The 115,343-nt window shown below is 42.2% G+C and carries 86 protein-coding genes and 1 pseudogene (2 of these 87 only partly in view); 29 read left to right on the top strand and 58 right to left on the bottom strand.

Going from position 1 to position 115,343, the window contains the following annotated elements; translation table 11 throughout:
* On the bottom strand, positions 1–767 hold the 5' portion of the coding sequence (locus NST85_RS01775) for a metallophosphoesterase family protein (protein ID WP_127194452.1). Its footprint begins 4 nt before the window's first position; 767 of the gene's 771 nt are visible here — the first part of the coding sequence; it begins with the start codon at positions 765–767; the stop codon falls past the left edge of the window.
* 182 nt (positions 768–949) lie between these two features.
* On the opposite strand from NST85_RS01775, the gene NST85_RS01770 reads away from it, so the two are divergent.
* Complete coding sequence (locus NST85_RS01770) at positions 950–1,822, top strand: AraC family transcriptional regulator (RefSeq protein ID WP_127194453.1); 873 nt, start codon at positions 950–952, stop codon at positions 1,820–1,822.
* Between the two features lie 65 nt (positions 1,823–1,887).
* Here NST85_RS01770 and NST85_RS01765 read toward each other — a convergent pair whose 3' ends face one another.
* From NST85_RS01765 to NST85_RS01740, 6 genes are all read right to left on the bottom strand, one after another.
* A complete protein-coding gene (locus NST85_RS01765) occupies positions 1,888–4,077 on the bottom strand; it encodes an alpha-galactosidase (protein WP_127194454.1) in 2,190 nt (729 codons plus the stop codon).
* A 367-nt stretch (positions 4,078–4,444) separates the two neighbouring features.
* Positions 4,445–10,876 (bottom strand): glycosyl hydrolase 53 family protein, encoded by a 6,432-nt coding sequence (locus NST85_RS01760; RefSeq protein ID WP_127194455.1) that lies wholly within the window; start codon positions 10,874–10,876, stop codon positions 4,445–4,447.
* 130 nt (positions 10,877–11,006) lie between these two features.
* Positions 11,007–13,061 carry a beta-galactosidase gene (locus NST85_RS01755; protein ID WP_341188368.1) on the bottom strand — a complete coding sequence of 685 codons (2,055 nt, stop codon included), beginning with the start codon at positions 13,059–13,061 and terminating at the stop codon, positions 11,007–11,009.
* 18 nt (positions 13,062–13,079) lie between these two features.
* Positions 13,080–13,886, bottom strand: a complete 807-nt coding sequence (locus NST85_RS01750) for a carbohydrate ABC transporter permease (protein WP_127194457.1) — start codon at positions 13,884–13,886, stop codon at positions 13,080–13,082.
* Positions 13,883–14,755 (bottom strand): carbohydrate ABC transporter permease, encoded by an 873-nt coding sequence (locus NST85_RS01745; RefSeq protein WP_127194458.1) that lies wholly within the window; start codon positions 14,753–14,755, stop codon positions 13,883–13,885. The genes NST85_RS01750 and NST85_RS01745 overlap by 4 nt, the downstream gene beginning before the upstream one ends.
* Before the next feature lie 25 nt (positions 14,756–14,780).
* A complete protein-coding gene (locus NST85_RS01740; RefSeq protein ID WP_127194459.1) occupies positions 14,781–16,088 on the bottom strand; it encodes an ABC transporter substrate-binding protein in 1,308 nt (435 codons plus the stop codon).
* Between the two features lie 454 nt (positions 16,089–16,542).
* Here NST85_RS01740 and NST85_RS01735 point away from each other — a divergent pair, with 454 nt between their 5' ends.
* Positions 16,543–18,096: a response regulator gene (locus NST85_RS01735; RefSeq protein WP_127194460.1), complete on the top strand. Its 1,554-nt coding sequence runs from the start codon at positions 16,543–16,545 to the stop codon at positions 18,094–18,096.
* A 15-nt stretch (positions 18,097–18,111) separates the two neighbouring features.
* Positions 18,112–19,878 (top strand): sensor histidine kinase, encoded by a 1,767-nt coding sequence (locus NST85_RS01730; RefSeq protein WP_127194461.1) that lies wholly within the window; start codon positions 18,112–18,114, stop codon positions 19,876–19,878.
* A 30-nt stretch (positions 19,879–19,908) separates the two neighbouring features.
* Here the strand turns inward: NST85_RS01730 and NST85_RS01725 are convergent, their stop codons facing one another.
* From NST85_RS01725 to NST85_RS01710, 4 genes are all read right to left on the bottom strand, one after another.
* A complete protein-coding gene (locus NST85_RS01725; RefSeq protein WP_127194462.1) occupies positions 19,909–20,820 on the bottom strand; it encodes a polysaccharide deacetylase family protein in 912 nt (303 codons plus the stop codon).
* Positions 20,792–22,114: an MFS transporter gene (locus NST85_RS01720; RefSeq protein WP_127194463.1), complete on the bottom strand. Its 1,323-nt coding sequence runs from the start codon at positions 22,112–22,114 to the stop codon at positions 20,792–20,794. Before NST85_RS01720 ends, NST85_RS01725 begins: the two co-directional genes overlap by 29 nt.
* Before the next feature lie 315 nt (positions 22,115–22,429).
* Positions 22,430–22,771, bottom strand: a complete 342-nt coding sequence (locus NST85_RS01715) for a hypothetical protein (protein WP_127194464.1) — start codon at positions 22,769–22,771, stop codon at positions 22,430–22,432.
* A gap of 331 nt (positions 22,772–23,102) precedes the next feature.
* Complete coding sequence (locus NST85_RS01710) at positions 23,103–25,115, bottom strand: methyl-accepting chemotaxis protein (protein WP_170220281.1); 2,013 nt, start codon at positions 25,113–25,115, stop codon at positions 23,103–23,105.
* Positions 25,116–25,377: 262 nt separating this feature from the next.
* On the opposite strand from NST85_RS01710, the gene NST85_RS01705 reads away from it, so the two are divergent.
* The gene (locus tag NST85_RS01705) at positions 25,378–26,025 is read left to right on the top strand and encodes an ankyrin repeat domain-containing protein (protein ID WP_341188367.1); all 648 of its coding nucleotides are present in this window, start codon (positions 25,378–25,380) and stop codon (positions 26,023–26,025) included.
* Between the two features lie 98 nt (positions 26,026–26,123).
* On the opposite strand, the gene NST85_RS01700 is transcribed toward NST85_RS01705, so the two are convergent.
* The 3 genes from NST85_RS01700 to NST85_RS01690 form a co-directional block, all read right to left on the bottom strand.
* Positions 26,124–28,883: an S-layer homology domain-containing protein gene (locus NST85_RS01700; RefSeq protein WP_341188366.1), complete on the bottom strand. Its 2,760-nt coding sequence runs from the start codon at positions 28,881–28,883 to the stop codon at positions 26,124–26,126.
* 320 nt (positions 28,884–29,203) lie between these two features.
* Positions 29,204–30,202: a phosphotransferase family protein gene (locus NST85_RS01695; protein ID WP_341188365.1), complete on the bottom strand. Its 999-nt coding sequence runs from the start codon at positions 30,200–30,202 to the stop codon at positions 29,204–29,206.
* A gap of 55 nt (positions 30,203–30,257) precedes the next feature.
* Positions 30,258–31,094 carry a hypothetical protein gene (locus tag NST85_RS01690; protein WP_127194470.1) on the bottom strand — a complete coding sequence of 279 codons (837 nt, stop codon included), beginning with the start codon at positions 31,092–31,094 and terminating at the stop codon, positions 30,258–30,260.
* Between the two features lie 393 nt (positions 31,095–31,487).
* On the opposite strand from NST85_RS01690, the gene NST85_RS01685 reads away from it, so the two are divergent.
* Complete coding sequence (locus NST85_RS01685; protein ID WP_341188364.1) at positions 31,488–32,582, top strand: GntR family transcriptional regulator; 1,095 nt, start codon at positions 31,488–31,490, stop codon at positions 32,580–32,582.
* 35 nt (positions 32,583–32,617) lie between these two features.
* Positions 32,618–34,816 carry a GH92 family glycosyl hydrolase gene (locus tag NST85_RS01680; RefSeq protein WP_341188363.1) on the top strand — a complete coding sequence of 733 codons (2,199 nt, stop codon included), beginning with the start codon at positions 32,618–32,620 and terminating at the stop codon, positions 34,814–34,816.
* A 142-nt stretch (positions 34,817–34,958) separates the two neighbouring features.
* On the opposite strand, the pseudogene NST85_RS01675 reads toward NST85_RS01680, so the two are convergent.
* Positions 34,959–35,854, bottom strand: a pseudogene (locus NST85_RS01675) (LysM peptidoglycan-binding domain-containing protein).
* Positions 35,855–36,172: 318 nt separating this feature from the next.
* Positions 36,173–38,932, bottom strand: a complete 2,760-nt coding sequence (galA, locus tag NST85_RS01670; RefSeq protein ID WP_341188362.1) for a beta-galactosidase GalA — start codon at positions 38,930–38,932, stop codon at positions 36,173–36,175.
* A 191-nt stretch (positions 38,933–39,123) separates the two neighbouring features.
* Between galA and NST85_RS01665 the strand changes: the two genes are divergently transcribed.
* The 6 genes from NST85_RS01665 to NST85_RS01640 all read left to right on the top strand — a co-directional run bounded on the left by NST85_RS01665 (position 39,124) and on the right by NST85_RS01640 (position 47,165).
* Positions 39,124–39,996, top strand: coding sequence for a helix-turn-helix transcriptional regulator (locus tag NST85_RS01665; RefSeq protein ID WP_341188361.1), 873 nt, complete (start codon positions 39,124–39,126; stop codon positions 39,994–39,996).
* A gap of 11 nt (positions 39,997–40,007) precedes the next feature.
* Positions 40,008–41,777, top strand: coding sequence for a sensor histidine kinase (locus tag NST85_RS01660; RefSeq protein ID WP_341188360.1), 1,770 nt, complete (start codon positions 40,008–40,010; stop codon positions 41,775–41,777).
* 13 nt (positions 41,778–41,790) lie between these two features.
* Positions 41,791–43,308, top strand: coding sequence for a response regulator (locus tag NST85_RS01655; protein WP_341188359.1), 1,518 nt, complete (start codon positions 41,791–41,793; stop codon positions 43,306–43,308).
* Between the two features lie 180 nt (positions 43,309–43,488).
* Entirely contained in the window at positions 43,489–44,457 is a 969-nt protein-coding gene (locus NST85_RS01650) for an ABC transporter permease (protein ID WP_307400950.1), read from the top strand.
* 11 nt (positions 44,458–44,468) lie between these two features.
* The gene (locus NST85_RS01645) at positions 44,469–45,359 is read left to right on the top strand and encodes a carbohydrate ABC transporter permease (protein ID WP_341188358.1); all 891 of its coding nucleotides are present in this window, start codon (positions 44,469–44,471) and stop codon (positions 45,357–45,359) included.
* Positions 45,360–45,416: 57 nt separating this feature from the next.
* Positions 45,417–47,165 carry an extracellular solute-binding protein gene (locus NST85_RS01640; RefSeq protein ID WP_127194480.1) on the top strand — a complete coding sequence of 583 codons (1,749 nt, stop codon included), beginning with the start codon at positions 45,417–45,419 and terminating at the stop codon, positions 47,163–47,165.
* Between the two features lie 183 nt (positions 47,166–47,348).
* On the opposite strand, the gene NST85_RS01635 is transcribed toward NST85_RS01640, so the two are convergent.
* The 4 genes from NST85_RS01635 to NST85_RS01620 all read right to left on the bottom strand — a co-directional run bounded on the left by NST85_RS01635 (position 47,349) and on the right by NST85_RS01620 (position 53,452).
* Positions 47,349–47,567 (bottom strand): hypothetical protein, encoded by a 219-nt coding sequence (locus tag NST85_RS01635; protein ID WP_341188357.1) that lies wholly within the window; start codon positions 47,565–47,567, stop codon positions 47,349–47,351.
* A gap of 179 nt (positions 47,568–47,746) precedes the next feature.
* Entirely contained in the window at positions 47,747–49,951 is a 2,205-nt protein-coding gene (locus NST85_RS01630; protein WP_341188356.1) for an S-layer homology domain-containing protein, read from the bottom strand.
* 262 nt (positions 49,952–50,213) lie between these two features.
* Entirely contained in the window at positions 50,214–50,414 is a 201-nt protein-coding gene (locus tag NST85_RS01625) for a cold-shock protein (RefSeq protein WP_127194483.1), read from the bottom strand.
* Between the two features lie 248 nt (positions 50,415–50,662).
* Positions 50,663–53,452, bottom strand: coding sequence for a glycoside hydrolase family 3 C-terminal domain-containing protein (locus NST85_RS01620; protein WP_341188355.1), 2,790 nt, complete (start codon positions 53,450–53,452; stop codon positions 50,663–50,665).
* 239 nt (positions 53,453–53,691) lie between these two features.
* On the opposite strand from NST85_RS01620, the gene NST85_RS01615 reads away from it, so the two are divergent.
* The 7 genes from NST85_RS01615 to NST85_RS01585 all read left to right on the top strand — a co-directional run bounded on the left by NST85_RS01615 (position 53,692) and on the right by NST85_RS01585 (position 63,363).
* Positions 53,692–54,816, top strand: a complete 1,125-nt coding sequence (locus NST85_RS01615; protein WP_127195165.1) for a hypothetical protein — start codon at positions 53,692–53,694, stop codon at positions 54,814–54,816.
* 133 nt (positions 54,817–54,949) lie between these two features.
* Positions 54,950–56,077, top strand: a complete 1,128-nt coding sequence (locus NST85_RS01610) for an FAD:protein FMN transferase (protein ID WP_211350335.1) — start codon at positions 54,950–54,952, stop codon at positions 56,075–56,077.
* 175 nt (positions 56,078–56,252) lie between these two features.
* Entirely contained in the window at positions 56,253–57,161 is a 909-nt protein-coding gene (locus NST85_RS01605; protein WP_341188354.1) for an AraC family transcriptional regulator, read from the top strand.
* Between the two features lie 135 nt (positions 57,162–57,296).
* Positions 57,297–59,129, top strand: a complete 1,833-nt coding sequence (locus NST85_RS01600; RefSeq protein ID WP_341188353.1) for a class I mannose-6-phosphate isomerase — start codon at positions 57,297–57,299, stop codon at positions 59,127–59,129.
* On the top strand, positions 59,119–60,054 hold the full coding sequence (locus tag NST85_RS01595; RefSeq protein ID WP_127195168.1) for an ROK family protein: 936 nt from the start codon (positions 59,119–59,121) through the stop codon (positions 60,052–60,054). Before NST85_RS01600 ends, NST85_RS01595 begins: the two co-directional genes overlap by 11 nt.
* 56 nt (positions 60,055–60,110) lie before the next feature.
* Positions 60,111–62,558, top strand: coding sequence for a glycoside hydrolase family 38 N-terminal domain-containing protein (locus NST85_RS01590; RefSeq protein WP_341188352.1), 2,448 nt, complete (start codon positions 60,111–60,113; stop codon positions 62,556–62,558).
* A gap of 160 nt (positions 62,559–62,718) precedes the next feature.
* The gene (locus NST85_RS01585; RefSeq protein WP_127195170.1) at positions 62,719–63,363 is read left to right on the top strand and encodes an SGNH/GDSL hydrolase family protein; all 645 of its coding nucleotides are present in this window, start codon (positions 62,719–62,721) and stop codon (positions 63,361–63,363) included.
* A 121-nt stretch (positions 63,364–63,484) separates the two neighbouring features.
* Here the strand turns inward: NST85_RS01585 and NST85_RS01580 are convergent, their stop codons facing one another.
* A complete protein-coding gene (locus NST85_RS01580; RefSeq protein WP_341188351.1) occupies positions 63,485–64,300 on the bottom strand; it encodes a MerR family transcriptional regulator in 816 nt (271 codons plus the stop codon).
* Positions 64,301–64,489: 189 nt separating this feature from the next.
* Between NST85_RS01580 and NST85_RS01575 the strand changes: the two genes are divergently transcribed.
* Entirely contained in the window at positions 64,490–66,004 is a 1,515-nt protein-coding gene (locus tag NST85_RS01575; protein ID WP_341188350.1) for an MFS transporter, read from the top strand.
* Positions 66,005–66,183: 179 nt separating this feature from the next.
* Here NST85_RS01575 and NST85_RS01570 read toward each other — a convergent pair whose 3' ends face one another.
* The 9 genes from NST85_RS01570 to NST85_RS01530 form a co-directional block, all read right to left on the bottom strand.
* A complete protein-coding gene (locus NST85_RS01570; protein ID WP_127194483.1) occupies positions 66,184–66,384 on the bottom strand; it encodes a cold-shock protein in 201 nt (66 codons plus the stop codon).
* Positions 66,385–66,756: 372 nt separating this feature from the next.
* Positions 66,757–67,980: an amidohydrolase gene (locus tag NST85_RS01565; RefSeq protein WP_341188349.1), complete on the bottom strand. Its 1,224-nt coding sequence runs from the start codon at positions 67,978–67,980 to the stop codon at positions 66,757–66,759.
* A 301-nt stretch (positions 67,981–68,281) separates the two neighbouring features.
* Positions 68,282–68,701, bottom strand: coding sequence for a Na+/H+ antiporter subunit G (locus NST85_RS01560; protein ID WP_127195245.1), 420 nt, complete (start codon positions 68,699–68,701; stop codon positions 68,282–68,284).
* Positions 68,685–68,966 (bottom strand): Na(+)/H(+) antiporter subunit F1, encoded by a 282-nt coding sequence (locus NST85_RS01555; RefSeq protein WP_127195246.1) that lies wholly within the window; start codon positions 68,964–68,966, stop codon positions 68,685–68,687. Before NST85_RS01555 ends, NST85_RS01560 begins: the two co-directional genes overlap by 17 nt.
* Entirely contained in the window at positions 68,963–69,442 is a 480-nt protein-coding gene (locus tag NST85_RS01550; RefSeq protein ID WP_307400894.1) for a Na+/H+ antiporter subunit E, read from the bottom strand. Before NST85_RS01550 ends, NST85_RS01555 begins: the two co-directional genes overlap by 4 nt.
* Positions 69,443–69,456: 14 nt before the next feature.
* On the bottom strand, positions 69,457–70,932 hold the full coding sequence (locus NST85_RS01545) for a Na+/H+ antiporter subunit D (RefSeq protein ID WP_341188348.1): 1,476 nt from the start codon (positions 70,930–70,932) through the stop codon (positions 69,457–69,459).
* A complete protein-coding gene (locus NST85_RS01540) occupies positions 70,925–71,263 on the bottom strand; it encodes a Na(+)/H(+) antiporter subunit C (RefSeq protein WP_127195249.1) in 339 nt (112 codons plus the stop codon). Before NST85_RS01540 ends, NST85_RS01545 begins: the two co-directional genes overlap by 8 nt.
* Position 71,264: 1 nt before the next feature.
* Positions 71,265–71,687, bottom strand: a complete 423-nt coding sequence (locus NST85_RS01535) for a Na(+)/H(+) antiporter subunit B (RefSeq protein WP_341188347.1) — start codon at positions 71,685–71,687, stop codon at positions 71,265–71,267.
* Entirely contained in the window at positions 71,674–74,085 is a 2,412-nt protein-coding gene (locus NST85_RS01530) for a Na+/H+ antiporter subunit A (protein WP_445671139.1), read from the bottom strand. Before NST85_RS01530 ends, NST85_RS01535 begins: the two co-directional genes overlap by 14 nt.
* 125 nt (positions 74,086–74,210) lie before the next feature.
* Here NST85_RS01530 and NST85_RS01525 point away from each other — a divergent pair, with 125 nt between their 5' ends.
* Entirely contained in the window at positions 74,211–74,894 is a 684-nt protein-coding gene (locus NST85_RS01525; RefSeq protein WP_127195252.1) for a universal stress protein, read from the top strand.
* A gap of 76 nt (positions 74,895–74,970) precedes the next feature.
* On the opposite strand, the gene NST85_RS01520 is transcribed toward NST85_RS01525, so the two are convergent.
* Entirely contained in the window at positions 74,971–75,534 is a 564-nt protein-coding gene (locus tag NST85_RS01520) for a tyrosine-type recombinase/integrase (protein ID WP_127195253.1), read from the bottom strand.
* A gap of 359 nt (positions 75,535–75,893) precedes the next feature.
* On the opposite strand from NST85_RS01520, the gene NST85_RS01515 reads away from it, so the two are divergent.
* Positions 75,894–76,070, top strand: a complete 177-nt coding sequence (locus NST85_RS01515) for a hypothetical protein (RefSeq protein ID WP_170220322.1) — start codon at positions 75,894–75,896, stop codon at positions 76,068–76,070.
* 172 nt (positions 76,071–76,242) lie between these two features.
* Here NST85_RS01515 and NST85_RS01510 read toward each other — a convergent pair whose 3' ends face one another.
* Complete coding sequence (locus NST85_RS01510) at positions 76,243–76,797, bottom strand: GNAT family N-acetyltransferase (RefSeq protein ID WP_127194788.1); 555 nt, start codon at positions 76,795–76,797, stop codon at positions 76,243–76,245.
* Positions 76,798–76,905: 108 nt separating this feature from the next.
* Between NST85_RS01510 and pdxR the strand changes: the two genes are divergently transcribed.
* Positions 76,906–78,333: a MocR-like pyridoxine biosynthesis transcription factor PdxR gene (gene pdxR, locus NST85_RS01505; protein ID WP_341188346.1), complete on the top strand. Its 1,428-nt coding sequence runs from the start codon at positions 76,906–76,908 to the stop codon at positions 78,331–78,333.
* Between the two features lie 60 nt (positions 78,334–78,393).
* Here pdxR and NST85_RS01500 read toward each other — a convergent pair whose 3' ends face one another.
* From NST85_RS01500 to NST85_RS01410, 19 genes are all read right to left on the bottom strand, one after another.
* A complete protein-coding gene (locus NST85_RS01500; protein ID WP_211350293.1) occupies positions 78,394–78,603 on the bottom strand; it encodes an NAD(P)/FAD-dependent oxidoreductase in 210 nt (69 codons plus the stop codon).
* Between the two features lie 239 nt (positions 78,604–78,842).
* Positions 78,843–80,203, bottom strand: a protein-coding gene (locus tag NST85_RS01495) for an IS1182 family transposase (protein WP_341188322.1) whose coding sequence is annotated in 2 segments (ribosomal slippage) — positions 78,843–79,633 and positions 79,633–80,203 — 1,362 coding nt in all. Because the reading frame shifts where the segments join, the coding sequence is not laid out codon by codon here.
* 140 nt (positions 80,204–80,343) lie between these two features.
* Positions 80,344–80,685 (bottom strand): nitrous oxide-stimulated promoter family protein, encoded by a 342-nt coding sequence (locus tag NST85_RS01490; protein WP_127194785.1) that lies wholly within the window; start codon positions 80,683–80,685, stop codon positions 80,344–80,346.
* Positions 80,686–81,027: 342 nt separating this feature from the next.
* A complete protein-coding gene (locus NST85_RS01485) occupies positions 81,028–81,438 on the bottom strand; it encodes a hypothetical protein (RefSeq protein ID WP_127194784.1) in 411 nt (136 codons plus the stop codon).
* Positions 81,435–81,878, bottom strand: coding sequence for a LytTR family DNA-binding domain-containing protein (locus NST85_RS01480; RefSeq protein ID WP_127194783.1), 444 nt, complete (start codon positions 81,876–81,878; stop codon positions 81,435–81,437). The genes NST85_RS01485 and NST85_RS01480 overlap by 4 nt, the downstream gene beginning before the upstream one ends.
* 207 nt (positions 81,879–82,085) lie before the next feature.
* Entirely contained in the window at positions 82,086–82,988 is a 903-nt protein-coding gene (locus NST85_RS01475) for an alpha/beta fold hydrolase (RefSeq protein ID WP_127194782.1), read from the bottom strand.
* Positions 82,989–83,011: 23 nt separating this feature from the next.
* A complete protein-coding gene (locus NST85_RS01470; protein WP_127194781.1) occupies positions 83,012–83,626 on the bottom strand; it encodes a TetR/AcrR family transcriptional regulator in 615 nt (204 codons plus the stop codon).
* A 296-nt stretch (positions 83,627–83,922) separates the two neighbouring features.
* Entirely contained in the window at positions 83,923–85,563 is a 1,641-nt protein-coding gene (locus NST85_RS01465; protein ID WP_127194780.1) for an extracellular solute-binding protein, read from the bottom strand.
* Positions 85,560–86,300: a response regulator transcription factor gene (locus NST85_RS01460; RefSeq protein ID WP_170220295.1), complete on the bottom strand. Its 741-nt coding sequence runs from the start codon at positions 86,298–86,300 to the stop codon at positions 85,560–85,562. The genes NST85_RS01465 and NST85_RS01460 overlap by 4 nt, the downstream gene beginning before the upstream one ends.
* The gene (locus NST85_RS01455; RefSeq protein ID WP_341188345.1) at positions 86,293–88,047 is read right to left on the bottom strand and encodes a sensor histidine kinase; all 1,755 of its coding nucleotides are present in this window, start codon (positions 88,045–88,047) and stop codon (positions 86,293–86,295) included. The genes NST85_RS01460 and NST85_RS01455 overlap by 8 nt, the downstream gene beginning before the upstream one ends.
* 131 nt (positions 88,048–88,178) lie before the next feature.
* Complete coding sequence (locus NST85_RS01450) at positions 88,179–89,099, bottom strand: carbohydrate ABC transporter permease (protein ID WP_341188344.1); 921 nt, start codon at positions 89,097–89,099, stop codon at positions 88,179–88,181.
* Between the two features lie 17 nt (positions 89,100–89,116).
* Complete coding sequence (locus NST85_RS01445; RefSeq protein WP_341188343.1) at positions 89,117–90,079, bottom strand: ABC transporter permease; 963 nt, start codon at positions 90,077–90,079, stop codon at positions 89,117–89,119.
* Between the two features lie 84 nt (positions 90,080–90,163).
* The gene (locus NST85_RS01440) at positions 90,164–91,855 is read right to left on the bottom strand and encodes an extracellular solute-binding protein (RefSeq protein WP_341188342.1); all 1,692 of its coding nucleotides are present in this window, start codon (positions 91,853–91,855) and stop codon (positions 90,164–90,166) included.
* A 318-nt stretch (positions 91,856–92,173) separates the two neighbouring features.
* Positions 92,174–95,548: a cadherin-like beta sandwich domain-containing protein gene (locus tag NST85_RS01435; protein WP_341188341.1), complete on the bottom strand. Its 3,375-nt coding sequence runs from the start codon at positions 95,546–95,548 to the stop codon at positions 92,174–92,176.
* Positions 95,549–95,936: 388 nt separating this feature from the next.
* A complete protein-coding gene (locus NST85_RS01430; RefSeq protein WP_341188340.1) occupies positions 95,937–96,680 on the bottom strand; it encodes a MerR family transcriptional regulator in 744 nt (247 codons plus the stop codon).
* 9 nt (positions 96,681–96,689) lie between these two features.
* The gene (locus NST85_RS01425) at positions 96,690–97,424 is read right to left on the bottom strand and encodes an ABC transporter permease (protein WP_341188339.1); all 735 of its coding nucleotides are present in this window, start codon (positions 97,422–97,424) and stop codon (positions 96,690–96,692) included.
* A complete protein-coding gene (locus NST85_RS01420; RefSeq protein WP_341188338.1) occupies positions 97,421–98,140 on the bottom strand; it encodes an ABC transporter ATP-binding protein in 720 nt (239 codons plus the stop codon). The genes NST85_RS01425 and NST85_RS01420 overlap by 4 nt, the downstream gene beginning before the upstream one ends.
* A 231-nt stretch (positions 98,141–98,371) precedes the next feature.
* Positions 98,372–99,262: a DMT family transporter gene (locus NST85_RS01415; protein WP_341188337.1), complete on the bottom strand. Its 891-nt coding sequence runs from the start codon at positions 99,260–99,262 to the stop codon at positions 98,372–98,374.
* 217 nt (positions 99,263–99,479) lie between these two features.
* Positions 99,480–100,532, bottom strand: a complete 1,053-nt coding sequence (locus NST85_RS01410; protein WP_341188336.1) for a stalk domain-containing protein — start codon at positions 100,530–100,532, stop codon at positions 99,480–99,482.
* A gap of 209 nt (positions 100,533–100,741) precedes the next feature.
* Between NST85_RS01410 and NST85_RS01405 the strand changes: the two genes are divergently transcribed.
* Positions 100,742–102,102 (top strand): IS1182 family transposase gene (locus NST85_RS01405; protein WP_341188322.1). Its coding sequence is split into 2 segments (ribosomal slippage): positions 100,742–101,312 and positions 101,312–102,102, totalling 1,362 coding nucleotides; the frame shifts between segments, so codons are not numbered across the junction.
* A gap of 93 nt (positions 102,103–102,195) precedes the next feature.
* On the opposite strand, the gene NST85_RS01400 is transcribed toward NST85_RS01405, so the two are convergent.
* The 5 genes from NST85_RS01400 to NST85_RS01380 all read right to left on the bottom strand — a co-directional run bounded on the left by NST85_RS01400 (position 102,196) and on the right by NST85_RS01380 (position 107,965).
* Positions 102,196–102,984, bottom strand: a complete 789-nt coding sequence (locus NST85_RS01400; protein WP_341188335.1) for a sensor domain-containing protein — start codon at positions 102,982–102,984, stop codon at positions 102,196–102,198.
* A 152-nt stretch (positions 102,985–103,136) separates the two neighbouring features.
* On the bottom strand, positions 103,137–103,991 hold the full coding sequence (locus tag NST85_RS01395) for a copper amine oxidase N-terminal domain-containing protein (protein ID WP_341188334.1): 855 nt from the start codon (positions 103,989–103,991) through the stop codon (positions 103,137–103,139).
* Between the two features lie 107 nt (positions 103,992–104,098).
* Positions 104,099–105,001: a M15 family metallopeptidase gene (locus NST85_RS01390; RefSeq protein WP_341188333.1), complete on the bottom strand. Its 903-nt coding sequence runs from the start codon at positions 104,999–105,001 to the stop codon at positions 104,099–104,101.
* 309 nt (positions 105,002–105,310) lie between these two features.
* Complete coding sequence (locus NST85_RS01385; RefSeq protein WP_341188332.1) at positions 105,311–106,627, bottom strand: BaiN/RdsA family NAD(P)/FAD-dependent oxidoreductase; 1,317 nt, start codon at positions 106,625–106,627, stop codon at positions 105,311–105,313.
* A gap of 33 nt (positions 106,628–106,660) precedes the next feature.
* The gene (locus NST85_RS01380) at positions 106,661–107,965 is read right to left on the bottom strand and encodes an aminoacetone oxidase family FAD-binding enzyme (RefSeq protein WP_341188331.1); all 1,305 of its coding nucleotides are present in this window, start codon (positions 107,963–107,965) and stop codon (positions 106,661–106,663) included.
* A gap of 453 nt (positions 107,966–108,418) precedes the next feature.
* Here NST85_RS01380 and NST85_RS01375 point away from each other — a divergent pair, with 453 nt between their 5' ends.
* Both NST85_RS01375 and NST85_RS01370 read left to right on the top strand, forming a co-directional pair.
* A complete protein-coding gene (locus tag NST85_RS01375; protein WP_341188330.1) occupies positions 108,419–109,429 on the top strand; it encodes a helix-turn-helix domain-containing protein in 1,011 nt (336 codons plus the stop codon).
* Positions 109,430–109,565: 136 nt separating this feature from the next.
* On the top strand, positions 109,566–110,360 hold the full coding sequence (locus tag NST85_RS01370; protein ID WP_341188329.1) for an SDR family NAD(P)-dependent oxidoreductase: 795 nt from the start codon (positions 109,566–109,568) through the stop codon (positions 110,358–110,360).
* Positions 110,361–110,723: 363 nt separating this feature from the next.
* On the opposite strand, the gene NST85_RS01365 is transcribed toward NST85_RS01370, so the two are convergent.
* Complete coding sequence (locus tag NST85_RS01365) at positions 110,724–112,979, bottom strand: carbohydrate-binding domain-containing protein (protein ID WP_341188328.1); 2,256 nt, start codon at positions 112,977–112,979, stop codon at positions 110,724–110,726.
* A 264-nt stretch (positions 112,980–113,243) separates the two neighbouring features.
* Between NST85_RS01365 and NST85_RS01360 the strand changes: the two genes are divergently transcribed.
* Together NST85_RS01360 and NST85_RS01355 are read left to right on the top strand one after the other, a co-directional pair.
* Entirely contained in the window at positions 113,244–113,714 is a 471-nt protein-coding gene (locus NST85_RS01360; protein WP_341188327.1) for a DinB family protein, read from the top strand.
* 50 nt (positions 113,715–113,764) lie between these two features.
* The gene (locus tag NST85_RS01355) at positions 113,765–114,211 is read left to right on the top strand and encodes a YdeI/OmpD-associated family protein (RefSeq protein ID WP_341188326.1); all 447 of its coding nucleotides are present in this window, start codon (positions 113,765–113,767) and stop codon (positions 114,209–114,211) included.
* 192 nt (positions 114,212–114,403) lie between these two features.
* Here the strand turns inward: NST85_RS01355 and NST85_RS01350 are convergent, their stop codons facing one another.
* Entirely contained in the window at positions 114,404–114,892 is a 489-nt protein-coding gene (locus tag NST85_RS01350; protein WP_341188325.1) for a MarR family transcriptional regulator, read from the bottom strand.
* Positions 114,893–115,053: 161 nt separating this feature from the next.
* Here NST85_RS01350 and NST85_RS01345 point away from each other — a divergent pair, with 161 nt between their 5' ends.
* Positions 115,054–115,343 carry the 5' portion of an NADPH-dependent oxidoreductase gene (locus tag NST85_RS01345; RefSeq protein ID WP_341188324.1) on the top strand. The gene runs 454 nt beyond the window's last position, so the window shows 290 of its 744 coding nt (coding positions 1–290); the start codon lies at positions 115,054–115,056; its stop codon lies off the right edge, out of view.

The following is a 115,343-nucleotide window of genomic DNA, read 5'->3' as shown; positions in this document are numbered from 1 at the left end:
TTAAATTTAGATAGGTTTAGTAGCTTCTGAAGTAATTCCAGGAAACGCGCATAAACCCCCTTATTTTTATGTACAGCGTAGGTCTTATACCCCGCACCCTTAATTTCTAAGCCATTTAATTGGAAACCAAAACAGCAGCCCCCATCTATTCCAATCTTCTTATCGCCGAAATAGATCTTTGCTGAATTATGTATACGTTTTGTTGGTATATGTCCAAACACGATCGTCTTATTTAAAAGATTTGCATGATCTAGGAATTCTTCACTTCCCCACAAAAAAGATCGATCCGGTTGTGATCGGAAGTCCCCTGAAAAAGTAGGATCAATGCCCGCATGTACAAATATATGTCTATCATCCTCGGAATAAAGCGGTAATGATTTCAAAAAATCAATATGATGTTGATAGTATAATTTGATAAAAGTTTTGGCTTTATTATATTCGGGATAGTTAAACCCCTGCTTGAACCAGTCTGTACCGACATAACTTTTCAATGTGGACAGACCCCCATTTTCAATCCATATCGCATTTTCATTACTTTCCATTGCATCAATAAACATTTGGTCATGATTTCCGCGTAGTGCAATGACGTTCCCTTGTTCTACGAGTTGGATCACCTGTTCAATAACTTCCTTGCTCCGAAGACCTCGATCACAATAATCACCCAGTAGAATCAATTGATCTACTGACGGTTTATACTTTGCTTTGTTCAATAACTCAGTAAATTCATCGTAACAACCGTGAATATCACTAATCACCAGTTTCCTCATACCTCAAATCCCTTTCAATATATCCTATTAAAGACAAGATCCACCCTATCTTATCACCCAACTACATGAGATGTCTGTCAAAAATGTATATTTGCAGTGATGTACAAAAGGGATTACAATCTGAGGTAAACGTGTGTCTATTAGTAAATAATTGATCTAATAGTGCAGAAAGGAATCTACTTATGTTTCGCTCCTCCTATTCGATCCGTTCAGAAGAAGCTACGATGCTTCTATTTGATTCCATGGGTTGGGAACTGATCCAATCCCCTGCATATTCATTTGACGGCCAGACTAGGTCTGAGACCAGTAATGTCATTTTTCAATATACGCTGTCTGGAGAAGGCCGGATTGAAGTCGATGGATCGGTCCATCGTTTAACGAAGGACAACGCTTTTCTTGTGACCCTACCTAGTATGCACAAATATTATTATCCGGAAGAAGGTACGGAGCCTTGGGAATTCCTATGGTTAAACGTACGTGGTCCCTTAGCGATCCCATTATGGAATCAGTTAATTACGCATTGCGGCCCCATTGTTCAGCTCCCACAGGAATCTTCGCCTATCCGTCTATTATGGAGTATGTTTGAGGATATTCAGGTGCATGAGGAGAGAAATCTCCATGCCTTATCGGCAAAAGCGTTTCAATGGATATTATCGCTAGACAGCTTATTGAAGAAACCTACTATGTTAACTGATCATATTAAAAATGAAAAGCTTCATACAGCCGTTCAATTTATGAAAAATAATTTACACATGAATCTGAGTTTGGACGATGTTGCTGATCATATCGGTATTTCCAAGCATCATCTTTGCAGACTATTTCAAAAAAACCTCAACCTATCACCCTTCGAATACTTAAGAAGGCGGCGGATTGAGGCAGCGGCATCCAAACTCAAAACAACAGATTTAACGATTAACCAAATCGCTGTTGAGACGGGATTTGATAATGCCAGCTACTTCGGCAAGGTCTTTCGTTCTTACTTTGGGGTCAATCCTCTAGCCTATCGGCAGCAGGACGTGGAGTTTTCGGCCAAACATGTGTTTTTTGAAACTTAGCCTATGCAGATACAAAGAGGGCATCCCAAGCCATTTTTATGGCTTTTGGGACACCCCATATCCGCTTAAATCTCTTTTAATACAAAAAGTTGGCTTCTGAAATCACCCTCCAAACGTGGAATAGAGAGTCCGAAGTACATCAATTCATCACCTCTATATACCTCACCGTTGTGTTGAAGACAATACGATTTATCTGGATCGAGTCCTTTCAGACGTAATCTGTTTAGCGGTGCATTGGGCTCGGCAAGGACCTTAAAGTAAGCAGCAAAAGCTTCTTTCCTGTCCTCTGATACAAACATCCACGCCGTCTCATTCCCTTCAAAAGGACTGAGCAACCGATAGAAATCTCCAGACTGGATCAGCATGCGAAGTTCCTTATACTGCGCAACCTGCTGCCGGATGTCTTCGCACTCCGATGCAGAAAGTTTGGTTAGATCCAGTTCATATCCGAAATTTCCAGACATTGCGACATGACCACGCGTTTCCAATGGGGTATTCCGTTGAACCTGGTGATTTGGAATGGCTGAAACATGGGCTCCCATGGAGCTTGCAGGATACACCATACTTGTTCCATATTGAATCTTCAATCTTTCAACTGCATCCGTATCATCGCTAGTCCATGTCTGAGGCATATAATACAACATCCCCGGATCAAATCGCCCACCACCACCGGAGCAACTTTCAAATAAGATGTGTGGGAAACGGGTAACAATGCTCTCCATTACCTCATAAAGTCCAAGGATATAACGATGCCCCGTTTCGCGTTGACGTTCAGGAGGAAGCAAAGCGGAACCAATCTCCGTCATATTCCGGTTCATATCCCATTTCACATAAGTAATCGGCGCCGATGATAACACAGAGCTGACCGAATCTATGATATAGTTACGTACATCCTGGCGCGATAAGTCCAGAATTAACTGCTGCCGAGCCAATGTTCTTATATGTCCTGGCACATGTAGACACCAGTCTGGGTGCTCACGGTAAAGATTACTGTTGGGTGACACCATTTCCGGTTCAAACCATAAGCCAAATTGCATTCCCATCGCCGTAATATCTTCGCCCAGCTTTCCAAGTCCTTCAGGAAGCTTACGTCGATCCTCAACCCAATCTCCCAGCGAGTTATCGTCACTATCACGCTTCCCAAACCAACCGTCATCTAGGACAAACAACTCTAAACCAAGCTCTTTACCTGCGTGGGCAATTTCTTTTATTTTGTCCGCGTTGAAATTAAAATACGTTGCTTCCCAGTTATTAATGAGAATCGGTCTTTGCTCATCACGGAATTTGCCTCTACACAGCCTTGTTCGATACAGCTTGTGATAGGTTCGTGACATTCCACCTACCCCTTCAGCTGAACGTACAAGCACGGCTTCAGGAGCCTGAAATGCATCGCCCGGTTCTAGTAACCACTGAAAATCAAATGGCTGAATGCCTACACCAACTCTAGTCATCCCGTATTGATCCACTTCTGCCTGCGCTAGAAAGCTACCGCTATAAACAAGACTAAATCCGTAAACCTCACCGTGATGTTCCGTCGCATCTTTGGCCAACAAAGCCATAAACGGATTTTGTTGATGGCTGCTGGAGCCACGTTTGCTATCTATCCGATGAATTCCGGGTACAAGTGATCTCTTATGTACATGGCGTTCTCTGGCCCACGTACCCGACAATTGCAGCATGTCAAAGTCGGAATGATGGAAATCAACATTAGCGCTTAATACTCGATTCAGTACAACCTTGTCCTGTCCTAGGTTCTCGATACGTACGGATCGTGTGATTGCATCCAGATTGTTGAATGCTGTGTACAGAAGGGTCGCTTTTAGTCCACTTTTCACATCAAGCAGAACTATTTCCAGCGTATCCGCTTCATCTTCACTCTCAACATACGAAGAAGGTAGTCCCTCTAAACGTGGCTTTCCCTTTCTTACTGTATAACCTTCATAGCGGAAATCAGTCACTGTCGTACCATCCTGCAAGTAGACCTCGAGTGCTGGCTCCCGGAAATCCCCATTACCGTAGGATGGAAATTCGCGGGGCAGAGTATCTAGAGAATAGGTCTTATCCTCTTGAAGAAAACTTGGACTGAATGAGGCTCTTTCCACTAAATCTAGTGGATGCTGGAAGGACTCCCCTCCTAGCTTTGGGCCCCAATAGATATGGGCTGGAATTCCACCCTTAACGATTTGAATAATATAGCTGGAATTGTTGGATCGCAAATGAAACACGCGATTACTGTTATCATAATAAATGGACATGATATCCTCCCCAAATATAAAAGATTGTCGTATACCACAGACTTAATTTATTTAAACAGTGGCTTTAAGCCTTATTCTAGAGGCTTTGGAAAGCGTCTTCAATCTGAATATAAAAACATCTTGTAGTAAAATATTGATCTTACTTAAAAGACGTGGGCTCTTGGTGTGAACACTCGCGAACAACCAATACACCAGTCCCCAATCCCAAGTTATTCTAAAGATATTCCACAATTGAATCTTTTAACCTGTCAATGAAGTCTATATAAAAAAAGTAGTGAGTATACCTTTTACCGGTATGCTCACTACTCACCTATAGAAGTGCCAACTGCGGGTCACAGTTCCTATCACGACTTATCTGAAATATTTCCTAGAGGCTTGTTTCTAACTTCAACACTTCAAAAATAATTTTTGCGGCTTGCGCACGTGTTGCAAGATTCTTCGGCTGGAATTGTCCATTGCCGGTTCCTTGGATAATGCCATGTTCACTCATCACATGCACAGCATCCTGGGCATATCCCGAAATAGATGAGTCATCGGTGAAGGTGTTGTTGTAGGTCGTCCCAACGTTTAGCATCTTTAATGTAATGGTAGCACGATACACCAATACTGCCATCTCTTCTCTAGTTATTGTAGCATCACCATCGAAGGTTCCATCACCTTTGCCTGTAACAATACCCAATTGTTTAGCAGTCGATACCGAGCTAGCATACCAAGCGCTCGGAGAAACATCGGTAAAACTACTATCTGAATGTTCCCCAACCAAATCCAGTGCATTCATCATCATGTGCAGGAATTGTGCACGCGTGACAGACTGATTTGGCTTAAACCTTCCTTCTTCAAATCCATTTACCACTTGTCTGGAAGCCAGTGATTCGATCACATTACGTGCCCAATTAGCTTCTTCAAGATCCACAAATGAAGCAGCAACATGAACTACAATATAACTTCCTGAATGGGCCGGTTTAAACTTGATCTGCCCCGATTGAACATCGTATACTACCTTCTTAACAATTTCTAACTTACCATCAGCTGATTTATGATACACAACTACATGATGCGCTTGCTCACCAGCTTTTAATGAGTAAGGTAACTCAATCGTTGTAATTTGAGCCGTTTCAGCATCTGATAATATCCGTCCATCAATCGAAAGTTGATATTGATAAATAGGTTCAGTCTTCACGATATTCTGAATTTCATAAGAAAGCTCTTGTGCTGCGATTATGCTCAAGCTTAACTCTAGTTTATCCTTTGCGTTGGTCAGCAATTGTTGCAGGTTCTCGTTGCTCAGCTGCCAGGTTACTCCTCCTGCTTGAAGTACAACATTCTCAACACTTGCAGAAGTCGACTTCAGCGGCTGAACAGGTATTGAAATTATAATGTTATTTAACTTTTCTTCCTTGCCAATAGCTTCAATCAACAAGGTCTTATCCTTGAGTGACTGTAATGCCTGTTCCAAATCCTTAATCGACAACTCGGCAGTTGCCTTTCCATTCTGATCAAAAATAACGGTTACCTCAATTTGTCCATCCTTAATAACTGAGGTACTCCCCTTGTTCCCCTGTCCTGGATTTGATCCAGAGTCGGGTACTGGTGTCGGCGTCGGTGTTGGAGTCGGCGTCGGTGTTGGACCAGGATCTGGTTTAATTATTTGAGTTGTAGCATTCACTGCTACAGACAAATCAGATAGTCCGGCTTCATTCCAAGCACGTACCTTGTAGTAGTAGGTCGTTTTTGCTGTAAGACCTTTATCCACATAAAGGTTCTCAGGTACGCCTGTTACATTAAGCTTAATAAACTCTCCATCTTCATCTGCAGCGCGATAAACATCATACGTTACTGATCCAGGAACAGCATCCCAATTCACACGTATTGAATTGGTTCCAAGAACAGTTGCCGTTACCCCCTGTGGTGCAGTTGGTAACAACTCGTCTGCTTCTGTTGTCGCTGAAACGATGGAGGATCTCTCCGATTCTCCAGTACTATTTACCGCAGTGATCTGATAAGCGTACAAAGTATCTGCATCCAAACCTGCGTCATTATAGCTTGTTTCTGTAATTGGATTTTCGGTGATCCGAATAAAGTTATCATCCGCATCACTACGATAAATATGATATCCCGTTGCGTCACTTGCCAAATCCCAAGAGAGTTGAATTGATTTCCCATGGGCTGTCGCATGAACCTCTACAGGTGCACCCGGTACTTCTAATTGAGCAACCACATTCACTTCAATTTCTTGAGTAAACATCATTCCCCCATTAAGGTTTTCAAAGGAATCTACATATACAGTAATACTAGCACGGCCCGGCTGATGCGTAGTGATCTCTCCGGTCTTTGAATCAACGGATGCTACTTCTGGCGTATTGGACAACCAATAAATCGGTCTATAGTCCGAATCCCCCTGAAATACCGTAACACCCAGTTTCAATGTCGAATCTACTGCCAAATTAATTTTCCCATCAGTAGGTATACCGATACCATCATATCGATACATCTCAATCCCTTCAACGTAAATGGGTGCCTTGATACCAATCACTGCAGTAGCTGTCAGGCCACTATCTGTTCTTGCTGTGATCGTGACTGGCTTGATTTCTCCACCTTCACCATTGTGTTGTTTGGTAATTACAATTGCTGACTGACCATTATTGACGATGGTAGCAAGGGTTTCGTCACTAGATGTCCAGCTCACATTTTCATTGATAAAGGATGGTTGGAGAAGGGCCTTCAACTCCAAAATATCCGTCATTACAACCGTCTTGGTTGTCTCGTTCAATTCGATTGAATCCGCTTGTGTTACAAATTTCCCCATAGCACTGAACTCGGCGATAGCTGGCCAGGTTGTACCAGTCTGTTGAGAAGTTTCATTTATTGAAACTCTAATAAATTTACCCTTGGTTCCTTCAGGAAGCAGGTGCGACACATTTTTAGAAGCACTGAATTGACCTGAATTATCCACTACTTTTGTATAGTTCGTACCATTATTAGATACTTCAACTATATATTTCTGAGCACCCCAGAATTCCATATCGATTTGATTAATTTCAGCAATATTTCCCAGGTTAATCCACCATGAATATATTTTTCCCGCTGACGGAGCACCCGGTGACCAGGCAGTGCTTACATTTCCGTCAATTGCGTTACCGATGGGATGCTTTGCATTCGTCAGACTTGCTCCCATTTCCTTGTTCAACTGGAGTTTATCCGTAACAGAAACAGCTGCTTCTGCCGCATGACCGCCGTCCTCTGTAGTAACAGTAATTATAGCTGCTCCCGGATTGCTAGCTATAACAAATCCATCTTCATTTACCGAGGCTACTGCTTCGTCCGATGATGACCAGACCACGTTGGCGTTATCTGCGGACACGGGCAGAACTGTAGCTTGAAGTTGCTCATACTGACCTGAGGTTAGACTTAATTGTGACTTATTCAGTTCCACACCTGATACAGGAAGATTATCAGCGACTATTACACCTACCGTAATACTCGCTCCCCCGTCTGCCGAAGTAATCGTGAGTGTTGCAGTACCATCTGCGACGGCTGTGATTAAACCATCAGTTACGGTGAACACTTCCAGATTACTCGAAGTCCACTGAAGTGATTTATTCGCTGCGTCCGTTGGCAACACATTTGCCACAACAGTTTGTGACCCACCCGCACGTAGTTTAATCAAGGTTGTATCTAACTCTATAGATTCTACCTTTACAGGAACTACCGTTACCTTGACTGTGTCCTTAAAATCCCCATCATCTGTTAGCACATTGATCTCAGCTTCTCCTTCAATTATCGCTGTTACCAATCCACTCTCATCTACCTTCGCAATATTCTCATCACTTGACGACCATTTAACACCTGGGAAAGAAGCATTATCTGGTGTTATGATAGCCTGGAGTTGTTTGGTTCGGCCGAGCCCAAGTTCAATATCGTCGGACTTAATCTCGACATTTGTTACATCTACTTTGGTAGCTTTCAGTTTAAACGACTGAATCGCATTGCCATCCGCTGAAGCAATGGTAATATCAGCCTCTCCCTTATTATGAACAAGAAGAGTGACCTGCTTAGTCACATCCAACTGCTGTAACAACACTCCTGGATTAGCACTTTCAGCAGCCTCACCCAGAAAACTCGCTACTTCAGGGTTAGTAGATGTATAGATCATTCGGTTATCCGTCGGTTGATTAGAAGCTTTCGCTTCTATTGTAATCCGATCACCTACAATTGCCGAAATCTCGTTATCTGTTCCCAACTGAGGTGCAGCTACGACAATGGAACTTGCTAGTTCTGGAGACGAGACAATAACCTTTCGTGTAGCAGAGTACCCACCATCCACTGTTGTTGCCTCAATTGTCGCTTCTCCTTGTTTAAGGGCAGTAACAATACCCGCTTCATTTACCACGGCAACAGATTCATCGTTTGATGTCCATTCGATGTTGGTGTAAGCAAATTGATTATTCGGATATACCGTTGGAACAACTTGATTGCTTTGTCCAGCGAACAATTTGAGATCGCCCGCAGGCAGATCTATACCCGTAACCGCAGTAGGCTCAACCGCATAAGTCCCTGATATCCCACTGTGAGACAATTTGCCATTCAATGGCTTGGCTGATGCCTTGCCACGCCACAGGTAGGCATATATCCCATCGGAGGCATGTCCATCATAAGTAAATAGGGTTCGGTTATCAATCGTATTTCCATATTCGGAAGTACTTCCTCCTGGAATCCATGGACTGAACCATTCCCCATGGCCCTCTCCCTTGGCAATCCATTCAGCTGCCCAATAGAAAAATCCAATTTCTGCATCATAGGCATTCGGTACATCCCGGAAAGTCTGCATATATTCAAGCAACCAGTTGTACTGACCACGCTGTGATACTTCATAATATTTGTTACTCATTGCGGAGCCATTACCAACTGGATCAAAGTTATCTCTCGTATGAGCGAGTGCGGTTTCCGAGAAAATAACATCCTTACCCTTCCATTTGTTCAAATTGTTATTAAGCATCGATACAATGCTCCCGCTTTCGCGTCCACCGTACAAGGAATAAGCTTCTCCATCCCATTTCACACCACTAGATGAATTTGCGTCATACCATGAGTTAGTCGTATCAACATCATATCCGTTATTTAGATGTAGAAATCCTCGCGTCGTTGGTGAGGCATCCTTTACCGCCTGATATGACGCATTTATTAGCTTCGTAAAACCCGTTCTGTCCTTAGACGAAATTTTTCCTTCTGGCCAGACAACACCTGAATTTTCTTCGTTGCCCAATTTCACTGAATGAGGTGCCACGCCCTCATCTACTAACGACTTAATGAAATCATAGCAATAATTGTACATCGTAGTTTGCAGCTGATCCAAATCCTGATTGAACCATGATAGCGGTTTCCAGGCTTTAGCTTGGCTCATCCAATTATCACTGTAATGAAACGATACTTCAAAATCCATATGATGCTGTTTGGCCCGCTTGCCAATTTCCAACGCCTGTTCCTTACCAAAATAGCCCGGTATCATTTGAAGCGGAGCAAAAACCGTACCTAAGTGAGCCAAATCATTTATATATGTAATATCACTTCCTTGTTTTGGAAGATCATTACGAAGTCCCGCCTGATAATCCTTCCATTCATCTTCCTTATAGATATAATTTCCCGCTTCTACAAAGAACATAGAAGTTACAGCATTAACACCCCGATTTCGCATAATATCGAAGAAATCTTGTTCAACATTGTTGGCTTTATATTTACCACCGAAGTCTTCAACGATCATGAGAAATGACACATCAACACCTTTAACAATGGTGTTATCCATTTCAAACAAATCTAGGCTATCCGCGTAGCCGTAACCAGAGCCATCCGCTGTTCTTTCAACATAAATTGTTGCGGTTGTTTCGGCAGGTCCTGTGCGGAAGGCTACTGGAAGCAACGTGTAGCCTGTTGTCGCGGATGGGGCAACGCGTGACTCCTGAATCCCTTCCACGCCAATTCTCACTCGATCAGTAGAATTCTCCACCTTTGCACGAACGGTTGCCACATAATCCGTGTTCGGCTTTACGGAAACAGTCTGGGCAACTTTAGACCCTGTACCAAGCTTGGCTGCATAGTTTCCAGCATCCGCTTGTCCAGGAACTACGGATACGTCTCCGGTAACAGTCCAGGCATTTTTGGTTCCGCTTTCAAAACTCCAATCTGCAAGTGGATTATTATCTGAATGCTCCATAAAGAACTCCACTTCATCAACTTCAATGGAAAGATTTGCTGGAGCATCTTTTAAATAGATACCAATGGTTGCTTGACCGTTGTATACAATTACATTTCGAATAACTATTTGGTTCCAATCTGAAGCGCTTTCAGCAAACAAATTGACAAAGGCTCGCATCTCTGGGCTTCCTGTATTTTTGGCTTCAAGGAAGGCCGCTTGCTGTAATGTACTACTGGACGGATTAGGTGAAGATGTTCTAATCTTGGCAGTTAGTGTATAAGTTCCTTGCTCCAAATCCGTAAATACTTGATATAAGCCAACTCCCGGATTCTCAAAGCTGCCCGCCTGTTTGGTCGATGTCAGTCTCGCTGAAAAATTACCCTCACTGCCGCTTGCTTGCGTAGTTACTGTACCAGAAGTATTCAGCACCTGCCATCCTGCGGGACTTGAAGTAATACTACCGTCCTGCTCAAAGCTAGGGTTAGCCATCAGATTGGAACTTGCCGCAGATACCCTGTTATGAGTGGGCCCCCAAAAGACAAAAGAACTGAATAATAGTAATAAGCTCAAAGTCATGGCTGTTGTTCTTTTTAATCTTGTATGTATCAAATTTTGTGCCTCCTTTTATACATGGGGATAGGTATTGTTCTCCTGTATATAGCTTCATAAAGAACAATCCTATCCCCATAATTTCATTACTTATAGTCTGTAAGTCTGCAAATCTACTAATCTATGTTTCCTATTCCAATTCTCGCTTGGCAACAAGCACCTCATACGGTTCCAAGTCCCATGCCTTGCTTAGATCAACGTTGCGTGTAACAGACATCCATTCAGCATCTAGTGAAGGAACTGATGCTGACTTGAAGGTAAAGTTCTGAACAAACAAATATTGAACCTTATCATTAGAACGCGCAACAGCATATACGCCCTGTGGCATTTTGACATCCACGGGTCTAGTCAGCGTCAATGCGTCAATAAGATCAGAATACAAATCGTCATAGAAACCCTCTTCAAAGTGACTAGCAATATAGTAAGTTTCACCCTCACCAAAGCGATGATGGGTAAGCGCAGGTCTTCCAGCGTAAAAGTCATCATTATAGACCATTAACGACTCTGCCCCCTCCAGATGAAGGAGATCGCACAGTTTACTACATGTATAAGAGCCCTTCAGAGAACTTCCCTCTGATCCGCCGAAAGCTTGGATCACTCGCCCACTATTCTGCTCATGGTCATAGAGTCCATCGATTTCTTCACTCACTACCCCAGCAACATCACTTAATTGATGCGGCGCAGTTCCGAGGAACACTAGGTCATTTTCATTGACAATCCCACTCCAGTAGGTCATCACTAGGGTGCCACCCTGCTCAACAAATGCACGGAGTTTCTGCTCAAAACCACTACGCAACATATAGAGCATAGGAGCAATCACTACCTTATAACCGGTAATATCGCACTCCATATCAACAAAGTCTGTCGTAATACCCTGCTTCTGTAATGCACGATAATGCGATTGTACTTCTTCTATATAACCCATTCCTTTGTTGCGCGGGCCTTGTGAATTCTCAATAGCCCATTTGTTCTCCCAGTCATAGACAATCGCAACTTCAGCCTGTGAATTGGTACTTGCAACGTCCGATAACTGCTGCAATATGCCCCCAAGATCTGCTACCTCTTGAAACACACGGGTATCTGAGCTGCCGTCATGTGAGACAACCGATCCGTGAAACTTCTCACTGGAACCGCGGCTTTTACGCCACTGGAAATATTGCACCGAATTTGATCCATGCGCAATCGCCTGCAGTGAAGACAAAATATGCATGCCTGGTTTCTTCAGCTTAGAGACACTCTGCCAGTTCGTCATACTTGGGGAGCTCTCCATGAGTAAGAAAGGCATCCCTTTAATGGACCTCATGATGTCATGATTCATCGCAGTATCTATGGCAATATCGAGATCTGCCGTCTTATGCCAAGTCGGATAACTATCCCAGGACACGATGTCGACGGTATCTTTGAATTTGAAGTAATTCAAACCGTCATAGTAATACATGAAGTTTGTGGTGGCCGGTAGCTCCGGATTGTACGATTTCACTGCGGCGATTTCATGCTGCATGAAATCAAGCGTCTGATCTGTAACAAACCGCCGCCAATCTAGGTTCATACCGTGCGTCCCATTTTCACCGTGTGGTGCAGGCGACTCGATCTGTGACCAATCCGTATAGGTATGACTCCAGAACGTAGTCCACCACTGCGCATTAAGCTGCTCAAGTGTTCCATATTTTCGTTTAAGCCATGCTCTGAACGCATCCTGACATAAATCACAATGACAATCTCCACCATACTCATTCGAAACATGCCATAGCTTAACCGCTGGATGGTTTGCGTAACGCTTCGCTAGTCCTTCATTTATTCCTTTGATCTTTTCACGATATATAGGAGACGTATAACAATGGTTATGACGCGCTCCATACAAATTTCTATGCCGATCACTCGAGACCCGCAGCACTTCAGGGTATTTCTGTGCAAGCCACACTGGGCGAGCTCCAGACGGTGTCGCCAGGAAAATAGAGATGCCGTTATCATGGAGTGATTGAATCACCCCATCCATCCACTCCCAGTTATAATGTCCTTCCTCAGGCTCCAACGCAGCCCATGAGAAGATGCCCACTGACATGACATTACATCCGGCCTTCTTCATATACTCTATATCCTGTTTCAATACCTGCGGATCATGTAACCACTGCTCTGGATTGTAATCTGCTCCATGCAGCAATCTATCACCAAATTGTGTATTCATATCCATCACCTCGATCTGTTACTTTACTGAACCCAACATGCCTTGTACAAATTGCTTCTGCAACAGGAAGAAGATCAGAACTGTCGGCAACGTTGTCACTACGATAGCTACCATAATGATTCCGTAATCCGGATTGTACGATGAAGCAAGCGACGAAACTATAAGTGGTAAAGTCTTCTTATCCTGAGTCTGCAGTGCTATCAACGGCCACAAGAAGCTGTTCCAGTAATTCATAAAAGTAATAATAGCTGCTGCCGCATATGTCGGTTTCATCGTCGGCATATAAATACGCGAGAATAACCGCCACTCGCCTAATCCGTCAACTCGTCCTGCCTGTAGTAGCTCACGTGGAAATGACTTCGTATTTTGCATAAAGAAAAAGATCATGAACGCAGTTGTAATGGATGGTAGTATAACCGCTGATGGTGTATTTAGCATTCCCATCTTACTAAACAAACGGAATAACGGAACCATAACTGCCGCAAATGGCATCATCATAGAAAGCATGAGCACTCCGAACAAGCGATTTTTACCTTTTGAACGATAAATCTCAAAGCCATAACCCGCCATGGAGCTTAGTAGCAAAGTACCGATTGTACCCACAATCGCAATAATGGCAGAGTTTCCAAATGCAGCACCCAGATTAGTCATATCCAGTAGCTTTGTAATATTATCAGAGAGCATCGATCCAAAACTGAACTTACCTTTAACGATATCAGAGGAGCTATTCGTCATACCGATTAACATCCAGAGAAAAGGAAATAGCGATATCACAGATACGATGATTAGAAACAAATGAGTCCCTGCTGCGCTCAGTTTCTTCATTCCTTCTCACCTCCTACTTTAAGCTGGAGAAATGCAAGTATGGCAACCATAATGACTATGGCATAAGACACTGTTGCTGCATATCCAAAGTTAGGTGTATAAACGAATGATAGATTATAAATATATTGCGATATCGTCATCGTTGAATTACCAGGGCCGCCATTCGTAATATTCACAACCTCATCGAACAATTGTAAGGTTCCATTCGTTGATATGATCGCTGTAAACAATAGAATCGGCTTTAACATTGGAACTGTAATTTTAAAGAATTGTCTGATCTTCGAAGCACCATCAATAGATGCTGCCTCATAGATACTAGGATCAATATTTTGCATCGCTGATAAATAGAAGATCATGTTATAACCTGTCCAGCGCCAAGTAATTGCTGCAATAATGACCACACGTGCCCAAATCGGATCCATGAGCCAGGCAACTGGCTCTTGGATTATATGAATCGACATTAACATCTGGTTCAGAACACCGTCTACGGCAAAGATACTTTTAAACAATACGGCATATGATACGAGTGATGTGACACATGGTAGAAAAATTGCCGTACGATAGAAACCTTTGAAACGAAGTTTTGGCATGTTCAGAAGGAATGCAATTACCAGTCCCAAAGCCAACATGATCGGCACCTGAACAATCAAATATAACAACGTATTCAATACAGCTTGTTTGAACATGGGATCTGAGAACAAACGTATATAATTGTTCAGTCCAACATAATGATATACGGTTCCTTTGCCCGACTGGAAAGACAATAATAACGACTGAATCATAGGGTAAAAACTGAATAATATAATAAGCGCTGATGGCAATATGACGAATTGCCATCCCATCAGGGAAGATTTATTTTTACTGCCCATAGGTAATCACCTGCTAACTTTAGATTTATTGCACCTGTTGTTCAAACAATTTCTGAATGTTAGCTAAGCTTTGCGTCAAATCTGCTCCATTCAAGATATTAGGCAATTCGTTCTTAAGAGCATCTTTTGCTTCTTGTGTATACATACCTAATGTAATACCTGGAACTTCTGTAGACCATTTCGTAAAGTCACTATAAATCGCTTGGCCACCGAAAAATTCCGATGTTTGACTATAAGCTTCACTTGAGAAGGACGGAATATAAGAACCTACACCACCATTTTCATTCAAGAAACGCTCGTAGAACTCACTGCTTCCACCAATTGTTTTCGCCAAGAAGTCGATCGCCAAATCTTTGTTAGCAGAGCCATCTAATACGAACCAGCTAGATCCGCCCTCGTTGGAAGCATTTACAGCACCTTCTACACTCAAACGTGGAATCGGAGCCACTTTCCATTTACCACTTTGATCCTTGGCATCCATAATCGAAGCGACTTGCCATACACCAGATACGACAGTAGCAACATCTCCAGCGTTAAAGCTTCCTACAAATTCACTCCATCCTGTTACAGGCTTAGCAATCCCGGAATCAGCAATTGCCTTGTAGATGCGAAGTGTATCTGTCATTGCTGGATTATCCACGAAATTCCCTTTGTTTTCTGGTGTGATGTACCAAGATCCGCCAGATTGAAGAAGAATCGAAGTTAACGCTTCATCGTTCGGATTAATCGTAGCCATGTATTTCCCTGTTTTCTCCTTCACAACTTTACCAATCTCGATGTATTCATCCCAAGTAATATTCTCCAGGTCTTCGGCCTTGTAGCCAGCTTGCTCTAAGTAATCCGAACGGTAGAACATTCCTGTTACTCCAATATCAAATGGAACGCCATACACTTTGTCATCAATACGAAGCGCATCAACCTTGTATGAAGAAAATTGGCTAAAATCTACTTTATCTGTAAAATCAGCGAATGTATTCGGATAGGAAGTAACATATTTTTGAATATTCGGATCGTTAACCAAGATAATGTCTGGAAGTCCTTCCTTAACCCCTGCTGCTAAATTGGTATTTAGCTTTTGCTCGAGATCGGTTTTCGCCATGTCAACGATTTCAAGTTCGAAACCCGGATGCTCTTTCTTATACAATTCTTCGGCTATTTTTAATGCAGCCCCGTTAAATGAAGGGTCCCATGCCCAAGCAACAACTTTTTCTGATTTTGTAGTACTTCCGTTACTCTTGTCTGTATTTGCAGAGTCGGACTTAGTGGACCCGCAAGCAGCTACTAGTGAAGCTGTCAACGAAACCAATAACATTACGGATAATAATTTTTTCATTCTTTACAACCCCTTTTTATGATTGTTTTGTAAGCGCTTTATGTGGTGATGTACTCATTTTAGGAAAATTAAAGCACGAAGTATAATAATAATTCGCTCTATATTAGCAGTAATTATTGCTCTCCAAGTAAATACGAAATTATCCCTAGTAAAAATTATGGATCATAGTATTTATTTTTTTAAATCAAATTTGAAACTATCCAACCGTACCTTTCTATTTCAGATTGTTATATGATGAAGATATTAGAGCGAGTTCAAAAAGTCAGGTTTTCAGCACCAAGAAGGTTGAATAAAGCTAGGGACAGAGGAGCGGAGCGTAGGCAAAACCTACGTGAGCACCGGAAGTCCCGGCTGAATTCAAGATTCGCTGTCGAATATACTCCTTGTTTTACTTCGTGATCAAAAGATGACTTTTTGAACAACCTCTATTACAACATGCAATGAGGTGTATTTTATGAAAGAACAATCCGCAACTTATCGGGTCATGATTGTCGACGATGAGGCTATCTTGCGCACAGGTATGTTACATCTGTGTAATTGGAGCGAGTATGGAATTGAGATCGTCGCCCAGGCCTCCAACGGCCAGGAGGCGCTGCAATATATTGAAAAAGTTCACCCACATGTAGTGATTACCGATATTGTCATGCCGATAATGGACGGTGTAGAACTTACCAAAATCATTCGCATGCAATACCCTGAAATTAAAGTTGTTGTACTTAGTAGCTACAGTGAATTCAATTATGTGCGTGAGGTATTCAAATACGGTGTTACAGATTATTTACTTAAACCCAAGGTATCTTCTAGTGAGTTAATTTCGCTAATTCAATCCTTATGCAGTGACCTGGATCTCGTAAGCCTTGGTAGTCATTCTATTAAGAGTGACCCTTCGCTATTATTAGCCCAATGGCTAACCAACGATTCAACTCAGGCGGAGGAGACGCTACAAGAAATAACACAGCATTTCACATCAAGGTACTTTCGCATAGCTAAAGCTTCTACAAACTTAATTCTATCTAGAACGAACTGGACTCATAGTCAAATGGAACAAATCTTGATCGAGCTTGCGACAGAGCATTTAGCCGGTCTAGCTTATACATGCGTCTTTCTTAACAACGAGTTTCTGCTGCTCATCAATTATGAACTAGAGCAAACCGAGGCCATTTCATCCGCCTTGCAACGGTTCACGGATCATGCCAGAGAATCACTGGTTTATATTTCTTTCGTTCTCTCAAACGCATTCGAAACTTTCAATCTAATAAAGAAAGAACACGAACGCCTTACACCTTATCTTGGCAAACTCTTATATTTCCCTGAACATACTCTTGTAAATGAGGATATCATTCTCGTACAAAGTGATAAGATATTTTTTGACCAAACTCACTTTACAACAGCGTTACGAATTTTTGCATTTGATGAAGCAAGCGCAGAATTGAAAGCGTTTTTTTCGACAATTAATTCTAATCAGTCTTATGATGAATACAGCTTAAAGCGCTTTTGCCAAAACCTGATTTATACAGCAATTAATATGCTTGAACAATTGAAACAACCGATATCAGAGCTTAATTCATCCAAGCTGAAGCTATTCAAAATGATCGATCAGGCCTTTGATATCCATGAGTTAGAGAACATCCTGCTTGCGTTTCTGGATAATCTTAAAGGTATTGTTCGTCACTCTGATCAGCAGCAATCTATGATTATCCAGCAAGTTTATGATTATGTAAACGAGAACTATGCGAACGATATTTCATTGACTGAAATGTCCAACAAGCTCCACTTAAATTACAGCTATTTATCGTCTTATTTCAAACAGCGTACGCATGAGAATTTAACCTCATATATTAACCGGGTTCGGACAGATAAAGCAAAGGAACTACTTCTTGATTATAAACTTTCGATATCTGAGATCAGCCGTTTAACTGGATTTTCGGAGCATAACTATTTCTCTAAGGTGTTCAAGAAAATGACGGGAATGACCCCTGTGGAGTATCGCAATCAAATCTCTCAATGAAGTCAGGTGAACAACATGTTGCGAAAGAACAGCATTTTTATTAAGATTCTTATCCTGATGCTTGGAGGTACCCTTTTTATTTCTTTCCTATTAACGCTGGCGTCTTCAACAATATCAGAGCGTATTCTACTAAATCAGGTTATCCAGAACGCATCTGCCAATATGAATCTAGTTAAGGATGACTTGTTAAAATATAACGACCAGGTCGTCAATACGATGTTACAGATCAATAGCAGCAGAGAATTTAAAGATTATATTACCAAGCCTACAACTACATCTATAGAACATATTAATCTTGTCATCACTCTGGGCAGATACATCGATGTTTATAAAGATTATTTGAGTCCGGACAATTCTCATATCATCGTTTCTGCACTTCCAGGCAAAGGCGGAAGACATTATTCAAGCAATGCTCTGAAATGGGACAAGATCCCTCAAGATATCGTATCAAAATATATGACCGTTGACGGGACGATTCCAAATCGCATTCGATACTACAGCAGCCCCGATTTATTTGTTGAATCGGTTCCCTATGACAACTATATCTTTGCAACTAAACCGTTGGTGGACAGTGGGACGGGGTGGATGTATGGATACGCAGCAGTTGTTATGGATGAACTTAATATTTATCGAAAGTATAGTCCTTATATTTCAGAAGGTATTCATATTTCATTAATATCACCTGATGGTACTATATTGTCCAGCAGTGATAAAGACTCCATCAGCAAGAAAGACTTAACGCTCCTCTCCACCGCTACTAACGTTTCTCAGCAGCACGGAGGCATACTATCTGATACCGATGACAAACAAACCTATATTTCTTACTATTTACCGGAATTCAACGCATATTTGATAGAAGAAATTAATCAACTAACCGCTTTCGCTCCGTTATATACGATTTCATCTAAAATTATTAAGGTGGTTGGCATTGTACTCATCATCAGTATGTTATTTGTCTATTTCGTTAGCAAACGTATTACCAATCCACTAAACAAACTGGTAAAAACAATGAAAGCCTCCAAAGGGGATGATCTTAAATTTCATCCGTTACAAGAGGGTGGCAGCTATGAGACCAACGTATTGACCAAATCCTATAATCGTATGATTAAAGAAATCGACCAATATACAGAAAAACTCGTGTACGAGCAGCAAGAGCGCAGAAAAGCCGATCTCAATGCGCTTCAAATGCAGATTAATCCACACTTTCTGTATAATACACTCAGCTCTATTAAATATTTGGCCAAAATGCACCGTACGGATCAAGTAGACCAGACCATTAATAGCCTGATCTCTATGCTACAGAGCACGCTCGGTTCAACCGAAGATCTGATATCCATTGAAACCGAAATTGAAATCCTCAAGCATTATGTGTTTATTAACCAGATTCGTTATGGAGATCAGATTGAGGTCCACTATGAAATTATGGAGGACTGTCTACAACTCATGGTTCCTAAACTCATTATTCAACCATTTGTAGAAAATGCTTTCTTCCATGCTTTTCCGGGATCTGTTAATGGGAATATTCATATTTTTATTCGGAGCCAAGAGGAGAATATCCTAATTGAGGTTATGGACGACGGGGTTGGCATGTCTAGCAACATGGACGAAGTTAACGAACGAAAAAGACACCATTTATCTGGGATTGGCATTCAGAATGTCCATGGCCGAATTCAGTTATTATTCGGCTCCCAGTATGGTGTCCAAATCGAAAGCGAGGAGGGCTACGGTACTTCCATCAAGATTACGCTTCCAGTTATACAAAATCATGATGTTCAGGAATAAAAATAGCGCCACTCTCTTGAAATTCAGAAATTATCTTATCAATTGCTTCAGCAACCTAAGCGCTGACCGCACACGCGGACGTTTAAGATGCTCCTGCACATAACGATATTCTGTTAATTCAACGCCTGCATCACGCATCGCATAGGTAAAATCATCGTCAAAGGGTAGCCTAGATTCCCATATACGTTTCTCCCAATGGGGAATATTCGCCAGCATCCACGAATCTTCCATACCCGGATGAATATAGGTTTCACATACACCATCAGGGAGCTTATACAGTTTGTCGATGATCGACTGTTTGAAACTGTCATAGGTCTCCCCTTCTTGTAAGCCAAAGGGATGCGACAAAAGATAGTCTGGAATTTGTACACCAAATGTATCCGCGAGCGCCGACGCAAGTGCGACTGGACGTTCAATGTTACTCAGCGAGCCTAGAAGCGGATCTTCAGCATGGATATACCGGAAGAATCGCGATGGCAATCTCCAGCGTGATATTCTCCAAAACGTCTGTGGGAGCAAGCTGCGCCCGGTTTCCATTCCATATAGGCTTCCCATATGATTATCGACATGGCTGATCGTAATACCGGACTTCTTAACCAGCTCATATTGTGCATTGATCTCTTTCACCACGGCACCGGTCTGGGCACCCTGCTCAAATTCCTTCACCGTCTTATATTGATGACCACTCTCATCATGTAGAGATGGATGACCTGTTAAGCTACTCCATCTCAAGGCATCAAACTCACTTGTCATCGTCAGATGAAGCCCCACATTCTGCTTCCGTCTACGGGCACTCCAGGCCGCAGCTTCTTCAAACCCAGGAGCTACAGCCATGATGGTTGCTGAAGATACTTTACCTTCTTCCAACAGATGCATGATGGCTTCATTCATAGGAGCACTTTGCCCGAAATCATCACAATTGATGATTAATCTTTTGCTCAATATCGTGGTCTCCTCTCTTATTTTTCGAAAAATCGAACTTGACTGTATAAGAAATAATCACCGCTATTGCTAATAAACAAAGAGGTACGATACTCATTAAATAACGGAATGTTGATGTTGGATCAGGTCCCGGATTATCGCCACTTTCATAGCCAAAAATCATACCTACTACGAAAAATGCTAGTGCCGAGATGAGTCCGCTTGAACGTGTAATAAATCCACTGACAGCCGTATAAATACCTTCTCTTCGCAATCCTGTTTTCTCCGCATCCTCGTCAATAATTCGACCGCCTACGATCGCTGGAGTAACAAAGAATCCCGCCAATCCGAAACCAAATATTATGCCTGCTACGATACCGCTGACCAGATTACTACCAAACCAGAACGGAATCACAGCTAAGCCATACACAATAAGAGACAATCGCCATGCTTTGACCCCATCCATTTTACGAATGATCCAGTACCATACGAACACTAATGGAATAACCGAGATGAAGACAGCCGCCAACATGATGGATACTTGCGCTTCTGTGATATGAAGTACATATTTGGCGTAAAAAGGCATGATCGAGCTAACAAGTCCATTCACAGTTTGGGCAAATGAATTCGAGAAGTTAAATACCCAGAATTTTTTATTCTTAATCGTTTCCTTGAATGCAGCAACCAACTTGAGTGGTTTACCCTCTTCTGGCTCTCTCTTCTCTTTGACACTTATCATGCAGATGAACATAAATATACCGAAGACACTTGCAAATACGATGGCCATACTGGAAAAGTTGAGTGCCGTGTAAATAATAGGGGCTACTACAGTCGCAATAAGTAACGCTACAACCTGATAGCCCTGTTGAATAGCAGAGGCTTTGGCACGAATACGATCTCCACGGAAAAGTTCTGGGAATAAAGCTCCATAGTTCACCCACAGTACAGTAGCAACCGCCTCATATAGAATAAGCGTTACTAGAAACCAGGTGAATAGTCCATTTCCCGATAATCCGCCTGGAGGTGAGAATACAAGTATGAAAGTGATCATAAACAGCGGAATTGCCCCAAATACCCATGGCCTACGGCGTCCAAAGCGGGTATTCGTTCGATCCGACCAGTAGCCGAATAATGGATTATTCACCGCATCCCAGATTAGGAAGATCGTTCGAGCTAGTGTAGCAAGTCCAATCCCAAGACCTAACTTCTCCACATAGAAATAGCTATAAAATGAACTAAATGCCTGACTGGGAACCATCATTGCAAACATACCTAATGCAAATGTGTATGGCGAATTGATCCATTTAGCCTTCAAGCATATCCCCCCTAAATGGTAGAAAAATATTGCCTTGTTTCATACTATTCAACAAATTGACCATCTAATCATATCCCTTCATATTCATGTTCTAGAATTGGATAGCATCACGGCATTCTCCCATATTTACATATATTCTGTAGGATAAAGTTTCCAATAACTAATACTACCAAATTATACTTCTGCTCTCTCAATTCTGACAACAATAATATCAATAGAAGATAGCCAAAATTAAAATACCCCCTATTTACACATCAGAATGTTAATTCTTAAGTGCTTCTAAGGGGGTATAAATAAATAGAAATCAAATCGTTACTATACTACTCTTTGTCCTGTTACTACACTTTGTCCTGTCAATGAATAAGACACTTCCTGTGTAACATCTCGACCGCCGCGGAAATTGGTAATTAGAGCACCTATTGTATAAATGGGGCCCCATGGAATACCCCACCAACCAAATAACAAACTAAGTAACGTAAACCCTAAGCCCTTTCCAACGGAACTCATATGCGGCTTTATGTAATATATGCTCGAATTTCTTCGAAAGGTCATGAAAATAATAGAAATACAATACGAATAGACTACAAATCTCCCTCCTTGTTGCAATTGCATTTCCAGCGATTCTTTGGATATGCCATCCAATCCGATAATATCCATATTACTCCCCCTCTAGTCCACTTATTTACACAAATATCCAAACAGATTGTAACAGAATATCCACATACTTCAAAGGTAAATATTCTCTGTTTTCAATTAACCGGGTAAGCTTTTTAGAGGGTCTATCATTAATTTTTGGATAAAAGGAATAGGGAGTTAAACTATGTCTGATATAAGTAAACTAGCGGAGGGAACGAATGATTTCGGAAAAGCGGTAACGGTCGCCTTGGTCTCCGAATTTCACCCACTACTCGAGTTCAATCCAGAAATTTGGAGACCACAGCGATTGAAGATACGGTCCGTTCACGGAGTGTACATTAGAACACCTAACTTACACCTTAAACTTCCCTACCATTTCCTGAAGTTCACCCGCCATATTACTTAATGACTCTGATGATTTCGATATCTCTTCCATTGAACGATATTGATCCGTAACCGATTGCGAAACCGTGTCTAATTGAGTGGATCCCTCTTTCACGATGCCCACGACTTCTTGCATAGAAGCAGATACCTCTTCTGTTCCTGCGGACATTTGTTCCGAAGCTGCAGAAACCTCCTGGATCTGTTCATTTACATTTTGAATGGACTCTGTAATTTTATTAAATGCTTCCCCTACTCTTTCCACCCGTTGTACCCCTATACCCACTTCAGCAATGCCATTGTTCATGGAGCTTGAAGCTTTGCCGATGGCCTGCAAAATTTCGTTAATTATATTGGAGATCTCCCCCGTTGCACTTCCCGTTTGCTCTGCTAATTTCTTAACCTCTCCTGCAACAACCGCGAATCCCCGGCCATGTTCACCTGCTCTAGCCGCTTCAATAGAAGCATTCAATGACAATAAATTCGTCTGATTAGCAACTACAGATATAAGCTGAACCGTTTTGTTAATGGCATGGGATTTCTCTTCAAGTGAACGAATCGTTTCAGCTGTGTCTCCAACTGACTTCGCCACTTGATCCATTTGGATCACAGCCTCTTTAATATCCTGATTACCACGGACAACCTCTTCAACAGTCATATAAGCCGCTTCAGAAACGCCAGCTGCAGAACTAGCAATTTTCTGAATACCTACCGACATTTCCTCCATTGCGAGGTTAGTTTGGCTCAATGCTTCAACTTGTAGATCCGAGCCTTTTACAACAAAGTGAACCGACTTGGAAATCTGCTCAGCAGCTTGTGTTGATTCATGTGCAATCGCTGTAAGTTCTTCGGAGGAAGCAGCCACATGTTCTGTCGTTTCCGAAATCTTACGTACCATGATCGCAAATGATGCCAGCATGTCATTAATACCCCGTTTAATCTGTTCGATCTCATCCTGCCCTTTGATTCGTAATTGCTGAGTTAAGTCCCCCGCTGCTACTTTATGCATCACATTCGAAATTTTCAGCAACGGACGTAAGGTAAGCATGGACATGAGTACAGAAAGGATGGCTACGAACAAAAGAGAAATGCTAATAAAGATAATTGCATTCTGTCTCATCTTGTCTACAACTTGATACACTTCATCTTGCGGGGCTGTGACAAGGAGTTTCCACCCCGTAGTTTCTATCGTATGGAACGCCGCTTCTTTCCACTCGCCCTTTTCAGGATATGTTATATCCCCGCTATCATTCTGAAAAACACTACTTTGGAAGATCTCAATCTTTTCAGGAGTAGCCAAAGTCTTGTCCGTATAGTTCTTTCCAATCTTATTACTATCTGGATGAGCTAGATATGTCCCATCTTGGGACAACAAGAAACCATAACTATTCTCGCCTAGTTTAATTCCCTTAATCAGATCCATCAATGTGCTTGCATCAAGCTCTGGTTGGATCGCTCCTACAAACTCACCCTTTTCATTGATAATTGGCACATCAAAGAAAATAGTAAATTTATTCGTACCATCAATTTGAGTAATGTTAGAAATAACTGATTCTTTACTTTCTCTTACAGCCATTATATTGGGGAATTTTGAACCATCGATTTCTTCCCCATTAGAGCTCGTTACATATCCGTCTTTATCAACAAATGAAATCACGTCTATATTTGGATTACTTTGAGCCATGATCTTCAAAAAAGGCATAATATAACTAGCGTCTCCCTTATTCATTTCGGGATTCTCTTTAAGTATCTTTTCCACGGAGGCAATTTGTTCTTTCAACCAGTCGTTAATAGAATCCGCCTCATTAATAGCCGTACGCTCTCGTTCACCGTCTGTCTGCTTCTCTAAAGTAGAACTAAACTGTGATAATAAGATGAAGGTCACAACCATGAGCGGAATAATTGCTAACACAAGAAATATTCCGGTTAGCTTTACTTTCAATGAATCTAACTTTCTTAGCCACACTTTCAATTTTACTCCCACAATTGGCCCTCTCCTTGTCATGTCATGTTGATATTTACAAACCATGATTCTGCTTATAAATATGTACCACGACTAATATCGGTAAAATTTGAAGGGTTTGTTATACTAAGATTCGTAACCCCACAAATTTTCACAATCTCTTTTGGGGACTATTTAGGAATTAGTATGAGGAAGAAAATTATTACATTTTGAGGTATGATCAATTATGATTAGAATCAGACACCTCAACTTTGGAGGGAAACTTCACAGAAAGGAAATTCACATGAAAATTTCACGGTTGTTGGCTCCCACTATTATGCTTATTGCATTAGGTCTACTAGTTATAGCCTGTGCTCCGATAGAGTCCCTCTTATCAGAATCCAGTACGCAGACAAGATCAAATTCTATGTTTACCCAGCTCAATCTTGCAGTCAAAGAGGGAGACTTGGAGACGGCCAGTAAACTTCTGACGGAAGGTGCTAATCCCAATGAAGAGGCCAACTATGGAAGTGGAGAGGAGATCCTTGTAGGCAATCTTTCACTCGCAGTGAATTACATTGAGGATCCATTAGCCATGGTGAAGCTATTGCTTGAGGCAGGGGCAAGTCCGGCAAATGACTTTATGGCTATGAAGGATGCTATTGAGAGAGGCAATCTAGAGGTTGTGGACCTGATGGTTCAGTTTGGCGCAGATGTGAATCTGGGGCTTGACCTTGCCGTCATGTTTGACCAGATGGAGATTGCACAAATGTTCCTGCAGTACGGCGCTGATCCCAACCAGGGAGTATCAACGGCAAAACTAACCTATAACGTAGACATGCTACAATTATTAAAAAATGCAGGTGCTACGGTAGAGACCCCCCCAAGAGAACAGACACATCCCGAAGATTACATACGCGATGATAATGGTAGTCTGATCCGGATTCGGTAGATGGAGTGATTGCACCGTCCCAAAAAAAAGAGCTCACCACTTTGATTCAGTGATAAGCTCTCTCTTTTTTTGGTGAAACGACTTAATTGCTAGATATATCAGTTATTAACATAAATACCAGATGCAGGGTTAACGTTAGTCAACTGGTTAATTGGAGTGTATTCAATCGTACCATCTTCTTTAATTGTGAATTCGAACGCAATCCAATAACGCTCACTTCCACCTGTCGGAATTGTGTATACGATTGGGTGCTCCCAGTCTACACCACGTATAACTTCAATCTTGGCTCCAGAAGCTGTCATTGCGCTTTCACCAGAGTAATTATGAACATAGAACTTGTAGGTCCCCACTATATCTTGACGAATAGTCGTTGTCTCTGGACCATAAGATGTTACATCGTCCCAATCCAAATCAACAATTGTAGTATTGTCAGATTGATATTGCTTACTGCCATACCATGTATGGAATTTTCCCCCAGCGATGGCAGGTCCAATCAGATGAGAATCTAGATCTCTAGGATTTAAACCCCAAGTCAGGACAATTCTTGTTTCCGATGCCTTAGGAATGCCAATAGCAGTGAAATTAACACTTTCGTCCTTCACATTGCTAGCTGATACTCCGATCAAATACGATTTAATATAATCCGTATTTTCACCGCCCAGCTCACCGGTATAAATACCTGCTGGAAGATAGATGAAGTACTGACCATCTACATTTGTCGTTACTGTACCGACAACAGCACCGTCTTTCGCGTTTAAGCCTTTACGGAATTTAATCGTCAAGTCTGCTACAGGATTATTATGGATATCTGTGATTCTCCCACCAAATCCTGTTAGCTTTAACGAACCGCTTTGGCTACCCGTAAACTTAGACTGTAACTCGTCATGTTCTACAGTAACATACAGCGTAGAACCGTAGCTATTTACGGGATCAAATGTAAACGTTCCGTCGTTGTACTGAAGATTGTTTAGCTCAATTGGTGTTCCATTGACCGTTGCTGCAACGATAAAATGGCCCAATTCCAAATCAGGAATCGATTGATCAAAATCAACTTTGATCGTTCCGTTAGTTACTTCAATCCCATTAATTGAAGGATATTCTACTGGTTGGTAGACTGCTACAGTAACGGGGACTTGAATACTATATCCGCCATAATTGGCTGTAATTGTTGCTGTGCCGTCCGCCTTAGCTTTGACGATACCTTGCTCCACTTCTGCTACGCTAGATTCAGAACTACTCCACGTAGCTTTGCGAGTAATATCGATATGTTTAATGTCACTAACTCCAGTAAATACGATTTGACGCGTCGCACCTGCTGCAGTTAGTGTAAACTCTTTAGGTGAGTAAACTACGCTCGTCACCGTAGAGTCTACTGCAACAACAGGAGGAATAGGGAGTCCGCTGAAGTCGATATCATCTACATTAACTTCTGCAGATTCTATCTTACCTGCCCCTGAGAACTCTGCGATTGCATTTACAATTAGCTGTGAAATAATAGAGCCTTCTGCCAGATTAAATGCATTGTTCACTGCTTCCGTGAAAATGTCTAAATTTCCAATCACAGTGCCAGCAGCTATATCAATGTTAATTTGCTGAGCATGTACCCTTACGGAATCAAATGAACCGTTCAAAGTAACGGTTGCATTCTGTGGTACCGAGTTTGCGATTTCGATCGGACCAATTTCTCCTACTTCAGCCGTCGTTTGAATCTCAGCTCCGGACCGAAGTAGAGTCTGTTCAACTGTCGTTCCTGATTCCAGTACGAGGCGAATACTTCCATCTGCTTTGTCTACAATAACTGTAGCCAAGACCGAGCCACTGACGTGAATACTGTTCGCTCCGCCACCTTGCACTAGAGTCTGTCCTGTAACCTTAACATTCTTAAGCGTCACGTCGCCGGTTCCGATAGCTTCTGTTAAAATTAGCTTTCCGTTGATCGTCGTATTCTCTAAGATAACGTCCTTCGAACTGATCGTCACATTCCCATTTACAGTACCTAATGAGCGCGTACCCGGTACTGAAATTGTAGTTGTGGTTGTTCCACTTCCAGGGTTGCCACCATTATTACTACCATTATTGCTTCCGCCATTGTTACTTCCACCGCTACTGTCATTACTTTTTTCCGGTTTAGTTACGGGCTTCTCAATAATAGGCTCATCAGTACTGGCAGGTGTCTTCACCTTATCTTCATAAGCCGCTTTATTCGTGATAAACTCATAAGCAAGTCTAGCTAAAGATTGACGATCTGCTTTACCGGCAGGATTAAAACTAATCGTACCATCCTTATTCGTAATACCTTTAATGAATCCAATTTTATAAGCGAAGTTTACATAAGGTTTGGCCCATGTCGAAACTTTAGCCATATCAGATAAACCATTCTCCATAGCTAATGCTTTAGCATTAGCTTCCCATCCAAAAGCCCGGATGAAGAATACGGCCAATTCCTCTCTCGTTACCGTTTGGTTCGGTGCGAATGTGTCCGCTGAGGTTCCTTGTGTAATACCCGACTTTACCAAAGCTCCGACATATCCTGCGAACCAATCGCTGCTCGCCACATCTTTAAACGCTACGGCACCTGAAGGGTCCTGCTCTTTATTCAGTGATAGTACGAGAACTTTAGCCAACTGTGCGCGAGTCAACGTATCACCCGGTTTGAATGTTCCATCTGTGAAGCCGTTTAGAATTCCCTTGTCCACTAATGAAGAAATTTCTGCTTTCGCATAAGATTGCTCAATGTCTGTAAGTGAAACCTTCGAACTCTCAGCCCCAAATACTAAATAATTAGTAGAGAAGATCGATAAGATCATTGCTATTACTAGCAACATTGAAATCCGTTTACGCGTTTGGATATCGAACAATTACTTTCCCTCCTTTAAGTTATTTTTTTCACAAACGAAAATATCGATAAAAATATGTAAGAAACCTAATCCCCCCTTCTAAATACCTAATTATTAAGTATTATTCATGATGCACATTAGGATAATACTACCATAACAAACTATCAATTTTCTACCAAATCATACAAATTACGCGATTTAACAGTAAGAAAATGAGAACTTTGTCCTACTAATCGCGGAAAAACTATTCCTAGAGAATGCTTGATTGCCTACTCGAAAATTAAAAAAAGAGTAGGCCTAGTATCGCTAGCCCACTCTTGAAATTAAAATTCTGCTTCTCTTCATTCAATTATGCATACACCCGCTTCAATTGAAATTAACAACTCCATTGTCCTTTGCCTATTATTCTCATATTCCACCATGTTGTTATATTGCACTTTCCATACATAGGTATCAATAAAATGAAACAGCAATCGATACGTATCTATTTTTAATGCCTGAGTAGTATCATTCTCTTTATCATGATGGCCATAACCCCTTAAGAAGGGTTCATTCGTAATCCATGGACTTGCAAACTCAAAATCCACATCGCCAAATAACGCTCTATCTGCATCAATGATAGCTGCAAGCTCGTATTTATTCGTGATCGTATCTAGTCGAACAAGTATATTCCCTGCCCACAAATCAGCATGAATAAGTTGAGGAATAGTTATATTCTCGTACAGCCTTGAATTTTCTTCATATATCTTAATGATTCTGCTAACCTCATTTTTATCAAAGACCTCATATTCCAGGCACTTTGTACCTATCTCCATTACCTGTGCGAGTAAGAAATCATCCCAGCGATCGTACCCACAACCCTGCTGAATGTCCGATAACCTGCCGAATTTTGCACCTGTAATAGAATGGATCTGCGCAGTCCATCTACCCGCTTGTTCATACAATCCGTTCTTAACGCCTTGCGGAATACTCTCATCTGATAATGGAACGCTCTGTATATATTCAGTTATCATATAATCTCTATTCACAATACTTTTAGTAGAATCACACACAAGAACTCTAGGACAAGGTATTTGATTCTCGGAAAATAAGTTATACACTTCGACTTCGGCACTCATTAAATTTTGTTCAAAAGGTAACAGGAACTGCCTGTTCACGGGTCCCACCCTAAGAATGAATTCACGTAACGGCGAATCCAGAATCAGCTTATAGGTTGTATTAAAGAGCCCACCTTTTAGGAGGGAGAATTCGATATTAGTAAATGAGTCAAAATGCTTATGGGCGATCTCATAAATCTTCTGCGCAGATAACTCTTCATATAACTTGGAGTTTACATTCATTCCGTATCTCTCCTACAAGGTTAGTGATAGAGCAAGTGAAGTTATAAAGATGTATTTATATTTTTTGTAGAAAAATCCACCAATTTGTATTAAATCCATCAATATATATTTCTTTACACCCTTTTAGCTCTTGAAGCCATCCTCTTGTCATAGGAACCATTGTTTCGAACAACTCTGGCGGATAACCCCAATCCAGGTCTAACTGAAACATATAATGGTTCATGGCTATAATTCCATCTTTTCTCAAAGTTCTCAGAAGCGTGCTTATTAATCCTAAGAAGGGTCCTTTCGCATGCTCTTCCAGTGTGCTTTGTGTTATTTCCTGTTGAAGAATTTTAATCATTTTCGGTAGGGTCTCCATCCAGTCTGAATAGATTGTGTCTACTCCCACTCTTTCACATAATATAGCTTGTATAACATCATTAATGGCGTGCTGAAAAGCTATTATTCCCACAACTTCAGGCCCTAAATGATTTTCAACAGAAGCTGCATCATCTTCAATAATTTCTACCTCTAGAGGGAGATCTTTCGTTTTATTAAGTAAGCTTTTATTTAATGCTTTGTTCATATTAGCTGTGAAATAGTGGGCATCCGGATGTGTACGTGCCATAACTTGTGGAATCATATCAGCATCCCCAGTAGCAACCTCCAATAGCTTTAGGTTGTCATCAAGATATAGTTTTTTTAAAAGCTCAGCCCATCTTGCTCGGAAATAAACATCATTAATTATTGTGAAATTGGCTATAGGTTTTTCCAACAACTCTTTTAACTGTGTCTCTATTTCATTTTCAGTGAGTAAGCGAAATGCTTCAATTTCTGTCTCATTTAAATAAAGTTGAGCACTTTCTGGCATTAAAGGCAACCATCGTTCAAAACTATCTAAAGGTATCATTAGTTAACCTTCCTTTCGATCGAATGTAGGGGTTACCAAATTTACAATCCTGAACTTTTGATATTTGATATATCATATTAGGATCAAAGCCTATATTAAGATATGCCATCTTGTTTGTCTAGCGCTTTTATTTTCTATTTTAATGAGTTTCGAAGCGATTACTCCTAAATTCAGCTTGAAAGGTCGTATATTTGGAAGTAAATAGTCCCTTAGCAATAGATAGCGAACTAAAGAATGTAGGTCATTTCATGCATCACATATGTCTTATCTATTGCTGAACCACCTATTCTATCGTATATTCAACATAATAACTTATTTTCATCAAAGAGGAAACATACAACTTGACTCACCCATTCCAAATATGGTATATCAAATTAAGCAAGGGGAATCACAATGGAACAAATTCCGTTATATCAACATATCGTAAACGCTCTTAAGGCGCAGATTGAATCTGGTGAACTAAAGATTGGAGATCAGCTCCCAACCGAAGCTCAAATATCGAAGACCTACAACGTGAGCCGGATTACTTCAAAGCGAGCTTTAACTGAGCTTGAGAATGAAAATTTGATCTATCGGGTTCAAGGAAAGGGAAGCTTCGTGAATGCTATGGAGTCCTCCCCTCGCCCCGTCACTAAGACCAGTAAAGAGATTTTACTCATTCTTCCATTCAGCCACAATCCAGGTCTTGGGGATTATGAGAAGGGCATCAACGAATATCTCATGGCGACAGACTACACATTAAACATTCAGTCCAGTACGATTGTCAGCCAATACAAACTGCTAGAGGCCGCACTTCAAAGTGCCAACTCGGGTCTGATCTTCTACCCGGTAAACAGCATTTCCGATCTGGGCATTTTGTATCAATATCATTTATCTAAATATCCGATAGTCACGATGGATAAATATATTGAGGGAATTCCGCTCCTATCCGTTGTCTCCGATAACTTTGAAGGAGGGTACCTGGCTTGCCATCACCTGATCGAGAATAATCACAAGAAAATTGCCTTTCTCTCCTCTTTGAAGGTTGAGAATTCCTCATCGATTAGGGAGCGTTATTTCGGCTATCTGAAGGCATTGTATGATAACAACTTAATCGATCACAGCGTGAGTGATTTGACCGAGCGTTATCTAATTCATGACAACGATAACGGCAGAGAGTATTATATCAGTTTCATACAATCCGTTATGGAGCAAGGGATTACGGGAATTGTAGCCGAGAATGACCTGATCGCCATTGAGATCATGCAAATTGCTAAAGAACTAGGACTTTCGATACCAGATGACTTCTCGATTGTAGGCTTTGATAACATTCACCTTTCCAGTTTTGTTGAGCCCAAGTTGACCACGATATCTCAAGATTTTGAACAAATGGGATACCAAGCTGCACAAAACCTGGTGGCGATCATGGAGAATCCTCAGAAGCAACCGCGAGAGAATGTTGTGGTTCCGGTAGAGCTCATCGAACGTCAAACCGTGAAGAGACTATGACGCCTATTACTAAATACAACTAAAGGAGATTCTACATGCTGCATTATATCGACACACGACAAGGTACCAACAACAAACATTCCTATTCCAACGGGAATACACTCCCTTATACCTCGGTCCCTTTCGGCATGAATCATTTTGTCGTACAAACAAACAATGAGGGCAGTTGGTTTTTTAATCCACATGATCGTGTCTTTCAGGGAATTCGTTTGACGCACCAGCCAAGTCCATGGATGGGAGACTTTGCTCATTTTCTCATGACACCTATTGCTGATGACAAAATAAGAGGTTCTGTTTTCTCTTGCCAAAGCTCTTATCGTCCGGAAGAAGCTACATTCAAGCCTCACTACGTCAAAGTGAAACAGCAGCGCTATAACATCACAACCGAGCTGGTTCCGACCTGTTATGGAGCATCCATGCAAATCCAATACAACTCCAAGCAGCAAGCTGGATTTGTGCTAAATGTTAAGGACAAGAGCGAGTTTCATATAGATGCAGCAAATCGCAAAATCACTGGCTATGTCAGCAACTTCGCAGGCTGTCATGATGATCAATTCCGGATGTATGTATCCATGAGTTTCAGTCATGATATCGATCTGGATGCATCAGGTTACTATAATAACGAAGGCGAATTAAGCAATGAGATGACTGTAAGCGGCATGGATCAGCATGTTGTTATTCGATTTAAGGACTGCGAGAAGGGTACTCTGAATGTTAAGCTGTCGACTTCATTTATCAGTATAGAACAGGCCGAGTTAAATCTTCAGCGTGAGCTACAATCGTCTTTAGCTGAATTGAAAGAACAAGCAGCCCTAGCCTGGAATCATTATTTGAATAAAATCCAGGTTACGCATTCGAACGAGGAATATTTACGGACCTTCTACACTTGCTTATATCGGATGTTCCTCTTCCCACAGAAGTTCTACGAACTGGATGCCAATATGGAGCCGATTCATTACGACACTACAGCTAGATCCGTCAAGAAAGGTGTTCTCTATACCAATAATGGATTCTGGGATACATACAAATCCGTTTATCCGCTTTATTCTATCATCGCGCCACAAGAATACGAGGAAATGCTCGAAGGTTTCCTGAACTCTGCCCGCGAAACTGGATTCTTGCCCAAATGGTTATCCCCGGATGAACGCGGCCTGATGCCAGGTACGCTTATTGATGCGGTTATTGCCGATGCTTCTGCCAAAGGAATTGGAAGTCACCTAATGCCCGAATTGCTTGATGCGATGTTGAACGCAGCAACGACACAAAGCGAGAAGGATTGTTACGGTCGCCAAGGAACGCTGGATTATATCAAATATGGTTACGTTCCAAATCACTATCATGAAAGTGTTAATCATACACTCGACTACGCCTATAGCGATTACTGTATCAGCCGCGTAGCAGAGGTTTTAGGCAAAGTTGATGTGGCTGAGCATTATAGACAAAGTGCATTGAATTACAAAAATATCTTTGATCCCGAGACAGGCTTCATGCGCGCGAAAGACCAAAACGGCCAATTCCGTGACCATTTCAACGATATTAGCTGGGGACTTGACTATGCAGAGGGTAGCGCCTGGCAGAGTAGCTTTGCAGTATTTCAAGACTTCCAAGGTTTGATCGAGGCGTATGGTTCTGAGGAACGTTTTTTTGATAAAATAACTGAATTGTGCAATAAAGCGCCGGACTTTGATGTGTTAGGATACGGGTTTGAAATTCATGAAATGAGCGAAATGGCAGCCGTGGATTTTGGCCAGGTAGCTATTTCTAATCAGCCGAGCTTCCACATTCCATATCTGTTCAATTACGTCGGCAAACCAGCTTCCTCTCAGGTCGTGATTAAGCAGATTTTAACCCATCTGTTCAACAGCGGCTTTGACGGATTCCCTGGCGATGAAGACAATGGCAGCATGTCGGGTTGGTATGTATTCAGCTCCATGGGCTTCTATCCGGTATGCCCGGGAAGTAATGAGTATGTGCTCGGCATTCCGCTATTTGATAGTGTCACGATTGAACTCCCGGATGGCAAGCATATGCAGATCCATACCGACAATAATAACCCGCAGTCCAATTTCGTTACCAACGTCAAATTAGAAGGTGAGGAATACACCAAATTGTATATTACTTACGATGATATTATGGAAGGAAAGTCACTAGATTTCCGCCTCGGATTAGCTCCAAGCTACCGTTCTTATGAACCGCAGGAGCTTCCATTCTCACTATCGAAACGTAACGACTAATCATAAGCACAATTAAAGGCAGGCCTAAACACAACCTAAAAAGTACCCCGAAGAGTCAACCCTAATAATGGTCACTCCTACGGGGTACTTTTCTATACTCAAAGAATCTATGGTAATTACCCGTCAGGAAATTTCAAAAAACTTACATATAAAGCGAAGCTAGTAATATCCCCAGACTTTCTTGATAAATTTGTTCAAACTGCGATAAGGGAAGTGGATTAGTTCCTTGCCCTACTTCAATCGTAAAACCTGGCCTTCTCCAATCTTGGATGAACCAATCCTTGAATCCAGCCCAGCTTTCCACATACTCAATAGGCTCATAACCGCTCACTCTTGCAAACTCATTAACAATTACTTCAGATTCAGGTGGCTGTAGCCCTTCAAAGCCCCAATAAATGACCCATCAGGATCTACCATCGGAACCAATGATAACATCGTTGACTCATATAGCGGGTTCATCACGAGCCCACGTATGCTACCATTATTCGTTAATGCTAGTAAGTATTCATTAAGGAAACGAATGAGTACCGGTGTTGTAATCCACTCATTTGCATGAAAAGAGGCATTTGCGTGGACCTGCTTAGAACCGATGCCGATACGAATTTCAGGAAGCTCTTTACCCATGACCGAGGTACCTATGGATTGTATCCGGATGAACGGGTAAACCTCGGCGAGGGTGTTAAGGTCCTCCAGCATATCACCATAATCATAAGGTCTTGACGTATGCACCATGTAGTTAGTGACGCGAGCTGGAATTTGAATGATTTGACCAACCCGGAGACTATTCGCTTGAATCGATGGATTCAGCAGCAGTAAAGTGTCCTGTGGTACACCGGCTGTCCTAGCAATCTGCCAAATCGTATCCCCAGGAACGATCTGATATTCTCGCGTCACATAACCCGGTATGTTCACCGTTTGTCCTATCATTAATGCTTGAGGATTAATGCCCGGATTTGAATCAAGCAGAAGCTGTATTGGAACCCCAAACAACTGACTATATCCCCAGAACGAATCACCGCCGCGTACCCTTATTTCCATACGGTTACATCCTCCTTAAAGTTTTACGTAGTAAAACTCACTTCGTAAGCATAAGCTCTGTTTTGTGAAACAAAACTTACATCGTAAGCATAAGCTTAATTTTTGCCTTGCATAACTTACATAAAAAGCATAGGCCGGTGCCCTCATTCTGACTCATTGTATGTTGAGGTTTGGTTGATGGTTCGCAATAAAGAGAGTAACGTTTTCCCATAATGTATGGAATATGAATACTGTCCACTCAAACACTCAACTAAGACAAAAAGAGGGTACCCCAGCAGCCATATGGCTTTTGAGACACCCTATTCGTATTTCCGTATTCTATTTCATGCGAATCGACACAGACCCATTGATTCCAGGGCTATACATATCAGGTTTAATTCCGATTAATACAGAGATGGTTACCTGATCATCAAGTTCAACTCCCTGGAGTGGAACTTCTAAATCTACAGACCAAGGAATGAATTTCTTCAAATGTAGTTTACCATCAATATAAATCTCGATATCACCACTAATAGAATGGAACCAAATATATGGATTACTTGATTTTTCTTGCGCTGACATAGGTATACGGTTGCGATAGATCACATAACCATTCACCCCACGTAGCATTTGAAGTGCACCAAAGCTTACATCGACCTTTTCCCATGAATTCATGTCAGTCGGATGGATCGTCACATTTGGATTTGGACGTTCAGCTGTAGGCTCTTGCGTGACAAGCCAGTTATTAATATAACGTTCACTTATAGATGGCACAAAAGGCATTTCTTCAGCTGCGTTGACAGGGATTACATACGACACAGACTGCAATCCTTCGCCTTGAACTGTTAATTCGATATCCTCTTGTCCCACTTTACTCTGGACAATCAGCTGACAGCATCCGTTAAATAGGCTGCGTTCCATAGCATTATCAGGCTCATGACAATTCGGATTTCCATTGCCTACACCCAGAATTTGTCCACTCCCGTTCATGGAGAAGGATACTTTACTTTGATTCGTAGGAACAAATCTACCTTCTGCATCCACCGCATAGATGTTAACCGCCATTGCATCTCTTCCATCACCTAGCAAAAATGGTTTCTGAGTCTCAATACGCAAAGTATGGGCTTCATCCGTTGTCGTAATCTCCGACACTTTTACTAACTGACCATCCTTATATCCTTCCATCTTTAACGTACCTGGTTCATATACAACATCCCATTCATGTTGCTCATAAATATCAATGGTTTGTCGATCAACAAATACATCATTCAAATATAATGCGACTTCATCGCAATTCGTGTGCGTCATGACCTTAACGGTTTGACCTTCTTTGCCACGCCAATTCCAATGTGCCACAATAAGCAATACAGGCTCATCTAGCCAGAAAGCTTGATACAGGTAATACGGATCTTTAGCAAATCCACATGTATCTAATATCCCAAAATGAGTGCTCACACTCGGCCATTCATATGGCGTAGGTTCCCCTCGATAATCAAAACCAGTCCATACAAAAGTCCCCATTACAAAATCACGAGTGTTAATCGCTTTCCAAGATTCTCTAACCGTATTCCCCCAACTTGCTTTCTCACGATCATAACTCTCAAATACTTGTTGTTCAGTATCACTAATATAATTACTGCGAGTTGCAAAGGAGCTCACCGTCTCAGAACCAATAATCGGTTGATTAGGATGTTTCTCTTTGAATTTGTCATAACCACCGTTCATATAGTTAAATCCTGCAATATCCGTAACATCAACCGTTCCTTCATCTTCCATAACCCCACCATTCATGGCACCCAAAATAGGTCTGGTGGAATCTAATTTTCTAACCGCACGCATCATACGTTTTACCATCTTCCGTCCGATTGATGTTCCTTGAAGTGGTTCTTCATTAAATAGACTGTAGAAGACAACGGATGGATGATTGCGGTCACGCGTAACCATATTTTCAAGTTGAAGTAATCCTTCACGTGAACTATCAAAGTTTCTATTCTCGTCCATCACTAACATACCAAGCCTGTCACAAGCATCCAATAATTCTGGTGTTGGATTATGATGTGCACATCGATACGCATTACTTCCCATTTCTTTCAATCGCCCAATACGATATTCTTGAATTCCATCTGGAAGTGCAACCCCTACTCCTGCGTGGTCCTGATGGTTACATGTACCTTTGATTTTAAGAGGTCGTTCATTTAAGTAGAAACCTGTATCCGGACAAATGCGAATGGTACGATATCCATAATTCGTAACTACACTATCAACTTCTTGCCCATTGATCGTAACAATGGAATGTAGCTTGTATAAAGTAGGGTCATCCACATCCCATAATGCAGGATGCTCGATAGGAAGGTCCTGCTTAACCACTACGGATTGCCCCGCTTCACTGGTTCCTTCTGTACTTTGTTCTGCTACTATTTCTCCATTCGCATCTTCAACACGAGAAATAAGCTGATATGCTGTTATCTCTTCAGATTCATTCTTAATCGTTGTTTCTACATTCGTTAACCATTTGGCATCACTTTGTTTTATAGGATTAACCCATACTCCACGATCAGCAATATGAACAGGTGCCTTCTTTGTTAACCATACATGTCGATATATGCCTGCACCTTCATACCACCAACCCTCTGATACTGTTGCATCTACTTTCACTACTAGTAAATTCGGTCGATCACCAAAATAAGCACGATCTGTAACATCAATAACAAAGCTCGTATATCCACAGAAATTTCTTTCCAGTATGCTGCCATTAAAATAGACCGTGGCATGTGTGGCAATGCCATCAAATTCTAATAACAACTGCTTTCCATTATCGGCAGGATCTAATTTGAATTTTTTACGATACCAGCCCATCCCACGAGTGTTATACCCGAAGTCAGCAACCCCATTTTCACGATCAAATGGCTGCTTATAGGACCAATCATGCGGTAATTGCACCGTTTCCCACTCGTTATCATTCCATTCGATGCTCGCAGCCCCTCTACTTCCGCCTGCTTTAGCATTCCCATACACCGCATCATGGCTATTATCATTCAACAGTACCGCATCACCTAAATGAAATTGCCAATCTTTATCCATACTTAGTCTTTCTCTCATGTCCTCAAACCCTTCTTAGTATGATATCCCTATTCTAAGAAAGTTCAGTTATGAGCAGTTAGCACAAAAGCGGAGGAAAAATAGTATAAAATGAACATTTCACAACTTTACTATTGTTCTTTTACCTCAATAGGTTTAAGACTATAGTAGTAAACTATATTTTCATGTCACATTTTGGACTGGAGAAAGCAATGTTATTACCCTTCCGATTGTTTCCAAATCAGTCTTCATATCAACTACCTCTAGCGTTATACAGTTGTGGCTTACATGATCAAAACTATCAATATAGGCCTATGGGATATCCTACATTGCAATGTTTTATTAACTTTGGTGGATATGGTACATTTCACTTTCAAAATAATAAGGAACTCGTATTAGCTCCCTATCACGCATTACTATTACCTGCCAAAGTCGGTCATGAATACTTTTCTAGTTCCGACCAGCCTTGGCTACTAGGATTTATCGGCATTCATGGAACAACAGCGGAAGACATCATTAAAGGTTGTAATATACCACTGATGAGAAGTATCCCGCTAGATCATTCCTCCGTTACTAAGTTAGAAAATAAACTAACAACGATATGGCAAGCAAGTGCATTAGATTCCGCTAATATTGAGGGGCAACTATCTGTACAGTTATATGAATTTCTGATTCTATTCTCAGAACAAATCGTTCGTAACAAGAATCCACTTCTGCCAAATCAGTCGAATATTTCGCAAGACGCATTACAGCTTGCCATTCAATATATGAAGCAACATTATGATGAGACCTTACTAATCGCCAATATAGCTCATGCTGTAGGTTACTCTGTACAACATTTTCAGCGAATCTTTCGTGAAGCCTACGGGATCAATCCTCATGCTTATTTACAACGTATTCGCTTGCAGCAGGCAGCGACTTGGCTAGAGAATAATCCTGACGATTCCATTCAAGAAATATCTAATCGCCTAGGATTGGAAACTAGCTATTTTATTCGTATTTTTAAAAAGCAATTTGGGTTAACACCAGGAAAATTTAGAGCTACCTATATACATAACATTCCTGATCCTATTTCATTTACATAAGGAGATCTACTATGTTATTCAAAATTAAGAGAAATAGCATCATGGTCAAAATGATTATTATGTATACCATTCCATTTATTCTGCTATCGCTTATTCTTTCTTGGAACAACCATATCTCGACACAAAATATTCAAGATAATTTTATTACGAATATGTCCCATGCATTTGATCAAGCTTCTGGGGAAATCAATAATCGCATTGATATGGCCTATGATTTAACGGAAATGGTTAGTAGGAATAATAAGATTATTGAGTTCATTAATGATCCTTACCTAGGAGATGAAGCTGAATTTCTAAGTACATATCTGGACAGTGTCATCCCCATTATTAAGTATGCAACCGCTTTTACGGAGACAGATGACTATGCTATGAGAATTTACATGGTTAGTGATCATATTCCTGAATCATGGCCCTACTTTTTGCGTCTAAACAATCAATTGTCCAATGATAAGCTGCAAGCCTTTATTGCAAAAGAGGATGAAACTCAGATGTGGCTTACTCCGAGTGACCTTGGGCTGGGGCCAAGTTCATTGAACTCAGACCGCAACAAATATACACTTCTCAGCAAACTATATTCACCTGCGCGTGAATTGTTAGGACTTGTAGCCGTTATGGTAGCTGAGGATAGCTTGCTAAGTACCGTTGAGGATGCTTCCTCTTCGGACAACACACAATTTTTATATCATGATCAAGGCATTACTTTTACAACGACAGATATTGATGAAAAGGCTGAATCTGAGATATTGCAACATCATCTAGTAGAGACGGAGCCCTATTTCATCTACGAGCAACATCTATATTTGTATAAAACATTCGATACGATCAACCAAACGTTTGTGTACAAGGTATCCCTTGAACAACTCAATCAATCGATTCATAAAAGTACGATTAACCAACTACTGCTCATCGTATTTAGTGTTCTCCTGCTTATTGTCACGTGTTACTTCATGTTCAAAATGATCTTCCTCAGGCTGAATCGAATCGTATCTATTATGAGGAAGGTCATTAACGGTAGTACATCCATGCGTATTATAGACAACAAGCAAGATGAGCTGGGTCAACTTGCGCAAGACTTTAATGGTCTGATCGAAATGAACAATAACTTAATTCACCGAGTGGTGATGAAAGAGCGATTAAGAAAAGAAGCGCAAATCAAAGCCTTACAATACCAAATCAATCCACATTTCATCTACAATACACTAGATATTTTCCGGATGAAATTAATTAAGGAACGCATGTTTGATACGGCAGATCGGATAGCCGATTTCGGAAAAATATTAAGATACAATCTCAGCGATAATACACTACACACAACGCTTAAAGAAGAGATCGAGCTCATTCAAAAATATATCAACCTTCAATCTTTGAGTAGTAGCAAAACAATACAACTTGATATTGAAGTAACCGAGCAATTAAAAGCCTACCCCGTGATTAAGTTCTTACTTCAACCTATCGTTGAGAATAGTATTAAATACGGAAAGGCAGTTCCCAAAGATTCCTTGTGCATTCAAGTCCATTGCTATGTGCATGGACAACAAGTCTGGATTGATATCATTGATGATGGTGCGGGCATGACCTCAGAGAAGATGAGAACATTAAATGACCAATTTCGAGCTCCGCTCAATTATGATGAGGTAACCACGGATACACCCGAGCGGTCTATTGGACTCTATAATATCAATTCCCGATTACGTTTATATTATGGGGAGTCCTACTTTATCACCATTGAAAGTAAGGATCATAAGTATACAAAAGTACAGATCAAATTACCCTACGAATGAGAGGCATTCCGTTATGTATAAACTGTTAATCGTTGACGATGAGGAAATGGTACGCGAAGGATTACGCGACATCATCACTTACTTACAAATTCAGCATATCGATCAAATATTAACTGCAAAGGACGGAGCAGAAGCGCTATCAATTATTGTATCGGAAACGCCGCAGATCATATTAACGGATCTCAACATGCCCGTTATGGATGGAATTGATATGATTAAGCAATTAGGAGAAAAGCATCCTCATAAAGTTATTGTGATTAGTGGACATGATGACTTTCATCGTGTAAAAGAGAGCTTTAAACTTGGCGTACGAGATTATTTGCTGAAGCCAGCCCCCTCAGAGGATTTAATAGAAGTATTGAACAAAACCGTCCGTGAACTTCAGCAAGAAGAGCAACAATACATAGAGGGAGAGTCAGAGAAGAAATTAACTCAAATGGAAAGAGTCAGTCGACGTATGAATTGGGTGATTCAAAGTGGAGAACATGATGAACATGCCTTCGAGCGTGTATTCGAGGAATTAGGCTATAGCTTACCCTATTCTACAACTACTGTAGCTGTTTTATCTCTCATTCACTCTACATCAAATGCCAAATCACTAGGCGCGAATTGGGATAAATATCTGATCACACCCGATAGGGACAATCCCTCTATCAAGTTATATTCCTTCTACAACAGACAAAACGATCTCGTTATATGGATTAACTTCGATGAGCAGAATCATAATATGATCACTGTTAAGCAAGTACTACAACAATTTCTAACGGACAATTCTGAACTATCGATGGTAGTTGCTGTAGGTGAAGTGGTATCGAAAACAACGAACCTAGCGTACGCTTATCAAAGTGCGTTAGACGTATTGCGTTATAAACTTACCGCAAACCAACAATCCATTATGACTTATGGCGACATAATAAATAGAACAGACAATAAGATCGGACCTATAGACTTGAGGAACTTAGTTGAAATTATTGATATGGGCCGTAAAGATCAAGTACTCTCCTTTATTCAGAAATATTTCAGTGATGACTTCTTAAGAAAGAGTACTCTTGAAAGTATTCGGAATAATTATGATATGATCCTATTAACGATCGGCTGGCTACAGAATCAGAAGCAAGACTTCTCTACCTTTGAACAAAACGAACAATTACGCTTATACCTCAAAACCTGTATGCTACAAATGATTACTGCACGCGAAAGCTTAATTCGAAGCTACGATATCGTTGAAATTGCCAAGAAGTATGTACAAGATCAATTACAAAATGAGATTAATATGGCCGTCATCGCCAACTACTGTAACGTAAGTTATACCTACTTCAGCAAGATCTTTAAAGAGAGCACCGGTATTAATTTTCAAGATTATGTCACGATGAAACGGATGGAATATGCTAAAGAAGCTTTAAATGGCATCAATGTAAAGGTTCACGACGTTGCAACAGCCTTGGGATACAGTAACCCTAAAAATTTCACTCGTGTATTTAAAGGTTACTATGGGATCAGCCCAAAGGATTACCAAAAAATAATGAAATAATTCCATATTATACTGGCCTTCACGTTCGTTATGACGAATGTGGGGGTTTTTTCTATTGGAGTACATCGTAAATCTACCAATGATTAAATATGATACCTTTTCGTAAACCCGAATCCTATCGCCTAAAATATAATGCGCTTACAATTTAGATGTACAGCATAAGAGAAAGGGGTTAGACAGATGGCAGATTCAAAAGCTTCAATATCAAATGTGGACCAACATTTGGTTCGAAAGAATCGATCATTCAAAAATCGTGATCAATTATCACTACAATCCATGATCATTCCAGGTATTCTATTTATTCTGATTTTTACCTTTATTCCACTCTACGGCGTAATTATTGCTTTTAAAGATTACAGTATCATCACCGGTATTAAAGGTATTTTTACAGCAGAATGGGTTGGTCTAGATAACTTTAAAGAGTTTGTTACAGATATTAACTTTTGGAACATGTTGCGTAATACAATCGGAATCAACTTATTAGGGCTAATCATTACATTCCCCATAACGATTCTGTTCGCACTCATGCTGAATGAATTAACTTCTGCACGTTTTAAGAAGCTTACCCAAACAGTAACTTATCTTCCACACTTTATTTCTTGGAGTATTTTTGGAGGATTAATTATTAACATCCTGTCCCCAAGTAATGGGGTCGTGAATTATGTGCTGATGTCACTTGGTGTCATTTCTGAACCTATCCATTTCCTTGGCGAGCAGGACTACTTCTGGTTGCTAGCTGTTCTTACCCAATTAGTGAAAGATTTAGGCTGGGGCGCCATTCTATATCTTGCAGCGATTGCGGGTATTGATCAGGAAATGTTTGAAGCAGCTTACATGGACGGTGCCTCACGATTCCGCCGAATCTGGCATATTACACTACCAGCTATTTCAGGTACAATCGTTATCCTTTTAGTCTTCGCCATTAGTAATATTCTGAACAGTGGCTTTGACCAATTCTTTGTTCTACAGAATCCGTTGAATATAGATGCTAGTGAAGTTATCGATACTTATGTTTACAAAATAGGCCTACGACAATTCAGAATGGAATACGCAACTGCTGTTGGTTTAATGAAGACTGTTATTGCGATATTTTTACTTTACATTGCGAATTTCTCAGCTAAGAAAATAACAGGAAAAGGGATCTTTTAGGGGGGACACTTATGGTTAAAGATAATTCTTGGTCAGATAGAATATTCAATATCTTCAACGGTCTAATCATGGCTGTACTAGTCATTATCACTATATATCCTTTTTGGTACTCCGTGATCGGATCATTTAATGAAGGTCTCGACTACGCAAGGGGGGGAGTATTTCTTTGGACAAGAAAATTTACATGGGCGAACTATAGCGCACTATTCAGTGATACTGCCTTAATTAGATCCTTTGGTATTACTTTCTCCAGAACAGTTATTGGTACGATTACCCATGTTATCTTTACGGCATTGTTCGCTTATGCCTTCTCACGTAAAAACCTGAAGTTTAAAGGCCTCTACTCCACACTTGGGCTTATGAGTATGTACTTAAGCGGGGGTCTGATTCCGTATTTCATCCTGATCAATGCATTAGGACTATACAATAACTTCCTGGTATTTATTATTCCGACGTTATTTAGTTTCTGGAATGTCATTCTATTCCGTTCCTATTTCGCTGAGCTACCGGAAGCATTAATCGAATCCGCAAAAATTGACGGTGCAGGTGAATATAAGATATTTTTCCGCATCATTATGCCATTATCAAAGCCTGTAATCGCTGCCATTTCTCTGTTTACGGCGGTTGGACATTGGAATTCATACTACGATGCCATGGTCTTCACACTGGGAGATCACTTGCAAACGGTCCAACTATATATCTTGAAATTAATTCAAAGTACGGAAGCCGCGTTACTGCTTGCGAATATGTCAGGTTCAATTGGAGCTGCACAAAGCACAGTAACAACATCTACTCTACAGTTAGCTGCAATGGTTGCTGCATCACTACCGATCATGCTTGTTTATCCTTTTGTACAGAAGTTTTTTATTAAGGGAATGCTTATTGGTTCTGTAAAAGGCTAGGCATGCATTGAGGTTTGATGATATAAGACTATACTATTTATAACAGGGGGAAATACTATGAACAAAGCTACAACAAGATTACTGACCATTGTTCTCGCTCTATCCGTAATTATGACAGGCTGCTCTAGCAAAAATAATTCTAGCAATAATGCATCAAATGCACCCGATTCATCCCCAGAAACAACAAACAGCTCCCTTTCTTCCAGCGAGCCTGGTTGGAAATCGAACACTTCACCTGTATCTCTCTCTTGGTACACTGGAGTAGCAGGATATTCGAAAAAGTGGGACGCAAAAGATAACTATGCAGATAAGCTGATAACTGAAGAAACAGGGGTTAGCGTTGACTTTATTCATGCAGGTAACGATGTTAACTCTGAATTTAACGTGATGATGGCAACGGGTAATCTACCTGATATCATTTCTTTGGACCGTTGGAACAGTACCTCACTAATCCAAACACTAATGAGCAGTGGTACAGTCGCTCCACTTAATGAGCTAATGGAACAATATGATCCTTACCTGTCTACTATTCTGCCTGAGAGCATGGTTGATTGGTATACACAAGAAGATGGCAATGTCTATGCTATCCCCAACTACTATGTATCACCGGAAATGTTGGATGAATATCCCGATGTTAAACCATTTTACAACGATCATTCTAACGGTCAAATCATTGTAAGAAAAGATATTATGGATCAACTAGGTATAACAGTAGAGGACTTGCAACAAGAGGACTCCTTAATTGCTGCTCTAAAAAAAGTTAAAGAGGCTAATATTCAATATAAAGGTATGACCGTATTACCACTTTACTTCGATGATAAAGATAAATACATCAGTGATTCTCTTGGTGTTCTGGCTGGTTCATTTGGTGCGGTATATGAGGCAGAAGACGGTTCATATGTTGACGTTCGTAGAACTTCTGAATACAAACATGTTCTTGAGTTTGGTAATAAGTTATTTTCTGAAGGACTATTATCTCTAGAGAACTTCACAAGTGCACGTAATCAAATTGAAGAAAAAATGACACAAGGTGCCATCTTTATGAAAATCGGAAGCTATGCTGATTACACTTCACCAGTCACCCAACTTTATGTAGCAGACCCTAATGCTAAGTACATTACTATTGATGCAATCAAGTCAAATGAAGGGACATTACCTCAATATGGTAGATCGCTAAATAAAGGTTGGACATTGACATTTGTTAATAAAAAATCTAAACATGCGGATCGTGCAATTCAATTTATTGAATATCTATACAGTGATCATGGACAAACCGTAAACAACTTCGGTAAAGAAGGCGAAACATATACCGTCACTGCTGATGGCAAGTACAAGCGAAATCCCGAGATTGATGAAGCATTCAATACCGATTGGAATGCCGCTTCTAAAAAATGGGGTTTTGAATCTATTTGGTGGTTAGCGAACGAAGTGTGGTTGAAGCATGTGAAAGAAGTCGAAACCACTGAGTTAACAAAATATCAAGAAAATCTGTTCTATGGTACATCTAAATATATGTTTAGCAATGACACATTGGATTCTGGAAACCTATTTGATGCTTATGAGCCTGGATCAGATGAGGCTAATTCAGAGGCTAAAATTACAGTATACTGGGCACAAATCGTTCCGAAAATGCTTCTTGCTAAAAACGATGCAGAGTTTGAATCTCTATACAAAGAAGCTATTACTACAATGGATAAACTGGGACTCCCAAGTATTGAAGCAGCAAAGGATAAACGTGTACAAGATTTCAAATCCGCAACTGGAATACAACTAGTTTCTCCTAAATACACGGGTGAGTATAAATAAGATTGAAGGTTATAAGTACATTTAAGGACAGTCAAAGCGCAAACTAAAAAGTACCCCGAAGAGTAGACACTCAATCAGGTCTATCTTACGGGGTACTTTTCTAAGCCTATATAAATAGGAGAAATCCGTATGAGCAGTGTTTCTCCTATTATATTAGCTAACTATGCGATAACGCAGGGCAGTCTACGATTCCAGCGGAATGCTTTCAATAGCTGTAAAAAATACATCCAGAAGATCTTTATCAAAATTTTCTTGTATGTATTTAGATATACGATATAGCTCCTCCTCGGTGCCATACTCTAGGCAGGCGCGCCCTTCGCACCATAAAACCGTACACTGAAAAGTCTGTCTGATGTGCTCAATAATATAATCTTGCTCCACGAATCCACGGCTGGTTGCCAAAGTCCTCACTTCCTATCTGATAAAAAAGATTCAAGATATAGTATAAGGTCAACCCGTAACATGGATCAATCTTATAAATAAGATAGGGTGGGATTCCGAAGAATCCCACCCTATCTTTTGGCAAAGAATCGGAAGGCCGTCAAGCATACATTTTGGTGAATAAGCCTAATTCCTTATGATCAAATATTATTTATAAAGCGATGTAAGATGGTTGCACCCTCGGCACGAGTTACCGCACCCGATGGGTCGAGCACCTTACCCTCTTTGCCAGCTAGAAGTCCTGAGCCAACCGCCCATTGCATTGCTTTAGAGGCCCCAGAGGAAATTTTAATAGTATCCGTAAAATCAGCAAGTGTATTCTTAGCACTTACATCCATTCCCATGACTTCCGCATAGTTATAGACAATCACTGCTAGCTGTTCGCGCGTGATAGACTGTTCTGGAGCAAATCGCTTGCTATCAACACCCTTAACAATGGCGTTCGTGCTTGCCCATGCTACCGCATCATTGTAATAAGCATCTGTTGCAACATCTTGAAATGGATGAGTTCCATCACTCGGTTGTCCAGCTAGACGGTGCATAACTGTGACTAACACGCTGCGGGACATCGCCGTATCTGGGCTAAAGCTCGTTTCCGAGGTGCCCGAGAATAGTCCCTCTTTCACCACACTATTGATCGCAGTGGAAGCCCAATGGCTGTTCACGTCGCTGAAAGACATCTCCAGCTCATTATCTGGCACTTCAACAAAAATCGGGTTGGAATAGAACCACATACTGGTGTAGTTTCGGTCATTAATAGAATTAAATCGATCTTCATTCTCTTCCGCAGTCGCAGTCCCTTCGTAGTCAAAGGACTGGTCTTTCAACGGTTCACCGTTCTTCGTATAGCCATCTACATCTACACCAAGATTAGTACCACGTAGACGATAATAACGATTGGTATCTGCCGGCACTGTATAATTAATAGTGTAATAACCTTCGGCATCTGGTTGTCCCCAGTCTGCTTCAGTGAATCGTTTTACGATTTTCGTCGTATCATTCGTTGTATTACTAGCATATTGGCTCTCATTAAGTTTTCCAGTAACCTCACCGGAGATCAGATCGATATGGTCTACCTTGACCTTATTATCAACTGTAGTTTCATGTTCTGAAATCGGTGCATAGTTATTGTACTCAGGGCTCTTGAAACGAATGGTAATGTTCGTATTGTCGCCTGCGGACATCTGCAGGTCCTCGCCCATTCCTGCCTGTTGGCCGTTTCCGCTTGCCTTAAAATCTAATGCATTAATAAGGTCACCATATACGGAAAAGGATTTACCCGAACGCATGCCATCTACTACATCCTTGAAGGTATCACCTTCAACCCATGTATAGTTTCTGGAGTATTCACTTGGCCAGTATCCGCTGGAATAATTCCGGTTGCTGCTGACCTTGAAATGGAAGTCCGAGTTGGTAAAATTCCAAAACCGTCTTCCCTCACCCAGTAACGCATCCCAAATGCCACCGACCTGCGAGATCATGACATCTGCTCCGCCATAAATTTCAGCCAGTTCAGATCTGTTCTCGCTGGCTGCCATCTGATTGCCTGGCATCCCTTCCATACCGAAGACGATATTAGGAGCAATATCATTCATCTTACGAAGGTCTTCAATGGTTACCACTCCGCTGTTGCTTCCATTGTGCCTGGATGGATGATTCGGTAAAACAAAGCTATCAGGATAATTGTTCTTCAACCAATCAATTGCTTCATAAGTTTTGCTTGTGTCGGGTTTCAGCCCTTCTTTAGTCGGCCGCTCTCCCCATATCTCAGCTTCATTCGAGGTAAAACTATCTGCTGTAGTATCATAGCTGTACAACCATTCGAACTGATGGATCGCATCTATAGGCACAACATCACTTTTCGAATCAATAATACCAACCGAGGCATGATCAAGTCCCATCATGTCCCATTCAAATCCGGTATAGATCATTTTCCCAGCATATTTCCCACTCTTCTGCAGTTCAACAATCTTGTTCTGCTGATCTGCAATAGCCTCCCAGCGTGCAGTTGCCTTCTCATTACCTTCCGGGTCTCTTGCGGAATTGCGAAGATGGTCTGTCACTACGAGATAATCAAATGGAGTACCATATTTCAATGATGCCACTGCTTCCATAGGCAAACTATTCAAATCTTCACGAAATGCAGTATTGAGTACATTTTCAAGCTTCAAAAAAGGTTCTGACGCATCATTCGACTGGATCGTATGCGTGTGATACTCACCCGACATCCATTTTCCAGTGTTCGTTGAGTTATTGTCCGCAGATACGGAAGTCGTCATCATTGCTTGTGACAGCATTAGTAAGGCAAGTGACGTGCCCATAAATAATTTCAGTTTGTTGTTCATGATGTAGTAATCTCCCCTATTCTTAGTTGCACAAATCATCTATGTTGCTAAAATTTGCATTCATTATAGTTTAAAGGAGTTATGTAAAATCAATTACGGTAGTTTTGTAAATCATTTGTAAAGTAGCTTACATAGAGATTATAGCTAATGCAAAAAAAGACCACCTTATGAGGCGGTCTCACTAATAATATGTAGGGAATGGGTGCTGAAACCTAAAATAAAAATGCCCCAAACCGCTAGGTTTGGGGCATTAAGCTCTGAATTATAGTTTTACGACATTCTCGGCTTGTGCACCGCGGTTGCCTTGAACGATATTAAATTCAACGCGTTGACCTTCGTCCAAAGATTTATAGCCGTCTCCAACGATTGCGCTAAAGTGTACGAATACATCGTTACCGCCCTCAACTTCGATAAAACCAAAACCTTTTTCTCCGTTAAACCATTTCACTGTGCCTGTTTCCATAATTATTACCACCTAATTAAAATTTACATGACATTCTTATCTTTTGAAAAATAAAAAAATTCACATATGGTACAAGGTTATTAAATCTAGAATAACCCTCTACGCTATGCGAATTACTTAGGTCTCTATCTCAATAAACTTATTATAGCACATCTTTGCCCATTAAGATACTCATCTGAGGGTATGGGGTAAAATTGGAAGAAGACACCCTCTCAGGTGTCTCTTCAATATGTTCCTTATTTCTACATTTACACTCGTTTGAATTCGATCCAATCGATCTGCAGTCCTGGTTTGACAAAGTCAAACTTCAATTCATAAAGACCAGCTTCCAGCTCAATTTTCACAAGCTTCTGCCTGATCCATCTGCCGTCTGTCCCATTCGTTTGAATGGTCGTCATCAACTGATCGTTTAGTGTCACATTACAAGCACTTTGAGCTAAGTTAGTATCCGGGGACATAATATTTACAATGATCCGGTATAGGCCAGACTGATCTACGTCCACAATAGTTGATCCATTTACAACTGGTGTAACCTGTGATGTATTCTCGGATAATAACTGAACTTGATCCGACGAAAGAGATGGATTCGCCTTGAATTGAATGACCATTTCTTCAATCTCTTGTTTTCTAAAAAACACAGGTGCACGCATGATAAACTCGCAAATATTTATAGCGCTGCGTTGCAGTTCTCCACGGGTTAAGGAACCATTTTCTAAAGATTCAATCGTATTGTCTTCTAAGGAATTAATTTCTGCGCCATAATTATTGACGACCATATACAGATCATTCTGTGCACGAACCATCGCGTTCGTATATTTCACACTAGGAGAGCCTCCGTGAACCACATCATTCATTACTGCCCACCAATCTGTCATGACGATGCCATTAAAACCCCATTCTTCGCGAAGAATGGTAGTGTTTAAGTCATAGTTAGACGCGGCCCAATGCCCGTTGATAGGATTATAAGAGGTCATAATCGAATTCGCGCCGCCCTGCTTTACTGCCATTTCAAACCCTTTCAGATAAATCTCCCGAAGAGCGCGCTCAGAAACGACAGCATTTACCTTACTGCGGAATTTCTCCTGGTTATTGCAAGCGAAATGCTTCAGGGTAGCATTAGAACCGCCTTTCATAATACCACGAGTACATGCTGTCGCAAAAATACCCGTGATTAACGGATCCTCTGAAAAATATTCAAAGTTGCGCCCATTAAGCGGACTACGTCTGATATTCAAGCCAGGTCCAAGTAATGCGTCAATGTTGTTGCTTAATAATTCTTGACCTTCCATGACATAAAGCTCTTCGACTAGTTCAGCATTCCAAGTTGCTGCTAGCAAGGTTCCAATCGCAACCTGAGTCGCCTTCAGTCCGCTATCCATACGAATTCCCGATGGTCCGTCTGCTGTACATGCTACTGGAATTCCGTAATTCAATAAACTGTCGCTAACACCTCCAAAGGCCGAAGCCGTACCCGGTGTAACCAAAGGACTGCTCATGCCCTCTCCTCTGACAATGGTAGCCAGATCTTCATCACTCAGTTGGGCGATAAAAGCTTCCATAGTTACCTTTTGGTCATAAACGTCTTGTAATTTATAGCCTTTGTCGTCTGTTTGCTCCAAGGACTTGGGAAGATTTCTGTCGATCCGATCCGCCAAAGAAATCTCTCGAGTTGGTACTTCGGCAGAGGTGAGTTCATATGAACCATCTTCCTTCCGCGCACCCGGCTTCATTCTTGCAAAGCCTTCTGTCGGCGCCAATGCCTCCTCCAATTGCTCCACGACTTGGAGTGTTTCCACAACGAAACCTCTTTGTCCTTGAATGCCTACGTCCACTAGATTTCTGACACTGTTTCCGACATAAAAATGATAGATCCCAGCTTCCAGGACATATGCAGAAGGATGCCCTGTCACGCCACTATCATCATAGGACGCCATAGAATGAACAGGGAAACTCACCGTAAGTCGCTGCGATTCACCCGGTTCAAGGATTTTTGTCTTACCGAACGTTGCCAAAGCTTTAGCAGGTTGCCCCAGCTTTCCTTGCGGCGCTTCATAATAGACCTGAACGACCTCTTTACCTGCAAAAGTTGTTCCAATATTCTGTACCGTTATGCTTAGTTCGAAGTAATGTTCTCCTTCTTTGGTGACCAGAATGGCCTCCTCAGGCTCGATCGAAAACTCCGTATAGGATAAACCAAACCCGAATTCAAACTGAACTTTATCCGGACAAAACGTCTCAAAATATCGATATCCTACATAGATATCTTCTTCATAAACGCTCGTAAATTCATGACCATAATTGCGTGTTGATGGATAATCCTCGATTGAATAAGCAATCGTATCGGTTAATTTCCCACTAGGTGTGACCTCTCCCACCAGCACGTCGGCAATCGCATTACCACCCTCCATGCCACCCTGCCAAGCGTAGATGACACACGAAATCGGGTGAACATAACCTTCATCATTCATCCAACTCATATCGATAATATTCGATACATTCAGCACCACAATGGTTTGATCAAAATAAGTAGTCACCTGCTTCAGCATTGCCTTTTCTTCTGCGGTTAATTGGTAGCTTCCCGGTTCATTGGCATTATCCTGATCTTCACCCGCTGTACGTCCAATCACAACAATCGCCTTGTCCGATGTCTTTCGTGCCCTTAACACCAGTTCAGCGGTTAAAGGCATCTCTTGTTGATGCCATGGCTCAGCAGCCCAACCGCCACCACCATTATCAAATGGATTCTCCTCAATCCACTTTTCATATACAGCCGCTAATTCTTCGTTAATGGTTATATTCTTCTTACTTCGAAGACCATCTAATAGATTAGTTGTATGGGTAACATGAACACTACCACCCGAACCTGTACCACTACGATAGTAATTAACCTGAGTTCTACCAAAGATTGAAGCGCTTTCGTTATTTCGAAGCGGAAGAATCTGCCCTTCATTTTTTAGCAAAACAGCACCTTCTGCGGCTACTTTTCTGCTAAATGCTGCAAAACCTTCTAGCGGAACTCCTAGCATCTGTATACTCATGCGTTACCTCCTGATTGTCATTTCCATACCTAACTTAATACTTCTATATAAAGGTACCTCATCCCTTTCGAAAGTTCTACTTTTCCTCGTACTGGTGCATTATCCCATTAGTTTCAGTCTACAATTTATTGAGTTCTTCATACGGCCCTATGAGTTAAGTTATTGCATGCTTCCAATCTATGTGATAGCATTCACATGCATACGTTTTTTAATTAAAAATACATAGGGGGATTCACATCATGAAAAAAAAGTTTTCCATTCTACTAGCTGCTTCGTTGGCTCTAACTATGCTTGCAGGCTGCTCTGGTAACGCGAAAGAAGATGCCGCTGCAGGAAACTCTGCAAATACAGAAACGAAAACAGAAGCGTCTAATGAAGCAACTAACAACGCTGAGGTCGCTGCAGGAACGATTACAAAGATCGGTCTTGGCACAGTCACTAGCATTGGTAAGTCGAAAGACAAAGAGGGCGACACAGGACCTGTTGGTCAAGTTGACACTATTATCGTTGCAGCTGCATTCGACAAAGACGGTAAGGTTGTAAAGGTTAACATTGACAATGCACAAACAAAAATAGAATATTCTGCTGATCTTCAGCTATCAACAGATGTTAATGGCGAGTTTAAAACTAAGGTGGAGCTTGGCGATGAATATGGAATGAAGAAAGCGTCCTCCATCGGCAAAGAATGGTATGAGCAAGCGAAGGCACTTAGCGACTGGATGGTAGGTAAGTCCATCGACGAGATTAAAGCAATGAAGACTACAGCCAAAGATGATTCTCACCCTGCTGTTCCAGATGAAGCTGACTTGACTTCTTCTGTTACGGTATCCGTTGAGGGCTACCTTGCAGGTGTTGAGAAAGCTTTCAACAATGCAGTAGAAGTTAAAGGTGGAGCTGAGAAGCTTGGTGTAGGTCAATCTATTTCGATCGGGAGTTCCAAAGGATTGGATGGAGACAAGACTCCAACTGCTCAAGTAGATACAACAATCGTAGTTGGTGCATTCGATAAGGACGGTAAAGTTGCAGGTACAATTATCGATACTGCACAAGTAAAGATTAATTTCGATAAAGATGGTAAAGTAACATCAGATAAAGCAGCAGAACTCAAAACTAAAGTTGAGCTTGGCGCAGAATATGGCATGGCTAAAGCATCTTCTATCGGTAAAGAGTGGTTCGAGCAAGCAAAAGCACTTGGCGACTGGATGGTAGGTAAATCCGTTGACGAAATCAAAGGAATGAAGACTACAGCTAAAGATGATGCTCACCCTGCTGTTCCAGACGAAGCAGACTTAACTTCTTCTGTAACAATTAGTGTACAAAACTATATTGGTGGTATTGAAGAAGCTTTCACTAAAGCCAACTAATCTCGATATGCATTAGCAAGCTAGTTGAAAACTCCCCCATATTACATGGGGGAGTTTTGTCTGACTACGGACTTACACTTATTCTGTATAGTGTGCTTGTATTAGAAATAACAGCAAGAAATGGAGGCACAGTATGCGCATTCAATTAAAACGTTGTCTATATCTGTTTATGACCTTTGCGATAGTAACCGTTCTAGCAGGCTGCACGAATAAGTCGAACACGGCAATTGAAGAAGCCAAAGTAGAATCCTCGCAATATGAGAAGTATAGCGATTCGATGTTTGATTCTTTCGATACTCTTATTCAGGTTGTGGCTTACACGAAGAGCGAGGCGGAGTTCAAACAATATTTCGAGCAGATCCATGACAGGTTTCTTGAACTGCACCGCTTATATGATATTTTCAATAGCTATGAAGGTTTGAATAACATCAAGACGATTAATGATCAAGCAGGCATCGCCCCTGTAAAGGTAGCGCCTGAGATTGTGGAGCTTATTCAGTTCTGTAAGGATTGGTATGTGAAAGCGGGGCCTGAAACGAACATTGCAATGGGCAGCATGCTTAGCATATGGCAGGATTATCGGGATATGGCTTCCTCGAATCCCGCGGAGGCTAAGCTGCCGCCAATGGAGGAGTTACAGGCTGCCGCAGTTCATAGCAATATGGATGATATAATTATTGACGAAGAGAATAGCACGGTGTATTTAGCCGATCCAAAAATGAGTTTAAACGTTGGTGCCGTTGCTAAGGGTTATGCGACTGAAATCGTTGCTCTTGAAATTAAAGAAGCAGGCCTGCAATCTGCGATTATTAGTGCAGGCGGAAACGTGCGAACGATTGGAAAGCCATTGGATGGTGTGCGTGAGCGATGGGGGATTGGATTACAACATCCTGATCGCCTAACTGTAACAGCAGAGGAAAATTTGCTTGATACGGCTTTTATAGAGGAAGCCTCGGTTGTTAGCAGTGGCGACTACGAGCGCTATTATATGGTAGGCGATAAGCGTATCCATCATTTGATTGATCCGAATACGCTCATGCCTGCCGATTATTATCGAGCAGTAACGGTCGTGACCAAGGATTCCGGCTTGGCTGATTTTTTGTCCACCGTGGTATTTATCCTACCTTTTGAGCAAAGCTATGCCTTTGTTGAATCAATGGAAGGGACAGAAGCCTTATGGATGTTGAAGGATGGGACGATTAAGCTTAGCACCGGTATGGGGAGCATGTTGAAGAGCAAGAATGCTTCTTCTATGGATTAGGACAAGGGATACCTTATGGATAGGATTCATAAATAATAGTGCCCCAAACATAATGTTTGGGGCACTTTGCCTATTTCCTGCATACTCCTGACTTTAAGCTATAATATATTGGGTAGAATCAATTATATTATACATAGTCTCAATTGATTTATACGTTCATTTGGAGGGGTTTATCATGCTTTATCAGGATTTCAGAAGAGCGAACGCCCTGCTCAATCAACATATCTCGCAAATTACCGCGGATGAGGTTTCTTTCCGCATTCATTATTGGGGATTTATGCCCTCTCACTACAACAACTCGCTACACCGGCATTCTTTTTTCGAAATCTGTTATGTACTTGAAGGCAACGGAGAATACTCAGACAACGGAGTCGATTATCCATTGCAGGAAGGTACCTTATTCTGTTCAAGACCCGGTATATGGCATCAAATCCGCAGTGAGCAGGGCCTTACATTGTTTTTTGTTGCTTTTGAAATCGATGAATCACGTACTTCCGAAACTTATTCCAGGAACTTTCGAAGCTTGATTCACCGTGGCAAAATCTTAGCTGAACCAAAGGACGCCAGCATCTCCGCTCAGATTTGGCAGACGATCTTCAGCATGGCCGAAAGTAAACATTCCGTCTCCAAAGATATGCTGCAGCATCTTGTCCTATCCCTGTTTCTTTCCTTTCTACATGGACTCTCATCCATTCCAGACCTAAGTGTGGATTCTCTGGATGAAGATACCGAGGAACACCGCCTACTGAAGCGGGCTAAGCTATACATTAAGGATAATCTGTCTTCCTCTTTGAGCATTGAACATGTCTCACAAGAACTAGGTATCTCCTCACGGCATTTATCAAGATTATTTCATTCCCAGTTCGGTCAGACATTTGTACATTATGTTCAAGAACGAAGAGTTCAAAAGGCAAAAAAATGGCTACTTAACAGTGAAATCGCCATTAAGGATATTGCCAAACGTACTGGATTCGATTCGGTTCATTACTTTACTCGTGTATTCACAAAAAAACTGGGTGTCGCCCCGGCCAAGTTTCGAAAATCCCAGTTCGCGGACGGAAGGCAAGATAGGAAAGAAACATAACTCCACGAATTCCATCACTTAACTCCCCACCCACTACTATGTCCGAATTGTACAAAAAACAGGGGTGTATTTCTAAAGATTTAAAGCCGAAAACTTCTTACAATGAAGCTATTCATTGTAAGGAGTGTGACTTGAATGTTTCAGAAAAGACCTGTCAATCCTGTACGCGTTCATCATCCAATCCCACCTGGTTCAGAGGCTCCTTTTGCCGAGCCAGGGTTACAGCATGGGTTCGATGCAATTATAGCTCCCATGGTTTCGTTGGCCGAACAGGGTCTACGCCATATCATACGTGTTGCCTTCGACGGCACACATGGAGCCCATTTTCAGTCTCTTCTCCAAAAAACTCTGGAAACCCTTGAGAACAAGGGGTATACGGTCCTTGTAATGGGAACCAATAGTTTCGTAAATACAAGTGAAAAACTACGCAGACATTTTAGACAAAATATTACTGATAACCGCTCGTTCGGGTATTTTACAGAAGGAACGATCGAGGATTATTTCAGGCCCTATGCGAAGCATGAGTCCTCTATAAGTATGACTGATGTTATTGAAGCTAATCAAACACCCGGATTTCCCACATTTATCATAACGTTTGGACCAGGTGCATATTGGCTTGGTGAGGGGAAATTCGACATTACCTATTTCCTTGATGTCTCTCGTGAGTACCAACAAGCGGAGTACAAACAAGGGCTACTAAATTTCGGTTTCAGTTGGAACCGAGATGATGTGGAGAAGTACAAAATATCCCTTTTTGTGGAATGGCCCATTTTCGAAACCTATCGTAAGAAGATTCTGGATTATGTCCATTATTACATCGATATGAATCAACCAAGCGAACCGGTTCTGACAACAACTTATACGCTGCGCCAAATGATCTTAAACGTTGCCAAAGCACCCATGCGCGTCAAACCATTCTTTGCACCTGGTGTCTGGGGAGGTCAATTCCTCAAGGAATTCGCCGATTTGCCGGAGAACTGGGCCAATTGTGCATGGAGTTTTGAACCCATCGCCCCGGAAAACTCGATCATTTTGGAATATGAAGATAAGCAAATTGAGCTCCCTTTTCTCACCGTTATGCATTATGAGCACCCAAGTATCCTCGGAGAGCGACTCGTTAAGCTATTCGGCGATTATTTTCCGATCCGCTTTGATTATCTCGATACCATTAATGGTAGTAACTTGTCAGTCCAGGTCCATCCGAAACAGGAATACGTTCGTAACCAGTTCAACGAGTTTATGACGCAGCAGGAATCCTATTATATTATGGAGAAAAAGGGCGATACCACGGTCTACTTAGGTCTGACTGAACAATGTACCAAAGAAAGGTTCTATGAAGGCGTGCAAACCGCTCAGGAAACCGGCGTCCCGATTCAGTTAACAGACTATGTAAATGCCTATGCTGCGGAAAAAGGGGAACTCTATCTAATTCCTACAGGAACTGTACACGCATCCGGCAAAGGTAACTTAGTTCTAGAAATCTCATCCACCACATGGTGGTTCACCTTTAAAATTTATGATTATCTCCGTAAAGGCTTAGATGGTAAGCCGCGTCCGATTAACATCGACCATGCGTTCGAGAATATTGACTTCTACAAAAAGTCAGCATGGGTAGAAGAAAATCTGATTCCAATCCCTACCCTGCTTCTAGCTCAAGGGGACAACGAGGAGTATGTATTAGGCCAGCGTGATGACTTACTGTTCTATGTACACCGGGTACACTTGCATAATACATGGAAGGATAACACGGAGGATGAGATGGTCATGTACAATCTGGTTGAAGGTGAACAAGTCCGGATCGTTTCATGTGTGGATGAATCCATTTTTGTAGAGTTCAGCTATGCTGAATCTTATATTCTTCCTGCTAGCTTCGGAGAGTATAAGATCATCAACCTCGGGAATAAACCGTGTAAATTAATTAAAGCCGGGGTATCTAAGGCTTGGGATGTGAGCCTACTTGAAACATAACATCGTCATTGCACTTGATGTGGGAGGAACGTTCATCAAAACATGTATTGTGGAGAATGGCCTCACCCTATTAGCTAGTCAAAAAGAGTTTCCTGCTCTTGCAGATCAAGACAAAGAAACGATTCTCGCGCAAATTATGAACATTTTCAAAACCCAATATGAGTTCTATCATTCACACTTCACCGAAAATGAGCCGGATTGCTACTGGCATATTGGATTGGCATTTCCAGGTCCATTCGACTATAAACAAGGAACTTGTCATCTCCAAGGACTGGGTAAATTTGAATCTCTATATGGAATAAATTTAAGAAAAGAATTCCAAGAACGATTTGAAAAAGTAGACGACGCATGGGCGCAGCGACTGCAAAGTGCGGAAATCCGTTTTGAGAATGATGCTAGGCTTTTTGCGCTTGGTGTAAGTCTAGACTTCCCTGAGGATCGCTTTATTGCATTGACTTTGGGTACTGGGCTCGGTTCCGCCTTTATCGATCAATCGCAGGTTAACTACTCTTTCCAAGGCATCCCTCCCAATGGTTGGTTGTACAATCAACCCTATCAAAATGGGATCGTAGATGATGCTTTCTCCAAAAGGGGGGTCCTGCAGCTTGCAAAAGATCTGGGGGCATTCCAGCCGGGAATGGATGTGAAGGAACTTGCTGAATCAGCGAGACTTGGCAGTGGTCCCGGTAGAGAGGTTTTCTCCGAGTTTGGTAAACGTCTGGTAGAAATGCTCGACCCGTATCTTAAACTATACGAGCCAAACCTCATTGTTCTTGGAGGACAACTTTCTAAAAGCTATGATTTGTTTGGCAACGCCCTTCAAGATCACATCCATTCGCAACAAGTTCAGAAAGTTCAAATTTACACTTCGGACAACATGCTGAGACATACATTCATAGGGATTTCGCGTATGTTTGAAAAATGAAGTCGAGGCCCGGATCATGTTATGCAATCCATAATTAACCCAAAGGGGAGATTTAAATGACAGTCCACAAACCATGGAAAATTTATGCGATACATCATTCCCACACAGATATCGGCTATACGGAGCGTCAAGAGAAGATCCAGCAATACCATGTAGATTTTATCCGCCAAGCCCTGCATATTATACGTGAAATTCAATCCGGGCGTCGTCCAGAATGGACCGGATTTAAATGGGAATGCGAGACCTTCTGGCCAGTAGAAACTTTTCTGAAGAAAGCAAGCGAACAAGAGAAGTTAGAATTTGCAGAGGCCGTCCGCCGAGGCGATATCGGGCTTTCCGGCACCTATCTCAACATGAGTGAATTGATTGGAAAAGAACTATTTGAATCGATGATTGAGCGCATTCGCAGTTATGGAGAATCGATTCAAGCTCCAGTGACATCCGCTATGACTGCCGATATTACCGGATTCAGTTGGGGATATGGTCAAGTGTTGCTGGATGCAGGGATTCAGAACTTAACAACCTGCATTCATACGCATCATTCCATGTTTCCACTGTGGAAGAAGCAACAACCATTTTGGTGGGAAATGCCCAGCGGAGAACGGCTACTGACATGGAATGGCGAGCATTATATGTTCGGCAATGATCTGGGCTTCATCCCGGGGATTGGCGGCTCCTACACGACTAAAGATGAATTTGATACTAGCAAAGGCGTTACCTTTGAGATAGCAGAGGCACGAATTCACCGTTATATCGATCGCTTAGAGCAAGACGGCTATGCATTCCGTTTTGCACCGGTTATGTTCTCTGGCTTGCCAACGGATAACGGCTCACCGAATCCGCAAGTTATGGGATTCATTGCAGAGTGGAATGCCAAGTACGGGGAACAGATTACGATTGTACCTGCTACCTTGGAGGACTTCTTCGCTGAGGTCCGTGAACATGCTGCGGAACACCCCGAGGACATTCCTGTGCATCGCGGAGATTGGCCGGACTGGTGGACAGATGGTGTAGGTTCGACGCCAAAGCATGTGCAGGTATTTCGCGAAGCACAACGCGTATATCAAAAGGTAAAGCGATTGGATCCTAATTGTGAAATCGTATCGCCGGAATCCATGAAGGACATGGAATACCAACTAACGCCTTTTGCAGAGCATACATGGGGTTATCATTCATCGGTTACCGAACCTTGGAATCCGTTTGTCCAAGAATTAGGTCTGCGCAAAGAAGCTTTTGCAGCAAATGCTAGCACCGCAGCACATCGCGCGCTATATGACATTCTTGAGCAAAAGGGCGACGCACTTCTATCTCCTGATCGTCCGATGAAATTTAAGCTGCATAACCCTTTCGATTATGTTCAGGAGGATTTCGCTCAGCTCATTATGGAAGGCTGGTATTACGATCTCATTAAAGACGGATTTGAAGTCCGCGATGCAGACAGTGGTGAGATATACACATCTCAGCTCAACCGTGCAACACGAGGCGTTATTGTAAGCATTCCCGTTACACTCCAGCCTGGAGAAGAGAAAACCATTCATATACTGGCTGTTAATTCAAACATAAAGAAAACCGCAACTTGTAACGATTATGTTGGATCGGACCGCATGATGGATCTGGATATAACTAGCAACGAGCAAACATTTAAGGTGACATCCACCTATATCGATACGCCGTTCGTATCCATCGAATGGTCTAAGGGAGCAGGTATTACATCTTGGGTAGATAAGCGTACGAAGAAGGATATGTTGCGGCAGGACCGTAATCACCATGCCTTTACACCGGTGTATGATGTGACCCATGCAGCCAATGTTCAAGAGATGTATGAAGTGCGGCGGAAAATGGGACGTAATCGAAAAGGTCCCGATGCGGTTATTTCTACTGGTGTCCTTACCAAAGCAGAAGTCATCTCACAAGGTGCTGTATTTGGTACAGTCCAACTAACATTCGAGGTAGCAGGTTGCTCGCATTATTCTTTGCTTGTTACGGCATATGCAAATCACCCCCGAGTGGATGTGGCAGTCCGTTTACACAAGGATAGCGTATGGGACCCAGAAAATTTATATATTTCGCTTCCTTTCGGAGGTCCAATTACGAGTGGAACTGAGGAACTGTGGATCGATAAAATGGACGCTCTAACGCGCCCTCGCAAAGATCAACTGACGGGCAGCTTGGCAGATTACTATTGCTTAGGCGAAGGTGCCGCTTATATAACAGCCCAAGATGGTGTTGCTATTGCCATGCCAGACACACCTCTCATTCAACTCGGCTCGTTAAATCATCAGTTCCGCCTGCTGAATGGAGATCCCAAGCTACAGCAAGATCCCGGCCATTTATATTCTTGGGCGATGAATAATTATTGGGAGACCAACTTCTCAGCCACCTTGGGCGGATTCTATGAATTCCGATATCTCGTAGCTTGGAGTGAACAATATCAAACGCCCGAAGCAGCGATGAATGCTTGTCGCAGTATGAATGCTGGTATTTTAGCTTGGAGAATTCGCTAATCTGTTGATCTCAATCCGCTCATATTGGAGCAATAATGGTTAATGTCCACACAACCTGTTCATGATCGCAATATAATATCTCTAGGATCGCTAACATCGTTTGTTCATCAGACTGTTGTACGTTGTATATATGATTAAGAGTGGGGTTGGTGATATTCTTATGATCTATACAGCTCTTGGAGATTCCATTACGTTTGGGGAAAATGCCTCTTCTTTGGCAAAGGCTTATCCCCAATTGACTGTAGCTACTTTGAATTCAGACTCATGCAAGGTTCGTGGGTTTGTTCTGGCTCGGCCAGGGTGGAGTAGCTATGATCTATTGGATGCTGTGATATGGCGTGGGTCCCCTTTAATCAGTCATTCCTCTGTTGTTTCTGTATGGATCGGAGGGGTGGATTTAGCCAACGCGGCACTAGCTTCAATTAAAACTAAGAAACCACTAGCAGTAAAGCACTTTGTAACCAGCTATAGACGTAACTTAAGTACCATTTTTACTCGAATAAAAAAAGGAAGTCGTGCTCGGATCATTTGCTGCACGCAATACAATCCATTTCCGAACAGCCCTATTGCAATTGAATCAATAGCCCAATTTAATCGTATGATAAACGAGCTAGCCCTTAGTTATAATGTAACTGTAGCTCCCACTCATAAGTGGTTTGAAGGAAAACAGGCTGGTCTTATTCATGGCTATCAAAAAGGTAAGATTGAAGATGCGTTGAGCGGAAATCTACCCATCCATCCCAATGACCGGGGGCATCAGGTTGTTGCAACAGGGTTGGCTCCATATCTTATGCCACGCAAATAGGCCTTCATCAAATCTATAAATAGCGGTGCTAGGGAGGTTATCCCTACACCGCTATTTTGGATTTTCGGTTACTGCTGCCTTCTTGAGCGATCAAAATTTCAGCCGCTACGCGGTTTCAATCTTAAATTTGGATCGCAATTTGAATGACATACTTATCTGGATCCCCAACAGCTATATAACTAAGTAAATCATATTCGTATGCGTTGCCCGTAATAGTCAAGTTATTCGCAGCAATATATGACTTTAGCTTCTCATAGGATGTCGGTAAACTTTCATAAGATCCCTTGTGATTCATGATCACATATTTACCCTTTGGCTTGATATGAAGTAGTTCCCCCTCATGTTTATAGCTGATTTTATTGCAATAATAATCGGGATCATAGACACCTTCCTCTACATTGGTTCTGCCAATGATCGAACCGATAGAAAAGTCATATTCGATATGGTGTTCGTCGCAATAATCAAAGATCCCATATATTTTTCGAACATGGTCCTTTTCACCAGCTTCCTTCGAAAGTCTAACCGCAATGAAATACTCTTCCTCACATTCCTCAGTCCAAGGCTCTCCACAATTAACTTGAAGCGCCCGGTGAGTATTATCAACGGCTCCCTGTAAAAGCCTCTGCATGCGTTCTAACTTTCTTTGCTCCTCAACCAACTCCTGCTGCTTTTGCTCGATTAATGTTAAAAAATGCGATGTATTCTGATTCTCTATATATTCCTTTATCTCATTCAACGACGTTCCCGTCTCTTTCAAAACCGCAATAATATCAAAGGTATAAAACTGCTTGTAAGAATAATAACGATAACCATTTTCCTTAACAATCTCCGGTTTTAATATACCAATGTCATCATAATGGAATAACGTATGCTTCGTTACCCCACATACCTTAGCGAATTCACTCGTCGTAAAGTATTGATCATAATCCGTAGACATTTAAATTCACCCCTCTTGACTGTCGGGTTACCCTATAGTTCAGAATACATTAACGTAACAGCGATACCCTGTCAAGGAACATCATTCGCTACTATTTACCTGAGGGAGGGTCATTCATCATTAGGCTGTTTGTTCATCTTAATACCTTGCAGGGCGCATACTTTTTCTATTTACTATGGAGGATTACCAATGTCTACTTTACATCTAACTAAACTTCAACGCTGGATAGTGCTGGCGATTGTGTCTAGCGCATTGTTTCTGATCGTCGTCGACATGACGGTACTTTACACTGTTCTGCCGCAGCTAACGCATGATCTTGCTGCTTCGGCATCAGAAAAACTTTGGATAGTTAATATTTATCCACTCGTGATGGCAGGGCTATTGCCCGGTCTAGGTACACTAGGAGATCGTCTAGGGCATAAAAGACTATTCGTTAGTGGACTTGCTGTCTTTGGGATTGCTTCACTGATTGCGGCCTATGCGCCAGTACCATACGTACTTATTGCCGCGCGCACCTTGCTTGCCATTGGTGCAGCCATGATGATGCCGGCAACACTTTCGATCATTCGTACTACCTTTGCGGATGAACGTGAGCGCTCACTGGCCGTTGGTATTTGGGCATCAGTCTCGTCCGTCGGAGCTGGTATGGGCCCACTCGTTGGTGGTTTCTTATTGGAACATTTCTGGTGGGGATCGGTTTTCCTTATCAATATTCCCATAGCTGTTCTCGCACTGATTATGGCCGTCTTTCTTATCCCTAACCGTAAAGGGAATGCTAACAAAAAGTGGGATTTAATTGGTTCCATCCAGATTATGATCGGCCTTGTTGGCCTCGTATATGCAATTAAGGAAATCAGCAGGCGAGAAGGTTCATCCACAATTGCTTTAATTTCTGCCGTAATTGGAATTGTAGCTATAATCTTTTTTATACGACATCAACGGAAGAGCTCTGATCCATTAATCGATTTTTCCTTATTTAGAGATTCACGCTTTACTACAGGGGTGGTGACCGCTCTACTATCTTCCTTCGCACTTGTTGGAATGGAATTGGTCGTGACCCAGCGACTCCAGCTTGTCCTTGGTTATTCTCCCCTAGAGGCAGGCATGTATGTAGTATTTACTTCGATAGCTTCCTTCATCTCAGGTATATTCATCGGGTTAGTGCTGCATCGGGTTGACAAGATGAAGGTACAATGGGTCTGTCTGTTTGTCTCCGGCTTGGGGATGGGTGCCTTTCTGCTCTTCCATAACGGAAATATAATCTTACAGATCGTATCCCTAATGATTCTGGGTGCAGGGCTTGGCGGAGCGATGACAACTGCCTCAAATTCCATCATGCTTAATGTCCCAATTGAAAAGGCAGGCATGGCCGCATCCATTGAGGAAGTATCGTTCGAGCTCGGTAGTGCCCTAAGCATTACACTTCTTGGTAGTCTATCTACGTTCGTGTATACAGCTTCAATCGTTCTTCCTGAAGGACTATCCGTCCCGCCGGTAGTTCAAGACAGCCTTGACGAAGCTCTTTTGGCCGCAGAAAATCTGCCTACCGCAGCTAGTTCCACTCTCGTAGAACTGGCACAATCCGCTTTTGATAAGTCGTTTGTTGTTGTACTGGCAACTGCGACAATAATTCTTTGGGTTGCTGCATTTATGATTCGAGCTGCAACACTTCGCACGAAGATCAAGGGCAATACCCATTCATAATTAAAGATACATCACACCTTTTCCCAAGGTATCTATTTCAATGCACAACAATAATAGGCGGTACCATATCTATCATGATATGGTACCGCCTATATGCAAATGTTACTATTCAAATATCTGAATAGGGATACATCAATAAAAATGCCCCAAACATATTGTTTGGGGCACTAAACTTTAGATTAAAGTTTTACGACATTCTCGGCTTGTGCACCGCGGTTGCCTTGAACGATATTAAATTCAACGCGTTGACCTTCGTCCAAAGATTTATAACCGTCTCCAACGATTGCGCTAAAGTGTACGAATACATCGTTACCGCCTTCAACTTCGATAAAGCCAAAACCTTTTTCTCCGTTAAACCATTTCACTGTGCCTGTTTCCATAATTATTACCACCTAATTAAAATTTACATGACATTCTTATCTTTTGAAAAATAAAAAAATTCACATATAGTACAAGGTTATTAAATCTAGAATAACCCTCTACGCTATGCGAATTACTTAGGTCTCTATCTCAATGAACTTATTATAGCACAACTTAAATCATTAAGATACCTTATCACATGAATTTGAATAAATTGGAAGTGATGTGGATGGTTATGATAAACCCAGAAGAAGCAAAAAGCGACCTCACAAGGCCGCTTTTCTCCTAACCAAATAGGAATTTGGTTGGCGGAAGCGAGCGGCAAATTCTCGGTTATTCTGCACCACTTCCAACTCGGTATCCATCATCTTTGAAGCGTAACTCAAGATCAACTACAACGAACCGCTCACAAGGCGTCCCTCATACCATACCGCTTGCCGCTGCGATCTTCGAGCTACCGCTTCTGCCGAACAACTTGCATGCAATAGTATAAAACTTGCGGTATCTCCAACCTTAGGCCAAACCTGCTGACCCTTTTGATCGAGCGGTGTTATCCCACCTGTAATAAAACCAAGCGATTGTGACAGTGATAATTCATCAACACATCCGTACAATTCTGCGAAACGCCCTACCTTCTCTAATTGATCACCATTTCCGAAAGGAGACCAGTGGTCCGTTAGGCTGTCTGTTGCCAGTTTTACATTTACACCTTTTTCAAACAACATCGGAAGCGGCATCATTGTTTTGCCAATTGGAACTGTCGATGCTATAGACATACCTAACGTTGCCATGCGTGATGCCATTTCTTCTGCCTCTTGTAGCTGAGCACCCGCAAACCAAAATGCGTGACTAACGGTTACCTTTCCATGCAATCCAGCTTCTTCAGTCAAATCAGCTAGACGTAATAGAGTTTTCTTTCCCGCTTCGTTGCCATCATGTAAATGAATATCAATACCGGCATTATTTAGAACCGCTAGTTCTACCATGATCTGCAATGACTTCTCAATATCCCCATCCACCGTGAATGGATCTACTCCGCCTACATGAGTTGCCCCCTCCGCCAAAGATTGTTTGACGAGTTGGACAGAATCCGATCGAAGCAGTCCATGCTGCGGAAATGCTACAATCTCAGAAGAAATTTTACCAGAAAAACGGTCTAGGGCTTGCTTTGTTGCCTCTAACCTGTGCAATCCACTAACAGGCTCGATATTACAATGACTCCGCACATGGGTAGCACCAAACCCCTGAATAAGCGTTAAGATGCTCTCGGCTTGCTGCTTTGCCAAGGGTAAGAGTTTTGGTAATAGTACTTTCTCTTGTTCAATCCGTTCGAAGATACTTGAAGCATGCTCTACTGCTTTCCACGGACCATCAAAGTACGTTTTGTCCAAATGAATATGAGCCTCCTCAAAAGAAGGTAGCATCAATAACTCTTTACAGTCGTATTTGAGTAGATTGCTCTCTATCTTTAGTTCCGCCCCAACAATTTCGGTGATCGTACTGCCTTCAATTCGAAGATGACAACTCATCGTATTTGTGCCAACCACTTGTCCCTCTTCTACAACATATCCCTGCTCTAATCTTACATTGGTTAACCAATAAGAAGCGTTCAACATACTACCCCTTCCTTTACACAGCTAATTATCTATCTTAATCGACCCATTAACCTACTCGCAATCTTCAATAATTCTAACATATGTAGAAAACATATTAATTCAAATAATTACTGAAGCACCTCCTTTGTTTCTCCATTTGGAGGTGAGGAAGAGGTCAAGACGTCATTCAGAAACAGTTAATTCAGTGCAGATTCCGTAAGATTTTAGTAAAAAGAGACCGACAGCTGGTGTATCGTGAGATACTTTCGCTGTCGGTTTCTTTTTAGGATTCATAATTATCTTCAATAAGTTGTATTTAGTACTAGACTTGCTCTGTAACCTGAAGCTCAATCTCCTTCTCGATTAAGTAAGCCTTATCTTCTTGTTCCAAATTCTCATTCTCCATATAATAGTCCTTCAATTCATCTTGGACACTCTGTTCAGTTAACGGCACCTGGTGGCGGTAAGCGGCCCGACATATCACATGGGCGGCCACCGGAGCTGTCAAAAATACAAAGAAGATTCCCAAGATGAGGCGGATGCTGAAAAAACCGTCGGAAATTAGGAAATATAGCAAGGTTCCAACCAACGCACACAGCACACCAAGTGTAGAACTTTTAGATGCAGCATGAGACCTTGTGTACACATCGGGCAAACGCACATTCCCAATCGCACTGATCAAGCTAAAAATAGCTCCAATGAGTATGAGGATCGCCCCGACTACTTCACCGCTTCCGCTCAATAACAACACCTCTTTCAATAAATCTGGCAAAGGCTACAGTTCCAATAAATGATAGAATACCGATCAGCAATATAAGATCAAAAAAGGCATGAGTGTGCAGCAGTACAGAGAACACAGCAATAGAGGCGATCAGATTAATACCGACGGAATCTAGCGCCTGAACTCGGTCCGCACTGGATGGCCCTTTTACTACCCGATATAAATTGGCCAGGATAGCCAACATTAATATACATAATGCAGTTATCAACACCGTCTCAAATATCACTTTCTCGTCACATCCTTTATCGCTTTTTCAAAAACAGATTTTGACTTTAGTACAGATTCCTTGGATTCGGGCATATTCAGACCGTGAACGTACAACACCTTTGAGTCAGGGGTTATCTCCATCACGACTGAGCCTGGCGTTAAGCAAATTAATAAGGAGAGGAGTGTGATTTCCAAATCCCCCTCCAAATCCGTTTCAACCTTGAAAATTCCCGGCTTAACATCGATTTTAGGACGGAGTACATGCTTCATGACCATCACCGCAGAAATATTCAGCTCATGAATAAAAATAATGAACAGCTTGCCAATTGCGGCTAGCGTAAATATATAAAAAGGTGTTTTAAAGAATCGGCGGATGCACAGTAAAATAAATAGACCAACAAAGTAACCACTTATAAAGTTTAATATGCTCATTTCCTCTTGCAGGAACATCCACAAGTAAGCAATGAATATGTTGAGTAGTACCTGAACGGGCATAGCTGTCTCCCCCTTTAATCAAACACGGCCTGAATATATAAATTTGGATTGAGCAATTCCTCAGCAGCTTGGGCCACATAACCCGTAATCGCTTCAGCGCCGATTCCCATAGCAAGACTGGCCAACGTCAATAGAGCGATCGGAAACAACAAACCCTTTGTCGTCCCCTTTTCCTCTTCTTCACTCAGGATCGTCTCACCCCAAAAGGCGCTCATAAACAATTTGATCATGGAGAACAGAATGAACAAACTTGCCAGCAGTCCGATTCCTCCAAGCCAGTAGTAACCGGCTTCGAAGACACCTTGCGTCGTAAATACTTTGCCTAGAAAACCGCTTAACGGAGGAATTCCAACCATAGACATAGTTGCGATAAAGAACATCCAGCCTAACTGGGGATGATGCCGAATCAAGCCGCTAATATTCTTCAAATTGCTTGTTCCAGTGAGATGGACAATCGTTCCCCCAATCATAAATACAAGCGCCTTAATCAGCATGTCGTGAATCAAATAATAAATAGAACCTGTTATTCCGGCGGGTGTCAAAGAGACGAGTCCAGCCATAATAAATCCGACACTTATGACCACATTGTAGGTTAATATTTTTCTCAAATCCCAGAAACCGATTGCTCCGAGTCCGCCAAAAACCATCGTTATAGCGGCTAATATCCCGATAAAGAGATGGGTGATCTGCGGTTCATGATAGAAGATGAGCGTAAACATTCTGAAAATGGCGTATATCCCTACCTTCGTGAGTAACGCGGCGAAAATAGCAGCTATTGCCGTTGGTGGTACACTATATGAACCGGGTAGCCAGAAATAGAGTAATAATCCCGCCTTCATGGCGAAAACGATAAGGAATAATAATGCGACGGTGGTAATTAACCCGTCCTGGCCAACCTCTGCGATTCGGATCGATAAATGGGCGAGGTTCAATGTGCCCGTCATAGAATATAAATAGGCAACGCCGATCAAAAAGAACGCCGATGCAATAATGTTCGTAAAAATATATTTCAACGACTCGCGTAGCTGTCTCTGGGCTCCCCCCAATGTGATCAGTACATAGGAAGCAACCAGAAACATTTCAAAAAAGACATATAAATTGAACAAGTCCCCTGTTAAGAACGAACCGTTGACACCTGTGATCAAAAACAAAAATAAAGGATAGAAATAAAGTTTTTCTTGTTTTCGGCCAATCGATGAAAAGGCATAGATTAGGCAGCATATCGCGACAATAGAGGTAGCCAATAGCAGCAAAGCACTGAACATGTCACCCACGAAACTAATGCCGTAAGGAGCTTCCCAACCACCTAACTGCAATGTTTGAATACCTCCAGCTCTGATCTGATTCATCAATAGAACCGACATGACACTGGTGACTAACAATGCAACCAAACTAAGAATCCGCTGAAGCTTTAAATTTTTCTGGAATACAACGAGGACCATCCCCGTCAATAGAGGAATGATAACCGGCGTGATCAACAAATTATTCATGCTCATTTCCCCTTAATTGCTCCATATCATCCGTCCCAAAGCTTTGATAGGCACGATAACATAAAACTAGTACTAGCGCTGTCACGGCAAAATTAATGACAATGGCAGTTAATATTAATGCTTGAGGAATAGCATCCGTAAAGCCCGCAGTTTTCTCTCCCAGCAAAGGAGCACTCCCCGTCTTCAGTCCGCCGGAAGTAATGAGTAACAAATTGACCGCATGACTCACAATCGATGTTCCGAGCACAATCCGCAGCAGTTGTTTAGATAGAATCAAATAGGTTCCAATGGATATTAAAATACCGACCAGTATGACCATGAGTGTCTCCATATTATCGATCCTCACTTATGCTTAGAATAATATTCACTGCGGTGCCTATGACAGCCAGAGCGACTCCGGTATCAAAAATCAAAGCAGACGCGAGCTCAGTATCTCCAAAGATCGGTAACTCAACATGACCAAAGGTCTGGGTTAAAAATGGTTTGCCAAATACCACGCCCATTGTTCCGGTTCCAATCGCAATCAACACACCGATCGCCGAAAGCTTTTTGAAATCGACTCTTATATTTTCCCTTACCTTCTCGATGCCAAAAGAAAGATATAGTAGGACAATAGCAGATGCCATACTCAGCCCCCCTATGAATCCCCCTCCCGGATGATGATGACCATTCATAAATAAATAAATCGAAAAGGTCAATATGATCACGGCAGCCACTCGAGTTACACTTTTCAATATCACATCATTCGGTTTCACGTTGTTCCCTCCTTTTGGAACGTTGATGAACCAATATATATACACCCAACCCGGCAATAGCCAAGACGGATATTTCTAGCATTGTATCGAACCCGCGGAAATCCACTAATATAGCGTTGACAATATTTTTGGCCCCTGCCAGTTCATAGGCATTTTCAAAAAACGATGTAATGGGCTCAAATAATTTATGACCATTTGCGGATAATCCCAACAGGGTCACCGTTAATCCCATCGCGATCGATATGATCAGGTTCGTCAGTTTGAAAGGAATACGCTCGATGCTTTTTTTCAGCTTCGGTAAATGATAGAAGCACAGCAGGAATAGAACCGTTGTCACGGTCTCCACCACCATTTGCGTCAATGCCAGGTCAGGGGCAAGGAAGATCACAAAGAACATAGAAACCATATAACCTAACGCGCCCAATGCAACAATAGCCATAATTCGATTGCTGGCAAATAAGACAGTAAGTGCGGCGATTATCATCCCGAGCACAAGCCCCACATCAAAAATACTGATGGCTGAATTACTTGCGAAATCGAACTGTATACCATGGAACAACAGAAGCGAACCTAGCAATACAATAACAAAGAAAGAAAAAATGTAGATCAGATAGTGTCTCAGCGATCCTGTCATATACCGATTCGTCAGGGATACCGAGAACCTCTCCATACCTGATAAGCCCTCATTGTACAAATGATTCAACGTTAATCCCTGCGTATGATTTCGAAGGGCTTGGAGCCACCGCTTCGTTGTTTTGAAGAGTAGGATACCGATAGCAATTACCCCAATCGTCATCATGAGTTCCAAATTTACCCCATGCCATGCGCTGATTTTCACATCATATGAAGAAATCGGCATCATCGGCAAAATTGAGGTTAATGCCGGGGTAAGGATATATTTTCCCAGTACATTTGGGAAGAAGAAAATGAATATAACAAGTAAGCCCAAAATGATTGGAGAAAACAACATACCCCAAGGTGCTTCATGCACTTTTCGTGTCAGTTTTTCAGGGCGATATTGTCCTCCAAAGGTTTTGAATACAAAAATCATGCAGTAGACAAAAGTAAATATGCTGGCTACCCAAGCAATGATCGGGAACATGATGCCGATGTTACTCAAACCGAAAATACCGGCCCCGGATACGTCATTTACCGCCGCAAAAAACATTTCCTTACTCAAAAAACCGTTAAAGGGTGGTAATCCCGCCATAGATAAGCCGCCGATCAAAGCGATCGTGAACGTGATCGGCATCACTTGCATCAAACCGCCTAAATAGCGAATATCCCGCCGACCTGTCTCATGGTCAATAATACCGACAACCATAAACAAAGTTCCTTTAAAGGTTGAGTGATTAAATAGATGGAATAGAGCGGCAAATGTAGCTACCGTAAAGACAGTACCACTCTCTCCAGGTCCAAAGTAGACCGCTAAAGAACCGATTCCAAGCAGGCACATGATCAATCCCAATTGGCTAATCGTAGAATAAGCTAACATGGCCTTCAGATCAGTCTGTCTCAGCGCTGTCAAAGAACCATACAGCAGCGTAATAATACCAATGCCGGCCACAAGCCAGAACCACACCGAGTTGCCCCCGAAAACTGGAGTCATACGCGCTACTAAATAAATGCCGGCCTTGACCATCGTAGCCGAATGGAGGTAACTGCTCACCGGGGTTGGCGCCTCCATTGCATCTGGTAACCAAATGCCGAACGGGAATTGCGCAGATTTCGTAAATGCACCGAGCAAAACACATAACATAGCAGGAATAAACAACGTATGGTTTTGGATGACATCCAGGTTCGCGATCATTTCCCGAATACTATAGGTATCCGTCATCATGATCATCATAATAAATCCGGCTAACATACCAAACCCACCAAGGACAGTAATCAATAGCGCCTTTAAGGCGCCTTGGCGAGAACTCTTGCGCTCGTACCAATAGGATATTAATAAGAAGGATGAGACGCTGGTTAACTCCCAGAACCCGTACAGGACTAAGAGATGATCCGAGAATACTAATCCCAGCATAGCTCCCATGAACATGAGCAAATATATATAGAAGTTATGGAGAGCTTCCCGAATCTTCGACATATAAAAAATTGAATAAATAATAACCAAGGTTCCGACGCCGGTAATGAGCAGACCGAATAAGAGACTGAGCCCATCCACGTAGGAGATAATATTCATATCAAGGGAGGGAATCCAAGAAATTGTGTATTTATAGGTATCCCCTGCCGCAACATCGGGTATATACTGCAACAAATAGATAAAGATGGATAGAGGTACGAGGGAAACGAACCATCCTATATGTACTAGGCGATTCAAATACTTATATAGTAAGGGAATAAATATTGCACTGATTATCGGGAGAAACATAAAGGTATAGAATATAGACAAGCGCACTCCTCCTTAGTTATGACTTTTGCTTCCTTCTATACGTATTGACTCTTTACGTAACATCAACTATAGTCTTACATAGTTTAATCAAGCTCTACTATTATCATTGAGGTGAATTAATTAAAATGAATAACGTGTATAATGAGAGCATTCTTGTTTGCGTTTATTATGGTCGCAATGGCGAAAGACTCATCAAACGCGGCTGTGCAATCGCTAATATGATGAAATCTCCGCTTTATATATTGACCATTGATCCCAAACCATTCGATGAACTGGATGCCGAGAAAATATTCTATATCGAACAATGGAAAGAATATGCCAACTCTCATCCAACGGCCCAATTTATCATGAAAGATAATGAAAGCCGACCGGTCTCTAAGGTCATTGCAGAAGCGGCCAGAGAAAACAACATTACACAGATCATTCTTGGCCAAACAGCACACAGCCGATGGGAACAACTTACGAAGGGATCTATCATTAATTCCTTAGTACGCGAGATCCCCTTTGTCGATTTGCATATCGTTTCCGTTTCCCGTTATATTCAGGATGAAGAAGGTATTTATGACAAGGGAATTCGTGCTTATTTGATCAAAGATGGGGAGCATTACAAGTTAAGCTTCAATCACGACAAACAAACTGAATATGAAGGGATTTTCTTTAAAGAAGCCGATACTGATTTCGATAACGGAATTTTCCGTCTTATGAAAGATGCTGCAACTATACATGTTCTCGTTATTGACGGGATTGTCACCGAATTAAAAAACGTAGATATTCATACAGCGATGGGTCTAGACGACTCTGTTGAATAAAAGTTAATAAAGAAACTAGCTCTCTCCGCAGGTTCCATGCGGAGAGTTTTTTTGTGTCATTCAAAACAGGAATAACTCACAAATTCACGTCCACTTTAATTGGCATCTTCTCATTCCTGTCGACTCCCAAATACTTTAGCGTCTCTGCCGTGGAATGATGATGCAAAATCGACTTTAAGATGGAGATGGCAACTCCCTTATAATATGCATGGTAACCAAACGTCTTTCTCAGCGTATGGGTCCCGATCTTCTCCGATATTCCTACCACCCTTGCCGAGTGGTTAATAATTCGATACGCCTGCTGACGGGTAATCGGACGACAATCCTTTTTGGACTTAAATAAATAATCCTCCGCTTTCCAATCGTTGTTAGATAAATATTCGTTTAAAATTTTCCCGATTTGGCTGTTTAAGTAATAAGCCTTTTCTTCTTTTGTCTTTTCATCCTTAATATAAAGGAACTGTTTAGCATTCTGGCCATCCCAAACGTCCTGTACAGTGAGATTCAGTAAATCAAGAAGACTAATCCCCGTATTAATTCCTAGTACAAAAAGCAATAAGTCCCTTATAGAGTGTTTTCTCAGCTCCTCTTTCATTGCTTGAATGGTTTCCATGTCCCGAATCGGATTGACAAATTGCACAGAGAATACCCCCGAATAATGTTACTTAATATAAGGTTAACATATATTAAGTAACATCACAATAAATATACAAGCTCATTTTATAAAAAAATCGGTGGCTATTGATGTTAGTAAACTACAGCAGGTTCTGAATACGAAACCATATAAAGAGATGCTTAAGGAGTTACTGACGTAATAGAATAAGCAAATCATAAGTCTCAGTAACGATAGCCAACAGCATCCAAACTTTCACAATACCTGTCCAAATTCCACCTGTGTTGTACTTGAATTATAGAGATCACAAGTACGAATAGCCACGTAACTGCCAGCACATAATAGACTTCACAAACCTATTCCAGTAAACAAGGAGGACCTTTCAATTGAGCGCAAACCAACCAGACAAGAACCTAATCAACACAGTGAAAGAGCTGGATGAGACACCCGTGAACAGCCTGGAGGCTCAACAACAGCAGCAGGCGCACAATGATCGCCGGAAACAAGCGCTGCATGACAGCGATGGCAAATACAAGGAAAATGAATCTGATAACTATCATTAAACCAATAAGAAAACGTAAATATTCGCATCTATGTAATCAACTAAATAACAGAAAAAAGACACCCTCTCGGGTGTCTTTTCTTTGCTCCATATGGCGTCGTGGGAGTCCTTAAGCCTTCTGAAGGCAACGCCACAAAGGGTGATCCAACATACATTTTCACGAAGGTAACTACTCAGTTTAGCTGATGAATAGCACGGAATTCACTTTCCAGGATACTCATCAGAATAGAGTCATGATAAGCATGATCATAAAAAAGCATCTCTCGCTGCACGCCTTCTCTTTTGAACCCAAGCTTTTCATATACATGAATCGCCCTCTGGTTATAGGAATACACATTGAGCTCGATTCTATGTAGATTCAATACCCCAAAACCATAATTGAGCAACAAGAGCATTGCCTCCGTGCCGTAACCCATTCCCATATACGTACTATTATTAATCGCAATACGTATATAAGCGTTCCGATTCATCGGATCAATGTCTCCAAGCGCAATGTCACCGACCGGAATATCCGTCTCCCTTTCTGCGATCACCAACAGTACGCTGGACTCATCCTGTGCTTTCTTCTCGATATATTGAACAATTTGTTCCTTCGTGTGATGTTTCTGCGTCCCCGTCAGTTTACGTACTTCCGAGTCGTACAAGCTTTCAAAATACCACCCTGCATCCTCCACGTCTATTGGCCGAAGATACACCTTTTGCCCTTCCAGAAATCGAACTGCTTTCATTTTCATAACTCCTTTTCATCGCTAGTTGTTTCTCAATATAGCACCATATTGTATACTTTAAAATATACAGATTACATATATTTGAAATGACAGATGAAAGGACCCCCGATGAACTTATTGCCAAACAGTACACTGAGCAAATCATATCTGCATAAGGAAATTTATGAAAAAATAAAACAAGATATCATTTCCGGCAAACTTAGAGAGCAAACCCGCCTTGCGTCCATAAGGAAGCACGCGGAGTTTCTTGCCGTCAGCACGACCCCGGTCGAGATGGCCTATCGTCAGCTAATCGCTGAAGGGTTTATAGAAAGCAGACCACGCAGTGGTTTTTTCGTCGTCAAATTGTCAGATATGTATCGTAACCTTGATATGACCCAAGTGGTCCAAGGTCCTGATTCTTCCCTACCCACACTACAAGCACAGAAACCAGAATATATTTATGATTTTCACATGTCTAAAATTGACTTCACTTATTTCCCGGTTCAAGAATGGAAGAGACTTTTGAATCAAGTATTTAACCCAGAAAGTGTTGATATACTCTTCTATGGTGATCCACAGGGAGAGCCCGGCTTGCGTAAAGAGATTACGAACTATTTGTACCAATTCCGAGGTGTTAACTGTAAGACAGACAATATAGTGATTGGCGCTGAGCAACATTTACTCATTCACATCTTGGGACAAATCCTCAAGGATCATTCCGACTGCCTTGCTGTCGAGAATCCTGCCTACCCACTCGTATATAACACTTTCCAGACAACGGGCTATCAGATTTATCCGATGCCTATGGATGCAGGGGGGCTTGATCCTACTGCTCTCAAGGCGAGTCATGCTAGGATCGTCAGTATTTCTCCGTCACACCAATTTCCAGTTGGTACAGTTATGCCGGTCTCACGAAGACTGGAACTGCTGGAATGGGCCAAAGAGGTGGATGGGTTCATTATTGAGGATGATTATGGTGGGGAGTTCCGCTATCAGGACAAGCCTGTTCCATCACTGCAAGGTCTTCTTCCCAATGACAATGTCATCTATTTAGGTGGATTTTCTCAAGTGCTGGCACCAGACATTTGCATTCATTATATGGTACTTCCCGATAAACTGGTTCCTCTGTACCATCAATATAGAAGGAAGGTTATGATGGAAGGCTCTTCTTCGCGAATTCACCAGAACACGCTGGAATTGTTCATGAAGAATGGCTCTTTCGAAAGACATATTAGACGGATGAGGAATGTTTACCGCAAAAAAAACCGTGAACTTCTCACGGCCATTCAACAGCACTTCAACAACAAAGCAATAGTGATTGGAGCTAGTGCCGGCCTTCATGTCATCCTACAAATTCACTCTCATTGGTTAGAAGAGGATTTAACCGCTATAGCCAGGAAAGAAGGAATTCGCGTCTCCCCCGCTACTGGTTTTTATTTGGACGAGACACCAGGGCAGAAACAATTCATAGTCGGCTTCGGTGGCATCAAACTCAATTGTATCAATGAAGGGATAGGTCTACTTCACCATATTTGGACACCAATGCTACAGTGAGCGACACTACCCCACGTATCTTTATAATGTGTATTACCAACAGCTGACTGAAACATAGCTCTAAGTGGTCTGAGCCATATGATCGGCAAGCGCCTTTGCTGCAGCATAACCGGAACTCCAAGCCCATTGCAAATTGTACCCGCCGCAATCTCCATCTACATCCATAGCCTCACCGGCCAAATACAGTGCTGGAGATACATTCGGCCATCCTCCAAACTTGTCAACGGAAGTCCGAGCATACAGCTTATGGTGGGCCCAAATTATCCCCATTTCAGCGCGACTCATAGACACATTAGGTGAAATAATTTAGACGATTAGCATATATTCGAACTGGAGATTGGAATCGTGGATATACAAGACATTGCCTCTCCTAGTAAAATAACAGCTAATGCTAGAACTTAAAACGGACATCAAATGATGTCCGTCAGCTTGTCGAGAAACCCAGTCATTTTCATGACATCGGGTTTCTCTTTTTATTTTGGCAGATATAAAATCGGGAAACTAGGGGTTTAAACCCGGTACTCCAGGCGATCCAGGTGGATCGCCATCTTCTTCATATTCTGTACGGCTGCCGTCATCAGTGCTTGTTCTCTGACGTTTGGTAGCCCTCGCAAACGGCAATAGCGAAACCCATGGAGCTCTTTAGCATCCGCGAAGCTTCGCTCTATCGTTTCTTTTCGTTTACGGTATAACTGTTTGCCGGACTTGCTGAGCCGGTTATTCCGTACCCAGTCCTTGCTGTCTTCCCAAACATGTCGGGTTACCACCTTCCGGTGGTTTCGGGATTGCGTACATTGGTCCAGCAAGGGACAGTTCTTGCAATGCTCTGGATCGGACGCGTACTGCCGATAACCCTTGCGATCTGTGGTTCGGTAACCCAATTCATGGCTTGCAGGGCAGACGTAAATATTTCGCTCTGCATCAAACGTGAATTTCCATTTCGGAAACAAACCTTGCTTCGGATGAAATCTTCGGTGAGCAATTACCGCGAAAATATTTCTGCTTTGTAAACCTCGACAAATTGGCGTAGTTAAATAACCTGAATCTAATGCAACAGCTTCGACCTCAAATTTAAAACGTTCTCGCTGACGGTCCAAACGCGACAAATAGGGAACAGAATCATGGACATTTCCCGGTGTGACATGCACGTCCGTAATAAAATTGTACTTTGTATCCACCGTGCGGTGGTCCAGATAAAAGAAGCCCTCTGGTTTGCCATCCCGAATCATATATCCGCTGTCCGGATCCGTCTTGCTTACTTTAATTTCTTTGTCCTCAGTCACTTCCTCTCTAGGTTTTAGGGCTTTTTTCCGTGCTCTTTCCGGTCTTCTGCAACGGCGGCGTTTAGCTCGTCCACGTAATCTTTGGTATTTTGCAGCACTTGCTGTTTTGTGTACTGGTGTTTATTCGCATTTGCTTTCACGTGGGTAGAGTCACTCACCAGAACACGTCCGCCAACCATCCGGTGGGAAATGCCCTGCAAGACAATCTCATCGAAAATATCCTGAAAAATGTTCGTACCTTTAAACCGAGTTCGCCGATTCCAGCTAATAGTTGTATGGTCGGGCACTTTATCTGTTAATCCGAGGCCTAGAAACCATCGGTAAGCTAAATTGGTCTGAATTTCACGTTCTAATTGGCGTTCGGAACGAATGCCATAAAAGTATCCGAGAAATATCATCTTAAACAAAACAACAGGGTCAATCGCGGGTCGTCCATTATCCGCACAGTACAAGGGCCGAACTTTTTCATTGATAAAGGAAAAGTCGATATGTTTATCTACTTTGCGCAGCAAATGATCTTGCGGGACCAAATCTTCTATGGAAACAAACTCGTAGACTTGTTGTTTTTCTCGGTTGGAACGTAGCATACAGAACACCATCCGTTCTATAATAGTTACCTATATTATACAACATTAACGCGGTGTCGTCTTAAATAATTAATTCATAAAGAAGGCTGTCGAGACTTTCTCGACAGCCTGACGGACATCAAATGATGTCCGTTTTTCACTTATTTTCTCAACTTAGCTGGTAGTGGAATATGCCGAATCGACTCAATGGGATGATATAGTAGCATCCACGGACCAGAAAAACGCATGACTCCTTTAATTCTTTGACGATAATCCGGTTTATAACAATGGACAGGGCATTTTGCACAAGCTGTTTTCTCTTCACCGAACTTACAATAGGCTAGCCTCTTCAGAGCATACTCATTTAAATCCTGACATTCCTCGCAAAGTCCTTCATGACGATGTTGCTTCTTACAATATATACGAATCATTTTGGTAACAATATCTTGTTCTTTTTGAATTTTAGGACCATCATTTAACTTCCACTTTACCTTTGTTGTCATATATGAGCCCCCTTGTGACTTGATCTCATCTAATTATTAAGCATCCTGCCAAACTAGACATCTTCGTGGGAGTCGAATCATTCATAACGAATCATTAAAGCCGGAAAATTCCCAACACTGATCCAGCCTACAGCGACATCGAATACATCCGACCATCCTCCAAACCTGTCGACGGAAGCCCTAGCATGTTAAAAAAGTCGATAGTTTGACGATACCAAATTGCTGTAGGACTAGCAATGGAAAATCAGGCTGATTCAAAAAACGAAAAGAGCCAGCCTCCTTTTCAAGAGGTCATGGCTCTGTTGTTCTGTAAATCATCACGATCTTTAGAATTGGAAACCTCTACTTCAAAATCTTGTTCAACTCTTCAGCCTTCTTCTTGCTATCTATTCTAGCGTAAAAATAAAAGGCAATGGTATGCAATACAACGGATAACAACAACATTCCCGGAAACCAAGGTGCTATGAAATGAAACATCTCTTTTGAAAACAACCAAACAGCGAGGATTCCGCCTAAAGTATTCAAAGTTGAGGAGATAACAATATTCCAAATCGGTTTTAAAGTGAGGTAATTCCATAGGGCATTATAGATAACCCCAAATATTCCGGCTGAAATCAGTGCGATACCTACAACATTCCACATATATCCGATACTGATCGATTGATCCTTAAAAAAGACAGTTATAAGCAAGACTACCCACAATAATGTCACCGTAAATACTTGAAAGAATGAATGTTTTAATTGGTTTATCATGATAATTTCCCCCTGAAATTTTTAATGTAAAAGCGACTAACAAAGTAACTGGAATTGTCATTTAATATCACTTTGATTCGTGCATTATCTGTTGATGAGAACTCCTTTATGTAACTTGTATTAACGATGGTTTGATTATTGATTTTCAAAAAATGTGAATCCAAGCTTTCTTCGACAAACTTCAATCGTTTATTAAGAAGAAACATTTCCCCAGTAATAACACGCACACTACACATTCGATCTTCCGATTCTATAACTGCAATAGAACTTAACAAGATTTGCACGTTACGATTATTTTTGGCGTTGATGACTATAAGCTTTTTTTCAGTGGTGTTTAGTGCTTCTTCAATATGTATCCAATTTTCTTGTTCAGCAGGATTGGTTATGACTTTAGTAACACTTCGATCTATCCCTGCATCAGCTTCAAAAATAACCTTCAATTTGTTTCCCCCTCCCTCTCACAACTCATATTACAGGCCAATTAGAGTTAAAACTACTATAATACGTTTTCTTGCATTATCTTGTAAGTTTGTTACATTGGACGCCGAATTGTAAGTAAGAAGTGCAGCATAGTACACGCTATATGCCTAGTAACAGCAATGTTCTCTAAATAAAAAAGACACCCTCTCAGGTGTCATTTGGTTGCTCTATATGGAGGCGAGGGGTGTATGGTTTCCGTCTCCAAGATATTCAATCATCATGGTGTTGATTTCATTCGCAATCTCATGATTAATGCCGTGCCCGACTTGTTCAAAGAAACGCACGTTCATACCATACCGGATCAGTGCCTCTTTACCGCCCATTTGAGCAAAAGGATCCTCTTCCCCAATCAGATACAACGACTTATCACGTAAGCTAGCAATTTGATGGTCGCTCAGAGGAATAAACTTATGGTAAGACATCGCCATATTATTGAACCCTTTGAGGAGCCATTTGAAATGCTCCATGAGGTTATCATTTTTGAGAAAAGCATCCGAATTCGCACCTAACAACTTATGAACGAGCCTTTCAATATTCCGTTTTGTGGGGAACAACGCTTCGGGCAGAAAAATTCTAAACATCACTTTCATCACATTGCCACCACTTGCTGGCACGCTTCCAGCGAGACATACGATTCGCTTTACCCGCTCAGGACGCGCCACAGCGTAATATTGGATGAGATATGCTCCATTGGATGTACCCGCCATACTGACATCATCAACCGCCAGACCATCAAGCACTTCGTCGATCCAGATCGCACGATCAAAGCCCTTGCCATATTCGGAATTTGGCCGGCTTTTACCAGGACCACCCATAGTATCAATAGCGATAATACGAAAATGCTCCGCTAAGTACTTCGCGTTATAGACCCACATCATGGCACTGTCGTCTCCTACACCGTGAAATAACACTAGAATAGGCTTCTCAGATTCTCCGCATAGAATGACGTGGGTACTCCCATAACGCGTTTGGATATCACACTCCTCGTAATTAACCCCCCACATACCCAGCAATTGATCATAGGTGATAAGAAGGTGTTCCTCCGCTTTTTTGCTTCTGTATATCTTCATAAATCCGTACCTCCGCTCCTGGATTATGTCACGATATATCTGCGATAAAAACGTTGTATTAGCACGGCAAGCTCTCGATTAGCGCTGTCGATATCACTGGGCTGCACTTCACATCCCCCGCAATGCTTCTGAAAGATTGAATACACCAGGGAATGATACTCCATAGCCAACTGATCTGCATCATCCTCGCGAAAGAACCCCTTAACAACCATCTGTGTGAATACTTGGGACTGATGCTCTAACGGCATGGTAAATATCAAATTACGGTATAATTCCGCAGCCTTGGGATTCGATTGCTTCTCAATGAATAGCATGCGGATACATTTCAATACATGGTCTTCTAAAAAATATCGGTTCAAAAAATGTACTGCAGCGCCGACAAATTCCGTTTCCCCCACACTATCAATCTGTGAAAATTGGTTGTTGAAGGCAGCTTTCATAGTGGTGATTAACTCTTCTATCAGTCCTAACAGATGATTCAAAATATCCTGTTTGCTTTCAAAATGATAATAAATCGTACTTTCCTTGATCCCGATGATTTTCCCGATATCACGAATGGATACAGCATTGTATCCATGTACTGCAAATAGCTCCAGCGCCGTTTGCTGGATCATCAGTTTCGTTGGATTCACCTGCATCGTCAACGCTCCTTCCAGTCTATCTAACAGTTGTTAGATAGACTTTATCTAACAATCGTTAGATTGTCAATAGATGGAATGGATGTTGTAGCCATGTGTCGCCTTTTCGTACCATGAAACGCAAAAAAAGACACCCCTGAGGTGTCTATCAACAAATATATCTGGTAAGGATTGATCTATTTGAACACCACATCAAGCTCCTTACTAGGTTTCCATTCACAATACCCACCAAGGATGCTCAGATTTGGAGAATATGCTTGCACAGGAGTATACAGCTATAGAGGCGAGCATCAAGGCTACCACTTGCTTTCCCGTTCAGCAATCTTAGTTTCCAGCTCATTTAACCAGCCTTCAACATCAAGGTTGCTGACTTCGGATACGTATTCCTCCCAATACTTGTGGAACTCATCTTTCGTGTCCGCGACAACCATTTGCGGTGGAATTCTCTTATTAATAGCTTTCAGCTTTTGATCAAATTCTTTGGCGCTGTCAGACAACTCGATGCTCCAAGCGGGAAAATATTTGCGCTTATCGTTCGGCGGTTTAAATAAGTCTTCATAGGTTTGCACTCCGTACGCCTTCAATAATTCACGATCTATCTCGGAATACTCCGCTTCTATTTCTTCGGACTGCTGCATAGGATCGTAACTATTTCCATCGGGCATCGTCCCTATTGATCCAGGCCAGAAGTATAGGATATCTCCGCTCAGACGAACACGATTATCTTTATTCTTTAACCATTCGCGTTGCTCGGATGTACGGTAAAACCGCCCTTGTGCCGTTACGCTGTAATTTTCGTCTTTAAATCCCCAGAATCTCAATGTTTGAATTTCATCGCGCGTCATAAAGTCAGCCATTTCAATCGCACGTACCGGATCCTTGCAATTCACGGAAATGCTGAATCCGAAGCCATAGTTCATTATCGTATGGTCCATATATTCTTCTTCGATATCCTCATCGAAGGTTAACGGAAGCGGCGCGTATAAATCTTCAAATTTTCCTCGCTCCTTCAGAGCTAGCCCGGCCTCTTGAATTTGCCAGGATTGATCGAACATGCCGAGCACTCTGCCGCTCGACAGCTTCTCCAAATATTGCTCGTAATTCATGATGAAAGCTTCCCGATCTATCAGCCCTTCCCTATACATATCATTTAATTTATCGTAATACCGTTTGGTAATGTTCTCGTCCAATTGATAGAAATGAGCCTGATTCGAATTTGGATCGATCATGGCATAAGAATCGTTAGGCCCACCTGCTAGAAATTGCATCGGCGTCGTTAAAGTAAAGTTTCGAATGTCGTAGGTGAGGATTTCAAAAGGAATCGTCCGCTCCCCTTCGTAGTAAGGGTGCATGCGGTAATAATCCTTAAGCAGCTCTACATATTGATCGAAGGTACGAATGACCGGGTATCCTGCTTCCTTAAGCACCTTCTTCTGCACCCAGAACGCAGCATTAATCCATTTACTGCGCTTGCCCGTCGGTGCCGACAAAGGAATAGCATAGATATGTCCATCGGCAGCTTTCATGCGCTCCCAATACGGTTCATACAGCTTGAACAAATGGGGAGCATGCTCCTTGATTAAATCTTCCAACGGAATGAGCGCGCCTGCCTCCAATAACCGGAACGTTCTGTCTCCTCCGTAGATCAGATCCGGGTAATTCTTACTGCCAATCATCACTCCGAGTTTCTGATCGATCTCTCCAACAACTCGTTCATATTGCACCGAAACTCCCGTTTGCTCGGCAATGTAATCCCCGACAATCGAATGCTCAGGAACGATGTCCCCGGGTGAATTTACAAAATACGTAAAGGTAATCGGATCTTTCTTGCCGGAGTCCGCTTTCGAACCCATTTCCGAACAGGAGCTAACCATGCAGAGAGGCAGGCACAGAAGCCATATCAGCCAGCGACTTCTAAATACGGTACGCCGCTTCAAGTCATCCCTCTTGTGTTCATCCGGTATTGGGAAGGGGTCACTCCCGTTCGCTTCTTGAATTGTTGGACAAAATAATCGTTGTCTTTATAGCCGACCTCAAGCGCGATGACATATACTTTTTTCTCAGTTGTATTCAGCAGGCGCTGCGCTTCATCCAGTCGAATCTGATGAACGTAATCATTGAAATATTGACCCGTCGTTTTCTTGAATAATTGACCCAAATATACGGGATGCATGTAAAGTTTGCTTGCGATTTCTTTAATCGTAATACTGTATTGGTATTTTTCTTTGATATAGGCAATTACGTCCCCGACTGCGCCGTTAACTGACAGTTCGGGAGGAAGCGCTTTGGGGAGCAGGGCTTCCCGGTCCAGTCGATCTTTGGCTCGGATCAAAGCGACGATGAGTTGTTCCACATTAAGCGGCTTTAGTAAATAATCCACGGCGCCGTACTTAAGTGCGCTCAAGACATAATCTAATTCGCTGTATCCCGAGATAATGATAAACTGGCAATCGATCCGTCCCGAAACCTCCATCATGAGATCGAGCCCGCTAAGCAACGGCATTCGCACATCGGTAATCACCAAATCCGGCTTTACCTGCTCGATAAGAGTTACACCTTCCCGTCCGTTCTCCGCTTCCCCACAAAGGAGAAAACCATAGCTTTGCCACGAGATGATTTGCTTTAGTCCTTCGCGCATCTTGGGCTCGTCTTCCACAAGAAGGGTTTTATACACTAGTATCCCTCCATTCTGTTTTACTTTCCACATTAGTTATAGCTGGAATAAGCATCGTAACCAAGGTTCCTCTACCAGGCTCTGACCGATAGGTGAGGTCGAAGCCGTCACTATAGTAGAGCTTAAGGCGATTATAAACATTCCTGATTCCAATGTGGTTCCCTTGATTAAACACGTCGCCCTTCATGGCTTCTACGATGTCCTCCAGCTTTTCATCCGATATCCCGATTCCGTTGTCCGAAATCTCGATTTTCACCATGCCATTTTCTAGATGTCCCGTAATTCGAACCATTCCCACACCCGCTAATCGTTCGATCCCGTGAATACAGGCGTTCTCTACGATAGGGAGAATACTCATCTTCGGAATAGATATATCTTTAATCGCATCTTCGATATGAAACTCATAGAGCAAACGATGCTCGAAACGGAATTTCTGAATTTCAAGAAAGTCTATAATAATTTCCATTTCCTCGCTAATCGGCACAAAGTCGTTACCCCACGTAATCGATCTTCTGAAACTTCTTGCCAACCGACTAATCACAAGAGCCGTATCATGCTCATTCTTCACCATGCTGTTCATGCGGATTGTCTCAAGCGTATTGAACAAGAAGTGCGGATTAATCTGACTCTGAAGCGCATTTAACTGTGCTTGCTTGCGCCCCAATTCCGCCTCGTACACATCTCGGATCAACAGGCTGATTTGATTCGTCAGTCGGTAAAACTCCTCGGTAAGTTGCCCGATTTCATCGTTGGCTTGATCCACTTTTACGAGGTCATAATGCTGGTTCTTTACTTGCTTCATTTGTTTCCATAACACGACAATCCGCGAATTGAGCGAGCTGGACAGCACGATAATGATCAAGCTAGGGAGCAAGAGATTGGCTAGCATTAAATAAATGAAAAGAAGCCTCGAATGATGCAACGCGCTAACGATCTGATCCTTCGGGTAAATGACGATCATCTTCCAACCTTGCAAGTAGCTTATATTATCGAAGGTACTGGTGAGAACCAGGTTCTTATCGCTCTTCATTTCTTCCTGTAAATCCATCGCCTTGTTGCGGGAGGAATATAGGATGTCCCCGTTATCGTTAATCAGATACAGATCGCCGTTAGAGGAGTCGTCATCCAGCGTTTCCTTAACGAATTCCGGCATAATATCAATTTTAAGAATTTTCGTATAGGAACCGCTCTTCCGAAAATAATCGAGCTTGCGAATAATACTTAGATAAGGCTGATCCGGGCGCTTGATGTCTTTGTTCGTATGCAGATGAAGCTCGCCGATAACCGATTGATTGCGAACAAGATGATACCATTCCTCATTCTCCGTTTGCTTATCGATGAATCTAAGTACCCCTGAGCTGATTAGCGTTTCGTTATTGGAATAGAGGTAGGCATTGTAAAACTGCTTGCGAATCGAGACGAACTGATTAATAGAACTGTTCAATATGGAATCGTAGGCGATAAGCATTTCATTCGTTGTCGAATAATTGTTGTCGAGTGCAGCGCTTAATTCACTATCCGTATACAATACAGAAGAAATCTCGACGACCGATTCGATCGCTTTACGATAGGTATCTTTGCTTTTGTCCAAGGCATGCGATAGATCCGTAATTTTCTGCGTACGAACATTATCCGCCGTAATGTTATAGAAGATAAGGTTCGTTATGATCATCGGAACAAATATAGCAACAACGTATAAGATCAGCAGCTTATTTCGCAAACGAATGTCGTTCCAATGTTTTAACATTCTCCTAATCAATTTTGCCTCCTGCTGGCATACATGCCGATTGTATGCGTTTCCAATTATTGTATTGGGATTTAATAGAGATGTAAATAGACAACCTATGATCAGGCTGTCCATTTCATAACTTATATTTGTTATTCTTTCACCCCGCCAAGTGTCATTCCCTTAATAAAATACTTCTGAAGGAACGGATATACCAGAAGAATCGGAACCGTGGCCAACATCGTAATCGCCGCCCGCATGGAAACCGGGGTCACCATATTCGCCTGCGCATTCTGTTGATTGAGAAATGCCGAAGTCGCAGAACCTCCGATGCTTAAGTTAGCGGATTGTATTTTCTTTAACAGCTCATACTGCAGCGTAGACAAATTACTGTTCGCCGAGTTGTATAGGAATGTGTCGATCCAGCTATTCCATTGGCCGACGGCCACGAACAAAGATACCGTCGCGATTGCCGGCATACATAGCGGCAATACGACCCTTATGAATATCGTGAAATCGTTCGCTCCGTCAATCTTCGCCGATTCCACCAAATCTTCGGGCAACCCATCGATGAAAGATCGCATGATGATCAGGTTAAATGCGCTCACTAAGCCCGGAATAATATACACCCAGAACGAGTTTGTGAGACCTAAACTTTTAATCAGCATAAATACCGGAATGAGGCCTCCGCTGAAATACATCGTAAAGACGAAGATCATGGAAATCGGGCTGCGGAGGATGTATTCTTTGCGACTGAGTGTATAAGCAAGCATTGCCGTACAGAATACGCTCGTGAATGTACCGACGACGGTACGAAGCACCGAAATCATAAAAGCGTGATAGATGATTGAATCCTTCAATATGACTTTGTAGTTATATAACGTAAATTTCCGCGGCCAAATAAAATTGCTACCTAGCGTCGTGTCGACAGCTTGATTAAGAGATACTGCCGCCATGTTAACGAAAGGATAGAGAGTCACAACCATCAGTGCCAGCAAAGCTGTAATATTAAGGGTATCGAATACCGAGAAGCGCGATCTTCCCATTCTCCTGTTAAGCATAACCGACTTCATATCTCCACCTCCTGTTACTAATAAAGTCTGGATTGTCCCATCCGTTTGGCGAACTGATTAGCCATAACTAATAGAATGATGCTGATGACGGATTTGAAGATACCCGCCGCTGTAGCAAACGAATACCGTGACAAATTAATACCATATTTCAATACGAAAATATCTATCGTCTGGGCATAATCGACGACCATCGTGTTCATTAATAAATACTGTTGCTCGAATCCGGCATCGAGAATGCGACCGATGTTCATAATCAATAGAATAACGATCAGAGGAAGCATACTTGGCAGCGTAATGCTCCACATTTTGCGGAACCGCCCTGCCCCGTCCATTTCTGCCGCTTCGTACAGCGACGGATTGATCATAGCCATCGCCGCTAAATAGATAATGGCATTCCAACCGACTTCTTTCCAGACGTTGGTTAAGCCGATCATCCACCAGAAGGCCTTTGGTTCCGACATCAATAGGATCGGCTCCGAAATAAGATGAAGCTTTAGCAGGACGGTGTTGACGACTCCGTCAAGAGAGAAGATCGTCATAATCAAATTAGCCGCGACCACCCATGAAATGAAGTGGGGCAAATAACTAACCGTCTGTACTATCCGCTTAAAGAAAACCTTGCGTACTTCGTTTAACATTAGAGCAAGCATAATCGAGCTTACAAAACCGAACACGAGGTTAATAATGCTCATCGCAAGCGTATTTCTTAATACGTGCATGAACATGTCATCCTGGAACAGCTCGCGAAAATATTTCAGACCTACCCATTCATTATTCATAATATTGGAGCCAAGCTTATATTTTTGAAAAGCCATCAGCCATCCCCATAAAGGCAAATAGCTAAAAACGATGACATAGATGACAAATGGAATGGACATGAGAAGCAGCAGCTTCTGTCTTCTTAATCTATTAAGGTCCGCTACAAATTGAGATTGATTTGGTTTATGTTTCATGCTTGCGCTTTCTATTTTCAGCTCCATGATACTCCTCCAATTGCTTGATCTCTTCGTAGAAGAGAAGAAGGCCAAGCCAAACTACCTGGCCTCCATCTAGTGAAATTTAACTTACCAGTTTTCTTGGCGTTTTTTCACTTCAGCGCTGTGATAATCCATCCATCCTTTTATGTCAAGCTTATTAACAGAAGTGACGTATTCGTCCCAATACTCGTTAAATTGTTCTTTCGATTTCGCGACTACCATTTGAGGCGGATATTTCTTGTTCAAATCGTTCAGCTTCTGATCAAATATTTTCAAATCTTCCGTCAGCTCAATGCTCCAGATCGGGAAATATTTGCGTTTCGTATTCCCAGGGTTAAACAGCTCGGGATAAGTCTTCACGCCGTATGCCTCGAGAATTTTCTTATCTGTTTCCGTGTAGTTTGCGACGATCTCTTCCGGTTGCTCACCAGGCCAGTAATTGTTGCCATCTGGAAGCGTACCTGACGCATTAGGGAAGAACCACATGATTTTGCCGTCCCAGCCTAAGGCATTCTCGTTCGATTCAAACCATTTGCGCTGCTCTGGAGTACGAATAAATCGACCGTTCTCATCAACCTTATAATCTTCGTCCTTAACACCCCAGCTTCTCAGAATTTGCATCTCATCCGAAGCCAAAGTATCAATGAATTTGATTGTGCGAACGGGGTCCTTGTTGTCAACTGACATGCTCCAGCCGTTACCGTAGTTAATCGACGGAACATCCATATAATCGGCTTTAATGCTCTCATCGAACGTCAATTGAAGAGGAGCAAACATCCGATCCAGCTTATCTTGTTGTTTCAAAGCTGCGGTCGCATCTTGGAACTGCCAGGTTTGATCATGCATACCGAGCACTCGTCCGCTAGACAATTTAGCCAAGTATTGATCGTAGTTCATGACGAAAGCTTCTTTATCGATCAATCCTTCGTTCCACATTTCGTTCAGCTTCTCATAGTAGCGCTTGGAGATTTTCTCATCCGTCTGATAGAACGTCAATTCGCCCGTTTCCGGATTTACCATCGCTCGTGAATCGTTAGGCCCGCCGGCCAAGAACTGCATCGCCGTCGTCAGTGTAAACAAGCGCCAATCATAAGTGAGAATTTCGAACGGAATCGTATCCTGGCCGTCGATTTGCGGATACTTCTGCGCATAATTTTTCAACACGTCAACATATTGGTCGAACGTAGTGATTTTCGGATATCCCGCATCCTTCAGTACTTCCTTCTGAATCCAGAACGCAGGGCTGATCGCTCTGTTCGGCTGCCCTGTTGGTACGGAATTCGGAAGCGAGTAAATATGGCCATCGGTAGCTTTCATGCGTTCCCAGTAATTCGCGTACAATTTTTTCAAATTTGGAGCATGCTCTTCGATGAGATCCTCCAGCGGAAGCAAAGCTCCTGCATCGATCAGCATATGAGCCTTGTCGCCCGGGTAGATCATGTCCGGATATTCTCCACCTGCGATCATGACGCCTAGCTTTTGTTCTATTTCTCCGACGAGCCTTTCATATTTAACGGTAACCCCTGTTTTCTCAGTAATAAGATCGGCAATTTTGAAATGCTCAGGAACGTTATCTCCCGGCGCATTCAGAAAGTAGGTGAGAGTAATCGGCTCTTCATTAGTTTTTACAGCATTTGTCTCCGTAACATTGGTGCTTGTGTTGCTGCTCTCGTTTGATTTAGCGGGTTCATTCCCGTTATTGCTTGCACACGCGCTAAGCAACGTAACGGACATTACTGCTGTCAGAAGTAATGATGTAAACGCTTTAAATTTACTCAAAGAAATGCCTCCCCTTGTTTTTTACTTCCTTTTCATTATAAAATGAGGGATTTATTAGCAGTACCCAACAATACTAATGAAAGTACGGGTCAAATCTAATACATTTGCCTGTTTCACGTACGAACAGAAAAAGAGCGCCGAACGGCGCATGGAGGACTTAACTAAGACTATGTAGAGTTTTACAAAGTATGGCAAAGATAGTTATCATTCGACTAAAGAATACCCCGACCTCAAGAGGTCGGGGTATTTACGGTGGCTGCGAGGGGAGTCCTTCCCCCGGTCCGAAGACAATGCCACGACTACGTGTTAATTCTCCCTTTAAATCAGATCAGACTTCTTCAACAATTGTTGCAGCATGATAGTTACTTCCGCTCTTGTGACGCTTACCTTCGCCGCAATGGTACCATCGCTTCTACCTGTAATGATCCCTGCCAGGATGCAGGCTGCTACGTCGCTTTGTGCCCACGAAGCTACCTGTCCTTCATCCGCGAATGGTCGAAGTGTTACGATTGCGTCTTGAACCGGAAGCCGATCCTTTAATCCGGTAAGCGTCATCGCCTTAGAAATTATCATCATTGCTTGCTCGCGTGTAATCATCTCCATCGGTCGGAAGCTACCGTCATCAAATCCGCTGATTAATTGATACTGTTTCGCAGTCCAAACTGCGTCGCTATACCAATCCGAAGCTTTCACATCCACAAAGCCTGTAACGTCGCTTTCCGGCTTTAATCCCAGGCCGCGTACAACAATTGCCGCAAATTCGGCACGAGTAATCGGTTTGTCAGGGCTGAAGATACCTTCTCCCGTACCTTGCACGATCAACCGCGAGCCCATATCGTTAATCGCTTGCTTGCCCCAATGATGGGTGACATCGCTAAATTCTACACTGCTCCATATTACCGAATAAGTACTGTTCGATAAGCTATTGATAATTACGAAATATTTGCCATCTTGTTGAACAACCTTCGTAGGTACCTGATGAATCGTTCCATTCGTATCGATAACTACGCCTGTTGTAATTCGGTTCGGATCGATGTTATCCGGTATAACAATCGAACGTTCGATGAAGGCGTTAAACTCCGCTACTTCCACTTGTTGATTGCCATAGATGGCGCTCACGGTAAAATCAAGCGGCGGAACGATAAGGTTTATGTTCGAATTTCGTGCCGCATCTTCGACGAACTTGACGTTCTCCGCAGTGGGTAAGGCTATTTCCACCTGAACTGTAATGTCTTTAAGCGCCACCGACGTTCCAACTTGTCGCGAAATAGCATCGATATTAATTTGCTGAGCCGGAATCCTGTAGCTGGCTTTGTCCGATTTGATTTCCAGATCGAAATGATTTTCTTCCATCAACTTAATCATAAAACCATTTAATTCAGCTATCACAACATCGGAATCGTTGTTGAATGGGATTGTCACAACGGAGTGTTCACCACCTAGTTTCAACATCTCAACGAGCTTGTTCGGATCGGCGGTTATAGTAGTTACCGTTTGCTCATTCCTACGTGAAGTTGTTATTATTCCAATGTTCACTACTTTACCGTTGATCAAGATTCCCGTATACGTGTCCGTGTCGCCCGTATTCGATTCGATTATTCCTTGCGTCCCGCTGCTGTTGCTGTCAACACCGTTATCTCCGTTACCGGTGTTGTTCGCCCGCATTCTCGTTACTGTGACGGTGTAGCTTTTCTTCGTAATGCCGTCTTTCGCGGTGACCTGAACCATCACCGTGTTGTCCCCAACGTTCAGCGCCATTGCTTGAGCTTGCCCGCTCGCGATGGCCGAACCATTCACCGTCATCGTGGCTTCAGCGTCCGCCGCCGTCGGCGTGACGTCGACGCTCGTCACTTCATTGCCGACGTTTGCCGCATAGCTCGTTGTCGCCATGCTGAATGCTGGCGATAATGTACCCGCGCTCAGCGTCAGTCCAGTCAAGTCGGCACTACCATAGGTCGCTCGCGTTACCGTGACGGCGTAGCTCTTATTCGCGGTTCCGTCCTTTGCGGTGACCTGAACCGTCACCCGGTTGTCCCCAACGTTCAGCGCCATTGCTTGAGCTTGCCCACTCGCAGCGGCCGAACCATTCACCGTCATCGTAGCGTCGGCGTCCGCCGCGGTCGGCGTGACGTCGACGCTCGTCACTTCATTGCCGACGTTTGCCGCGTAGCTCGTTGTCGCCGCGCTGAATGCTGGCGATAATGTACCCGCGCTCAGCGTCAGTCCGCTCAAGTCGGCGTTCGTTGACGCCGCCCGCGTCAACGTGACGGTGTAAGTTTTCGTATTGCCGTTAATTGACGTAACCACGATCGTTACCGTGTTGTCCCCAACGTTCAGCGCCGTCACTTGGGCTTGCCCGTTTGTGGCGGCTAAACCGTTCACGGTCACCGTAGCCAAGGCATCCACCGTCGATGGCGTGACGCCGATACTCGTCACTTCATTGCCTACGTTTGCCGTGTAACTCGTTGTCGATGCGCTGAATGCTGGCGATAATGTACCCGCGCTCAGCGTCAGTCCGCTCAAGTCGGAGCTATCCCCGAATTTCATAAGACGGTCGGCCATAAACGGAATCATCCACACATTTTTCCCATCATAAACGCCGCCCATGAACGCACTGCTACCTTTCGTAAAACCGCTAGGCCAATTGTCGAATCCCGTCATCGCTCCAGTCACGGCATTGACCTTAATTAGCATGTTAGCCGACTGTGGCACCAGCCATATATTCGTGCCATCATACACGCCGCCTGCAAAGCTGGTGCTCCCTTTTGTAAATCCGCTGGGCCAACCATTGTATCCAGTCATGACTCCGGTAGTCGTATTAATTTTAACCACATGAGTGGCATTATTCGGGATCAGCCATATATTTGTTCCATCGAAGACGCCTCCCCAAAATGCATCAGCGCTTTTGGTGAAACCGCTTGGCCAATTGGTGTAACCAGTCATTTCCCCAGTTGACGGATCAACCTTGATTAGACGATCGGCACTACTCGGAATCAGCCATATACTCGTGCCATCGAAAATAGAACCTATAAATGGATAACTACCAAGGACTGTTCCGCTTGGCCAACTGTTGTAACTGGTCATTCCTCCTGTCATTGCATCAACCTTAATTAAGCGACTGCCGGAATAGGGAGCAAGCCATATGTTAGTTCCGTCAAAAGCGCCTCCGATAAATTGATCGCTCCCTTTCGATCCACCTGGCCAACTGCTATACCCCGTCATTACACCTGTAGTTGCGTTAACTTTGATGATCTGATCTGCACTATATGGAATTAGCCATATGTTAGTTCCGTCATAAACGCCTCCAGCAAATGCATTGCTCCCCTTAGTGAAGCCGGCGGGCCAATTGCTATATCCCGTCATTTCCCCGGTGGACGGATTAACCTTGAGTATTTCGTTGGCATTGTAAGGTATCATCCATATACTCGTGCCATCATAGACACCGCCGACAAAGGCACTGGATCCCTTTGAAAATCCGCTGGGCCAAGCCTGGTATCCCGTAAAAGCGGTCCCCACCACTTCATTCGCTGCAATAGGGCCGCTATATCCGATCCCGTCCTGACTGGTTATGTTTGTTGCCGCTGCAACAGCTGATATGCCGCCAACGCCTGCGCCGAACTTCCCCGGAATTATGCCTGTTGTAAAAAGTATAATCAAAGCCATAATCGTTAATTTTCTACTTATTCTTGTCAACGTTCTTCCGCCCTTTCGCTTAGAGAATCATTCGATGACGGAAACCGTCAACGTTTCACGATCAACTTCTAAATTAGCCGACTATTTCGGCTGCCTGCCCATTCAGACTACTATATTACAAAAAAGGACAGTCAAATAGTGAGTGTTGTCATCAGTTTTGTCATATTACAAAATAGTATTTTATGTAAAAAAATAGAGGAAATGAAGCACCACTTGCTTCAGCCCTAGGCAACAACAGAAAAAAGCAGCCATCACAGAGGAATCTCTGCGACAACTGCTTTCTCAGTTCGGAATCCACATCGCAAACCGCACACTTAAAACACAACACTTGAACCATAGTTATGTAAATTCACAATTCGCCAAAAATGTTAGGCTATGAGCTGAAATGTTACTTCTCTAATTGCAGCGTTTCCCTTAGTAACAATATAAGCTCCTTTGCAGACTCAATGGCTTGTTCCAATGAATAGATTAATCGATCTGTCACTGAAATAATGTCTTCATGATCTTCAGGAGTGTCGAGCACTTGCTTAATATTAAGATTAGTCCCGCTCATGTTCTCTGTTTGATTCATCAACCGAAGGATTGCACTCATTGAATAATGTGCCGTTCTTAGAGTACGAATAATTTTCAAGCGTTTTATTTCATTTTCTGTATATGCCCGGGATCCGTTTGAAAGTCTAGGAACTGTTATTAATCCATTTCGCTCCCAATTTCGAACGACTTCAGGTGAAAGATCTAGAATCTGAGCTACCTCTTTTCGTGTATAGGTCCCCGTAGATGTAGATTTTATTCCACTCATCCACTGCTCCGAGAGTTCAATAGCTTCTAGCGCTCGGTTATATTCTTGTTGTAGATGGGATAGATAGCTTTGCGCATATTCTAGTGCTTGAGTGAAATGCTCTTTGCCGCTAGCTTCAATAATGGCTCTAGCTTTTGCCCGAATGAGTCCTTGAACAATTTCACAACGAAAAGCGACTCTAGCTATTTTTAGTTGAAATAGATGCATGTCGGAATACATGCGGTAGCCATTTTCACTTCTCGGAACAGATGAGATATATCTCCATTCTTCATAAATTCGTACGGTGTTGGGATGTACCCCAACAATTGCTGCGATTTCTTTGGTTTTGTACATCCACACCCCCTACTTCCACTTAAAAAATTTGAATGCCCCAAACAAGCTGATCACAGTAACACTGCCTAATATCAAAATCGGCACCGTCATACCCGCCGTTTCTCCACCTGTACTTACCAACTTCAATAAATGAATCCCATGCGACAAAGGTAATATATCCATGATCCATTGAAAAAAGCGCGGCATCACTTCATATGGAATCGTCGCACCTGAGAACAATAACATCGTAAAGTAGGCGATAGAACTCCACATATTCGCTGCCTTTTGATCCGGTACGATACTGCCAATAAAAGTGCCAATACTGTACATGGCTAGAATAACAAAGGCATATACGCTCAAAAACATCAACCAGGAACCTGCTATTTGATAATCAAAAAATAAATAATATACGAGAGTAACGCCAATAAATGAAACAAGAGCGGAGGAAAGCTGAATTATACCTTGAGCAAATAAAATCTGTAACGGGGATACCGGCGTCACTTGGAATCTTTTCAGAATACCGCGGTGTCGATAATCAGCAATGGTTAGTGGTAGTCCCATTACACCCGTTGCAAGTACACCAATAGTTATAACAGCTGCGTAGGATAATTCAAAGTTAGATGAACCTGCCGATGCGTCTTTACTAAGCACGTAACCAAACAGAGCCGCCAAAATGATTGGAAAGCATATACCGAAAATTAAAATATCAATACCTTTCCACACCAATTTACCTTCTATTTTTAAAAGTGCAAACATAGTACTCATCCCCAGTATTCCTCCTCACCAGCAAAATGTAAATATGCATCTTCAAGCGTTGTTCGCCCACTAGCGACTAACACTTCCTGAATAGTTCCATGAAAGGCGGTTTGACCTTCACGTAGAATTAATATCTCATCACATAACGCTTCAACCTCATCCATATAATGTGATGTCAAAACAATCGCCAAACCGTTTTCTTTCATTGTTAAAAGCTCCTTCCACAGCATACGACGGGCCTTGGTATCAAGCCCTGTTGTCAGTTCATCTAGAAACACAAGCTTCGGTTCAGGAATTAGGGCAAGCAGTACGGCCAGTCGCTGACGCTCCCCACCCGAAAGTGATTTAACCAGTTGCTTTGCCTTATCAGCAAGCCCAAAGGTTTGTAGTAAAGCAGGCACGTCAGCCGTCTTTTTGTAGAGTGATCTCCACTGTTCACATGCCTCAGAAACGGTTAGTTTATCTTGAAAATTGGTTTCCTGAAACTGCACCCCTACTTGTTCAAATATCTCCTTCCGATGGCGTATTGGTGATTTACCAACGATGCCAAGCTCATCATGCGTGCTCTTTTCAATACCAAGCACTGCAGCAATGGTTGAGGATTTCCCCGCCCCATTTGCACCTAGCAATCCAAATACTTGCCCAGGCTTTACCCCAAAACTAATGCGATCGACTGCTTTTTTCTGACCATATGTAACGGACAAATTTCCAACCTTTAATACCATCTTCTAACCTCCTAAATAAATCTTAGGACGTAACTATAACAAAAGATCCATGGGGTGGTGGCTTAATGGAGGGTTTGAAACATTTGCTATGATAGATAAAATCCTGGAGATACAAAAATCCACAACCTTGTGTGGTTGTGGATTTACAGCGTAGAGCAAAGGGAGCCCGTATCTTTACCGAATAAATCACTCCATAACTAGCATTATTCCCAACAAAAATTTACTAAAGAATCAGCCCATCGTTCGCTTAGTTCGCATTCTCCGTTGATACGTAGAAAGCATCACCCCAGCTAGAATGAATAAAGACCCTAGTATTTCTACACCTGTAATTGGTTTGGATAGTAATATTAATCCCATAATCATAGCTACAAAAGGCTCTAAATTAGATAATACCGATGCTTTTGATGCATCAACATGTCGAATATTGTTATTCCAAATAAGTGTGGCTACGCCATGTACAACAACGGCAGTCCCGATTAGCAGAGCCCAATCCGTAATATCCGAACTCATTCGTAGAGGTGTATCGAGCGAAAAGGCAAACGGGACCGATACGATAAAGCCCACTAGATTCGAGTATAAAGTTATAGTGAGCGGATCTATTCTTTGCGAGAGTACCCTCGTTATAATAATCATAATTGCGAATGTTACCATCGTTACAACAATCCATATAAGTCCTTTGTCAAAATGTAAAGAGGATGATCCGCCACCTTTTACAACGACAAAATAAATACCTATGATCGCAAGAACCGACCCCATCAACATACGAATCGTGAGTTTTTCCTTCAAGAATAGAGCTGCTAACAAGCCCGCCAAAATAGGAGTCATTGCTAAAATGATCGCAGATGTTGTTGGATCAGCTGTTTGTAACCCCTTGAAAAAGGACCATTGATTTATAAATACACCAATAACACCTAGTAATAAAATCCATAGAAACTCCGATTTATTTACTCGCTTGAAATGCTTCTTGTAAGCCATTATTCCAGCTAAAAATAACACAATAAATAAAAGTCTTAGCGATGTTAACAGACCCGGGGAGAAGTCCTGAACTAAGATTTTTCCAAATACAAAATTACTACCCCATACGACTACACAAAAAGTGAGCCAACTATAAGCCTTAAGCATCTAAAATCACCTTTCAATCATACCGACTCTACGGCTTGTCCATAATCCCCCTAAACCAAAAAAAATAGACCCCCATCGTAAGGAAGGGTCGTAAGATACGCGGTCTATTGTACTGACGGTTGGTAAGCATCGGTTCTTCTTTATCTTTATTATAACCTCTATGCTCTATTCATGCACCTCATTCAAGGAGGATTTAATATCCATGAACCCCCCTGTATTACTCTTTAATTTCAAAAAACATAATGGCATTGTCATTCAGCGCCACTACCTCGGTTGCGGACAGCGGGAGCACTTCCGTCGAAGAAAAAATGCGGTGGTTGAATACCAGCTTGAATTTCAAGCTTCCGTCAGCGGAATCCAGAGCATGCAGTGTACCGCCTTGGGTTGATATGTAGACAGTTCCGTATGGATCCAGATACACGGTGAAATCAAGGAAACTATATCCCATCTTTTCCTCAGAGACCGGTAAACGATAAGTCCACAACGCTTTTCCGGTTTTCGAGTCTACTTTTTCCAAAGTTTTATTATCTTTGGTGACATGAAACGATTGTGTCGATTCCGATCCCGATTCCTTTAACCCCTTATTGATAATCGCATTGATCTTCGCCGGGATGTCCTTATGCTTGAACGGCCATTCATTCTGAAAATTTCCATCACGGTCCATCACTTTGATCGTATCGAAATTTGAAAAAATCAGAGTATCCGTCAGTCCCTTATACCCTCTGTACCTTTGATATGGACTTTCATCTTGAAACGACCACTTCAATTTCATATTTCCACTGTGCTCTAGAACAGCTGGGTTGCCGCGATCATTGAGCACAGGAAGCTCGGTAATGGCCGTCAATTGCGGTGTTTCGATCACCACGACATGGATGTCTGATTTCCAAAATACCGATGCCCCTAGGGATTCGCTGACAAAACGGATCGGTACATAGACGCTGTTGTTTACCATCATTGGAGGTCCGGACAAAAGAAGCGGTTGACTATTTTTATAAGCCGTCGTTTTGCCGAGCTGAAGCTCGATCATAATGTCACCTTTTTTGCCGATGACCTTTCCTTCTTCGGGAACATAAGTCACTTCGGCGTGCAGCGACTCGAAGATTAAGCGCATCGGAACATAGATACTTCCGTTATTATTGATCGGCGTCAATTCCGTATTCAAATATTTGCCATCCAGCATGATCCGATATTGATTGGAGTCAGCGTGTACCGGCTGATGCAACGTCAAATTCATGATTACAAGAAATAAAACTGCGATGATTCTCTTCATATCCGACCCCCTAATTTTAGGAATTCCCCCAAATATTCTACATCATTGCATGGTTTCCTTCCTATGATCATAAAAAAAGAGAGCTTCTAAAGCTCTCTCAGGCTGTCGAGAAAGTCTCGACAGCCTTCTTTATGAATTAATTATTTAAGACGACACCGCGTTAATGTTGTATAATATAGGTAACTATTATAGAACGGATGGTGTTCTGTATGCTACGTTCCAACCGAGAAAAACAACAAGTCTACGAGTTTGTTTCCATAGAAGATTTGGTCCCGCAAGATCATTTGCTGCGCAAAGTAGATAAACATATCGACTTTTCCTTTATCAATGAAAAAGTTCGGCCCTTGTACTGTGCGGATAATGGACGACCCGCGATTGACCCTGTTGTTTTGTTTAAGATGATATTTCTCGGATACTTTTATGGCATTCGTTCCGAACGCCAATTAGAACGTGAAATTCAGACCAATTTAGCTTACCGATGGTTTCTAGGCCTCGGATTAACAGATAAAGTGCCCGACCATACAACTATTAGCTGGAATCGGCGAACTCGGTTTAAAGGTACGAACATTTTTCAGGATATTTTCGATGAGATTGTCTTGCAGGGCATTTCCCACCGGATGGTTGGCGGACGTGTTCTGGTGAGTGACTCTACCCACGTGAAAGCAAATGCGAATAAACACCAGTACACAAAACAGCAAGTGCTGCAAAATACCAAAGATTACGTGGACGAGCTAAACGCCGCCGTTGCAGAAGACCGGAAAGAGCACGGAAAAAAGCCCTAAAACCTAGAGAGGAAGTGACTGAGGACAAAGAAATTAAAGTAAGCAAGACGGATCCGGACAGCGGATATATGATTCGGGATGGCAAACCAGAGGGCTTCTTTTATCTGGACCACCGCACGGTGGATACAAAGTACAATTTTATTACGGACGTGCATGTCACACCGGGAAATGTCCATGATTCTGTTCCCTATTTGTCGCGTTTGGACCGTCAGCGAGAACGTTTTAAATTTGAGGTCGAAGCTGTTGCATTAGATTCAGGTTATTTAACTACGCCAATTTGTCGAGGTTTACAAAGCAGAAATATTTTCGCGGTAATTGCTCACCGAAGATTTCATCCGAAGCAAGGTTTGTTTCCGAAATGGAAATTCACGTTTGATGCAGAGCGAAATATTTACGTCTGCCCTGCAAGCCATGAATTGGGTTACCGAACCACAGATCGCAAGGGTTATCGGCAGTACGCGTCCGATCCAGAGCATTGCAAGAACTGTCCCTTGCTGGACCAATGTACGCAATCCCGAAACCACCGGAAGGTGGTAACCCGACATGTTTGGGAAGACAGCAAGGACTGGGTACGGAATAACCGGCTCAGCAAGTCCGGCAAACAGTTATACCGTAAACGAAAAGAAACGATAGAGCGAAGCTTCGCGGATGCTAAAGAGCTCCATGGGTTTCGCTATTGCCGTTTGCGAGGGCTACCAAACGTCAGAGAACAAGCACTGATGACGGCAGCCGTACAGAATATGAAGAAGATGGCGATCCACCTGGATCGCCTGGAGTACCGGGTTTAAACCCCTAGTTTCCCGATTTTATATCTGCCAAAATAAAAAGAGAAACCCGATGTCATGAAAATGACTGGGTTTCTCGACAAGCTGAGAGAGCTTCTAAAGCTCTCTGTAGGCCGGCATCATCCCTTGAGTGGACTGATCCTCTTGGTACTCATAATATTGCGACTGAACCGATGCATGTATTGGAGCTTCCACTGGCACTGACGGCTGCTGATATGGTTCATCCACATACATGATTCTGCGCTGAATTTGCATGAGCCCATTCACTACGCGAAGCGCGATCCAAAAAAGTACAAGTCCAACGCCTACGTACAACATATATTGCTGATTATAGGTCCAATCTATATGAAAATAACTAAACAAGGTATTTTCTAAAATATCAAGCTTCAACTCATTCATCAAAATGATATGCACGGCTGGAAGAGCAATAAATCCAAGTCCTAGTGAAATCACCGTTACCATAATAACAAAGAATACAATGCCTGTTACAAATCTTTGAAATATGAGCAGCAGATTTCGAATGAATAGCCCACCATCAAAACCTCTCACCATTCGCATCAACCAGTTTCGACCAGCTTCAGACTGTTGATTGTTTGTATACGAAACAGGAGATGTCGGTAAACCCAATATTTGTCTAATCATGTTTTGTTCAAAATTCACAATCCCATGGAGCAGCTTAGCTACTCCAAAAAACAACGGTATTCCGATAAATATTGGAGTTAAACCAATGGATAGTGCAATTCCCGTTATCGCTACTGTAAAATAGATAATCCCTAATGGGAGAGATAACAATAAATAGAGAATCGTAACATAGGTTTTTGGATTAAAAGGCACCCAACTCACCTTTCCTGTCGGCTCCTTTGCAGTCGTTTCTATTGCCTTCATATTCAAACACTCCTTTAGATTCATAAGTCACGCTCCGAGTTATAAATCCATTATAACCGCCTTATTTACCTGACATAACCGTCTTAGGGGGTATCTAAACACTAGACTTTAGACTAGTACTGGTCCTGTTCAAATGAACATTGAAGCAAAATTTATACAATTGTATTACTTATTACCGTCTGAAAACCATTATTTACAGCGGTATCCATTAACTTATTGATAGACTTTAATGCAGTATCACTAAACAAATACCACTCATCTTTAAGTACGTCATGAACCAAAATCTCCGGGTATCCTGATAAAAGTTCAGATGGAAAAGAACCAATTAAAGAATATATATCAAAACGAACTAAGCTATCCCCTTTTTGATCTAGAAAATCATATTGTGCATTTTTATAGTATGATCCAAGTGTGTCAATGGTGGGAGTCCAAGAGTAGTTTGCTGGAGCTTCGACCTTTTCACCTTTGTTTTTCATAAAAATATTATATATTGCCTCGTTATATGCATTTCCGGAAAATTGCGAGATGATGCCCCCCATAGTCATATGAAATTCCTGTTGCAATGCTTGTACTTGTACACCATCTATGACCAATGGTTCGGTTTCGACAGTTACTACATCGTTGCTATAATTGACATTACAATCAAGCGCCTCCGTAACAAAACGAAGTGGAACAAACAGGCGATTATTCTTTAAGTACGGTTTCACATCAAGTTGTATCTTTTCACCGTTTTTCTCCGCTACAGCACTGTTTAGTTTTAATGTCACCTTCAGATCGCCTTTAGTAAGAATAACCTCGGAATTGGACCATTTGACGCTAGCTCCCAAATTCTCGCTAACCACACGTAAAGGAACCATTATACGATTGTTCTTACTCTCAGGCTTAACCTCGGATGTAATAGCCACACCATCAACTTTAAGTTGAATCCCTGCTCCTGCTGCATAAGTAGTTGACGACAATATTAATAGACAGAATGCAAGAAAAGTCCCTAATAATACTTTTTTCATAAGCTAGCTCCTTTTTTGAGTAAATTGAGCGAACATAAACTCACTCACCTACATATTTAGACGTGACTGGATAAAATTTGTTGCCCATTTCTGCCCGTAGGCGCTAGCTACTCGACATCAAAATCAAAATACTCATTAGGATATGGCTCGTCCTTTAACGTATAATGCCACCATTCCTTACTATACGACTTAAAATTGTGCTTGGTCATAAGCTGCTTAAGAATCTGTCTGTTTGCAGCTTGTTCTTGAGTAATTTGTTTGGTATTAAAGTTAGAAATGACATCCAGCATATCGACCGGACTTCCCATATCTAGCTCTTCCCCTGTATCCGCATGAGCGAGTGTCACGTCCACGGTGCTTCCCCGGGAATGTCCAGACCGTTTGGACAAGTATCCTTTTTTAAACAAGGTGCTTTTCTCCTCACGGGGGTAAAAGCTTTCTTTCATCAATAAGTCTTCTTCATCAAGCGACCAACGGATGAAATGATTAACCGCTTTCTGAGGACGATATGCATCATAGAAAACTAAAACAAGTTCCTGTTGCTCCAGTTCATCACTAATCGCCTGCAGGGCAAGAGCCGCTTCTTCTGTAGCGATCGCAAATGGAGCCAGATAGCCGTCAATCGGCATACCCACAAAATTTATCTCACCACTATAACCCATAACTTGCTGCGCAGACGGAATATATTCATCCAAATAAACAAACCCTTGCGGTAAATGTCCCTTTTTCTCAAGTTCTTCTGTAATTGGCTGCTCAGAAGTATGCTTATTGGAGAGACTTGAGTCTGTTGAGTCTGTTGGCTCTGTAGGCTCTGTTGAGCTTGTTGATTCTGTTACATCTATTATGTCTGTTGCGTCTGTTGCATCTGTTGGCGTTGCTTGATCTATTGTCACTTCATTAGTCTTCCAGTCCGAATTAGCCTCATCTATTGAATTTGGACTTGTAGCTGACGAACAAGCAGTCATTAGCATAAACATTAGAGCTACAAACATAAAAATAGTACGTTTCACTAGTTGCATCCCTCTTTCTAACTACTCAATGCCTTGGACGATACTCATATCAGTACCGCAACCTAACTGGAAAATAAACAGCTTAAGCTCGACATAAAATAAACTTCTCCTATTATATCATTCAACTACTAGTGGCTGAATGTTTCTACTACTATTTAAGGTAAAATGATATGGTTACATCACAATCCCACCTAGAATGGTGGTGAACATAAGAAAAACACCCTCTCGGGTGTCTTTCTATATGCTCCATATGGAGGGCATGCAAGTATTCCATCGCAACGTGACAAGAGTCAGCAACCATCTATCCCCTTACGTGGTGCCGGCACGTCGATTAGCAAGCGCCATCGCGGCGGCATAGCCGGAGCTCCAGGCCCATTGCAGGTTATAGCCGCCGCAATCTCCATCCACATCCATCACCTCACCTGCCAAATAGAGCCCAGGTACTAACTTAGATTCCAACGTTCCTTCGATTAGCTCAGTCGTATCGATACCACCGGCTGTTGTTTGCGCATTCGTGAAGCTATTGGTATCGGTCACTTTAAACTCCCAACGCTTCATGATTCGATAAAATATTTTCTTGGTTTTCCACGATAGATCCTGACAAAGCAGGTGAAGCTGTTGATCAATTCCTGCCTCTTTCAGCAGGACAGGAATCAGCTTCTTGTTTATGATTCCGATAAGGGAATCCGCAACAGTCCTGTGTCCGAAGATCCCCCAGTGCGTTTCCAGAAACTCAACTATCTCGTCCTCCGTGCGGCCCGGCATCAATTCAACCGATAATGTCACAGATTCTCCTCTACCGAGATTATACGCAGCCTTCCTGCTTAACTGGAGTATTGGCGGGCCAGAAATACCATAGTCCGTAAAAAGAATTTCGCCATATTCGCTGCGGATGACTTCACTGTTTACGATAATATGAGCATGTCCCTCGAATTTGATGCCGGATAGTTCCTTCAAATGCGGATATTCTAGCTTCAATTGCACAATGCCCGGCACAGGATCGATCAGAGTGTGTCCTAGACGTTGGACAAGCGTATAACCGGATCCATCCGTTCCCGTTTTCGGAGCGGTAAGACCACCCGCACATAGAAATAGGTATTCGCTGGTATAAACGACTTGCTCATCGAGCTCCGTCTGGCATATAACCGTGAAGCGCGGATGTTCCGTCGAAACGGTAACATCCAACACTTTATTCTTGAAATATATCGGAACATTCCGATCCTCCAGCGCAAGCCGAAAAACACCCGGAACAGAAGCAGCTTGCAACGACATCGGATACATCCGACCATCCTCCAAGCTTATAAGAGGAAGCCCGAGCGAAGAGAAAAAATCGATAGTTTGGCGGACACCAAATTGCTGCAGCACATGCAGTGGAAATCCAGCCTGATTGCTGTGATACTTGTGCGATAAAGCAACCGCTTCATCCGTACCCGTAGCAGTGGATTCGTTCGTAATGTTGCAACGCCCATTGCCCGTCGTTAATATCTTCTTCCCAATCCGGTCATTGCTTTCAATAATTGCGGTATCAATACCTTGGTCCCGTGCAGTAACGGCAGCCATTATACCTGCAGCGCCTGCACCGATAATTAATAGCTCGTGGTGCTTAGAAGTCTGATCCTCATACATGTTGATCGATGCATCCCTTTTCCTATGAATTCATTACATTTGCTTAGCAAGCGCCATCGCGGCCACATAACCGGAACTCCAAGCCCATTGTAAGTTATAGCCGCCGAAATCCCCGTCCACATCCATCACCTCGCCAGCCAAATAAAGCCCAGGTACTAGCTTGGATTCCAGCGTTCCCTCGATTAGCTCAGTCGTATCGATGCCGCCGGCTGTTACTTGCGCGTTCTCGAAACCTTTGGTATCGATCACTTTAAATTCCCAACGCTTCAATATTCGATAAAATATTATCTTGGTTTTCCTCGAAAGATCCTGGCATAGCAGTTCTGGCTGCTGATCGATGCCTGCCTCCTTCAGCAGGACGGAGACCAACTTCTTGTTGAAGATGCCGACGAGGGAATCCACAACAGTCCGGTGTCCAAAGGTCTCCCAGTGCATTTCCAAAAACTCAACTACCTCTTCCTCCGTGCGGCCCGGCATCAGATCAACCGATACTGTTACATTTTCTCCTCTTGCAAGATGATACGCAGCCTTCCTGCTTAGCTGGAGAATTGGCGGGCCTGATATGCCATAATCCGTGAAAGCAATTTCACCCTTTTCGCTGCGGATGACTTTACCGTTTACGATGATATGGGCCTGTCCCTGAAGCTTGATACTGGACAGCGCCCTCATATTGGGATACTGCAGCTTCAATTGCACAATGGCCGGCAAAGGCTCGATCATGGTGTGCCCCAGACGTTCAGCAAGCGTATAACCAGGATTATCTTTGTCCGCATTCGGACCGGTAAGGCCACCGGCACATAGAAAAAGGTATTCGCTGGTATAAACAACCTGCTCATCGAGCTCCGTTTGGCATTTTATCGTGAAGCGCGGATGCTTCGTCGAAACGGTAACATCCAACACTTTGTTGTTGAGGTATACCGGAACATTCCGATCCTCCAGCGCAAGTTCAAAAATATCCAGCACCGCTGCAGCTTGCAGCGACATCGGATACATCAAGCCCTCCTTCAATCTTGTAAGCGGAAGCCCGAGAAAGGAGAAAAAATCAATGGTTTGACGGATGCCAAATTGCTGCAATACCGTCAATGGAAATCCGGCCTGATTACTGTGATACTTGCGCGACAAAGCGACCGCTTCATCCGTACCCGTTGCAGTGGATTCATTCGTAATGTTACAGCGACCATCACCTGTCATTAATATCTTCTTTCCAATCCGGTCGTTACTCTCCAGAATGGCAGTATCGATACCCAGATCCCGCGCAGTAACAGCGGCCATTAGTCCGGCAGCACCTGCGCCGATAATAAACAGCTTGTGGTGCATAGAAGTCTGATTCTTATACATGGTTGGTCAATGCACCCTTTATCCAATTTTTCTGAAAGCACAAAAGCGCTTTATTAAATTATAGCATAAGTGTAAGCACCACTGAATTCCGGTTGGAATTCCTGATTTCGTCCCATTACATTAATAAACCTCTACCCCGCTACAATTTATAGAAACTATAACCGTTCCAAATTAGCAATAATCCACAACCTCATTCGGTTGTGGATTTACTAATGGAGGAGAGCCGCATGCCAAATCCATAATGAATGATGATAACGAAAAATAAACACAGATGCAAATATGAAACCTCGGTAGTGTATATCTTCAACGCGATACATAACGAATCGGCGGAGTAGACTTTTGAACAGACTAGAGAGTATGCTTTGTGTACATATGTTCGCATAAGGCTACTTCAATTTTCTTCATTTTTATATTCAACAGCACATCCGTGTAATCTGCAAAGGAGATCTATAAATGAAGTTACATACCACGAAATGCATTAAATTCCCTTCTGGCTTTTGGTCCGGATTACAGCAATTAGGTGTTTCTCCAAGGGATGTAGCTCGGCAAGCCCGGCTGCCAATTACCGAAATTACTGAACCTAAAGTCACCGCTGCAGAGTATTTTGCGATCTGGCAGGCTTTTTCGGATCTCATAGGTGATATTGCCAAAGCGATCATTGGACTTGTAACTGTCTTTGAAACGACACAATACCCACCTGACGTCTTGGCCACTTATCACGCTCGTGATTATAGAGATGCTCTTTACCGCATGGCTAGGTATAAACAAATGTGTCCTCCCGAAAGGTTGCTTATAACGGAGGAGGGTGAGGATTGCACCATCGAGTTGGAGTGGCAGCATACGGAGGAGTCCGGTCCAAAGGTATTGGTTGGGATCACGCTGGCGTATCTTCTGGAACTAGGGCGCCGGGGAACAGGCCAAGCTTTGAATGCACGAAGGGTCGAGTTTTCACATCCCATGGGTGATGTGCAGGCGCTGGAGGCTTATTTCGGTTGTCCTATCCAAATCGGTACCATCAGGAACCGGCTCACGTTGCGGCGCCGAGATTTAGACATTCCGTTTGCAACGTATAACGAGGAGCTGCTGGAAATTTTGACACCTGTCTTAGACCGGACGCTGAATGAAAAGCAAAGCACTTCTTCCATCACCGAGACAGTGAAATGGATCATCAAGCGGAGCCTTATGGGGGGGCATCTTGACATACATTCTGTCGCAAAGGAGCTTAATATGAGCGATCGAACGCTGCAGCGGCGGCTAGCTGAGGAAGACACAAGCTTCAAACATCTGATAACGCAGGCTAGGCATGAACAGGCAAGGGAGTATTTAGTCAACCCATCACTGGACATTAAAGAAGTGGCTTGCCTAGTGGGATACGAGAACCTGAATTCGTTTTACCGCGCATTCCGCATATGGGAAGGAGATACGCCTTCTCATTGGCGTTCGGAGAATATAGGCAAAGTTTAAATGATTGGCGTGTGTTGCAAGAAGAATGGCGCCGTGAGCTAGTTACTGAGCAGCCCAGACAAGGTATTATAATCCCTATCGGGAACACAAAAATATTCTTGAGGTTCTATAAAACTTCATTTAGGGGAAATGTATCATGGATATGGGATTACACAATAAAACAGCTTTAGTTACAGGTTCAACGAAGGGTATCGGTAAAGCCATTGCTATTGAACTAGCCAAAGAAGGCGTGAATGTACTTATTAATGGAAGAAATAGCGAAGAAGTAGAACAAACGGTAAACGAAATTCGTTCGAATTTTCCGGCTACTTCTCCTCAAAATGCCGCTGCAGATATTGTGGATATTAAACAGAGAGAAGCTTTGTTTGAAAAATATCCTCATGTGGACATTTTGATTAACAATACAGGTATATATGAAATTATGAGTTACGATGAAGTAACCGATGAAATATGGGATAAATACTTCCGTACGAATGTACTTGCTGCAAACGGATTATGTAAATTCTATCTGCCTAAAATGCTGGACAACAATTATGGACGCATGATTTTTATTGCAAGCGAAGAAGCTGTAATGCCTTCAGGTCAAATGCCGCAATATTGTATGACCAAATCGATGCTGCTTTCACTTTCAAAAAGCTTATCTAAATTAACCATAGGGACTGAAGTGACCGTCAATACGATAATGCCTGGACCAACACTTTCTGAAAATGTGCATCAGATCATTGAGGGAATCTACGCTGATAATAATTTAACGTTCCCCGAAAAAGAGAAAAAATTTATGGCCGCAAACTTGCCTCAGTCTGAGATTCAGCGTTTTATCAGACCGATCGAAATCGGAAGACTGGCAGCTTTTATATGTAGCCCTTACGCTTCAGCATTTAAGGGTTCTCCAATCCGTATGGACGGGGGAATGGTGCCGACGATTTATTAATAGATCACTGGCGATTCTGAGCAGGAAGAAGAAGAAATTATTAATACTGGTTATTTTAATGTTACAACGAGCAGCTAGACAAAACGATCTGCTGCTCGTTGTAAACTAAACGGAATTCTTATAGTCGAAAACAACTGATGAAATGAAAAAAGACACCCCTAAAGGTGTCTTCTACTTTACTCCATATGGAGCATCATTACCTAAATACGTACTCTCAAATTCCTTGTTGCTGGCTTCAATTTCATCAATCAAAGATTGTGCCACAGTGACAGATTATTGGAACCGTGTGTACTATACGAGGAAGGCGAATACGCCCATCAACGAACTGATAAATTATAAAATATGGGGATTTGAACCTCCCGATTATAGTAGCTTACTTAATACAGTCGCAAGCTCTGCACGAGTCATTGTACCAGTAAGAGTATTTGGGAAGAGATCGTCTACCGAAATATCTAATCCGCTCAATTCTACATATCTCGATATAATAAGCTTCATCTGCTCAGCAGTCAGATTGTCACTTGGCATAAAGTTCCCATTTCCATCACCAATAACAAGTCCATTTTCCACTGCCCAGCCAACATATCCACTATACCAACTATTTTTCACAACATCATTGAAAGAGCTAGTTTCAGTTTGCTCTATATCGAGAAGTCTACCCAGAGTTGTAATCGCAGTTGCACGTGTTACTGGTGAATTTGGTGAAAACTGAGTCGAGCTCGTTCCAATCATAATTCCCTTTTCATATAAAGCCTTAATGTCATTATAAGAAGTGTCGTTTGACTTCACATCCGTGAAAGGTAACACACCAATTGCAAATTGCCATTGTGATACCCCAGTGTATGTTTCGTTAGAGGACACTACCGCAATGGTAAGACGGTATTGCCCATCCTCCTTAGGCATAATTTTGGAATAATCACCTTTCAACTCAGATAAAAGATATGTTTCAGAATAGTTCTCTGAAGGCACATCTGTTACTGTTAGTTGAATATCACTGTCAGGAACATCTGCACTTACTGTAACTCCCTCAAATTCAATTCTTTCACCAGAAGCTACACTTTGAATGCCAGCACCATTATTGACAGTAAAGGTAACTTTTGTTTTATCGTTATTGTCAGTTGCCTCGGAAATACCTGAAAAGCTATGAACAGAATCCGTTATTACGAATGTTGTAGAGCCTTCACCGCTTACTGTTGTGTCTTGTCCACCTGGATTAAAGCCACCTTCTGGCATTCCCTGCATACCATCAGGAATTTCTGGAGGTGTACCTTCTGGCATTTCGGGAGGTGTACCCTCTGGTTTTGCTGGACGCTCACCTGTCGGAGGAGTACCTTGTCCAGCTTGTCCGTTATCACCGTCAGGACGGTTGCCACCAAAGCCGCCACCCATCATGCCAAAAGAATTTCCTGTATATTGCTGCTGTACTCCATTAATATACAGTTGATATTCAGTATTAAACTTAAGGTCGGCAGATGAAAATGTTAAGCTTTGAAAGTTCTTATCCGCAGTATGGCTTAGCAATTCATTGCCTGCCGAGTCTTTTAATGAAATTTTACTCCCCTTCGCTTGTGTTGTAGCAAAAGATAGCTCAATAAAGGACTGTTTAGATGCAGAAGAAGACGCATCATTACGTGTTCCTAGTGCAATCACTGTACCGCCATTAATGGTAATATCACTATCGGCATCAATACCACCGTCAGGACTACGGTCATTAGCCATAGTAACAATAGTTCCGCCGTTAATCGTTAAGTAGCCATTGGAGTCAATCCCATCACCTTCGGCTCCTAAACCTGCATTTACGTAAAGATATCCACCATTGATACTTGTAACTGAAATCCCATCTTCATTCGTATTGATACCATCATCCTGAGATTCAATATAAACCTTTCCACCATTGAGAGCCAAGTGCAGCTCAGAATCGAGCCCTTCGTTAGTAGCAGTAATGTGTAGCTCTCCCGTTCCTTTAGCTTCTCCAGAAATGTTCATAGACATTTTAGAATAGAAGGCTCCATCATATTTATGCAGTTTTTTCGTTGTGCCCTCTTTATAAATTCGTGCGACATAAGCGCCGTTTACAGTGTTGACAGAACCATCTGCTAATATAACCTGTGCGCCTGCATCAGTAAGATCCACAATTCCTTTTGTATCCTCTGTATTGGAATATGGCTCATAAACATTGTAGAAAATAACTGCTGGAGCAACTGTATTCGTAATATCTACTCTATCCAAAATAAGTGTCACGACCGCTGTAGGATCGGAAGCCGCATCCTCTCCCAAATCAATTGCAAGCTGTCCCTTCGATAACTTGCCCGATACACGATAAGTGCCAGGCTTCGTAATCGTCACAACTTTATGCTCGGCTGCTTCCTCCGCACTGTGCGCATCTGAATCTGTACCTTCTCCATAGCTACTGTTATGTCCGTCCTCATAATATAAAATGCTTGCTCCTACATATACAGCTGCCGATGAACTTGTTAACGCCCCTTGTCCATCAACTGTTACTGCTGTATCAGAAAGGTTAATAACCGTTTCTTTCGTAGTAGCACTAGCAGAAGCAATCCCCACCACACTGGTCATTGTTAAGATTAAGACAAGCATAAGAGACATTGTACGTTTCAGCATAGTATATCACTTCCTTTCAATAGATTTTATACACTAATAGTATAATACAAAGCTTATTTAAGGCTTAATGCTAGCTGAAAATACACTGAATACTCTACTAGTTATGTGCTCCAAAATTCTATATCAAATTCCTCAATAAATAAGTCTCCGAACCTCCCATATTTCACAAATTTTCCAAAAATACAGCTAATAAAAGGAAGGTTTTGGTTATTAAGAACAAGAATAAATGTAAGATTCTAAATTTCGAGAAGTGAGTTGATGGGCATGAGCGACAAGATGGTAACTATCTTAAGAAGACAGTTTGAACCGACAGTAGAAATGTTGAAGAATCTTATCGAAGTATGTCCTGATGATTTTTGGATCGATGGCAAGCACAAATACTGGAAGCAAATATTCCATGCTACAACCAGTATGAAATTTTGGTTTAGGCAGCAGAAAGATGAAGAATTCATAATACCTGACTTCGGGAAGGATGTAACAGAAGACCTAGATAAGGAGTGCTCTGACTACCCTACTAAAGAGGAAATGAAGAATTACGTAGAGGAAATATCGAGTGTGGCTCGTAAGTTTTTTGATGAACTTACTGACGACAAATTATTGGAACCGTGTGTACTATACGAGGAAATAACTAAAACTGACGTAATCCTAATGCAGATAAGGCATGTTCAACATCATATAGGTTATTGCAACAACATATTGAATTCAAATCACCTAGAAGCAGCAAAGTGGCTTTAAAAAGTTAATGATCAAATTTAGCTTCTTTACAATGAGGAGTGTTATTCAATATGGTTTATGAGTTTGATAGTGAGATAAAGATGCTGGAAGGTAAAATGAAATGGAAAGTAGTTTATTTCCCATATTCAGTAAGGGAGATATTCAATACTAATGGTAAAGTATCTATTCAAATCCTCGTTGACGGGCACGAGTTTGACCATACGTTGTTACCGTCAAAGAATGGGCATTATTTTGTTTATAATGAGTTTATTCGAAGAGCAGTACAAAAAGAGCTCGGCGATACACTCCATGTAACACTTAAGAAATGTGAGGAAAATCGTATAATTGTTGTTCCAGATTACATAACTAAAATCCTTGAAGAACACCACATTTTGAATACATTCTCAAAGCAGCCTGACTACATTAAGCGAGAACAGATTAATCATATCGAACTTGCTAAAAAGGAAGAAACAAAGAATAACCGAATACTAGCTCTAATTAGTAAACTTAAAGATTAAAGAACCCGCTTATTGATTACCTATTAACAGCAAGCTCCTGTAACCCGTCTTAACAAGCCTCTTTATCCTCCTTGAACAGTCCAAAATTACCATGAAACAAAAAAAGACACCCTCTTGGGTGTCTTTTCTGTATGCTCCATATGGAGGTGAACCGTGGCGATGCAAAACCGTTACCTACGGAAGCACCCGGCCCTATCGCAGACTGGCCAGCTTCTCCAAAAAGTCTGCCACGATTTTCAACGACGCTGTGTCGAAACTTGTCAACAATTCCATCGCTTTTTGATCCTTCTCCTGGTGGAATAGCCGATGCAGTTTGGCCAATTCGGCACCGAGCGGAGTCACGGAGAAATAAATTTCTTTCAAGTTGTCCGGCAACTGGGTTTTCCGGATCAGGCCATGATCCACCAATTTGCGGGTAATTTTGGAGACGGCCCCTTTCGTTATCTCCATATCGCGCGCGATATCGGCCCCTTTAATACCTTCATGCGTATTGATGACGTCCAAAACATGCAGGCTTGAGACGGAAAGGCGGGGCAGCAGCCTTTTTAGCCGGTCATCGGAGATATGCTCCGTGAGCCAAAGCCGATCCTGGTCCTCGTCAGTTTCGCTGATGAGGATCCGGTACATTGACTTTTCGATACGGTTTTTGAGCTGTAGCAAATCATCATTCATATCTGGCATAAGGCAAGCCTACCTTTTTTATTTTCATTATATCATGGTTTCCACGGAAACAATTTGACAGGATATCTTTTTCTTGTTATTATAGTTTCCGTGGAAACCATTTAACAAAACACGGTCTTCATACAACTTCTACAGAAACCATCTATTTGGAGGGAATTTTAATGAATGAGGTCATGCAAGTGATCCGCCAGCATCGCTCCATCCGTAAGTTTAAAAATATTCCGTTGACTGGCGAGCAAATCGAAGCCATTGTCGATGCAGCGCAAATGGCACCGACTTCGGCGCATATGCAGCCGTTCTCGATCATCGGCGTTACCGATCAGGAACTGCGGAAGAAGATCGCAGTGCATTCGAAAAATCCATCGATTGAGGAATGCGGGTACTTTTTTATTTTTTGCGTCGATCTTCATCGGATGATGTTGGCTGCCGGTCCGGACCAGCAAGAAAAAAT

This window comes from Paenibacillus sp. FSL K6-2524 (assembly GCF_038005525.1).
GTDB classification, from domain to species: Bacteria; Bacillota; Bacilli; order Paenibacillales; family Paenibacillaceae; genus Fontibacillus; species Fontibacillus anaericanus.
The sequence above is the reverse complement of the archived record's forward strand: the minus strand, read 5'-3'. Positions and strand labels throughout refer to the sequence as shown.

Coding starts and splice junctions, on each gene's coding strand:
- NST85_RS01570 (WP_127194483.1), bottom strand. CDS start 66,384: ATGGAAACAGGCACAGTGAAATGGTTTAACGGAGAAAAAGGTTTTGGC.
- NST85_RS01425 (WP_341188339.1), bottom strand. CDS start 97,424: ATGAGTACTATGTTTGCACTTTTAAAAATAGAAGGTAAATTGGTGTGG.
- pdxR (WP_341188346.1), top strand. CDS start 76,906: ATGAACTTATTGCCAAACAGTACACTGAGCAAATCATATCTGCATAAG.
- NST85_RS01620 (WP_341188355.1), bottom strand. CDS start 53,452: ATGAGTATACAGATGCTAGGAGTTCCGCTAGAAGGTTTTGCAGCATTT.
- NST85_RS01615 (WP_127195165.1), top strand. CDS start 53,692: ATGAAAAAAAAGTTTTCCATTCTACTAGCTGCTTCGTTGGCTCTAACT.
- NST85_RS01375 (WP_341188330.1), top strand. CDS start 108,419: ATGAAGTTACATACCACGAAATGCATTAAATTCCCTTCTGGCTTTTGG.
- NST85_RS01685 (WP_341188364.1), top strand. CDS start 31,488: ATGGAACAAATTCCGTTATATCAACATATCGTAAACGCTCTTAAGGCG.
- NST85_RS01395 (WP_341188334.1), bottom strand. CDS start 103,991: ATGAAAAAAGTATTATTAGGGACTTTTCTTGCATTCTGTCTATTAATA.
- NST85_RS01430 (WP_341188340.1), bottom strand. CDS start 96,680: ATGTACAAAACCAAAGAAATCGCAGCAATTGTTGGGGTACATCCCAAC.
- NST85_RS01735 (WP_127194460.1), top strand. CDS start 16,543: ATGAAAGAACAATCCGCAACTTATCGGGTCATGATTGTCGACGATGAG.
- NST85_RS01485 (WP_127194784.1), bottom strand. CDS start 81,438: ATGATAAACCAATTAAAACATTCATTCTTTCAAGTATTTACGGTGACA.
- NST85_RS01525 (WP_127195252.1), top strand. CDS start 74,211: ATGAATAACGTGTATAATGAGAGCATTCTTGTTTGCGTTTATTATGGT.
- NST85_RS01385 (WP_341188332.1), bottom strand. CDS start 106,627: ATGTATGAGGATCAGACTTCTAAGCACCACGAGCTATTAATTATCGGT.
- NST85_RS01645 (WP_341188358.1), top strand. CDS start 44,469: ATGGTTAAAGATAATTCTTGGTCAGATAGAATATTCAATATCTTCAAC.
- NST85_RS01365 (WP_341188328.1), bottom strand. CDS start 112,979: ATGCTGAAACGTACAATGTCTCTTATGCTTGTCTTAATCTTAACAATG.
- NST85_RS01590 (WP_341188352.1), top strand. CDS start 60,111: ATGACAGTCCACAAACCATGGAAAATTTATGCGATACATCATTCCCAC.
- NST85_RS01545 (WP_341188348.1), bottom strand. CDS start 70,932: ATGAATAATTTGTTGATCACGCCGGTTATCATTCCTCTATTGACGGGG.
- galA (WP_341188362.1), bottom strand. CDS start 38,932: ATGAGAGAAAGACTAAGTATGGATAAAGATTGGCAATTTCATTTAGGT.
- NST85_RS01750 (WP_127194457.1), bottom strand. CDS start 13,886: ATGAAGAAACTGAGCGCAGCAGGGACTCATTTGTTTCTAATCATCGTA.
- NST85_RS01380 (WP_341188331.1), bottom strand. CDS start 107,965: ATGTATAAGAATCAGACTTCTATGCACCACAAGCTGTTTATTATCGGC.
- NST85_RS01640 (WP_127194480.1), top strand. CDS start 45,417: ATGAACAAAGCTACAACAAGATTACTGACCATTGTTCTCGCTCTATCC.
- NST85_RS01660 (WP_341188360.1), top strand. CDS start 40,008: ATGTTATTCAAAATTAAGAGAAATAGCATCATGGTCAAAATGATTATT.
- NST85_RS01470 (WP_127194781.1), bottom strand. CDS start 83,626: ATGCAGGTGAATCCAACGAAACTGATGATCCAGCAAACGGCGCTGGAG.
- NST85_RS01610 (WP_211350335.1), top strand. CDS start 54,950: ATGCGCATTCAATTAAAACGTTGTCTATATCTGTTTATGACCTTTGCG.
- NST85_RS01765 (WP_127194454.1), bottom strand. CDS start 4,077: ATGTCCATTTATTATGATAACAGTAATCGCGTGTTTCATTTGCGATCC.
- NST85_RS01445 (WP_341188343.1), bottom strand. CDS start 90,079: ATGGAGCTGAAAATAGAAAGCGCAAGCATGAAACATAAACCAAATCAA.
- NST85_RS01370 (WP_341188329.1), top strand. CDS start 109,566: ATGGATATGGGATTACACAATAAAACAGCTTTAGTTACAGGTTCAACG.
- NST85_RS01510 (WP_127194788.1), bottom strand. CDS start 76,797: ATGAAAGCAGTTCGATTTCTGGAAGGGCAAAAGGTGTATCTTCGGCCA.
- NST85_RS01770 (WP_127194453.1), top strand. CDS start 950: ATGTTTCGCTCCTCCTATTCGATCCGTTCAGAAGAAGCTACGATGCTT.
- NST85_RS01455 (WP_341188345.1), bottom strand. CDS start 88,047: ATGTTAAAACATTGGAACGACATTCGTTTGCGAAATAAGCTGCTGATC.
- NST85_RS01400 (WP_341188335.1), bottom strand. CDS start 102,984: ATGAAGGCAATAGAAACGACTGCAAAGGAGCCGACAGGAAAGGTGAGT.
- NST85_RS01490 (WP_127194785.1), bottom strand. CDS start 80,685: ATGACAACAAAGGTAAAGTGGAAGTTAAATGATGGTCCTAAAATTCAA.
- NST85_RS01655 (WP_341188359.1), top strand. CDS start 41,791: ATGTATAAACTGTTAATCGTTGACGATGAGGAAATGGTACGCGAAGGA.
- NST85_RS01730 (WP_127194461.1), top strand. CDS start 18,112: ATGTTGCGAAAGAACAGCATTTTTATTAAGATTCTTATCCTGATGCTT.
- NST85_RS01575 (WP_341188350.1), top strand. CDS start 64,490: ATGTCTACTTTACATCTAACTAAACTTCAACGCTGGATAGTGCTGGCG.
- NST85_RS01565 (WP_341188349.1), bottom strand. CDS start 67,980: ATGTTGAACGCTTCTTATTGGTTAACCAATGTAAGATTAGAGCAGGGA.
- NST85_RS01360 (WP_341188327.1), top strand. CDS start 113,244: ATGAGCGACAAGATGGTAACTATCTTAAGAAGACAGTTTGAACCGACA.
- NST85_RS01690 (WP_127194470.1), bottom strand. CDS start 31,094: ATGATACCTTTAGATAGTTTTGAACGATGGTTGCCTTTAATGCCAGAA.
- NST85_RS01630 (WP_341188356.1), bottom strand. CDS start 49,951: ATGAACAACAAACTGAAATTATTTATGGGCACGTCACTTGCCTTACTA.
- NST85_RS01745 (WP_127194458.1), bottom strand. CDS start 14,755: ATGGGCAGTAAAAATAAATCTTCCCTGATGGGATGGCAATTCGTCATA.
- NST85_RS01410 (WP_341188336.1), bottom strand. CDS start 100,532: ATGAAGAGAATCATCGCAGTTTTATTTCTTGTAATCATGAATTTGACG.
- NST85_RS01420 (WP_341188338.1), bottom strand. CDS start 98,140: ATGGTATTAAAGGTTGGAAATTTGTCCGTTACATATGGTCAGAAAAAA.
- NST85_RS01740 (WP_127194459.1), bottom strand. CDS start 16,088: ATGAAAAAATTATTATCCGTAATGTTATTGGTTTCGTTGACAGCTTCA.
- NST85_RS01350 (WP_341188325.1), bottom strand. CDS start 114,892: ATGCCAGATATGAATGATGATTTGCTACAGCTCAAAAACCGTATCGAA.
- NST85_RS01625 (WP_127194483.1), bottom strand. CDS start 50,414: ATGGAAACAGGCACAGTGAAATGGTTTAACGGAGAAAAAGGTTTTGGT.
- NST85_RS01705 (WP_341188367.1), top strand. CDS start 25,378: ATGAAAATTTCACGGTTGTTGGCTCCCACTATTATGCTTATTGCATTA.
- NST85_RS01580 (WP_341188351.1), bottom strand. CDS start 64,300: ATGTCTACGGATTATGATCAATACTTTACGACGAGTGAATTCGCTAAG.
- NST85_RS01475 (WP_127194782.1), bottom strand. CDS start 82,988: ATGAAGATATACAGAAGCAAAAAAGCGGAGGAACACCTTCTTATCACC.
- NST85_RS01500 (WP_211350293.1), bottom strand. CDS start 78,603: ATGGGGATAATTTGGGCCCACCATAAGCTGTATGCTCGGACTTCCGTT.
- NST85_RS01540 (WP_127195249.1), bottom strand. CDS start 71,263: ATGGAGACACTCATGGTCATACTGGTCGGTATTTTAATATCCATTGGA.
- NST85_RS01755 (WP_341188368.1), bottom strand. CDS start 13,061: ATGAATACACAATTTGGTGATAGATTGCTGCATGGAGCAGATTACAAT.
- NST85_RS01600 (WP_341188353.1), top strand. CDS start 57,297: ATGTTTCAGAAAAGACCTGTCAATCCTGTACGCGTTCATCATCCAATC.
- NST85_RS01550 (WP_307400894.1), bottom strand. CDS start 69,442: ATGCCCGTTCAGGTACTACTCAACATATTCATTGCTTACTTGTGGATG.
- NST85_RS01585 (WP_127195170.1), top strand. CDS start 62,719: ATGATCTATACAGCTCTTGGAGATTCCATTACGTTTGGGGAAAATGCC.
- NST85_RS01650 (WP_307400950.1), top strand. CDS start 43,489: ATGGCAGATTCAAAAGCTTCAATATCAAATGTGGACCAACATTTGGTT.
- NST85_RS01680 (WP_341188363.1), top strand. CDS start 32,618: ATGCTGCATTATATCGACACACGACAAGGTACCAACAACAAACATTCC.
- NST85_RS01715 (WP_127194464.1), bottom strand. CDS start 22,771: ATGGATATTATCGGATTGGATGGCATATCCAAAGAATCGCTGGAAATG.
- NST85_RS01415 (WP_341188337.1), bottom strand. CDS start 99,262: ATGCTTAAGGCTTATAGTTGGCTCACTTTTTGTGTAGTCGTATGGGGT.
- NST85_RS01355 (WP_341188326.1), top strand. CDS start 113,765: ATGGTTTATGAGTTTGATAGTGAGATAAAGATGCTGGAAGGTAAAATG.
- NST85_RS01695 (WP_341188365.1), bottom strand. CDS start 30,202: ATGAATGTAAACTCCAAGTTATATGAAGAGTTATCTGCGCAGAAGATT.
- NST85_RS01450 (WP_341188344.1), bottom strand. CDS start 89,099: ATGAAGTCGGTTATGCTTAACAGGAGAATGGGAAGATCGCGCTTCTCG.
- NST85_RS01665 (WP_341188361.1), top strand. CDS start 39,124: ATGTTATTACCCTTCCGATTGTTTCCAAATCAGTCTTCATATCAACTA.
- NST85_RS01605 (WP_341188354.1), top strand. CDS start 56,253: ATGCTTTATCAGGATTTCAGAAGAGCGAACGCCCTGCTCAATCAACAT.